This window comes from Allobosea spartocytisi (assembly GCF_014764685.1).
In the GTDB taxonomy this organism is placed as follows: domain Bacteria; phylum Pseudomonadota; class Alphaproteobacteria; order Rhizobiales; family Beijerinckiaceae; genus Allobosea; species Allobosea spartocytisi.
The window spans coordinates 333238-436697 of the sequence record NZ_JACXWY010000004.1 but is presented as its reverse complement, the minus strand read 5'-3'; the positions used below and the strand labels follow the sequence as shown (position 1 = coordinate 436697).

The following is a 103460-nucleotide window of genomic DNA, read 5'->3' as shown; positions in this document are numbered from 1 at the left end:
GCCCACGGATCGACGCGCTGGTGAACTGCGCCGGCATGATCCAGCGCGGCGGCAAGGAGTTCGAGATCGACGCCTTCCGCTTGACCATCGAGGTCAACCTCACCGGCACGATGCGGATGAGCCTGGCGGCAAAGGAGAAGCTCGCGGCGACGGGGCCGGACAAGCCCGGCGGCGCCATCGTCAACACCGCCTCGATGTTGACCTTCCATGGTTCGCCCTTCGCGCCGGGCTATGCAGCCTCGAAGGGCGGCGTCGGCCAGCTCACCAAGTCGCTCGCCGCCGCCTGGGCGCCCGAAGGCATCCGGGTCAACGCCGTGGCACCGGGCTGGATCGAGACCGAACTGACCCGGCCGCTGGTCGAGGACGAGGCCCGCTCGGCCCCGATCCTCGCCCGCACGCCGATGGGCCGCTGGGGCAAGCCGGGCGATGTCGGCGGCGCCATCGCGTTTCTCGTCTCGGACGAGGCGCAGTTCATCACCGGCGCGATCCTGCCCGTCGACGGCGGTTATCTGACGCTCTAGAAAACCAGATATTTCAGCCGCTTGTGCGCCGACATTGAATCAGGTCGAGCGGCCATTGAATCAAGAACTCAATAGGGGAGACACGCCATGACCTCGACGAGTCCCATGCCGGTCACGGCCACACAGGAAGAGCGCTGGACGCCCTATCGCCATCCTCAGCCCAAGGAATCGCCGCCGGAGCTGATCGTCCCGAACGTCATCCCGACGGATGAGCGCGTCTGGGTACCGGTCGACGACAATGTCTGGTTCCGCCCCCTGCTCCTCTGCGTCTCGCGCGGCTACTGGATGAACCTGCTCAAGGTCCGCCGCGCCGGCGTGCTCTCGCGCCATCGCCACCCGCTGCCGGTGCATGGCTATGTGCTGAAGGGCAAATGGCGCTATCTGGAGCATGACTGGGTCGCGACCGAGGGCTCCTATGTCTACGAGGCGCCGGGCGAGACGCATACGCTGGTGGTCGATCCCGACGTCGAGGAGATGATCACCATGTTCCAGGTCAACGGCGCGATGATCTATGTCGATCCGGACGGCAAATGCCTGGGCTATGACGACGTCTTCACCCGCATCGACAAATGCCGGGCGCATTATGCGCAGAACGGCCTCGGCGCGGAGTATGTCGACCAGTTCATTCGGTAGGATCTAAGCCACTGACCGGCGTCATTCTCGGGCTTGACCCGAGAATCTCATGACCGAAAGGGCGCTGGTTTCCGAGATGCTCGGGTCAAGCCCGAGCATGACGCCTTTACCGCCCGAGCTTCGCCAGCTCCACCGCCGCGCGCAATTCGATGTGGGCGAGCACCTCGTCGAGGCGCGGGTCGTCGGTCGTCTCGCGCCTGAGCGCCAGCGCATTCCTGATCCGCTCCAGCTCCGAAGGCAGGACGCGCCCCGCGAGCAGCGCGGCCTTTAACCGGTCGAGCCCGTCGAGCAGGTCATGGCCGCGCCGGGCCTGGCGGCGCTTGCGCTCCTGCTGGTCTTCATCGGCCTGCACCGCCAGCAGCATGTCGAGCGGACCGGCCGCGGCGACGCCGGCGCTGCGGGCAGGCGCCTCGCTGTCGGAGGTCGGAAGCGTGAAGGACGCGCCGCCCGTGCGCCTCGCGGAACTGGCCGAGCCGGCGTTGGAGACGGGCGCGCGCTGGTCGATCCTGATCATGGCGGCCTCGCTGGAGCATCGAACCGGAATGGGGAAGCTGGTTCCCGGTGATCGGATGCGTGAACTCAACAGTTAACGAAAGCTTGCCCCGGCACGGTTAACAGCCGGTAAATCACCCGGCAGAAACTGCCGCCCCGGCAGGAACGGCCGCCCGGTCTCCCCGGCGCCAGACTGCATCGAAACTCCAAACGACTGACAAACAAGGCTTTTCGATTTTTCGCGATCTGGCACGGCGCTCGCAAGGCGAAACCGAGATTCGCTCACCAACATCGGAAGCCGCATGTTTCGCCTGCCTGTCCTGAGATTGCTGATGCGGCCGCTGGTCGGCCTGCTCGCGCTCGGCCTCAGCCTGCCGGCGCAGCCCGCCTTCGCGCTTTCCCGCATCAAGGACCTCGCCTCGGTCGAGGGCGTCCGCAGCAACCAGCTGCTCGGCTACGGCATCGTCGTCGGCCTCAACGGCACCGGCGACACCCTCAACAACACGCCCTTCACCAAGCAGTCGCTGCAGGCGATGCTGGAGCGGCTCGGCGTCAACACCCGCGGCGCCAACATGCGCACCGCCAACGTCGCCGCCGTGATGGTGACAGCCAATCTGCCGCCCTTCGCCACCCAGGGCACCCGCGTTGACGTCACCGTCTCCGCCATGGGCGATTCCAAGTCGCTTCAGGGCGGCACCCTGCTGGTGACGCCGCTGCTCGGCGCCGATGGCGAGGTCTACGCCGTCTCGCAGGGGCCGGTCGCGATCTCCGGCTTCTCGGCCGAGGGCGAGGCCAGCAAGATCACCCGCGGCGTCCCCACCGTCGGGCGCATCGCCAATGGCGGCGTGGTCGAGCGCGAGATCGACTTCGCGCTGAACAAACTCCAGACGCTGCGCCTCTCGCTGCGCAATCCGGACCTGACCACGGCGCGCCGCGTCGCCGCCGCGATCAACGATTTCATCGGCGGCGATTCCGCCGAGCCGACCGACCCCTCGACCGTCGCCCTGCAGATCCCGCCCCGCTTCAAGGGCAACATGATCAAGCTGCTCACCGACATCGAGCAGCTGCGCGTCGAGCCCGACCAGGGCGCCCGCGTCGTCATCGACGAGCGCTCCGGCATCATCGTCATGGGCAAGGACGTGCGCGTCTCCACCGTCGCGGTGGCGCAGGGCAACCTCACCGTCACGATCAGCGAGCAGCCGCAGGTTTCGCAGCCCGAGCCCTTCTCGCGCGGACAGACGGTCGTGACGCCGCGCACCAGCGTCAAGGTCGACACCGAAGGCGGCAACAAGCTCGCCCTCGTCAAGGAAAGCGTGACGCTGGCCGAGCTCGTCGACGGGCTCAATGCGCTGGGCATCGGCCCGCGCGACCTGATTTCCATCCTCCAGGCCATCAAGTCGGCGGGCGCGCTGCAGGCCGAAATCGAGGTGATGTGATGACTGCCGCTCTCGCCCTCCCCGCCGCCAATCTGGCACTCGGCGTCGCCGGCAAGGTCGTCGACGGCATTGCCAACGCGCTGGACCCGGCCAAGGCCAAGGCCAAGAAGCAGGCCGATGATTTCGAGACGATGTTCCTCGAGCAGATGACCCAGCACATGTTCACCAACATGGGCGCGGAGGGTCCGCTCGGCGAGAACGGCACGGGCGGCGACGTCTGGCGCTCGCAGCTCACCCAGCAATACGCCAAGCAGATCCAGAAATCCGGCGGCATCGGCGTCTCCGACCAGATCATGCGCGAGATGCTGAGCCTCCAGGCCCAGGCCTCGAAGGGAGCCTGACATGTCGGTGGCTGAACGCATTCTCGACGAGCGGCCGCGCGTCTCGGGCGCCGGCGACGCCCGGGCGCTGATCGAGAACGTGCTCGATGCGCTGTCCGCCCTCGCCCATCTCGTCGGCGAGGAGACCGAGCTCGTGCGCGTGGGCCGCCTGCCGGAGGCGATGACACGCGAGCCGCGCAAGGCCGAGCTCGCCGGCACCTATATGCGCGGCGTCGAGCAGGTGAAGCTCAACGCCGTGGCGCTGGCCCGCTTCGCGCCCGATCAGGTGAAGCGGCTGAAGGAAGCGCATCACGCCTTCCAGAATCTCATCGAGACCAACCAGCTGGTCCTGGCGACGGCCCGCGCCGTCTCGGAATCGGTGATCCGCGATCTCGCCGCCGACGCCAACAAGCCGATGCGCGCCAATGGCTACGGACCGGCCGCCACGGTCGGCGCGGGCGTCTTCGCGCGCCCCAATTCCGGTCCGCTGGTGGTATCGCGGCGGCTCTAGGGCCGGATGGGCCGGTCACCCCGTTCCAGGCGGCGACCAAGGGAACGGCGGCGGCGGGCCGCTGCCACGGCAACCGTCAATATTTACCTAATTTCCTAACGCCGGATTCAATCATTTCCGGCATTATCGTCAGGATCGGATTGGTGCATCCAGTCCGCGACGACGATGCCTGGCGGCGCGACGGTGCCGTTGAAAGCTCCAGAAGGAGTGCGACATGGACTTTGGCAATGCCCCGAGGGTGGCTACTCCAGCCGGCGCACCTGTCGTCGCACGCGCCGACGTCATCGCCCGGCCCGGCAGCGTCGCCGTCGAGCTCCCTCCCGAGAAGACCGTCCAGTCCGCCCCCGCCGGCGACGCCGTCCATGTCGATGTCGGCGCGCAGCAGCGCGACGCCCGCAGTCGCGCAGCCGGCGAGCAGCGCGCCTTCGCCAACGCGCAGAACGGACGCCTCGCCGACAAGACGATCGACGAGGGCGTCGAACGCAAGCTCATCATCGATCCGAAGACCCGCGCCGTCGTGCTGCAGAAGAAGGATCGCGAGACCGGCGAGACGATCTCGCAGCTCCCGGACGAGACCTTGCTGAAGCTCCGCGCCTATTCCCGCGAACTCGGCGAGCGGGCGCGCGAGGCCGAAGAGGCCCGCCACCGGATCGAGCGGACGGCCTGACGGCTCCGCCCTTCCGTTCCAATCATCATCGGCATGACGCCCGCGCCCCGCGCGGGCTTTTTTACGTAGGCACATGATCGCCAGGTCGGGAGATCGACGGCGGTTAGCGCATGCTTAACCATCGCCCGACGAGCCCCGCCTTGCATTCAATTCGCGGCGGGAAATTTACCGATTGTTACGGGCTGGCGCACCAAGGTCGCCCTGTCCTGGCCAGAACGGCCCGGGCGCCAGAAGGCATCATACCAGAAGGTAAAAACAGATGGCCGTTTCTCTCTCCTCGGGCGTTCGTTCCGCTCTCTCGTCGCTGCAGTCGACCGCCGCCCAGGCCGCCGCCTCCCAGCTCAAGCTCGCGACCGGCAAGAAGGTCAACAGCGCGGTCGACAACCCCGTCAACTACTTCACCGCCGCCTCGCTCAATGATCGTTCCAGCCAGCTCACGGGCTTGCTCGACGGCATCTCGAACGGCATCCAGACCATTCAGGCCGCCTCCAAGGGCATCGACGGCATCACCAAGCTGGTGAATTCGCTGCAGTCGACGCTGAAGCAGGCTCAGACGGATGCGGCCCAGAACCGCCCGACCAAGGCCGGCACGGCTCTCGCGACTGCATCGGAAGCCGCTCTGACCAGCAAGAGCCTGAAGGACATCGCCCTCGACAAGCGCATCGTCGATGACAACGGCGCCACTGCCAATACCGCCACGGCGACCTATGCTGGTAACGTCGGCGGCGCCACCCTGGCGGCGGGCGACGAGGCTGTCACCTCGATCTCGCTGACTTCGGGCTCGACGACCTACACCGCCAGCTTCCTCAGCACGAACAGCACCGTCCGCGACGTCGTCAATGAGATCAACAAGTCCGGCGTTGCGACCGCCTTCGTCGACGAGAAGGGCCAGCTTAACGTCAAGGGCAACGGCTCCGACAAGGTTCAGTTCGGTATCGGCACCACGACCTTCACGCCTGCGGCTGCCGGCGCGCCGACCTCTGCTGAAATCACGACGGCTGGCACCGCCTCCACGACGCTCGCCACCGGCGCCACCAGCGACAACACCGATTTCGGCTTTGCGCTGACAGACAACTCCGCTGCCGGTACCTCGATCACCTCTTCGGGCATCACGTCTGCGGTGCGTTCGAACCTGATCGACCAGTACAACGACATCCGCGACAAGATCGACGATCTCGCCAAGGACTCGAGCTTCAACGGCATCAACCTGCTGAAGGGCGACCGTCTCTCGATCCAGTTCAACGAGAAGACCGGCAAGAACCAGACCAAGCTCGACATCCAGGGCTCGGACGTCACGTCCGACAACCTCGGCATCGTCAAGGCTGGCAACACCCAGCTCACCGGCCAGGTCAACTTCCAGAACGACTCGGACCTCGACTCCGCGACCAAGGCCCTCACCGGCGCCCTGACCTCGCTGAAGTCGCTGTCCTCGACCTTCGGCGCCAACCTCTCGGTCGCCCAGACCCGTCAGGACTTCACCAAGGATCTGGCGGACACGCTGAGCACCGGCGCCGCCAACCTGGTGAACGTCGACGCGAACGCCGAAGCCGCCAACCTGCTCGCGCTGCAGACCCGTCAGCAGCTCTCGCAGACGGCTCTGTCGCTCTCGAACCAGAGCGAGCAGGCGGTTCTGCGCCTGTTCTGATCTTCGGTCCGCAGAAGCGGATCCGCCCGCAGGACGCGGGACGAAGTCAAAGAGCGGCGGAGCCTCGGCTCCGCCGTTTTTCGTTCCGGCCCGGTAACCGGATAGGCCCTGCGATTAACCTTTTGTTATCCCTAACGAGTGATGATCACCCCTGAAATCAGGTTGCATCGCGCCGGAGTCGCGCGTTCAGGGGACCGAAGATGGCCAACACGATCCTTTCCAACGGAGTGCGCAACAATCTGTTGACGCTGCAGCAGACCACGGCCCAGCAGAGCGTCATCCAGAACCGCCTCGCCACTGGCAAGAAGGTCAACTCCGCGATCGACAACCCGGTGAACTACTTCACCGCGCTGTCACTGAACGATCGCTCCAGCCAGCTCACGGGCCTGCTCGACGGCATCTCGAACGGCATCCAGACCATCCAGGCCGCCTCCAAGGGCATCGACGGCATCACCAAGCTCGTCCAGTCGCTACAATCGACGGTGAAACAGGCGCAAGCCGACGCGGCCCAGAACCGTCCGACCAAGGCCGGCACGGCCCTCGCCACCGCGACGGAAGCGGCGGTGACGAGCAAGAGCCTCAAGGACATCGCCCTCGACAAGAGGGTGGTCGACGACAACGGCGCCACCGCCAACACAGCGACGGCCACCTATTCCGGCAATGTCGGCGGCCCCGTCCTCGCCGCGGGCGACGAGGCGACGACCTCGATCACGCTGACCTCGGGCTCGACGACCTACACCGCCAGCTTCCTCAGCACGAACGCGACCGTCCGCGACGTCGTCAACGAAATCAACAAATCGGGCATCGCCACCGCCTTCGTCGACGAGAAAGGCCAGCTCAACATCAAGGGCATCGGCTCCGAGAAGGTCCAGTTCGGTATCGGCACCGCGACCTTCACCCCCGCCGCACCCGGCGCACCGACCTCGGCTGAAATCGCCGCCGCCGGAACCACAGCCCTGACCACGGCGCAGGGCGCCACCAGCGACAACCCCGATTTCGGCTTCGCGCTCACCGACAACTCCGCCGCCGGCACCACGATCACCGGCTCGAGCATCACCTCGGCGGTGCGCTCGAACCTGATCGATCAGTTCAACGACCTGCGCGACAAGATCGACGATCTCGCCAAGGATTCGAGCTTCAACGGCATCAACCTGCTCGCCGGCGACCGCCTGACGATCCAGTTCAACGAGAAGACCGGCAAGAACCAGACCAAGCTCGACATCCAGGGCTCGAACCTGACCTCGGACAATCTCGGCATTCCGAAAGCCGTCAACACGCAGCTCACCGGCTTCCTCAACTTCCAGAACGATGCCGATCTGGACAAGGCCACCCAGTCGCTTACCGGCGCCCTGACCTCGCTAAAGTCGCTGGCCTCGACGCTGGGCTCCAACCTCTCGGTCGCGCAAACCCGTCAGGACTTCACCAAGGAGCTCACCAACGTCCTCACGACCGGCGCGGGCAACCTCGTGCTGGCCGATCCGAACGAGGAAGGCGCGAGCCTGCTGGCGCTCAACACCCGTCAGCAGCTCTCGCAGACCGCGCTCTCGCTGGCGAACCAGGCCGACCAGGGCGTGCTGCGCCTGTTCGGCTGACGCCTCCGGGTTCGCTTCGTCCCTCTCCCCTCGGCCAGAAGGCAGGACAGACATGGCTCTCAAGGTCGAGCTCAAGCCGCGCGAGCGCATCATCATCGGTCAGGTGGTGATCCGCAACGACGAGCAGCGCACGCGCTTCTTCATCGAGGGCGACGCCCCGATCCTGCGCGAAAAGGACATTCTCACGGCCGCGACCGCGGACAGCCCGGCGAAGAAGATCTATTTTGCCATCCAGTTGATGTATCTCGCCCAGGATCCGACGCTTCAGCACGAGGTGTTCTTCCAGCTCGTGCGCGATTTCGTCCAGGCGGCGCCCAGCGCTCTGCCGCATATTCACGAGATCAATAACCGCATCTTAAGCGACGACCTCTACAAAGCTCTCAAGGCCGCCAAGAAACTGATCGCCTACGAAGCGGAACTGATCGAGCATGCAAAACGGGTTTAACGCCTACGCCGCCGCTGCCAAGACGGCCCAATCCGTCGTTTCACCCCGCGAACTCGAAGCCTCACTGCTGATCAAGGCCGCAACCCGGCTGCAGGCCGTCGCCGACGACTGGCAGGCCCGCGAGCACGACCTCGACGAGGCGCTGACCTATAACCGTCGGCTCTGGACCCTGCTCGTCTCGGCGGTGATCGCCGAGGACAACCCGCTGCCGGTCGGCATCAAGACCAACATCCTCGGCCTGGCGAATTTCATCTTCAACCAGACCTTCAAGCTCGCGGCCGACCCGCAGCCGCAGGGCCTCGGCATTCTCGTTAACATCAACCGCGACATCGCCGCAGGACTGCGCGGGCGCTGAGAGCGCCTGCCTCCACGGCCACGACCGGCCTCAAAACCGACGAAACCGCCGCTTCCGGCCCCGGAAGCGGCGGTTTCGTTTTGTCGCGCGACGAGGGCTCAGCGCAGGACCGACGCGGCTCAGAGATAATTCGTCAAGGTCAGCTTCGAGAGCATCGAGGTCACCTGATAGCTCGCCTGGAGCTGCGTCTGCAGGGCGAGGATCTGCGTCGCCACCTCCTCGGTGGTGACGTTCTGGACACCGGACAAGGTCGTGGTCAGGTAGTCCTTGGTGCTCTGATGGCGATCCTTGGCACGGTCTAGCGCCGTCTGGGCCGAGCCGAGCTCGGTGATGATCTCGGCCGGCTTCTGCGTCGTGCCGCCGAAGCCGAGCTTGTCGCTGACCCGCGCCGCCATCGCCTCGTAGCGCGGCTGCGAATTGGGATCGTCGGCCGGGAAGGTCTCGGCCGCCATGATCGCGAACTGGGCAAGCCCCACCTGGAACGTCTGCTCGTTCGCGCGGGCGCCGGTGCCGACGATCTGCCCCTGGTCGACCTGCACGGTCGAGGTACCGCGCGCCGGATCGGAGCCGTCATCGCCGCGATACCAGATCACGGTGGTCGCGGCCGCGCCTGCATTGGTCGGCGGCGCCGTCGCCGTGTCGAAGGGCGGGCCCGGCACGCGCTTGGGCGGATTGCTCGGGCTGCCGGCGAAGAAGTCCTGAGCCGCGACCTGAGACGAGGCGGCCGAGAGCGTGGTCTTGGCCTCCTGCCCCAGCGCGGCCGAGATCGCTGTCCTGAGATTGGCGGCCGTGGCATTGGTATCGGCGCCGATCTCGAAGCTGTTCGTGTCCGAGCCCTGCGAGCCGGTCGCGCGCGCTGTCAGCTTGATCGTGGTGGTCGTGCCGTCCGGCAGGTTGAGGCCGATGGTCACGGTCTCACCGGCCGCCGGCTGAGCGGCGACATTGATCGAGAGATCGGCGGGCGGGCCGGCGTTCAGCGTCGTCGTGATCCCGGCCGAGCTCGTCGCCGCGCTCGCCAGCTTGAACCCGTAGGGGTGGACCGTCGCCTCTTCGGAGATCGTCGCGGTCGTCCCGGCGCCTCCCGCGGTCAGCCGGCCGAGGCCGGAGCCCAGATCGGCCTGGCGCCGCTCGTCGATAAGCTGCTTCAGCCCGGCCTTGCCGGCACCGTCGCCATTCATGATCTCGTCGAAGCCCGCCACCGGCTCGACATCCGACGTCTTGCCCGAGAACAGGTAGCGGCCGTTGACGTTGGTGTTGAGCAGGTCGAGCGTCTGCTTGAACTTTTCCTGCGCGAGCACCTGCGGCGCGGTCTGGCCGGTCGAGCTCGCCAGATAGGTGTTCGAGCGCATGTCGTTGCGGCTCTCGCTCGTCATCGTCGCGAAGTTGCTGACCGCGTTCGACATGAGCTTCAGATTGGTATTGGAGAGCTGGATGCCGTCCAGCCAGGAATCGAGCGTGGTGATCTTGGCGTTGAGGTCCAGGCTGACGGTGCGGTCGGCGCCGAGCCCGCCATAGCTGGTGCTGCGCTCCTTGGTCGCGAGCTGGCGCTGCAGATCGTCGAACTGCGCGCGCTGCGAGACGAAGTCCGTGGTCCTGGCAGCGCGATAGGCGCCGGTGCCGTAGGCGTTGATGGTCATGGCAGCCTCACACTCTCATCAGCATGTCCATCATCTCCTTGACCGTGGAGATGATGCGGGCATTGGCGGCATAGGCGTTCTGGAGCTCGATGAGCTGCGACATTTCCTGGTCGACATTGACCTGCGCGGTCTGCTGGAAGCGGCTCTGGATCGAGGCCAGCGCGACCTGCTGGCCCTCGTCGAGCCGTTTCGCGTTCTCGACGGCCTGCCCCTGCGTGGAGATGACGCGCTGCACGAGATTGCCGACCGTGCTGCTGGACGTCGACGTGCCGCCGTCCAGGCCGGTCGCGTTGGTGATGGCGCGCTGGCTCTTGGTCAGGCGCTCGAGCATGAGCTGCGGGCGCGTCGCGTCGCCCTGCGCCGTCGCCGGGTTGGTGCTGTAGACCGTCAGCAGAGAGCGGTCCGCGATCAGCCCGGGATTGACCGTGATGCGTGAGGCGTAGCCGACCGTCTGCGAGCCGCCGTCATAGGAGCCGGTGAAGGCCTTGGCGGCCGAGCCGTCGACGAAGAACGGCAGCTCGGCCGTGCCGCCCGCCGATGATAGCACCGTATTGGTCGGCCGCGCCGTCAGCCCGACCACGTCGCGCGTGCCGGCCGCGCCGTCGTCGAGGATCTGCAGGGTCGAGCCGGTGTTGGAGACGGTGAAGCCGGGCCCGACCGCCGCCTGGATCTGCGCCGCGACGGAGGCCGGGCCGCCCGAGAAATCGATGCCGACGACGCGGTTGTTGGCGTCGCCGCCCGCCGAGGCGGGCAGCGGCAGCGAAGCCGCGGAATCCACCCTGACGAAGGTGAAACGCTGGGTCTGCCCGCCGGGCGTGACCTTGTAGTCGAGCGTGATCGCGTTGCCCGCCTGGAGACCGGTCATATCGACGTCGAAGCCGCTCGCAGCGCCCGCCGTCGCGGGCGTGCCCGCGATCTCGCGGTCGGAGAGCGCCTTCGACATCTGGGCGGCGATCTCGTCGAGCTGGGCCTGGGCCTGTACCAGCGACTTGTCGCGCAGCTCGATATTGGCGGCGATCGAGCCCGACCTGAACACGTTGTTGGCGATCGCGTCCGACATGTTGCCGGAGGCGTCCTTCATCGTGACCGTGCCGACGCCGCGCTTCGTCGGATCGGAACTCCACTGATCGCCGGGCTGGAGATCGGAATGCTGGTCGAAGCTGAAGGTGACCGCGGCCTGGCCGTCGAAGAGCTGCGTGCCCGAGCCGGTGACCACGCTGACCGAACCGCGCGCATCCTCGGTCGTCTTGATGTCGACATATTGCGACAGCTCGGACAGGATCAGGTCGCGCTGGTCCTTGAGGGCTGCCGTCGCGTTGTCGTGCGGGGCGGCGACGACGCGGGCATTGACCTTGGTCAGCGCGCCGAGCAGGTCGTTGACCCGGGTCACGGAGGCGCCGATGCCGGCCTCGGCCTGGCTGCGCAAGGCCTGCACGCCATCGGACAGCCCGTTGAGCCGCTTCGCCAGCGTGTTGGCGGCGTCGAGCACCTGCGAGCGCAGGCTGTAGGACGACGGATCGTTCTGCAGGCCCTGCAGGGCGCTGGTGAAGTTGTTGTAAATCGTATCGAGCGCCGTCGAGCTGCCCGGCGCGCCATAGAGCTGGTCGAGATTGGAGAGCGCGCCCGCGCGGGTGGAGGTGTATCCGGACCCCGCCGATTCCTGCCAGAGCTGGCTTTGGACGATCGTGTCCAGCAAGCGCTGCACCTGCGTGCTCTGCACGCCGATGGTCAGCCCCGACAGGCTGTCGGTGTTCGAGACGACGCGGCGGACATAGCCGGCCGTCCCGGCATTGGCGACGTTCTGCGAGACGACGCCGATGCCGACCTGGGTGGCGTTGAGCCCGCCGATCGCCGTATTGAGGGAGGTGCTCAGCCCCATCGTCAACTCCTGTCGTTATCGGCGGCCCTCCTGGACCGCCTTCGCGGACGTGCCGGTCAGCGGATGATGTTGAACACCGCGGTCAGCATCTCCTGCGCGGTGCTGATGACCTTGGTGTTGGCCGAATAGGCCTGCTGGGTGACGATCATCTTCGAGAACTCGTCGGCGATGTCGGTGTTGGATTGCTCCACGCTGCCGCCCACGAGCTGCGAGGTCCCCAGCCCGACGATCGGCGGACCCGACTCGATCGTCTCCTCATAGGCACCGCCGTCGAGGCGCTTGAGTGCGTTGTCGGCGTTGAAGCGCGACACCGCGATCTGTGCCATCGCGACGACCTGGCCGTTCGAGAAGGTGCCGATGACCTGGCCCTCGGCCGAGACCGAGACGCGGTCGAGCGTGCCGGCCGTGTAGCCATCCTGCCGGATGCTGCGGGCATCGATCTGGCCGCTGACGTCGCCGTTTTGGGTCAGGGCGGTGCCGCCATCGGTCGTGAGCTGGATGCCGGTGATCGCGTTGCCCCCGATCGTCATGTTCGGCAGCGGAATGGTGCCGCCGGCAGGCAGCGCCATCTTGCCGGTCGCATCGAAGGTCACGTTCACATTGGCGTTGCGATAGGCCACGGCGCCGCCGGTCGCGCCCGTATTTTCAGCGACGAAGAGGTTCCAGGTGTCGACCGTGGCCGGCGGACCGGCGGAGGCATTCGTCGTCTTGGCCCAGCGCAGCTCGACATTGGTCGCCTTGCCGAGCGAGTCGTAGACCGTGACCGAGCCGCCGGGAATCGACTGGCTGAGGAAGCTGGTGATCTCGCTGCCGACGACGAGGCCGGTGCCGGCCGGTGTGGCGAGCGGATTGCTCGTGGGGAAGCTCGCCGGGTTCAGCAGTTCGGAGCCGGGAACGGTGCTGTCGGCAGTGTTGGTCTTCGGATAGGCGGGGATGTTGGCGCTGTACTCGATGGAGGTCGTGGCCTTGGCCGGGAACTGGTCCTTGGTGATCCGCAGGACCTCCGGCTGGGTGCCGATGAGCTGGCCCGTCACCGGGTCGATCTTCTGGCCCTTGAGATAGTAGCCCGCGCCGTTGACCAGATAGCCATTGGCGTCGAAGTCGAAATCGCCGCGGCGAGTGTAGAGGTTCTGGTTGGCGAACAGGGTGTTGGCGCCGACGCCGCTCTTGCGCTGATCGACCACGAAGAAGCCGTCGCCGTTGATCGCGACGTTGGTGTCGATCCGCGTGGCGTTGAGATCGCCCTGGATCGAGTTGGTCGCCTGGCTGAAGGCGGCGACCGAGCCGGCGGTCTGGCGGTTCAGCGCGGAATCCGGCACCAGGTCGGCGAAGGTCGTATCGACCCGCTTGTAGCCGGTCGTCCGCGAGTTCGCGATGTTGCCGGAAATGTTCTCCAGCGCATAGGACTGCGCCTGCATGCCCGAAACCGCTGTCGTCAGCGCACTGAAAACACCCATGGAACCCTCGCCTGGACCGGCATGCCCCTTGGGGGCAGCCCACAACTCTCGGCGAAGTCTGCACGCGCCATGCCACCGGCATGGTCGTTTCATTTCAGTGAGTTAGATCGTTTACAAGAGGTTTCGTGGCAGTCCGCGCCGGGCAGAAACGCCTACCCCCGGCAGATTCTGCCGGGTCTATTCCGCCTCTGCCTTGCTGCCGCGCCAGGAGGCGAGATCGCCCGCGACGTCCGACAGCGTTGGCGGCGTGGCCTCGACGAAGGGTAGCGGACGGCAGACCGCGAGCGCTGCGAGCCCGATCCGGGCGGTCAGCATGCCGTTGATGACACCTTCGCCGAGCTTGGCGGAAAGGCGCGCCGCGAGCCCCTGCCCCAGCACCTGCTGGATCACCGCATCGCCCGCCGCCATGCCGCCGGTCAGCACGAGATGGTTGAGCACTTGCCGCGCCAGCCTGAACAGGCCGAGCGTGCCGGGCCGCCCGGCATAAATGCTGGCGATGGCACGCAGCAGCCGCGCACAGGCGACGAGGACGAAGAGCACGTCGACGAGCGCGCGCGGGCTCACCGCCGTGACCAGCGAAACCCTGCGCGCCGCGATCGCGATCTGCGCCTTTGCCTGGGCGTCGAGTGGCGCGAGCAGACTGCGCTCGGCCACGGTCAGCACGTCGCGCGGCGCGAAAAGCTGCGGCATAGCCTCTTCGAGCTCGCCCCGGCCCTTCGCCGTCTGCGCCCGGCCCTTGTAGAGGCCGATGAGTTCGCCGGCGAGCGCCTTGGCATCGTCCGTCGTCCCGCCGACGAGCAGATCCGCACCGCGCTGGCGCAGCGACTCGACCTTGCGCTCGCGCAGGATGTCGCGCAGCACCCGCAGCAGCATCACCAGCAAGGCAAAGGCCGCGATGGCTGCGCAGACGAGCGCGGCATAGCCGAGCGCCGGGTTCTGGCTCATCAGCGCCGAGATCGTGTTCTGGACCCAGACACCGGCGGCCAGCGCCAGGAAGCCGGACAGGCCGGCAACGAAGAGCGAGCCCCAGGAAAAAGCTCGTTTCGCCACCGGCACGGCCGCCGGCTCGGCCGCATCGACCGGTTCGCTCTCGGGCAGGATGGCGACATCGCCCTGCCGGATCACGCCGTCATCGACGTCCACCTCATGCGCAGCCTTCTCGCCCAGAAGGATCGCTCGCGGTGCCTTCGTCATCGCCGCGCCCTCCTCAGGCCAGCTTGTCGCCGATCAGGAATTCGAGCGCCCGGTCGAAGCGGATCTGCGGCGGCGGCTTCAGCCGCCCGCCCGCATCCGCCTCGACCAGCGGCGGGCGGAAGCGCGGCGCCCTGATCTGCCAACGCGCCTTCGGGTCGAAGATCGCGTCGGGCCGCTCCGGCAATTCGCCGGGAAAGATCGCAGCCTCCGTGATGCCGTCGAAGACCTTCCCGTCGATCTCCTCGCCCGCCTCCGGCACGCCGGCGATGGCCGGCAATTCCTCGCGCCCCTGCCGGATGCGCACCTCATGGGTCGCCCTGACGGCGGCCAGCGCCATCGCCTCGACCTGCGCGCCCGCACCCTGCGCTCGCGTCAACGCCCGCGAGACCAGGAGCGACATCACAGCTGCGAGCCGGTCATGGCTGGAATGATGGATATGGTCGGCCTTGGTCGCGGCGAAGAGCACGCGCTCGATGCGCGGCGCGAACAGGCTGGAGAGCCAGGAATTGCGCCCGACCGAGAAGGCCGCGAGCGCCTGCCCCAGCGCAGTTTCGAGATCGGCCAGCGCCGGCGCCCCGGCATCGAGCGCCGCCAGCACGTCCACCAGCACGATCTGCCGGTCCAGCCTCGCGAAATGGTCGCGGAAGAAGGGCGTGACCACCACGCGCTTATAGGCCTCGAAGCGCTCCGCCATCAGCCCGGCCAGCGTATCGGGCCGGGGCTCGCGATCATGGCCGAGATCGAGCGGGGCGAAAGTCAGCGCCGGCGAGCCCTCGAGATCGCCCGGCATCAGGAACCGGCCGGGCGGCGTCACCGCCACCGCCTCGGGGTCGGCCCGGAGCCGCGCCAGATAGCTCTTGAAGCGCTCGCTCGCCGCTTCGGCCGCGAGTTCGTCGGCAGGCCCTTCCGGATCGCATCCGGCGAGATCGGCGAGCCATTCGGCTGCGGCCGCGCGGCGGTGGGCCTTGCGCGCATCCGCCACGGCTTGCGCCGACCAGCTCTTGTAGTCCTGTCCGATCAAGGCGAGGTCGAGCAGCCATTCGCCGGGATAATCGACGATGTCGAGCGTCAGCGTCGCCGGCCCCTTGAACCAGCCGGAGGCCCGCTCATAGTCGATCTCGACGCGCAGCTCCGAGATGCGCCGCGTCGAGTCCGGCCAGCGCCGCTCCGCCCCGTTCATCGCCGCGCGATGCGCCTCATAGGGAAAGCGCGGCACGTCGGGGTCGGGCTGCGGCACCAGCCGCACGCGGGCGATCCGTCCTTCCGACGCCGCCTTCAGCACCGGCAGCCGCGCCCCTTCGATCAGGTTCTGGATCAGGGCGGTGGTGAAGACGGTCTTGCCAGAACGCGACAGCCCGGTGACGCCGAGCCGCAGGCGCGGCCGCGCGAGCCCGAGCAGGCTGTCGCCGAAGGCCAGCGCCGCATTGCGGGCCGTATCGATGTAGGAGGTATCGCTCACGATGCGACGACGTTCATTCGTCGGGGCCTTCGCCCAGCGACGCGGGAGTGACGAAGCGGTCGAGCCGCCCGCCCCGCTCCGCCACATCGCGCCAATCCTCGATGGCGAAATCGATCACCGCGAGGCCTGCCGTCGGATATTTCTGGCTCATCCGCGCCGCCGCATAGCGGTCGCCATGCCCGGCCAAACGCCGCGCCAGCTCCTCGAATCCGGGATTGTGGCCGATCATCAGCAGCGTCCTGACCGAGGGCTCCGTCTCCTGCACGACATAGAGCAGCGCCCCGGGTTTGGCCTCGTAGATACGCGGTTCGTACTGCGTCGCCGGCTTCTCCGGCAGCATCGGCGCGACCAGCTCCCAGGTCTCGACCGTGCGCTTGGCCGGCGAGATCAGCACGAGGTCCGGCAGCAGCAGCTCGTCGGCGAGATAGCGCCCCATCACCGGAGCCGCCTCGCGCCCCCGCGGAGCGAGCGGCCTGTCCCGATCGGCCACGCCGGTGGGCCAGTTCGATTTCGCATGGCGCAGAAGCATGAGGCGTCGCATCCGACGAACCTAATCGCGGGCATCCGCTTTTGCGAGCCCTTGCGTCGCCGGGAACGCCGATGTCAGCAGCCCGAACAGCCGGGCCGCGTGCCTGTCGAGGAAAGCTTGCCGGTTGCCTTCCGCCAGGAAATCCAGTGCGCCATCGATCAGCAGCGTCGAGAAGCCATGCACTGCCGACCAGGCCAGCAGGACCTCGGGCAGCTCGGGATCGAGGGCGTCAGCGCTGGGTTTCCCGTCCGGAAGCTGAAGCGGCGGCAGGCCGCGGCTCAGCCGCACCTCACGGACCAGGATGGCGAAAGCCCGTGTCGAGGCGGCCCGGAAGGCAGGGTCCTCCCTGTCTATTCCGCGCTGGCCGAAGACGACCCGGAAGCGCCCTGGATTGGCGAGCGCCGTTTCGACATAGGCCCGCGCGATCGCGGCGAGCCGGCTGGTCCCCGCCTCCTGCGCCGCCGCGACCGCGGCCTCCATCGCCGTCGAGAGATCGTCGAAGCCCAGCGTCGCGATCGCCGTCAGCAGGCCGGTGAGATTGCCGAAATGATGCGCGGGAGCCGCCGGCGACACCCCGGCCCGCCGGGCGCATTCGCGCAAGGTAAAGCCGCCGAGCCCGCGCTCGGCCAGGACCTCCTCCGCGGCCGCGATCATCGCCTGCCGCAAGGCGCCATGGTGATAATGCTCGCGCATGGCCCGGGGCGTCGCTTCGGCCATCGGCAACTCCACCAATCCTAACACCGTCAAAATCATCTTGACGGCGTCAAGATAGCGAGTCAGAACCGTCCCGCAACTGAACACCGTCAAGTTCGGAGGTCGTCATGCCACCTTTGACGCTCGACGCCGCCTTTTCCGCGGCCAATCTGCTGGCCGTTGGCGGCTGGCTGCTATTGCTCGTGGCACCGCGCTGGCGCGCCGGCCAGTTCCTCGCCGGGCTGGTCATCCCGAGCCTGCTGTCGCTCGGCTATCTCGTCCTGATCGGTGTGCACTGGCATCAGGCGCGCGGCGGCTTCTCCTCGCTCGACGATGTCGCGGCGCTGTTCGCCTCGCGGCCGCTGCTGCTCGCCGGCTGGGCGCATTACCTCGCCTTCGATCTCCTGATCGGCGCCTGGCTGCTGCGCCGCTCGCAACGCGAAGGTCTGCCGCATGGGGCGATGCTGCCTGTCCTCGCCCTGACCTTCCTCTTCGGCCCGGTCGGCTATCTGCTCTACCTCCTTCTTGCGGCAAGTCGCGTCATCGCCTCGGAAGACCGGATTCCGCGCTTCCTGGCACGGCTGCCGGCGCCGCTGCGCGCGCTCGAATGGGAGCCCCGGCTGACCGCCGCAGGGATCGCGATGCTGCTGCTGGCAGTCCCGACCGCGCTCGACTACGCCCTCGATCCGCGCCTGTTCAACGGCGACAATGTCTGGCTCAAGCCGCTGAAGTTCGAGATCTCGGTCGCGATCTACCTCTTCTCCTTCGCGCTCATCCTGCCTTTGACCGGTGAAGCCTTCCAGCGCTCGTGGCTCGGCCGCTTCACGGTCCGGCCGGTCATCGCCCTGCTCACCTTCGAGATCGTCTACATCGCCTGGCGCGCCTCGCGCGCCGAAGCCTCGCACTACAATGAGGCGAGCGCGCTCGCCATCGCGCTCTACGCCGCGATGGGCATCGCGGCGGTGCTCTTCACGGCCGCCAGCGGTATCCTCGCCTATGGTCTCGCCCGCCGGGACGCCGCGCCGCTCCCGCCGGTGATGCGCCGCTCGCTCATCCTCGGCCTCGGGCTGACCGCCGTGCTCGGCATCCTCTCCGGTGTCGCCCTCAGCCAAGCCGGCGGCCATACGGTCGGCACACCGCTGCCTTCAGCGCCCGTCATCCCGTTCTTCGGCTGGTCGCTGACTGTCGGCGATCTGCGCCTCGGTCATTTCCTGGCGCTGCACGCCATGCAGATCCTGCCGGCCTTCGCGCTCTTCGCCTCGCTGCTTGGCCGCGCAACGGCGCCTCGCATCGTGGATGCCTTCGCCCTCGCCTATGCTTGCGTCACGGCAGCCGCGCTCATCGCGGCCCTGAACGCCCGCCCGCTGCTCGGCATCGGTTGACGCTGGGCCGATGCTCAGCGGCTCTCGCGCCGCGCCATGAAGGCGAGCTTCTCGAACAGCGAGACGTCCTGCTCGTTCTTGAGCAAAGCGCCGTGCAGCGGCGGGATGAGCTTGCGCGGATCGCGCTCGCGCAGCACCTCCGGCCCGATATCCTCGGCGACGAGCAGCTTCAGCCAGTCGAGCAGTTCCGAGGTCGAGGGCTTCTTCTTGAGGCCCGGCACCTCGCGCACCTCGAAGAACAGGCGCAACGCCTCCTCCATCAGCCGCTTCTTGATGCCGGGGAAATGCACCTCGACGATCTGCTGCATCGTCTGCGCATCGGGGAAGCGGATATAGTGGAAGAAGCAGCGGCGCAGAAAGGCGTCCGGCAGGTCCTTCTCGTTGTTGGAGGTGATGATCATCACCGGCCGCCGCGCCGCCTTGACGGTCTCGCCCGTCTCGTAGACGTGGAACTCCATGCGGTCGAGCTCGAGCAGCAGGTCGTTGGGGAATTCGATATCGGCCTTGTCGATCTCGTCGATCAGCAGCACCGGCCGGACGGGCGCGACGAAAGCCTCCCAGAGCTTGCCGCGCTTGATGTAGTTGGCGATGTCCGACACGCGCGGATCGCCGAGCTGGCTGTCGCGCAGCCGGCTCACCGCATCGTATTCGTAGAGCCCCTGCTGCGCCTTGGTCGTCGACTTGATGTGCCAGGTGATGAGCGGCGCGCCCAGCGCGGCGGCGATCTCCTCGGCCAGCACCGTCTTGCCCGTGCCGGGCTCGCCTTTCACCAAGAGCGGCCGCTCCAGCCGGATCGCGGCGTTGACGGCGACGGTGAGGTCCTCCGTCGCGACATAGTTCTCGGTGCCGGCAAAACGCATGAGCGATCCTTTTGATTTTACGCCGGTACGCTAGCCCATCGGCGCCGAACGCGAAAACCGCCATTTGCACGCTCGGCGCGAAGGTCATTGCCTAAGCGCTCGCGTCGCAAGGCGAATTTCTCTCCACCACCGCAATTCGAAGGTTGTGCATCGCACCCACGAATCGCAAGAATGACGAGGCATCCGCTTCTCCATCGAATCGCAAGGGCAGGCCTTGGCCGGAACCGTCGATCCTTCCGTCTACAAGGACGCCGTCGTCGTGCTCGCGACGGCCGGCGTGATCGTGCCTTTTGCCAAGAGCTTCAAGATCAATTCGATCATCGCCTTCGTGGCCTGCGGCGCGCTGCTCGGCCCCTTCGGCCTCGGCGGGCTGGTCTCCAAGGTGCCGCTGCTCAGCACGGTCACGGTCTCGAATGCGGAGGCGCTGGCCGGGCCGGCCGAGCTCGGCGTCGCCTTCCTGCTCTTCGTCATCGGGCTCGAATTGTCCTTCGAGCGCCTGATGACGATGCGGCGCCTCGTCTTCGGCCTCGGCCTCGGCCAGGTCGGCCTTTCGGCGGCGGCGATCGGCCTCGTCGCCTATGCGCTGGGCCAGCCCACGACGGCGGCGCTGATCATCGGCTTCGGCCTCGCGCTCTCCTCGACGGCGATGGTGGTCGAATTGCTCGCCGCCAAGAAGCGGATGACGACCTCGGCCGGCCGCGCCAGCTTCGCCATCCTGCTCTGCCAGGACCTCGCGGTCATCCCGCTGCTGTTCCTGATCGCCGTGCTCGATGCGCAGAACGGCTCGGGCTCGCTCGTCGCCGGTCTGGCGCAGGCCTTCATCCAGGCCGCGGCGGCCATCGCGACCATCGTGGTCATCGGCCGGCTGGCGCTGCGCCCGCTCTTCCGCCTCGTCGCCTCGACCGATTCGGCCGAAAGCTTCATGGCCGCAACGCTGCTGACGGCGCTCGGCACCGGCCTCATCGCCGCCGCCGCCGGGCTCTCGATGGGGCTCGGCGCCTTCATCGCCGGGCTGCTGCTGGCCGAGACCGAGTTCCGCCGGGCGATCGAGGTCACGATCGACCCCTTCAAATCCCTGCTGATCGGCGTCTTCTTCCTCACCGTCGGCATGGGCGTAAATCCGGCCCAGATCGCGGCCCACCCCGTCGCCATCCTCGCCATCGCAGTCGGGCTGGTCGCGATCAAGAGCCTCATCATCTTCGTTCTCGCCCGCCGCTTCCGCCTGTCTGCGGCGACGGCGCTCGAAACCGCGCTGATGGTCAGCCCCGGCGGCGAATTCGCCTTCGTGCTGCTGAACGACGCCTCCGCCACGGGCCTTCTCGACCGCAATGCGACCAGCATCGCGCTGGCGGCGGTGTCGCTGACCATGGTCGCGCTGCCCCTGCAGGCGCGCTTCGCCCGCCATTTCGCCCAGAAGCTCGCCGCGCCGGTGACCTTGCCGGACGAGGCCAAGGTGCTCCCGCCGGACGATCGCGCGCCGCGCGCCATCATCGTCGGCGGCGGGCGTGTCGGGCGCCTCGTCGCCTCGATGCTGGACGAGCACGGCAAGTCGCACATCCTGATCGATTCGGACGCGGCCCTGGTCACCGCCCAGCGCCGCTCAGGCCGTCCGGCCTTCTACGGCGATGCGACGCAGCCCGATTTCCTGAGGCTATGCGGACTGGAAGAGGCGACGGCGCTGATCGTCACCATCGACAATCCGCGCGCCGTCGATGCCACGGTGCAGGCCGCGCGCGCCCTGCGTCCGGACATCGTCATCGTCGCCCGCGCCCGCGATGCGGCCCATGCCCGCCATCTCTACGAGATCGGCGTCAACGACGCCGTGCCGGAGACGATCGAGGCGAGCCTGCAATTGTCGGAGGCGGCGCTGGTCGGGCTCGGCGTGCCGATGGGCCTCGTCATCGCCTCGGTGCATGAGCGGCGCGACGGCTTCCGCGCCCAGCTCAAGCCGGCAGGCGCCGCGGCAGCCCGCGCCCTTCCGCGCCATGCCCGTTCCCGAAGGCTGTGAGGCCTGGGCTCACGGCCTCGCGCGAGAGATAGCCCGCCTGCTGCGCCACGCGCCGGATATGTCCGTAGAACTGCGCCGCGCTGCTCGTCCAGCTATGCCGCGCCGCCAGCTCCAGCGGGATTTCAGGCTGTATCCTGAGCGCCTGCATGGCGGCGCTGCGCAGATCCTCGTCGAGCACGGCCGCGCCGCTGCCGGCGAAGACGTCGCGCGGGCCCTGCACCGGAAAGGCCGCGACTGGCAGCCCGCTCGCCGCCGCCTCCAGCAGCACGATGCCGAAGGTATCGGTCAGGCTCGGAAAGACGAAGACGTCGGAGGAGGCATAGATCGCGGCGAGCTCCTCGCCCTCCTTCGTCCCGAGGAAATGCACCTCGGGAAAGGCGCGCTGCAGATCGGCCCGCGCCGGCCCGTCGCCGACCACGACCTTGCTGCCCGGCAGCCGCAGCGACAGGAAGGCATCGAGATTCTTCTCGACCGCCACACGCCCGACACTAAGGAAGATCGGCCGCGGCAGGTCGAGCACGCTTTGCGGGCGCGGATGGAACAGGTCGAGATCGACGCCCCGCCCCCAGCGCACCAGCTTCTCGAAGCCGTGCTGGCGCAACTCCTCCTCGACCGTCGCGGTCGAGACCATCACGGCAGCCGCCGGGCCATGAAAGCGCCGCAGCAGCCGGTAGCTCCAGCTTTCGGGAATGGGCCAGCGCGCCGCGACATATTGCGGGAAGCGCGTGTGGTAGCTCGTGGTGAACGGGCGCTTCTGCGCCAGGCAGACCGCCCGCGTCAGCCAGCCGATCGGCCCTTCCGTCGCGATATGGATGTGGTCCGGCCTGAATTCGGCGATCCGTTCCGCGAGCGCGCGGCGTGTGGCGAGCGCGAGCCGAATGTCGGGATAGCTCGGCATGGCGATCTGCCGGAAGCCGTCCGGGGTGAGCGCCGCCGCCGTCGCTCCGAAATCCGGCGCCGCTTCGATCATCCGTTCGAGCGAGCGCACCACGCCGTTGATCTGCGGCCGCCAGGCGTCCGTGGCGATGAGGACGCGCATCAGCGCGCTTTCCGTTCCGCCGTTTCCGGCAGAGCGCCAATGATGCGTGCCAGTTCCAGAGGCTGGAGCATGCTCCGGGCGGCCTCGACGAGTTCCGGCACGGCGGCCGGCCGGGCCGGCACGACGACCGGCACGGCCGCCTCGCCCTTGAGGCGTCCTTGCGGCCAGCGGATCAATTCGAAGCGACCGTCATGGTGCTCGACGAAGGCGGTGCAGCTCTCCACCCAGTCGCCGGTGTTGATGTAGGTCAGCCCCGCGATCTCGCGATAGGCCGCGTGATGGATATGGCCGCAGATCACGCCATCCGCATTGTGGCGGCGCGCCTCGTCGGCGAGGCAGGTCTCGAACTCGCCGATATAGTTCACGGCGTTCTTGACCTTGTGCTTGGCCCAGGCCGAGAGCGACCAGTGCGGCAGGCGCAGGACGCGCCGGACCTTGTTGATCACCATGTTGAGCCCGAGCGCCACCGTGTAGGCCCAGTCGCCGAGCAGCGCGAGCCATTTGGCGTTGCGCACCACGAGGTCGAACAGGTCGCCATGGATGACGAGCAGGCGCCGGCCATCCGCCGTCTCGTGGACGATGTCGTCGACGAGCGTGATGCCGCCGAACTGCAGGCCGGTGAAATCGCGCAGGAAGTCGTCGTGGTTGCCGGTGACGTAGATCAGCTTCGAGCCTTTGCGCACCTTGCGCAGCAGCTTCTGGACGACGTCGTTGTGGCTCTGCGGGAAATACCAGCCGCTCTTCAGCCGCCAACCGTCGATGATGTCGCCGACGAGATAGATGTTCGGTGCATCATAGGCCCGCAGGAACTCGAGCACGAGATCGGCTTGCGCCCCGCGCGTGCCCAGATGCAGGTCCGAGATGAAGATGCTGCGAACCTGCTTCGCGTCGTCCTCGTCGCTCATGCGCGGCAGTCCATGCTGTTGCGATGTTTGCGGCGTGTGTCTGATTTGCGTTGCGCTTTGATGACGGAACCAGCAATCCGTGCTCAGCCTTGCTGACCGGCCGCTGTCCGACAACGGCGTGCGAAACTGACGGAGACATCTGATGGATCTTGGAATTGCCGGCCGCACGGCCATCGTCTGCGCCTCCAGCAAGGGGCTGGGCCGCGGCTGTGCGCAGGCCCTGGCCGAGGCGGGCTGCACCGTCGTGATCAACGGCCGCAACGCGACCACCCTGGAAGCCACCGCCAGCGCGATCCGCGCCGCGACCGGCGCGACCGTCATCGCCGTCGTCGCCGACGTCTCGACCCAGGCCGGTCAGGACGCCCTGCTCGCGGCAGCGCCCAACCCGGACATCCTCGTCAACAACAATGGCGGCCCGCCGCCCAAGCCCTTCCGCCAGGTGACGCGCGAGGGCCTGCTGGAAGGCGTCGTCCAGAACATGGCGACACCGCTCGAGCTGGTGCAGCGCGTCATCGACGGCATGATCGCGCGCGGCTTCGGTCGCATCGTCAACATCACCTCGGCCAGCGTGGTGACGCCGCTGACCGGCCTCGACGTCTCCTCCGCCGCCCGCGCCGGCCTCACCGCCTTCCTCTCGGGCGTCGCCCGCGAGGTCGCCCACGCCAATGTCACCATCAACAACATCCTGCCCGGCGTGTTCGACACCGACCGGATCAAGACCGCGACCAACAAGGTCGCCGAGATGCAGGGCATCAGCATCGAGGAGGCGACGAAAAGGCGGCTCGCCGCGGTTCCCGCCGGCCGCCTCGGCACGCCCGACGAATTCGGCCAGCTCTGCGCCTTCCTGGCCAGCGCGAACGCCGGCTACATCACCGGCCAGAACTTCCTGATCGACGGCGGCGCCTTCCGCGGGACGTTCTGAGCCGCGCGCCTCGGGCCGCTGGCCCGAGCATCTCGCGCCCCGGAGGCTCTTGCGCCTCTTCCGGAAAGAGATTCTCGGGTCGGCGCGATACGCTGCCCGAGAATGACGCGCTTTCGCCGCGAACGACCCGCTCCCACGCCAATGGCCTAGCCGGGTTGCAGAGTTCACGCTTCGCTCCTCGATCTCGACATGATCTAAGGAGAAGCGGTTTCGCCCGAACCCGTCCCAGCCCTCCCGCCGCGCCGCCGCCTTGTCCCCTCTTCTCGGCATCAGTCTCAAGCTTGTCTCGGCGCTGGCTTTCACGCTGATGTCGGCGGGCATCAAATCGATCTCGACACGCTATCCCACCGGCGAGATCGTCTTCATCCGCTCCTTCTTCGCGATGATCCCGCTGCTCATCTGGCTCGCCTGGCGCTCCGAGCTGCCGGAAGCCTTGAAGACGGACAATCTGCGCGGCCATCTCAAGCGCGGCATCATGGGCTCGACCGGCATGTTCTGCGGCTTCGCGGCGCTGCAGTTCCTGCCGCTCTCGGAGGCTGTCGCGATCGGCTATGCCGCGCCGCTGGCGGTCGTCGTGCTCGCGGCGCTGGTGCTGAAGGAGCGCGTGCGGATCTATCGCTGGACCGCGGTGACGATCGGCTTCGTCGGCGTCCTCATCATGCTCTCGCCGCATCTGGGCGCCGGCGCGCACCCTGTCGGCAGCAACGCCGCGATCGGTGCCGCGCTGGGCCTGGCCGGCGCCTTCTGCTCGGCCTTCGCCTCGGTCGAGGTCCGGCTTCTGACCTCGACCGAGCGCACCGGCGCCATCGTCTTCTACTTCATGCTGCTGACCAGCCTGCTCGGCCTCTCGACCATCCTGCTCGGCTGGAACATCCCGGATGCCAGGGATGCGATGATGATGGTCGTCATCGGCATTCTCGGCGGGCTCGGCCAGATCCTGATCGTCCAGGCCTATCGCTATGGCGACGCCTCGCTGGTCGCGCCCTTCGAATATTCGACCATGCTCTGGGCGGTGGCCATCGGCTGGTTCTGGTTCGGGGAATGGCCGGCGCAGACCATCGTGATCGGGGCCTTCATCGTCATCACCTCGGGCATCTACGTGATCTTCCGCGAGCGCCAACTCGGCCTCGCCCGGCGCGCTCAGCGCGAGGTCGGCCCCAGCCGCCTGACCTGAACACGGCTGCGTTTTCGGCGGTGCACGGTCCAGCCTCGCCGGATGCCGGGCATTGTTCGCTTGTTCAAACGAACGTCCGCCGTTACAAACGGCCTCATACGCAGGAGGGGCCGAATTCATGGGAATCGAGACGAAGGAGCGCGGCGGGCGGGAGCTTGAATCCGGGGCTCAGGTCATCTCGGGCCAGCTCGGCAAGACGATCCAGCGCCTGCGCAAGGCCTACAACTTTTCGCTCTCCGACCTCGCCGAGCAGTCGGGCGTCGCCAAGTCGATCATCAGCCAGATCGAGCGCAACGAGACCAATCCGACGCTGGCGACCATCTGGCGGCTGTCGCAGGCGCTCGACATCTCGATCGAGCGCGTGCTGTCCAGCGGCGAGGAAGAGCCTTTCATCGACAAGACCACCCGCGCCGACACGCCGATCCTGGTCTCCGAGGACGGCAAGCTCAGGCTCGCCATCGTCGGCTGGATCAAGACGGTCGAATGGCTGCAATGGTACGAGGTCTCCTCCGAACCCGGCGGCGAGCTCGATTCCGAAGGCCATCAGCGCGGCTCGATCGAATCGCTCTCCGTCACCGCCGGCGAATTCGAGGTCGAGGTCGGCGACATCGTCCAGCGCGCCAAGGCGGGCGAGACGCTGCGCTATCGCTGCGACCGCCGCCACATCGTCCGCTGCGTCGGCAACGAGCCGGGCTCGGCGCTCATGGTCTGCATCCTCAAGGCCGCGGTGATGGAATAAGACGAGGGGCGCGAGCAGGAGCGAACCATGGAAATCCGACGCATCGGCTCGCAGCCCTCCGGCAAGGGGCCGGCCGAATATTTCACCGGCACGGTCCGTATCGACCCGCTGTTCAACCCGCCCGAGCCGGCGCGGATCGCCACGGCCCTCGTCACCTTCGAGCCCGGCGCCCGCACCGCCTGGCACACCCATCCGCTCGGCCAGACCCTGATCGTGACCGCCGGCTGCGGCTGGGCCCAGCGGGAGGGTGGACCGATCGAGGAAATCCGCGCGGGCGACACCGTCTGGTTTCCGCCTGGCGAGAAACACTGGCACGGCGCCACGGCGACGACCGCGATGACCCACATCGCCCTTCAGGAAAAGCTGAACGGCTCGCCCGTCGACTGGCTCGAACAGGTGACCGACGCGCAATACGCCGCAAAAGCCATCTGACCCCACGCGACGCACATGCCTTCACCCGCCCGTGCTCAGGCGCGGGCGTTGATCATTGAGGGGCAGCGGAGCGCCGCGAGGCGCGGTTGGGTATCGGGCCGCTTCCATTGAGCCAGGATGCGGCGCGGAGGGATTGAGCCACCCTCCGCACGCCCCGTGGCGCTCCGCTTGCCGGCGTTCTTCAGTCTCCGGGCCGCGCTTATCGGGCCTGCGGCCATCCTTCGCCGCGAGCCCTTTCGACGCCAGTTCGGCTCATCGCCTTGTCGCGTCTACTCGGGCATGGGACGAAGGCGTGCTGCCATCGGCCGTTCCCAGCGAGCTCCTCGCACAGGGATCGTAGTGTCCCCAGGGCGGTGCCCCGAAGCCTCCCGGGAGTGGATCGTGACTCCACCCGCAGGCGCCGCCCTCATCCCGACCAACGGCACACCTCCGGATGGCTGCCCCTCGGGGATGAGGTGGGGCGAGGATAGGCGCGGCGTGTGAGGGCGGGGATAACTTCTCAGGCCTTGTCCGCTTTCGACCCCTTGCAGACATAGCGCAATGGCCCTTTCATGCCGGAATGATCGGCGACCAAATCCCGCACATCTACGATGAAGTTCCGGGCGGACCAGAGCTACTCCGTTGGTTCGGCCGGGTCCCGAGTTTCCATGATGCAGAGATCATCAGCCTCGACCTGCGTCGGTCCGGGAAGAGCTTTCTTCGCGTTCATGGTTGGGTGGGAACAGAGCAGGTGGATGAGAACGGCTACATCGTTCTCGATAAGGACGCTGTCGTAACATTCACTCTCGAAGAAATCATGGACCTGCAACTGGACGGCTTCAGCCACCAGAATGTTATCTTTGGCCTGAAGTTGCAGCGTGCGACAGAGCGTGGCCGATCCAACTATTATGCGCTGCCGCAGTCGCCCGAAGATATTGAGATCGAGTTGGAGCCTTGCTTCGGGCTCGACGGTGTAATCCGCGCCAAGCGCGTGTCCATCTCGTTTGAACCCGGCGTTCCTGATGAGCCGTCGATGGACCGAAACGGCAGCTGACGGCCGGTTGCGGACCTCACGCCCAAGCGGTAATTCGCTGTAACTGGGAGGCGAGACCGTGTGTAACTCAGTCATTGCGGACGGGCGCTCTTATGACACGCCTCGCCAATCGGCGGCGCTGCTTGGCGGGCAAGACAAGCTCATATGGCAGAGCCAAAACCCCTTCGTGCTCTGGCCGCAGGGCAAGGATTGGCGCGACCTCGATTTGTGCCTCTGCGGCATCAACCTGCCTGCCACGCTGGAGAAGGCTGGGTTGCGATGGCGTGTTGGCGACGATGATCCGATGGAGCATTTCATCGATTGACTGAGGCACTACAAGGGTCCGCTTCCAACCCATTGCAGACCTTGGAACGCCTATTGCCTTTCAGATCGGATTGAATAGATCGCCGAAACCGAAAGTGTTGTTGGTTGCGGCCATCGCCAACGCCGATATGAGCAACGCGAAAGCCCATATCGCACGACGTCGTCCTGATCTCTCCGCCGCATTTTTGACGATGGCTAGCGTCGATGACCATGAGCCGGCCAGCCATAGCGGCAGAGAAATCAAGAGGAGGAGCCAGAAACCAAGCTCGTGGGCTCCCTTCGGCGCTCCGTTCAAAGCTTCTGAGGCGCTAAGGGGCAACATGTATCCGATGATTGCCCCTGCCAGGATCAGGAAGCCAATAGTGGCGCTAACGCTCACCACCCAAAGAGCCGCATTGCGAAATCGGATCACGGCCCCCCCGCAGCATTATTCGGGTGACCATAAGCCTGAAGCCACTATCAGGCCAACGTCCGCTTCCGACCCGTTGCAAACCACGGCGATTGCATCGACAGTGCTCCCCCCAGATCGGCCTCCCCAGCGCAGGGCCGTCGAACGGAAGTGACGAGAGGCAGCCATGCATGAGCTTGCGGTCCTGATTTCGATCCTCGGCGTGTTCCTGCTCGGCGCGATCAGCCCCGGCCCCAGCTTCGTCGTGGTCTCGCGCATTGCCATCTCACGCTCGCGCACCGACGGCGTGATGGCCGCCATCGGCATGGGTATCGGCGGATTCGTCTTCGCGATCATCGCGGTCGCGGGCCTGACGGCGATCCTGCTGCAGGTCGAATGGCTCAACATCGCGCTCAGGCTGGCCGGCGGCGCCTATCTTCTGTGGCTCGGCATCAACATCTGGCGCGCCGCTCCCGAACCGCTGGAGGTCGCCGACACGGCCAGCGAGCGGCAGAGCACGCTATGGACCTCGTTGCTGCGAGCGCTCTTCGTCCAGCTCTCCAACCCCAAGACGGCGATCTTCTATGCGTCCATGTTCGCCGCGCTGCTGCCGTCCCCGACACCGTCCTGGATGTTTTTTGTTCTGCCGCCGATGCTCTTCCTGATCGAGTTCGGCTGGTACACGGTCGTGGCCGTCGGCTTCTCGTCCCGCACGCCGCAGGCGGCCTATCTCCGCTCCAAGGTCTGGATCGACCGAACCGCCGGAGCTGTGGTCGGAGCCCTGGGCACCAAGCTGATGGTCGACAGCCTGCGCTCGTCTGCCTGAGCTCGTTTGCCGGCTCTAAGCCACCGCTCAGAAGCAGATGCTTCCGCGCTCACGGGACGAAGGCAACGTTTGCCCGTGGCTGCCCCGATAACCTCCGGCCTACTTCTTCCCTTGCGGCCGCGGCGGGGTCGCCACCGCCGGCAGCGATTTGAGATATTCCGCCATCGCGGCGCGGTCGGTGTCGGAGAGCTGCGCCATGTTGCGCACCACCTCCGCCATCGGGCCGCCGACGCTGTCGAAGCTCGGGGTGAAGCCGGTCTTCAACAGCTCCGCGATCTCCTCCTTCGACCATTTGCCGAGCCCGTCGGCCTCGTCCTGGGTGATGTTCGGCACGGTGCCCTTGCCCTCGGGATCCGGTCCGCCGGCGAAGCGCGTCGCCGGGATGACGGCGCCGAACGCGTTGCGGCTGGAATGGCACTCGGCGCAATGGCCGGGACCGTTCACCAGATAGGCGCCGCGATTCCAGGCCTCGCTCTTGGTCGGATCGGGCTTGAAGGAACCGCCCTGGAAGAACAGCAGCTTCCAGCCGCCGACCAGACGCCGGATGTTGAAGGGGAAGCGCAGTTCATGCGCCGGCGCCCGGCCCTCGACCGGCGGCAAGGTGCGGATATAGGCGAAGAGATCGGCGAGTGCCTTGGGCGGGATCAGCCGGTAGGAGGTGTAGGGAAAGGCGGGGTAGAGATGCTCGCCCTGCCGCCCGATGCCAGCCGCCATCGCATCGACGAAATCCTGGACGCCCCAGTTGCCGATGCCGTCGCGCGTATGCGGCGAGATGTTGGGCGCGTGGAAGGTGCCGAAGGGCGAGGCCAGCGCCAGCCCGCCGCCGAGCCGCGTGCGATCACTCTGTCCCGGCGTGGCATGGCAGGAGGCGCAGCCGCCGGCCGCGAAGAGCAGCTTGCCGTTCTCGAGGTCGGGCGCCGGCAAGGCACCGATCTCCGGCGCGGGCGAGACGATGCGCGGGTCGGTCAGCAGGTAGAAGCCGCCCAGCGCGACGGCCGCCAGCAGGACGAGCGTGACCAGAAGGCGGCGCAGCAGCAGCATCGCGAACTCCCCAATCCCTTCGGCAGACCGGTCCATGACCGTGCCGCCCCAGGGCGGCGCCGTGAACAGGCTACCTCACATCAACCTAACTCTAACGTGGCGGCCGCGCGAAAGCTCCCATCCGAGACGAAAAAGCGGGCGGCCAGCCATGGCGCCCGCTTCACCGCGCAGCTTTGGACGGCCCGGCCGCAGCTCACTTCTTGATGCGGTAGGCCTCGTGGCAGGCGCCGCAATTCTTGGTCGCCGCACCGAAAGCGGTGCGGAAGTCGGCGAGATCGCCGGCCTTGGCGCCCGCCTCCGCATCCGCCTCGAACTTGGCGAAGGCCGCCTTGAACCCGGCCTGATCCTCCCAAACCTTCGGCGAGGCCGTGGTCTCGCCCCCGCTCCTGGAGCTGTCGGGGAACAGCGCCGGCATCTTCTTGGCGGCATCGGCATAGGTCTTGAAGACCGACTGCGCCTTGCCCGCATCGAATGGCATGTCGCCCTTGGCCATGGCCGCGCCTTCGCGCGTCGCGGCGCTGACCGCCTTCATCGTCTGCTGACGTTCGGCGATCGGGTTCGTCTCCGCCATCGCGGCGGTGGCGCCGAGCGCGAGGCTCAGGAGCACGAAAGCGGTGCGGATCATTCAGGTCCCCTTCGAGGCAAGGTCGCAATCGTCCCGGCGCCGGACGGCGCTGTTTTGAACTCGTCCAGATCAAACGATGATCGCGACGCCGCCAAGTCGCTTTTGCGTGAGCGGACTTGCAAAGCTGCAAATCCGCCCTTGCATCAAAGCCGGTAGCCGGCCTCCTTCAGCGCGTTGAACACCTTCACCGGCGTCGCCGGCATGTCGATCGCCTTGATCCCGGCGGCCCGGTCGAGCGCATCGACCATCGCGTTCATCACCGCCGGGCAAGCCCCGATGGCGCCGGCCTCCCCCGCCCCCTTCACGCCGATGGCGTTGGTGAGGCAGCGGACATTGCGCGTCTCGAAATGGAAGTTCGGCACGTCGATGGCGCGCGGCAGCGCATAGTCCATGAAGGTCGCGGTCAGCATCTGGCCGTCGGGATCGAAGCGGATCTCCTCCATCAGGGCCTGTCCGATGCCCTGCACGGCGCCGCCATGGACCTGGCCCTGCAGCATCAACGGGTTCAGCGTCACGCCGAAATCGTCGACCACCACATAGTTGAGGATCTCGGTCTGGCCGGTGCCGGGGTCGATCTCGAGCTCGCAGACATGGGTGCCGTTCGGATAGGTCGCCTCCGGCGGCGTCCAGCTCTGATGGACCTTGAGCATCGTTGGCGTCGCCCCCGGCAGCGCCGCGATGGCGGCGAGGTCGAGCTGCTTGTCCGTGCCGACGATCCGAACCGCGCCATTGGCGATCTCGAGGTCGCCCACGGCCGCCTCGAGCGTCTCCGAAGCGAGCTGCTTGAGGTTGTCGGTCAGGATCTCCGTCGCCTTGTTGAGCGCCGCCCCGCCCACGGGGATCGAGCGCGAGCCGCCGGTGCCGGAGCCGGTCTCGACCCGGTCGGTATCGCCCTGCACCACGCGGATGCGGTCCATCGGGATGTCGAGATGCTGCGAGACGAGCTGCGAATAGGCCGTCTCATGCCCCTGCCCGTTCGACTGCGTGCCGATCAGCACGGTCACCATGCCGTCCTTTTCCAGGATCACGGTCGAGCTTTCCGGGCCGCCGCCGCCGCAGGCCTCGATATAGCTGGCCATGCCGATGCCGCGGATCTTGCCGGCCTTGGCCGCAGCCTTGTGGCGGGCCTTGAAGCCCTTCCAGTCAGCTACCTGCATGGCATGGCGCATATGGCCCTCGAACTCGCCGGAATCGTATACCGGGCCGGTTTGGGTCTTGTGCGGCATCTCGGACGGCTTGACGAAGTTCTGCGCCCTCACCGCGTCCGGCGTCTTGCCGGTCTCACGCGCGATGGCATCGACCAGCCGCTCGATCAGATAGGCGGCCTCGGGGCGCCCAGCGCCACGATAGGCGTCGATCGGCGTGGTGTGGGTCAAGACGCCGCGGAACAGCACATGCACGGCCGGGATGTTGTAGCAGCCCGGCGTCATCGTCGTGCCGACCCAGGGGATGAAGGGCCCGTATTGCGAGAGCCACGCCCCCATCTCGGCCGAAAGATCGACCTTGAGGCCGATGAACTTGCCCTTGGCGTCGAGCGCCATGGTCGCGGTGGCGAGGTTGGCGCGGCCATGGGTGTCGGCGAGGAAATGCTCGTTGCGGTCGGCGACCCAGCGCACCGGGCGCTTCAGCTTTTCCGCCGCGATCATCGCCAGCGGATATTCCCGGTAGAGGAAGATCTTGGTGCCGAAGCCGCCGCCGACATCCGGCGTCACCACGCGGATGCGCTTCGGGTCGACCTTGAGCACATAGGTCGCGATGAGGTCGCGCATGCCATGGCTGCCCTGGCTGCCCAGCGTCAGCGTCCAGCGCTTCTCGGCCTTGTCGTATTCGGCAACGCAGGCGCGCGTCTCCATGTAGTTGGAGGCCAGCCGGTTGTTGACGATGGTCAGGGAGACCGTGCGCGCCGCCTTGGCGAAGGCTTTCTCGGTCTTCTCGCGGTCGCCCTGCTCGGCCTCGAAGGCGACATTGCCCGGCCTGTCCGCCCAGACCTGCGGCGCGCCCTTCGCCAGCGCTTCTTCGATGCCGGTCACGGCCGGCAGCGGCTGCCAGTCGATCTCGATCGCCTCGGCGGCGTCACGCGCCTGCGCCAGCGTCTCGGCCACGATGAAGGCGACGGCCTCGCCGACATGGCGCACGGTATCGCGCGGCAGCACAGGCACCGGCAGCGATTGCGACATCTCGCCCGAGACGGTCTTGATATGGCCCTTGCACGGCAGGTCGCCGTATTCAGCGACATCCTCGCCGGTCAGGACGAGCTTCACGCCCTTCATCCTGCGGGCTGTCTCCTTGTCGCGGATGGTGAAGCGCGCATGGGCATATTGCGAGCGCAGCACATAGGCATGCAGCGCGCCTTCAACCGCGATGTCGTCGGTATAGCGGCCGGTGCCGGTGGTCAGGCGCTGATCCTCGACCCGCCGCACGGGCTGGCCGAAACCGAATTTCATGGGACGCATGAGGCATATCCTCAGTTGGCTCTAATGAAAGAGTGGAACAGAAACCGCATGTCGTCAGCCCCGGCGCCCTATGCGTCGGGGCTGCGTTCAACGCATTGCGTCAGCGGGAGAAACGCACCGCCGATTCCGAAAGCGTGATCATCGTGTTGTAGCTGCTCACGATCCAGTTGGCGTCGTTCGCCGCGCCGCGCCGGACATCGCCCTTGCTCTTGGCGAGCTTGCTGCTGAAATCGCGCAGCCTGCCGAGCCAGGAGCTCGCCTGGCTGTCCACGAAAAGCGACTTGCCCGGGTTCTTGTCCTTGAAATCGTCCATCTCGCGGACCGCCCCGGCATAGCCGGCGACCGCGGCATCGAACGCCTTGAGATCGACGATCGGCTTCTCGTTCGACGGCATCAGGTCGATGACCGCCCGGGCGTTGACCATCACGTTGCGGACCTGCCAGCGCGCGGACTTGCCCTCGCGGCTCTCCAGCGCGGCCAGCTCCTGCGCGTCGAGCGCCGTCTTGTAGACGCGCATGCCGGCGTCGAGCCTGGCGCGCAGCTCGAGGAAGGTCTTCGCCGCCGGCACCATCTGCGCATGCAGCTTCTGCCCTTCGGCAAGGTTGTCGTCGCGATAGTCCTTGCGGTCATAGTAGCGCTCGGCCCGAGTGATCAGCGGCGCCAGCTCCTGATAGGCCTTGATGTAGCTGAGCACCGTCGCGTCGATCTCCGGCAGCTTCGGCGCGCGCGCCGCCGCCTCTTCCGCCTTCTGGATCTCCCCGGTGACGTCGTAGAGGCTGTAGAGCCCGTAATCGATGTAGCGCTCCTTGCCGGTCGGCCCCTTCTTCATGTCGACCCAGCTCGCATAGCGCTCCCAGGACTGGATCGCGCGCAGCGTGCGGTTCATCAGCGCCGTATAGGCGTTCGACTTGGAGATGGCGGCCTGCAGCTCGGCCTCGCCCGCCGGGGCCGAGGCCGCGCTCTGGGCCGGAACGCCCTGCGCCGACACCATCGCTGGCGAGGCGGCGACGATGGCGGCGGCACAAACCGCGCTGCGAAGCAGAATACGGATAGGCATGGCAGTAATCCTGGTCTTGAACGGGCCGGCGGAACGCGACCCATCCGGTCAGTCGAAGGAGATCGCCTCCCCCCGCATCGCCCAATCCTTGAACCCGCCGACATAATGGCTGTCGATGTCGAGCCCGGCCGATTGCGCGAAGGCCAGCGCATGCCGCGAGCGGACGCCCGCTGCGCAGGAAAAGACGATGCGCTTGCCCGGCTCGTCCGGCAGGTCGGCCGGGTCGAACTGGGAGAGCGGCCGCGAGACGGCTCCGGGAATATGCCCGGCTGCGAACTCATGCGGCTCGCGGACATCGACGAGCAGGATCGAGCCCTCGGCGAGGCCCGCCTTGATATCGTCGATGTCGAGGTCGTTCACGGTCATGGCGGGTCGCTTCCTTCGCTGCATCCGGAAGCGGAGATAAGGCGGCCGCGCCCGAACGCCAATGCCTCAAACACCCCGAAACGGCGGTGCGGCATGACACGCGGTTTCCTTGTCGCGGCGTCGCGCATGATGGGCCGGCTCCGCGCCGAGGCGCGGAGCCGGCGATGGAAGCTTGGATCAGCCCAGCGGCGGGATGCGCAGCACCCAGCCCGGCTGGATCAGGTCGGGATTCTTGACCGGAGGCGTATTGGCCTTGACGATCTCGTTGTATTTCGCGCCCTGCCCCTTGCCGTAATGCTCCTCGGCGATCTTCCAGAGCGTGTCGCCCTTCTTCACCGTGTAGAACACCGCGGCCGGAGCCTCCTTGTTGACGACCAGGTCGGACTCGACCTGGGCGACACCGGTGGTGTTGCCGAGCGCGAGGATGATCTTCTCCGCCTCTTCCGTCGAGACGGCCTTGCCGGAGACCTTCACCTTGTCGCCGTCGATCTGGATGTTGACGTCGGACGGCAGGCCATGGCCAGCCAGTTCCTTCTGTAGGTTATCGGCCGTCGCGGCATTGGCCGGGGTCGATCCGAAGATCTTGGCACCGGCTTCTTTGATGAAACTGAACAGACCCATGGATACCTCCTTGGTTTGGCAAGCCATCAAGCCCGGTCTGAACGTCCTGCGCAAGGCTTGCTTGCCGATTCCGTCCGAAGTTCAAGCAGTCTAACCCGGTTTGCGGTCATTTTCTCCGTGGGCGCACGACAGTTTGCCGACAGCCGCGCTTCACCGCACGCCGCGCGGCTGGCAAAACACGCATCCTTACAGAATCGGAGTTCCCATGATGCTGACGCTCGCCCAGGCCCAGGCGATTCTCTCCGCCGCACTCGCCCACGCCACCGAAAACGCGTTCAAGCCGCTCGCCATCGCGGTCATCGACGCGCGCGGCGCACAGAAGAGCTTCGCTGCCCAGGACGGCACCAGCCTCAAGCGCGGAGAGATCGCGTTCGGCAAGGCCCATGGCGCGGTCGCGCTCGGGCTCGGCTCGCGCGCGCTCCACAAGATGGCGCAGGACCGGCCCTATTTCATCGAGGCGGCCACCCATGCGGTCGGCGGCCTGCTCATGCCCGTGCCCGGCGGCGTGCTGATCCGCTCGTCCGAGGGCGAGCTGCTCGGCGCGGTCGGCATCTCCGGCGATACCTCCGACAATGACGAGGCCGCAGCGCTGGCGGGCATCGCGGCAGCCGGTCTGCGTGCCGAGACTGGCGCCTGAGCCCGATCCGGACTTGCCAAGCAGCAGGCGAAGGCTCATCTCCACCTCCGGCAAAGTTCGTTAAAACGCACGGTTTGGACCGGATCGAAGGCAGGACCATGAGCGACGCGGCAGCCAACGAAAACGAAGTCATCACGACGGACGTCGTCATCGTCGGCGCCGGGCCCTGCGGCCTGTTCGCCGTCTTCGAGCTGGGCCTGCTCGACATCCGGGCCCATCTCGTCGACATCCTGCCGAAGGTCGGCGGGCAATGCGCCGAGCTTTACCCGGAGAAGCCGATCTACGACATCCCCGGCTTCCCAATGGTCACCGGCCAGGCGCTGGTCGACAACCTGATCGCCCAGATCAAGCCCTTCGGCCCGACCTTCCATCTCAACCAGATGATCGAGTCGGTCGAGCCGACGGGCAGCCCCGAGGCACCGCGCTTCCGCGTCACCACCGACGCCGGCACGGTCTTCGACACCAAGACGGTCGTCATCGCCGCCGGCGGCGGCTCCTTCCAGCCCAAGAAGCCGCCGATCCCCGGTATCGAGAACTACGAGAACGGCTCCATCTTTTATGCCGTGCGCAGGATGGAGGCCTTCCGCGGCCGCAACATCCTGATCGTCGGCGGCGGCGACTCGGCGCTGGACTGGACGCTCAGCCTCCAGCCCGTCGCCGCCCGCGTCACGCTGATGCACCGCCGCGACGATTTCCGCGCCGCGCCGCATTCGGTCGAGCAGATGCGCACTCTCGTCGCCGAGGGCAGGATGGACATGAAGCTCGGACAGGTCACCGGGCTCAAAGGCGAGAACGGCAAGCTCGAGGCCGCGATCTGCCGGGACAATGCCGGCGAAACCTTCGAGATCGCCTGCGATACGATGCTGCCCTTCTTCGGGCTGACCATGAAGCTCGGCCCCATCGCCGATTGGGGCCTGAACCTTCACGAGAACCTGATCCCGGTCGACACCGAGAAGTTCGAGACGAGCGTGCCCGGCATCTTCGCCATCGGCGACATCAATGCCTATCCGGGCAAGCTGAAGCTGATCCTCTCCGGCTTCCACGAAGCCGCGCTCTGCGCCCAGAAGGTCCACCGCTACGTCTATCCGGAGAAGCGGCTGACCTTCCAGTACACCACCTCCTCGACCAGCCTGCAGAAGAAGCTCGGCGTCGCCTGAGATCGCGCAGCGACCCTGAATCGTCATTGCGAGAAGCGAAGCGACGAAGCAATGCAGGGAGGACTGGGCTGAACGCCTCGTCCGGCCCTCCCGGATTGCTTCGCTACGCTCGCAATAACGGGGACCGGTTGGGTCGCTTTCCCGCTCAGTGCGCCTCGGTCTCGCCGAAGATCCGGGCGGAGGCCGTGCCATTGCGCGACGCGGCGCCCGGCTGGGTGGCCCCGAGGCCGAGCGAATCGCGCACGGCCGGCGAGGGTCCCGCCAGGATCCGGTCCGCGCCCGGCGCTGCCACGATCTGCGGCTCGTCCGGATCGTAGGGCGGCGGCGGCGGCAGGTTGTCCTCCGGCTCCTGCGGCGAAATCCGCGCCCTCAGCTCCGCGATGGCGCCCGAAAGCGGCTGGAAGCTGAAGGTGACCTTGTGCGTGCCTGCCGGCACCTGCACGGCGCGGAACAGCACATTGGCCTTGAGAATCTCGGTGTCGACGCCGTCGACCTGCGCGCGCCACCAGGGGTGCCAGACATCGTTGAGCACGACGAAGCCCGCGGCCGGCGTGGTGACCTCGACCTCGACTTCGGTGTTGCGGTATTTCGTCAGCTTGACCTCGGCCTGCACCGCGGCCGGTCCCTCGGGCGCGGCGACCGGCGGCTCGGCGTCGAGCAGCACCGCCTGCTGCGGGTCGATGTCGGGCCAGCGGCCCGAGAGCTTCATGCTCTCGAAATCGGCGAAGGCCCAGCCGCCGACGAACTGCACGCGCGGCAGGGCGTTCGGGTTCTCGTAGACATAGCCCTGCTTGGTCCGGGCGAGCAGCGTCAGATCACCCGGCTTCAAGGTGCGGTCGACCTGCTCGATCGGCACGGGCGAGGCGATGTAACGCAGGCCGAGCAGGTTCGCGAGCCGGCTGTTGTAGGAGGGGAACAGCGGCGTGAACTTGCGGTCGCCGGGATTGGCGATGCCGTCCCCGGTGCCGACCGCCTCAGAGAAATCCTCGAGGCGCAGGGGGTTGTAGCCCAGCGTATGGTCGAAGCCGTGCACCATGCCGGCATTGGGCCACTCGAAGCCCATGCCGAGCAGCTCCACCCGGTCGCGACGGGGCGACCCCGCCGGCTGCGCCGTCAACTGCTTGAGCAATGCGATGGTCTGGTTGTGCGTCGTCGGCCGCAGCACGTCGTAGAGCTGCGGCGGAAGCGCGGTCGATTCGTTCGGGCCGTTATTGACGCCGAGATCGGAGGCGACGACGCCCGTCACCAGCACCATCGCCGCGACCGGCGCGAGCGCCCCGCGCCAACGCTGCAGGACGACAAGCAGCGCCACGGCCGCGCCGAACCAGCCCAGGGCCGCCAGAACGGGCGCCCACGCATCGCCGAGATGCCCTTCGCTGCGCGAGAGCAGCATCGCGACCAGCGCCACGGCCAGCACGATCGCGCCGCCGATCAGCAGATCGCGCCGGAAGGAGATGCCTTCGGCCGTCAGCATCCGGTGCAGCACATAGCCGGAGAGGATCGCCCCGAGAGCGCCGATCAGGAAGGTCGCATCGGCCGGACGGCGGAACATCTTCACGCCCGGCAGATAATCGTAGAGCACCTGGAAGACCGGCGTGTAGCGGCCGAGCGCATACAGCACCATGAACAGCAGGAGCAGCGTCAGCGGCCTGACCGCCTTGTCCCAGAGCCAGCCGCGCGTCAGCCCCGGCGCGATCAGCAGCAGCATCGGCAGCGCGCCCATATAGATCTGCGCCATGTTCTGCGACAGGGTCAGATCCTTCACCCAGTTCGGGTTGAGATAAGGCCCCCAGAACGTGACATTCGGGTTCTTCGCGCCGAAGAGATCGCCGACGAAGGCGGTCAGCAGCGACGCCGGATGCAGCGACCCCGTCGTCGCCACGCCCAGACCGATCTCCGGCCGCGTCGTCGCCTCGGCGAAGAGCCAGGTCCAGAGCAGCGGCACCGTGATCACGGCGAGGCCCGCGGCGCTCGCCAGCGCGGCGGGGACGAGCGAGGCCCGGACGGACGGCCAGCCGCCGGAAATCCAGTGTGCCAGGACCATACCGATCAGCACATAGCCGCCGAGCATCGCGACCTGGTCGGGCTTCAGCACCATCAGCCCGGCAGCGAGCCCGGCGAAGACGCCGGCCCAGGCCGAGCCGCGCTGCAGCATCCGCGCCGTCAGCCAGAAGGCGATGGCGAAGAAGGCCAGGCTCTCGATCTGCCCGATATGCTGGATCCGCCAGGACGCCGAGGCGCCGAAGGCGAAGACGAGGGCCGCCATCAGCCCGCCGGCCGGATGCCAGCCGCGGTCGCGGAAGAACATGATCACGGCAAAGCCGGCCACCAGCAGATGCAGCAGCACGAAGGCATCGACCATGCGGAAGCCCGGCGCCGGCGAAAGCAGCGCCAGGATGATCGCGGGCGAGAAGATCAGCGATTGCGGATCGGCGACCTGCGGCGAGCCGGCGAAGACGTTATGGTTCCAGAAGGGCGACTGCCCCGAGTGCAGCGCCCGCGCCAGAAACTCGACCTGCGCCTGGAAATGCGCCTTGGCGTCGAACGGAATCGTCACCGACCCCGAAAGCCAGGGCCAGCACAGGACGACCCATGCCACAACGAAAGCGATGGCCGCCAGCAGGTAGCCGGCGCCCCTTGCATTCACCAAGCGTCTCAAACGGACCCCCACGGTCCCAAGGCGCGAACGGCTCCTTCATGGAACCTCCCTTCGGCCTTTTAGTGGAGCAGGACATTGGTGGTGTGCAGATGAACTGAATCTGAACGCAATCACGGACCCGTGAGCGAATTGCGTAAAAGCTGAACGAAGGCCGAATCCGATCGCCGAAACAGACGGCTTTCGACCGGCAGCGATACGCCGCCGAAACCGTCTCAGCGTGGTTTTTCGGCGAGCCAGGCGGCCAGAACCCGCCGCTCGCCTGCCGTCATGCCGGAGAGGTTGTTGGGCGGCATCGCATGGGTCATCACCGCCTGCGACCTGATGGCGCGGGCATGGATGGCGATCTGCTCGGGACCGTCGAGCAGCACGCCCTTCGGCGCGATCTGGATGCCGGGCCAGGACGGCTCCGGCGCATGGCACATCGCACAGCGCCCGGTGACGATGTTGGTCACCTCCGCCGGCGGCAGAGCCATCCCCGCCAGCAGCACAGGCCTGCCCGGCTCGCGCGGCTTCAGGCCGAGCTGCTCGCGCCCGCCGGGCGAGGCCGACATCGCCACCCAGAAGGCAAGCCAGAGCGCCAGGATCGCCACCGCCCAGCACCACCAGGGCGATTTCGCATGGTCGGCATGGCGGACATTGAAGAAGTGCCGGATCAGCGCGCCGGCCACGATCACCAGCGCCACCAGCAGCGGGATCGCCGCCGGATTGGCATAGGTCACCGGATAATGGTTCGACAGCATCAGGAACAGCACCGGCAGGGTGATGTAATTGTTGTGCGTCGAGCGCTGCTTGGCGGCCTTGCCGTATTTCGGATCGGGCTTTTCGCCGGCGGTCAGCGCCGCGATCACCTTCCGCTGGCCGGGCATGATGTTGAAGAAGACATTGGCGGTCATGATCGTCGCCATCAGCGCGCCGGTATGGATCAGCGCTCCGCGCCCGGAAAAGACGCTGGCGAAGGCCCAGCTCGCCGCCACGACATAGCCGAAACCGATCAGCCCCAGCCAGACGTCGTGCTTCCCGAGCGGCGACCGGCACAGCCAGTCATAGATCAGCCAGCCCCCCGCCAGCGCCGCGATGCCGATCGCCCCCGCCGCCAGGGGCGAGAGCTGCATCACCGCCGGATCGATCAGGTAGAGCTCGGACTGGGCATAATAGACCCAGACCAGCAGGAAGAAGCCCGAGATCCAGGTCCAGTAGCTCTGCCATTTGTGCCAGGTCAGCTCCGCCGGCATCACGGCGGGCGCGACCATGTATTTGCGCATCTCGTAGAAGCCGCCGCCATGGACCTGCCAGGCGCGCCCGCCCTCGCCCGGCGGGATATCCGGCGCCGGCCGCAAGCTGGCATCGAGATGGATGAAGAAGAAGGAGGAGCCGATCCAGGCGATCGCCGTGATGACGTGGAGCCAGCGCAGCATCATGCTGCCCCATTCCATCAGATAGGCGCTGAGCATCGCGGGTCGCTGTCCTCGTTCGGGGGCGGGAACGGCGCCACGCGCCGTTGGACTTCGCCCCAGGGCAAATTACGGTTGAGCGCGGTCGGCATGCAAGTTGCTGACCCGGAAACGCAAGGCGATGGAAAGGCCGGACATGGCAGGGCTGACGACGCACATCCTGGATACGCATGGCGGGCGCCCCGCCGCCGGCGTCGCGGTCTCGTTGCGCCGCATCGGACCGGAGGGCGCCGAGACGCTCACCGAAACGGTCACCAATGCGGATGGCCGCACCGACGCTCCGCTCCTGACGCCGGAGGCGACGCGGCCCGGCATCTACGAGATCGACTTCGCCATCGGCCCTTATTTCCGCGAGCGCGGCGTCACGCTGCCGGAGCCGGCCTTCCTCGATGTCGTCACCGTCCGCTTCGGCCTCTCGGAGGTGACGCGGCACTACCATGTCCCGCTCCTCGCCTCGCCTTATGGCTACACCACCTATCGGGGAAGCTGAGACCGCGCAGGCCGCGCTTTGACGCGATGACGCCGCCACTTAGGATCCTCAGCTGAATCAGTTTGCGAGCACCTTTCCGATGACCGACACCACCTATCCGCGCGACCTCAAGGGCTATGGCCGCGACGCCCCGCATCCGCATTGGCCGGGCGAGGCCCGCATCGCCGTCCAGTTCGTCGTCAACTACGAGGAAGGCGGCGAGAACAACATCCTGCACGGGGACGCGGCCTCCGAAGCCTTCCTCTCCGAGATCGTCGGCGCGGCGCCCTGGCCGGGCCAGCGCCACATGAACATGGAGTCGATCTACGAATACGGCTCCCGCGCCGGCTATTGGCGGCTGTGGCGGATGTTCACCGAGCGGAATATGCCCGTGACGGTCTTCGCGGTTGCCAGCGCGCTGGCGCGCTACCCCGAGATCGTCGGCTCGATGCAGGAAGCCGGCTGGGAGATCGCGACCCACGGCCTGAAATGGATCGACTATCGCGACGTGCCGCGGGAGCGCGAGCGCGCCGACATCCTCGAAGCCATCCGCATCCAGACCGACTTGACCGGCGAACGCCCGCTCGGCTGCTACCAGGGCCGCACCTCGCAGAACACGATTCCGCTGACGATGGAGGAAGGCGGCTTCCTCTACACGGCCGACGTCTATGCCGACGAATTGCCCTATTGGCTCTCCGGTCCGAAGGGTCCGCAGCTCGCCGTGCCCTACACGCTCGACGCCAACGACATGCGCTTCGCCACGCCGCAGGGCTTCAACAGCGGCGACCAGTTCTTCGCCTATCTGAAAGACTCGTTCGACACGCTCTACGCCGAAGGCGAGACCGCGCCGAAGATGATGTCGGTCGGGCTGCATTGCCGCCTCGTCGGCCGGCCGGGCCGCGCCGCCGCGCTCGCCCGTTTCCTCGACTATGTGAAGAGCCATGACAGGGTCTGGGTGGCGACGAGGCTCGACATCGCCCGCCACTGGGTCAGGACGCACCCGCCCGAAGGCGGCTATACTCCCTCCAAACTGCCGAAAGCTCTCTTCGTCGAGGTTTTCGGCCGCGTCTGGGAGCACTCGCCCTGGATCGCCGAAGCGACCTACGATGCCGGGATCGGCCCCGCGCAGGACACGGCCGAAGGGCTGCACGCCGCGATGACCGCCATCATGCGCAAGGCCGGGCCGGAACAGCAGAAGGCGCTGCTTGCCGCCCATCCCGATCTGGCCGGCAAGCTGGCGGCAGCCGGCGAACTGACGCCGGAATCCACCGGCGAACAGGCCTCCGCCGGCCTCGACCGTCTGACCGGCGACGAGCGCGTGCGCTTCACCGCGCTCAACGAGGCTTACAAGGCCCGCTTCGGTATTCCCTTCATCATGGCGGTGAAGGGCGCGAGCAAGGCCGCGATCCTCGACGCCTTCGAGACGCGCCTCAAAAACACGCGCGAACAGGAGTTCGCGACCGCATTGGGACAGGTCGAGACGATCTCCCTGCTGCGGCTGAAGGATCTGCTGCCGCGCTGATCCCGCTCGTGGCACGGCGGAACCCTCCCCTCCACCATCGCGTTGATAGCGCGGTATCGAGAGGAGAGTTTCGTGTTCCGCCTGCTTCTGGTGATCATCGTCCTGGTCGTCGGCTACGACGCCGTCGTTCATCAGGGTGCCTATACGCGTGAAGCCTGGAACAGTATCGTCAGGCTGACGGATTCCTCGGTTGAGGGCGCAAAACAGCTCGGCGGGCGTGTCCGTGACGACGCCCGCCCGGGCGGCAATTGACCGGCGCCCGAAACCAGCACGCGGGGCCGTGCGGCAGCTTCATACCGCACTGCGGCAAATTCGGCTGGACACCCGCCGGCAATCCCCTGACACTCCCGGCGCTCGAAACAGCCAGGGAAGACCGCGCGTGACCGAGACCGCCACCAGCCCGCAGCCAGCCGTCCATTTCGAGCCGGACGATCAGGTCGAGCGGCTCAAGGCCGAGATCCTGCGCAAGCTCGCCTATTCGCTCGGCAAGGACCCGGCGGTCGCCCAGCCGCACGACTGGCTGACGGCGGGCATCCTGGCCGCGCGCGATCACGTCGTCGATGTCTGGCAGCATTCCACCCGGGAGAGCTACGACACCGGCCGCAAGCGGGTCTATTACCTCTCGCTCGAATTCCTGATCGGCCGCTCCTTCGCCGATACGCTGAACAATCTCGGCCTCACCGGCCCGTTCGCGCAGGCGATGCGCGAGCTCGGCGTCGACCTCAACGAGATCGAGACGATCGAGCCCGACGCCGCGCTCGGCAATGGCGGTCTCGGCCGGCTCGCCGCCTGCTACATGGAGGCGATGGCCTCGACCGGCGTGCCGGCGCTGGGCTACGGCATCCGCTACGACCATGGCCTGTTCAAGCAGCGCATCGACGGCGGCAAGCAGATCGAGGTGCCCGAGGACTGGCTCTCCTTCCGCAATCCCTGGGAGTTCGAGCGGCGCGAGAGCGCCTACAAGATCGGCTTCGGCGGCTCCGTCACCGGCACGGACAAGCCGGGCGAGATCTTCTGGGCGCCGGAGGAGACGGTCTTCGCCGTCGCTTATGACACGCCGATCGTCGGCTGGCGCGGGCGGGAAGCCACGACGCTCAGGCTCTGGCGCGCGCGCGCCATGCACCCGCTCTCGCTCGACGCCTTCAACCAGGGCGACCTGATCGGCGCCGTCGCCGAGCGCAATCGCGCCGAGGCGATCTCCAAGGTGCTCTACCCCAATGATTCCACGCCGACCGGGCAGGAACTGCGCCTGCGGCAGGAATTCTTCTTCACCTCGGCCTCGCTGCAGGATCTCGTGCGCCGGCACTACCGCCAGTTCGGCCGGCTCGACGATCTTGCCGACAAGGTCGCGATCCAGCTCAACGACACCCATCCCTCGCTGGCCGTCGCCGAGCTGATGCGCCTGCTGATCGACCAGCACAAGATGGATTGGGAGCAGGCCTGGGAGGTCACCAACGCGACGATCTCCTACACCAACCACACGCTGCTGCCGGAGGCGCTGGAGACCTGGCCGGTCGCGCTGATGGAGCGGCTGCTGCCACGCCACATGCAGATCATCTTCGGCATCAATGCCCGCTTCCTCGACGGCGTGCGGCGCGAGCAGCCGGATGCCGACCTGGCGACGCTCTCGCTCATCGACGAGTCCCATGGCCGGCGCGTGCGCATGGCCCATCTCGCCTTCGTCGGCTCGCACAAGGTCAACGGCGTCTCGGCGCTGCATTCCAACCTGATGAAGGAGACGGTCTTCGCCCCGCTCCACAGGGTCTTCCCGGACCGCATCACCAACGTCACCAACGGCATCACGCCGCGCCGCTGGCTGTTCAACGCCAATCCGGGGCTGACGAAGCTGCTGAAGGAGACCTGCGGCGAGGCGGTCCTCGACGATATCGGGCTGATCCGCCGCTTCGGCGCCCATGCCAGCGACAAGGCCGTCCACGAACGCCTGATGGCCATCCGCCGCGAGAACAAGCTGAAGCTCGCGAAGATCATCCGTCAGGATTGCGGTGTCACCGTCGACCCCGATGCGCTCTTCGACGTCCAGATCAAGCGCATCCACGAATACAAGCGCCAGCTCCTCAACATCCTCGAGACGATCGCGCTCTACGACGCCATCCGCTCCGAGCCCTATCGCGACTGGGCGCCGCGCGTGAAGATCTTCGCCGGCAAGGCGGCCTCGAACTACGCCACGGCCAAGTCGATCATCAATTTGATCAACGACGTCGCGGCCGTGGTGAACAACGATATCACCACCCGCGACCGGCTGAAGGTGGTCTTCCTGCCGAACTACAATGTCAGCCTGGCCGAGGTCATCATCCCCGCCGCCGACCTCTCGGAGCAGATCTCCACCGCCGGCATGGAGGCGTCGGGCACCGGCAACATGAAGTTCGCGCTCAACGGCGCCGTCACCATCGGCACGCTCGACGGCGCCAATATCGAGATCGGCGAGCGCGTCGGCGCGGACAACATCGTCATCTTCGGCATGACGGCCGAACAGGTCGAGGCCGCCAAGCGCAATCCGCGCCCGACTGCCGAGGTCATCGCCGCGACCCCGCATCTGGAAGGCGTGCTCGACGCCGTGGCGGGCGGCGCCTACTCGCCCCGCGAGCGCGGGCGCTACCAGGGCCTCGTCGATGGCTTGCGCGCCAATGACTGGTTCATGGTGCTGAACGATTTCGAGAGCTACCGGCAGGCGCAGCGCCATGTGGACGGCCTCTGGGCCGATCCGGCGACGTGGTGGCGCATGTCGGTGACGAACACGGCCCATTGCGCCTGGTTCAGCGCCGATCGCGCCATCCGCGAATATGCCGAGCGGATCTGGAACGTGCCGGTGGGCCTGCCCGCCCAGACAGCAGAATGATCGCCGCGGCGCGTCATGCTCGGGCTTGCCCCGGGCATCTCTTGCCAGAGATTCTCGGGTCTGCGCTGCGCTCCGCCCGAGAATGACGAACCCCAGCATCCTCCCTTGCCCGCTGCCCGCCCACATGGGCGCGACTGTCTCCGAAGGCGGCGTCACCTTCACCGTCTTCTCGCGTAACGGCGAGCGCGTCCTCCTCTGCCTTTTCGACGAGACCGGGGACACCGAAATCGCCCGCCTGCCGCTGCCTTGCCGCAGCGGCGACATCCACCACGGCTTCCTGCCCGGCGCCGGCGCGGGCCTGCGCTACGGCCTGCGCGTCGAAGGGCCCTGGCAGCCGGAGCAGGGCCACCGCTTCGATCCCTCGAAGCTGCTGGTCGATCCCTATGCCACGCTGCTCGACCGGGCTTTCCTCTGGGATCCGCAACTGGCCAGGCACGGTCAGGAGACGGCTGATCTGGTGCCGCGCTGCATCGTTGCCGGCCGTCCCAGCCCTCACCCAGAGGAAGGGCGTCTCGAGGGCAGCGGAAGCGAGCCGCCTCGCCTCATCTACGAGCTCGCCGTCAGATCCTTCACCATGCGCCATCCGGCCGTGCCGGAGCGCCTGCGCGGCACGCTCGCGGCCCTGATGGAGCCGGCCATCGTCGCCCATCTCCACCGGCTCGGCGCTGGCCATGTCGAGCTGATGCCGATCGCCGCCTGGATGGACGAGCGCCATCTCCCGCCGCTCGGCCTCGCCAATGCCTGGGGCTACAACCCGGTCAATTTCTTCGCGCCCGATCCTCGCCTCGCCCCCGGCGGCGGGGCGGATTTGCGCCGGCTCTGCGGCGCCTATGCGCGGGCCGGTATCGGCGTGATCCTCGATGTCGTGCTGAACCACACGGCGGAAAGCGACGAATATGGCGCGACCATCGGCCTGCGCGGGCTCGACAATGCGGTCTATTACCGCCATGCCGCCGACGACCCAGGCCGGCTCGTCAACGACACCGGCTGCGGCCATACGGTCGCGCTCGACCGCGCCCCTGTCGTCCGGATGGCGATGGATGCGCTGCGCCACTGGCGCAGCCTCGGCGTCGCCGGCTTCCGCTTCGACCTCGGCACGGTGATGGGCCGGACGGAGACGGGCTTCTCCCAGGACGCTCCGCTCTTCGCCGCCATCCTGCAGGATCCCGATCTGTCGCGGAGCATCCTGATCGCCGAGCCCTGGGACATCGGCCCCGGCGGCTACCAGCTCGGCCATTTCCCCGCCCCCTTCGCCGAATGGAATGGCCGCTACCGCGACGATGTCCGCCGCTTCTGGCGCGGCGATGCCGGCATGGCGGGCGCGCTCGCGACCCGGCTTTCCGGCTCCTCCGATCTCTTCGCCATCAGGCATCGCGGCCCCAACGCAAGCGTCAACTTCCTCGCCGCCCATGACGGCTTCACGCTTACCGATCTCGTCAGCTACGCGGCCAAGCACAACGAGGCCAATGGCGAGGAGAATCGCGACGGCGACAATGACAGCCATAGCTGGAACAACGGCATCGAGGGCGCGAGCCCCGATCCGGCCGTCACGGAGGCTCGCAACCGCGATATCCGCGCCCTGCTGGCGACGCTTTTCCTCTCGCGCGGCATTCCCATGCTGACAGCCGGCGACGAATTCGGCCGGACTCAACATGGCAACAACAACGCCTATGCCCAGGATAATGCTGGCTTTTGGCTCGACTGGGAGAGAGCGGACGATGCTCTGATCGGCTTCGTCGCGGCGCTCGCGAAGCTGCGCCGCGAGCATCCCTTGCTGACCGCCGACAGCTTCCTCACCGGCGCCGGCGAGCCGCCCGACGCGCTCTGGCTGAAACCGGATGGCAGCCGGATCGGCGATGGCGACTGGAACGGACTCGACGCTTTCTGCTTGCTGTTGAACGGCCGTGACGAGAGCCTGCTGGTCGCGGTCAACCGAGGGCGGGAGGGCGTGCCGCTGGCGCTGGCCGGGGAAGGCTGGGAGAAGCTCCTCACCTCGGCCGACGGCGTTGGCAGCGAACTACCGGTCCGTAGTGTCAGCCTCTGGCGACTCCCCAGACCATCATAGGAAAGAGCGCGGGAAACCCCTCCCGGATGGGAGAAGGGCCGGGGTGAGGGACCGCCGCCCATCGCCAAAATGCGACGGTTCCGTCGCGCCTTCTACGGCAAGCGCAGGCCCTCATCCGGCGCTCCGCGCCACCTTCTCCCATCCGGGAGAAGGGAAAAGCGTCGCGGCTCCGGCGCCTTCATGTCACCTTCATGACGCCCGGAGCCGCCTGCGCCGGAAGCGGCCTCACATCAGCACGATCAGCGATCGCGGCGAGAGCGTGATCTCCTGCTCCGCCTTGAGCCCCTTGCGGCCCTCGTCTGAGTCCGGCCCGGTTTCGGTGTCGAGGACGACAGCCCATGAACCGGCCTTCACCCGCGGCGGAATCCGGAAGACAACCTCTCCGTCGAAGCTGTTGAAAAGAATGAGCGCTTCGTCGCCGCCCTCCTCCACGTCGGGCATGTGCATCAAGAGCCCGATGGCGCGCAGGCCGGGATCGTCCCATTCCTCTTCCTGCTGGTCGCCGCCGCCGGGATTGACCCAGCGCAGCACGCAGCCGTCGCGGTAGGAGGCGCGGCGGAAGATCGGATGCTCGGTCCTCAGCGCGATGACCCGGCGGACGAAAGCGGCCAGCGCCTCGTCCCGCTTCGTCAATTCCTCCCAGCGCAGCCAGGCGGTCTCGTTGTCCTGCGCATAGACATTGTTGTTGCCGCGGTTGGAGTGGCCGTGCTCGTCACCGGCCAGGATCATCGGCGTGCCATGCGAAAGCAGCAGCGAGGCGAGCAGGTTGCGCTTCTGGCGCTCGCGCACGGCGATGATGCCCTTGTCCTCCGTCGGTCCCTCGGTGCCGTAGTTGAAGGACAGGTTGTGGCCGTGGCCGTCCTTGTTGTCCTCGCCATTCGCCGCATTGTGCTTGTCGTTGTAGGAAACGAGATCGGCGAGCGTGAAGCCGTCATGGGCGGTGACGAAATTGACGCTCGCCCAAGGCCGCCGCCCGCGCTCGTCATAGATGTCGCCTGAGCCTGTGACGCGCGCCGCCAGATCCCGCACCAGGCCTTCATCGCCCTTCCAATAGGCGCGCAGCGTGTCGCGGTACTTGTCGTTCCATTCGGCCCAGCCCGGCGGAAAGCCGCCGACCTGATAGCCCCCCGGCCCGATATCCCAGGGCTCGCCGATCAGCTTGAGCTTGCTCAGCACCGGGTCCTGCCCCATCGCGTCGAAGAAGCCGCCGCGCGGATCGAACCCTTCCGGTTCGCGCCCCAGGATCGTGCCGAGATCGAAGCGGAAGCCGTCGACCTCCATCGCCTCGGCCCAATAGCGCAGCGAATCCATGACCATCTGCAACACGCGCGGATGGCTGGTGTTGACCGTGTTCCCGGTGCCGGTGTCGTTGACGTAATAGCGCGGCTTGCCGGCGGTGGTGCGGTAGTACGAGAAGTTGTCGATGCCCTTGAAGGAGAGCGTCGGCCCGAGTTCGTTGCCCTCGGCGGTATGGTTGTAGACCACGTCGAGGATCACCTCGATGCCGGCATCGTGGAAGCGGCGCACCATGTCGCGGAAGGAGGCGAGCCCGGCCCGGCCCTCATAGCGCTGCATCGGCGCGAAGAAGCCGATCGTGTTGTAGCCCCAGTAGTTGGAGAGCTTCCTGGCGACGAGATGATGGTCGTCGAGATAGGCCTGTACCGGCAGGAGCTCGACCGAGGTGACGCCGAGGCTCCTGATGTAGTCGACGACCGCCTTCTCGCCGAGCCCGTCGAAGGTGCCGCGCTTCGCCTCCGGCACGGCCGGGTGCAGCTTGGTGAAGCCGCGCACATGCGTCTCGTAGAAGATCGTGCGATCCCAGGGCACCATCGGCTTCACTGGGGCCTTCGGATCGGCGCTCCAGTCGCAGACCACGCATTTCGGCATGAAGGGCGCGCTGTCGAGCGTGCTGAAGGTGAGGTCCTTGTCGAGCTTCGCCGCCACCTCATAGCCGTAATGGGCGTCGTCCCAGGCGAGCGCGCCCGAGAACTCCTTGGCGTAGGGGTCGAGCAGCAGCTTGTTCGGGTTGAAGCGGTGCCCTTCCTCGGGCGCGAAGCGGCCATGGACGCGGTAGCCATAGCGCTGGCCCGGCTTCACGCCCGGCAGATAGCCGTGGAAGATCTCGTCGGTATATTCCGGCAGCGTGATCCGCGCCGTCTCGGTCGCCCCACTCTCGTCGAAGAGGCAGAGCTCGACCCTTTCCGCATAGGCGGAGAACAGCGCGAAATTCGTGCCCTCCCCGTCATGGACGGCGCCGAGCTCGGAAGCCCGGCCGGCTTCGATCCTCAACGCCTGCGCCTGTTTATCCACCATGCCACCCGCCTCTTCTCATCGGCAGGCGATGCGGCGTCCGCAACGGCCCTGTCATATCGCTCCGCCATTCTGTCGCGGAGGTTGCAACGTCCCGCCCATGGCGCGGTTCCGGCGAACCGGCCCCGATCTTGCTTCTTTATTTTGCAGTGCACCCTGGAACCTTAACCTTTGTGATCTGTTCTTGACGGGCGATGTGCCGAGGACGTGACGATGGCGGATCTGAAGCTGGTTGAGACCGACACTGTCTCCTCGACATCCGGCCACGCCTTGATCTACGCCGCCGTCGTCAAGGACGACCCGGCCGAGCGCTCCTCGCCGATCCCGGCGACCACCAAGCTGCTGTTCGTCACCTCCGAAATGGGCGACTTCATCAAGGCCGGCGGCCTCGGCGAGGTTTCGACCGCTTTGCCCCGCCAGCTGCGCGCCTTCTGCGACGTCCGCGTGCTGCTCCCCGGTTTCCGACAGGTGCGCGCCGCAAGGCCGGCGATGGACATAGTCCGCCAGATGCCGCGCACCGCGAGCCTGCCGCCCTGGTCGCTCGGACGTTTCGCAACGGCTGACGGGCTGACGATCTACGCCGTGCTCTGCGACGAACTCTATGACCGCGAAGGCTCGCCTTACGGCCCCTTCGCCGGCGGAGACTTCGGCGACAACGACCTCCGCTTCGGCCGGCTCTCGCTGGCGGCGGCCGAGATCGCCGCCGGCGAGGCCGATCCCAACTGGAAGCCCGACATCATCCACGTCAATGACTGGCCCTCGTCCCTGGCGCCCGGCTATATGCGCTGGAAGGGCCTGGCGACGCCCTCGATCCTGACGATCCACAATCTCGCCTATCAGGGGCTCTACCAGCCGCAGCGCATGGCAGCGCTCGGCATTCCCGACCTCGCCTTCAACGTCAACGGCGCCGAGTTCCACGGCAAGATCTCGTTCCTGAAGAGCGGCATCTATTACGGCTCGCACGTCACCACCGTCAGCGAGACCTATGCCCACGAGATCACCACGCCCGAGCATGGCTGCGGCCTCGAAGGGCTGCTGAAGACCCGGATGGACGAAGGCCGGCTCACCGGCATCGTGAACGGCATCGACGATAGCTGGAACGCGCTGATCGAAGGCGGCAAGACCTCCGAGCAGATCGTCCGCCAGTGGAAACGGCGCAACGCCGCCGAGATCCGCAAGACCTTCGAATTGCCGGATTCGCGCGGCCCGCTCTTCTCCATCGTCTCGCGCCTCGTCCACCAGAAGGGCATCGACCTCTCGCTCGAGGCGGCCGAAAGCATCGTCGCCAGCGGCGGCCAGCTCATCGTCACCGGCCGCGGCGAGCCCCGGCTGGAGGAGGCGGTCGAACGGCTGGCACGGCAGTATCCGCGCGCCGTCGCCGCCCGCATCGGCTTCGACGATGGCGAGGCGCGCCGGCTTTTCGCCGCCAGCGATTTCCTGCTGATGCCCTCGCGCTTCGAGCCCTGCGGCCTGAGCCAGATGTATGCCCAGCGCTCCGGCGCGCTGCCGATCGCCTATCGCACCGGCGGCCTCGTCGACACCATCGAGGATGGTCTCTCCGGCTTCCTGTTCTCGTCGCTGACCGGCCAGGGCCTGACCTCGGCGGTGGTGCGCGCCTTCGACGCCTTCCGCACCAAGCGGGCCTTCCGGCAGATGCGCGAGCACGCCATGGCCAAGCGCTTCGACTGGCGCCGCCCCACCTTCCGCTATGCCGATGTCTATGCGCGGGCGCTGGCCGCTTGAGCGGGGGTGGTACCCTGGCGCTGGAAGCGGGTATCGTCCCGGACGCAGCGACGCGGAGAGCTGGAATCAGGACTGAGACCCATGCCTGAACCCCGTTCGGACAAGCTCAGGCACGGACCTCGGGCCAAGCCCGGGATGACCGCGTTGTTCGGTGGGATCTCAGTGTTTCTTGGGCGCCGCCTTGGTCGCTGCCGCCTTGAGCGGAGCGGGGGCCTTCGGAACAGCGACTTTCGGAGTGGTCTTGGCCGCGCCGGCCTCGACCTTGCCCTTCACCGGCGCTTTCGGCCTCGGAATCCCACCCTTGGGCGCGGGCTCCTTGAGACTCGCCGCGACACGCTCTTCGGCAAGGCGCCAATGTTCGCCGTCGCGTCCGTCGGGGCGTCCCTCCGCCTCCCAGATGGCATAGGCGGTATCCCTGACGATCTGCTCGCGGCTCATCGACATTCTCCCTGCACCCGTCTGAAACCCGGGGAAACAACCGGGCCGCAAACACTTGGTTCCGTGCGAGAATGAGCGTCGCGGGCAGCATCTTGCGGCCGGAACGGAAAGCGCCTCTGCTGCGTTGCATCATGACCGATTCCGCGAGTGCCGTGGAGTCCTCACCGAACCGGTTCGACCACCCCTGATGCCCCAGTCTTCCGTCCATTTTCCGTCGCTTCCCCCGCACGATATCCTCCTGCTGGAGGAGGCGCGCCATCCCGACCCCTTCGCGGTGCTCGGCCGGCATCGTGTCGGCGATGAGAGCGTGGTGCGCGCCTTCCTGCCCGGCGCCCATTACGTCGAACTCGTCACCGGCGAGGGCGATACGCGCAAGGCCGTGGCCATGATCGCCGAGGGCAACGGGCTCTTCGAGGCCTTATGCCCGGCCGACGAGCCCTACCGGCTGCGCGTGTCCTGGCCGGACGGCATCATCGAGGCGGCCGATCCCTATGCCTTCGGCCTGCTGCTTTCCGAGGAGGATATCTATCTCTTCGCCGAAGGCCGGCATTTCGACCTCTCGACCCGCCTCGGCGCCAATCCCCGTGTCTTCGACGGTATCGAGGGCGTGCTCTTCGCCGTCTGGGCGCCGAATGCCTCGCATATCTCCGTCGTCGGCGACTTCAACGGCTGGGACGCCCGCCATCACCCGATGCGCCGGCGCCTCGGCCCGGGCATCTGGGAGCTGTTCGTCCCCGGCATCGGCCCCGGCGCGGTCTACAAATATGCGATCGCCGGCCCGCATGGCGAGCCCCTGTCCTGGAAGGCCGACCCGCTCGGCCGCCGGCAGGAGGAGCCGCCACGCACCGGCTCGATCGTCGCCGCCGCGCCGGACTTCGCCTGGAGCGATGCCGAATGGCTGGCGCGGCGCGAGCGCGCTAACCCGGTCAACGAGCCGATGGCGGCCTATGAGGTCCATGTCGGCTCATGGCTGCGCAGCGAATGGGGCCAGATGGGCAGCTGGGACGAGGCGAGCGAGCGCCTGATCCCCTATCTCCGGTACATGGGTTTCAGCCATGTCGAGCTGATGCCGATCACCGAGCATCCTTTCGGCGGCTCCTGGGGCTACCAGCCGCTCGGCCTCTTCGCGCCGACCGCGCGGCTCGGCCCGCCCGAGGCTTTCGCCCGCTTCGTCGATCGCTGCCATGCCGCCGGCATCGGCGTCATCCTCGACTGGGTGCCGGCGCATTTCCCCTCGGACGACCACGGTCTCGCCCGTTTCGACGGCACCGCCCTCTACGAGCACGAAGACCCGCGCCAGGGTTTTCACCGCGACTGGAACACGCTGATCTACAATGTCGGCCGGCGCGAGGTGCGCGGCTTCCTAATCGCCTCGGCGCTATGGTGGGTCGAGACCTTCCATCTCGACGGGCTGCGCGTCGATGCCGTCGCCTCGATGCTCTACCGCGACTACAGCCGCGAGCCCGGCGAATGGGTGCCCAACCAGTATGGCGGGCGCGAGAATCTCGAAGCGGTCTCGTTTTTCCAGGAGCTGAACACTCTGGTCGGCGGGCGCGGGCGCGGCGCCGTTACCATCGCCGAGGAATCGACCGCCTGGCCGGGCGTCACCACCCCGGTCCACCTGGGCGGGCTCGGCTTCCATTTCAAATGGAACATGGGCTGGATGCACGACACGCTGCGCTATTTCGCGCGTGACCCGATCCATCGCGGCCACCATGGCGACGATGTCACCTTCGGACTGATCTACGCCTTCTCGGAGAATTTCGTACTGCCGATCTCGCATGACGAGGTCGTGCACGGCAAAGGCTCGCTGCTGGCGCGCATGCCGGGCGACGACTGGCAGCGCTTCGCCAATCTGCGCCTGTGCCTCGCGCTGATGTGGAGCCATCCCGGCAAGAAGCTTTTGTTCATGGGCTGCGAGTTCGGCGCCGAGCAGGAATGGAATGTCGATGCCCCCTTCCCCTGGCCGGATGACGGCGACACCCGCCGGCGCGGCGCCATGCAGCTCGTCCGCGATCTCAACGCGCTCTACCGCGCGACGCCGGCGCTCTACCGGCTCGACCATGAGCCGGAAGGCTTCGGCTGGGTCATCGCCGACGACAACGCCAATTCCGTCTTCGCCTTCACCCGCTCGGCCGGCGACGGCAAACCGCCGCTCATGGTCGTCGCCAACATGACGCCGGTGCCGCGCCACGACTATCGCATCGGCGTTCCCGCCACCGGCCTCTGGCGCGAGCGGCTGAACAGCGACGCGGACATCTATGCCGGCTCGGGCCTGGGCAATGGCGGGCAGGCGCGTGCGCAAGCGATCCCCGCCCACGGCCAGCGGCAATCGCTCTCGCTGACCCTGCCGCCGCTGGCGCTGATCGTGCTGGAGCATGGAAGTGCCGGCGGCTAGTGGTGGCTGGATTTCTCATGGCGGCCCGGTTCCGATGACAGACCTCGTGTGGAGCGCACGATGAGCGACGACATCCTGCGCCAGCTTGCAACCCGCGCCGGCATCGCGCCTGAATGGACGGACCAGACCGGCGCGCAGCGTCAGGTTTCACCCGAGAGTCTGCGCGCCATCCTCGCCGCGCTCGGCCTGCCGGCCGACAATGACGAAGCCTTGCGCAATTCGCTTTCGCTCGCCGAGGGCGGGTCCATGGGCCTGGGCTCCCGCTTCACCACCGCGCGCATCGGCCAGCCGGTCGGCCTGCCGCTCAGGGGCGAGCCGGGACAATCCGTCGAGGTGACGCTCGAAAGCGGGGCTCGCCGCGTCGTGACGACGATCGAAGGCTATGAGGGCGCCCTGACGCTGCCGCCCTTCGACGAACCCGGCTACCACACCGTGCACGCCGCTGAGGGCGACTTCACCGTCGCGACCGCGCCGGAACGCTGCATCACCTTCGCCGATTTGAACGATGGCAGACCGGGCTGGGGCCTCGCCGCGCAGATCTATTCCCTGCGCAGCGCGGAGGATGGCGGCATCGGCCATTTCGGCGGCGTCGCCGCGCTCGGCCGCACTGCTGCGGCCCGCGGGGCCGATGCGCTGGCGATCAGCCCCGTCCACGCTCTCTATGGCGCCCTGCCCGCTCTGTTCAGCCCCTATTCGCCCTCGACGCGGCTGTTCTACAACCCGCTCCATGCCGACCCGGCCGCTGCGCTGCCGGACGCACTCATCCGGGACGTCATCGCGCGACAAGGGCTGACGGAGGAGATGGCTCGCCTCTCCGCCCTGCCGCAGATCGACTGGCTTTCCGCCACGCCGGCCCGGCAGAGACTGCTGCGCGCCCTGTTCGACGCCTTGCGCGATCCCGCTGCAAGCGGAACCGAGGCTGCTCGCGCCGATTTCGAGCGCCATCTCGCCGAGGCCTCTCCGCTGCTGCGCGGCCACGCGATCTTCGAGGCGCTGCATGCCATCGAATTGACGCGCGATCCGACCGTCAAAAGCTGGCGCGAATGGCAGCCCGCCTATCGGCACCCCGACAACCCCGAGGTTGCGGCCTTCGCGGCCGAGCATGCCGACGAGATCGCCTATCAGGTCTTCCTGCAATGGCTCACCGGCCGCTCCTATGGAGAAGCGCAGCGCGCCTGCCGCGAGGCCGGCATGAAGGTGGGGCTGATCGCCGATCTCGCCATCGGCATGGACGGTGCCGGCAGCCATGCCTGGAGCCGACCGGACGACATCCTGCATGGGCTCAGCATCGGCGCCCCGCCCGACTACTACGCCGCAGAGGGGCAGAACTGGGCGCTGACGACCTTCTCGCCGCGCGGCCTCGCCGCCACCGGCTATGCGCCCTTCATCGAGACGCTGCGGGCGAGCCTGTGCTATGTCGGCGGCATCCGCATCGACCATGTCATGGGGATGAGCCGGCTCTGGCTGGTGCCGGAGGGCGCGAGCGCGCTGGAAGGCGCCTATGTCGGCTTTCCCTCCGAGACGCTGTTCCGGCTGATCGCGCTCGAATCCTGGCGCCACCGCGCCATCGTCATCGGCGAGGATCTCGGCACGCTGCCCTATGGCTTCCGCGATTACCTGCACGAGCAGGGAGTCGCGGGCCTGCGCGTGCTGCGCTTCGAGCGCACCGATCACGGCTATGTCCCGCCGCGGGAATGGGACGCCGGCGCGGTCGCGCTGACCAGCACCCACGACCTCGTGCCGACCGCCGGCTGGTGGGCCGGCTCCGACATCGACCCGGTCGATGACGGCATCGACCATCAGGGCATCCGCGCCTGGGATCGCGGCCTGCTCTGGGGTTCGTTCCAGAATGCCGGCCTCGTCGAGGGCGAGCGGCCGGAGCCGGACAACACCGACCCGGTCGTCGACGCCGCGATCCGCTACGTCGCCGCCACACCCTGCACGCTGAAGATCCTGCCGATGGAAGACGCGCTCGGCATCAGGACCCAGCCCAACGTGCCCGGCACCATCACCGAAAAGCCGAACTGGCGGCATCGGCTGGAAGGCGATGCGGATGCTTTGCTGGATGACGCGAAGGTGCGGCAGCGGCTGGCCTATCTCGGGCCGGAGCGCGGGGACGCCTGATAGCCCCGCACGCGCTGCCGCCTGAGGCGCGGGAGCCCTCTCCCGAGTGGGAGAGGGTTGGGTGAGGGCCTGCCGTAGCAGCAGTAAAGCGAGCGATATCCGCTGCGTGAGGCGAGGCATCCTCACGCATGATTGCAGCGGCGGTCCCTCACCCCTGCCCCTCTCCCACTCGGGAGAGGGGTTTCCCGCGCCCTTGCTGGCAAACTCTCAAGCAGCCGCCCGCCCCTCGACGATCTCCGCGATCGCCTCCAGCATCCGCGTGTCGTCACCGGCGAGGCCCTCCATCGCCGCCATGCGCTGGATCACCGTCGCGGCGATCGCCTCCTCCACCGTATCCTCGGCATAGGCGTAGAAGATCGTCGCGTGCTGGCCGTCGCGGTGGCAGCGCCCCTCGATCTGCTGGAGCTGGATCGCGCTGTGGCGCATGTCGTGGATCACCAGCGCCCGCTCGCGCTCGCCGCCCGGCATCTCGCCGCGATGCAGCGAGATCGACTCGGTCACGGTGAAGATTACCGCGTCGAGCTGCCCGGTCTGGAAGGCGATGCGGGTCTCCTCGTTCTGCGCGCCGGAATGCTCGCCATTGATTTCACCGACACGCCAGCCGCGCCCGCGCAAGGTTTCCGCGAGCATCGCGCTGGTCTCGAGGAAAGCGACGGAGATCGCGACCTGCTCGTCGTTCCCCAGCAAATCCTCGCAGAAATCGGCCGTGCCGGCGATGCGCAGCAGGCTTCCCTTCTGACGGAAGCGCAGATCGGCCGCCCAGCCCTGCGGCTTGCGCGTCGAACCGCCGGCCAGGCCGAGCTCCTTGCGGAACTCACGCCAGGTCGCCTCGTAAAGCTTGCGGGACGGCGCATCCAGCGCGACCGGCGCAAGCTCCCGCTGCACCTCCGGCCAACCGGCGATCTCCTCGGGCCGGCGGCGCAGGCCGATGGCGTTCGCGCCGCGATAGAGCAGATCGGCCATCACCTTGCGGTCGGTCTCGTTCGGCTCCCAGCTCCAGTTCTTCCAGCGCCCCTTGGCCCGGCCGATCTTCAATCGCTTCATCAGCGCGCGGAAACCATCGAGATCGGCTGATGGCATGCCCGCGGCCTTCGCCAGCAGGCCCGCGAGATAGGACAGCTCGTGCGGCGACTGGCCGGCGGTCGCGCTCATATAGATCGTGAAATCGGCGGCTGCCGCCATCTGCCGGCAGACCAGCCCTTGCTGCGAATACGGGTTGCGGATGCGGTGTGCCTCGTCGATCACCACGAGCGGCCAGATGCGCTTGGGCGTGCCAAGCTTCGCCAGCTCATTGTTCTTGGCGCGGGTCGAGCGCTTCTTCGAGTCCGCCGGCGGGGCGAGCAGCGACTTCGTCTTCTCGAAATTCATCAGCGTCACCCGCTTCGCCGGCAGGCCGGACAGCGCGATGGTGCGCCGCCATTGCGGGATCGCGCCCTTGGGACAGATCACCAGGATCTCCTCCTCCGGCATGGCCGAGAGCGCGAGCCAGGCCGAGAGCGTCTTGCCGAGGCCGGTGAGGTCGCCGAGCAGGAAGCCGGCCGCCCCCTTCGCCCGTGCGGCCAGGATGGCGTCGCGCGCGACGAGCTGATGCGGATGGGGGATGAAGGTCATGGGCGACGAAGCGTGGTTCCGGCAGACGGCGCCACAGATACCCTGATCGTCCGGCATGGCGCATCCCGCTCTCTTGGCACTGGCGAAAGCCGGCGTCCACCGGCACTGTGCCGGCCTCGAATCCGGGAGAGGACCGACGATGACCCGCGCGCAGGCGATTGCGAAAGCTCAGGACTATTTCGATTCAGGCCGCATGAAGAGCGACCTCGCACGCCTCGTCGCGATGCCCAGCGAAAGCCAGAACCCCGATCGCGCGCCCGTCCTCTCCGAATATCTCGATCTGGAGATGCGCCCGCTGCTGGAGAAGCTCGGCTTCGCCTGCCGCATCCTGACCCATCCCAAGGCCAAGGGCCCCTTCCTCTATGCCGAGCGCATCGAGGACCCTGCCCTGCCAACCATCCTCGGCTACGGCCATGGCGACGTCATCCGCGGCCTCGACGCGCAATGGAGCGAAGGCCTCTCACCCTGGAAGCTCGTCGAGAAGAACGGCCGCTGGTACGGCCGCGGCGTCGTCGACAACAAGGGCCAGCACCTCATCAACCTGAACGGCCTGCGCACCGTGCTGGAGACGCGCGGCAAGCTCGGCTTCAACGCCAAATATCTGATCGAGATGGGCGAGGAATCGGGCTCGCCCGGCCTGCGCGAGCTCTGCGCCGACGAGGCCGAGCTGCTCAAGGCCGATATCCTGATCGCCTCGGACGGGCCGCGCCTCAATGCCGAGCGCCCGACGGTGTTCTTGGGCGCCCGCGGCGTCATCACCTTCGACCTGCAGATCAAGGCCCGCGATGCCGGCCACCATTCCGGCAACTGGGGCGGGCTGCTGTCCGATCCGGCGATCCAGCTCGCCCATGCCATCGCCTCGGTCACCTCGCCCACCGGCCAGATCCGCATCCATGAATGGGTGCCGAAGGAGTTGCCCGCCGCGGTGCGCCGCGCGGTCGCCGATTGCGAGGTCGATGGCGGCCCCGACGGCCCGCAGATCGATCCGAACTGGGGCGAGGCCGGCCTCACGCCCGCCGAACAGGTCTTCGGCTGGTGCTCCTTCGATGTGCTCGCGATGAAGTCCGGCGTGCCGGAAACGCCGGTCAACGCCGTCCCGCCGAGCGCCTGGGCCCGCTGCGGCCTGCGCTTCGTCGTCGGCATCGACCCGCATGACGTCGTTCCGGCGCTGCGCCGTCATCTCGACCGCCACGGCTTCCCGATGGTCGAGATCGTCACGCCCGGCACGGAGCGCTTCGGCGCGACGCGGCTCGATCCGGACGACGCCTGGGTGCAGTTCACCATCGATTCGATCGCGAAGAGCACGGGCAAGAAGCCGGCGCTGCTGCCCAATCTCGGCGGTTCCCTGCCCAACGACATCTTCGCCGAGGTCCTGAAATTGCGCACGATCTGGGTGCCGCATTCCTATCCCGGCTGCCAGCAGCACGCCCCGGACGAGCACCTGCCCGTCACTATTGCCCGCGAGGGGCTGACCGCCATGGCCGGGCTCTACTGGGACATCGGCTCGGGCGAGGCGCCAGCGCTCTAAGATCTGCCGAGCTTCAGGGAAATGCACCGACATTCCCGGCCAACCATCCTCGGGCCGACCTTTGGTCGGAACCGAGGAGGAGCGCCGCGGCGCCGATCCCGGATCCGTTGTCAGGCGCCGTGTTCTGTGATGGATTTCGGCCATAAGCAGCATGTCCCGCAGTGACGGCCGCCTGCAACAAGTGGCGACGGCGCCACACCTGTCATTAACGAAGTGCAAACCATGTTTTGGCGATTCTCCCTGGCACGAGATTTGTTAGCCTTGGCGAAGCACAGCGGGGATTCGACGCATGCGGTCTATGCAGTTGTCTCTGGGCGTCCTGCTCTTGGTTATGGTCGGCCTCCTCGGTTTCGAGGCCGCCAACGCGGCTGATCTCACAACTCCCCTGGCCTATGCGCCGCCAGCCGTCGGGGTCGGCCTGATCTCTGAGCTGCGTGGCGGCGTTCTCGCGCATAATCCCGCCGGACGAGAGAGCGGCAGCGCGGACGTCAATCTCGAGCTCCTCTTCGTCAAGCCGTTCCAGCCGGCCGATCCGGTGATGGCGTTCTTCGTGCCGCGCATCCATCTCGGCACCACCATCAACACCGCCGGCGATACCAGCCATGTCTATGCCGGCTTCACCTGGACCTATGACTTCACCGACAAGCTCTTCGCCGAAGCCAGCTTCGGCCTGGGCTTCCACAATGGCAAGACGAGCGACTTCGTTCCGCGGAACAGGCTCGCCCTCGGTTGCTCGCCTCTGTTTCGTGAATCCGCCTCGCTGGGCTACCGCATCAGCCAGAACTGGAGCGTCATGGCCACGGTCGAGCATTTGTCGAACGCTGGCCTCTGCAACGACAATCAGGGCATGACCAATTACGGTGTGCGCGTCGGCTACGTCTTCTGAAGATCGACCGGACGCCCCTCACTCCTGCGGCTGGCGCGGATCGCGCCCTGGCGGCAGGTCGACAGGCGTGGCCGGAGGAGCTTCCGGCGGCGCATTGGGCGGCAGCTCCGGCGGCGGCTCGGTCGGGATGCCCTGCGGCTCCGCATCGGGCGGAACCTCGACTGGCGGTGCCGGCGGCACCTGGCCCGGCGTCAATGGCGGCGCCTCCGGCGGCGGCTCGGGAACGGCTGGAGTGTTACCGGGCCCAGCAGCGAGCCCATGAGCAGATATCGTCATGTGTGATCGACCTTCCTGGAAAAGGAACGTCGCAATCGCGCAAAGGTTCGTCCGCCGCCGGCCGGCAAGCCGAGACAGCCCCCTATCGCCCGCGCAGGCACGCCGGAATGGAAGCTCCTAATCCGCCTTCGGGCCGTCGTCCCGTAGCTCTTTCGGCGGCGGCGGTCGTCCGGCGACCCAGCGCTCCACCGAATGGTCGAGGAAGAGCAGGACCAGCGCCAGCACCGTCGCGGCTCCGGCGACCTGCCAATGCCCGAGTCCGGCCGCGCAGCCCAGCGCCGCCGTGACCCAGATCGCGGCCGCCGTCGTCAGTCCGTGCGGCATCAGGTCGTTGTTGCGGCGGATGATCAGCCCGGCCCCGAGAAAACCAATCCCGGTCAGGACGCCCTGAACGATACGGCTTGCCGCGTCGGGATGCAGCGTCTCGCTGAACAGGCTGGAAACCGCTGCGGTCCCCAGCCCGACGAGGCCGAAGGTCCGGATGCCGACATTCTTGTGCCGCACCGTCCGCTGCCAGCCGATGACGAGGCCGGCGGCCATGCCGATCACCAATCGAAGAAGCTGTTCCGCTTCCACCGCCGCCCCCATCCGCTCGCTGCCCGATCCCGGCCGATCCACCATGAGCCGGAGGCTGCCCTCCGGTCCAGTGGCACAATGGGCTCGCCCCCGGTTTCCGAGGGTTCCGGGACGGTGAAGCGGAAGCGCGAATGTCGCGCGACGACATGAACCGCGCGAAGATTTCGCAGGCTCGCCTCATCCCCCGGCCCGCCGCAAGGCGCAGTGCCTTCCGGAGTTCAGGCTTTTGATTTTTCAGGAAAATCCGTGGTGGGTGATGTAGGGCTCGAACCTACGACCCGCTGATTAAGAGTCAGCTGCTCTACCAACTGAGCTAATCACCCATACGCCACGAAGCGTCGCCGTCGCGGCGGTGATGGCCGCGTCAGGCAGGGGGCGTGTAGCAAAGGCCCCCCGCCCTGTCCACCCATCCATGACAGAAATTTTGCAGGCCCGCCGAATTTCTGCGACGTGCCTGTGAATTGTCACGCCGCGCGGCGGTTGAGCAGGTGATAGAGCGCGATCGCGCCGAAGGTCGCCGTGCCGATGCCGCCGAGCTCGTAGCCGAAGATCGGCAGCTTGAGGTCGCCCGCGCCGAGGATCAGAGCCGTCGCGACGGTGATCAGGTTCTTCGGCTCGGAGAAATCGACCTTGTTCTCGACCCAGATCCGGCCCGCCGTGGCGGCGATCAGGCCGAAGACCACGACCGCGAGCCCGCCCAGCACCGCGACGGGGATCGTCCCGATCACCGCACCGAACTTGGGCGAGAAGCCGAGCAGGATCGCGATGATGCCGGCCGCGACAAAGACCAGCGTCGAATAGACCCGCGTCACCGCCATCACGCCCATGTTCTCGGCATAGGTGGTGACACCGGTGCCGCCGCCGGCGCCCGCGATCACGGTGCCAAGCCCGTCGGCGATGAAGCCGCGGCCGATCAGATGGTCGAAATTGCGCCCGGTCATCACCGAGATGCCTTTGATATGGCCGAGATTCTCCGCGACCAGGATGATCGCGACCGGCACGATCAGCGCCATCGCCTTGGTGTCGAAAACCGGCGCCACGAAATGCGGCAGTCCGAACCAGGCGGCCGCGCCGATCTTGCCGAAATCGATCGCCGGCGCGCCGAAGCTCGGCGCGGTCAGCGCGTAGAGGATATAGGCGGCAAGCCCGCCGATCAGCACCGGCAGGCGCTGCGCCAGGCCGCGCCCATAGACCGCGACCAGCGCCACCGCGACGACGGTGAAGAGCGCGATCCACTTGGTATAGGGGCTGGCCGAGATCATGCCGATCGCGACCGAGGTCAGGTTGAGGCCGATCGCGGCGACGACGGCGCCGGTCACCACCGGCGGCAGCAGCGTCTCGATCCAGCGCGTGCCCACCGCCTGCACGATAGCGCCGATCACCGCATAGACCACGCCGCAGGCGATGATGCCGCCGAGCGCCACGCCGATATTCGGATTGGGGCCGGTGCCGGCATAGCCCGTCGCCGCGAGGACGACGCCGATGAAAGCGAAGGAGGAGCCGAGATAGCTCGGCAACTGCCCGCGGGTGATGACGAAGAACAGCAGCGTCGCGATGCCGGAGAAGAAGATCGCGACATTGGGGTCGAAGCCCATCAGCAACGGCGCGAGCACGGTCGAGCCGAACATGGCGACGACATGCTGCAGGCCGGCGACGACGGTTTGTCCCGCCGGCAGCCGCTCATCGGGCAGCACGGCGCCCGAGGTCTTCAAGGTCCAGTTCGGAAAATAGCCCATCGCCATCGCTCCCCCAAAAGATCGCGTCGTGCTCGCGCGAACCCATGCGAGTACGATCAAACGTGATCGTTACCAGGAAGCCTGGAGCGTCGCTCCAGGTCGCCGGGGAGCGACCGCACCGGAAGAGCAGATGAAGGCAAGAGCGGGGCCGGCGCCAGATGGCGCCGGCGTCATCCACCGGAATCAGGAGAAATCGGCCGTCATACCCCGGGTTTGACCCGGCAATCCCCTCCCCCTTTGCGGGAGAGAGTCAGGGTGAGGGGTCTCGCGACGCCGATCGCGAGCCGAACACCGCAGCTTTCGGACCTGCGCGCCCCCTCATCCGGCCCTGCGGGCCACCTTCTCCCGCAAGGGGAGAAGGGATTGCGCCTTACTCTGCCGCCTGTGCGTGCAGGCGCCCGCCCCGCGCGATCAGCTTGTTGAGCGCCACCAGATAGGCCTTGGCCGAAGCGACCAGCGTATCCGGATCGGCGCCACGGCCGGTGACCGACGAGCCGTCGCGCGAGAGCCGCACCGTCACCTCGGCCAGCGCATCGGTGCCCTCGGTCACGGCATGGACGTCGTAGAGCTCCAGCGCCACCTCATGCGGCACGATCGCCTTGATCGCATTGAAGATGGCGTCGATCGGCCCGTTGCCCTCGACCTCCTCGGTAACGTGACGCCCCTCGACATCCAGCTTCATGGTGGCGCGCTGCGGGCCGCGCGTGCCGGCGATCACCGTCAGCGATTCCAGCTTGATCCGGTCATGAGCGGTCGCGATGTTCTCGTCGACCAGCGCCTCGATATCCTCGTCGTAGACATGCTTCTTGCGGTCGGCCAGCGCCTTGAAGCGGGTGAAGGCGTCCTCGAGCTGGTTGTCGCCCAGCTCGTAACCCATCTCCTTCAGCTTGGAGCGGAAGGCGGCGCGGCCGGAATGCTTGCCCATCACCAGCGAGGTCTTGGTCACGCCGACCGAGGCCGGCGTCATGATCTCGTAGGTGGTGTTGTTCTTCAGCATGCCGTCCTGGTGGATGCCGCTCTCATGCGCGAAGGCGTTCCGGCCGACGATCGCCTTGTTGTACTGCACCGGGAAGGAGCAGGCCCCGGAGACCGCCTTCGAGACGCGCATCAGCTGCGTCGCGTCGATCCCGGTCTCGTAGGGCAGCACATCGCCGCGTACGCGCAGCGCCATCACGATCTCTTCCAGCGCCGCATTGCCGGCGCGCTCGCCGATGCCGTTGATGGTGCATTCGACCTGCCTTGCGCCGCCCTCGATCGCCGCCAGCGAATTGGCGACCGCGAGGCCCAGATCATTGTGGCAATGGGCCGAGAAGATCGCCTTGTCGGCATTCGGGACGCGCTCGCGGACCGACTTGAACATGGCGCGGTATTCGTCGGGCGTGGCATAGCCGACCGTGTCGGGCAGGTTGATCGTGGTCGCGCCGGCCTTGATCGCGGTCTCGACTGCGCGGCAGAGATAATCGATCGGCGTGCGCGTGGCATCCATGCCGGACCACTCGACATCCTCGACCAGGTTGCGGGCCTGCGTCACCGTCGCGGTGATGATGTCCAGCACTTCCTGCTGGCTCTTGCGCATCTGGTATTCCAGATGGATCGGCGAGACCGAGACGAAGGTGTGGATGCGCGGCTTCGCGGCATGGCGCACCGCTTCGCCGGCGCGGGCGATATCGGCGCTGATCGCGCGGGCGAGGCCGGCAACCGTGGCGCGCTTCAGCCGACGCGCGATCTCCGAGACGGCCTCGAAATCGCCTTCCGAGGCGATCGGGAAGCCGGCCTCGATGATGTCCACGCCCATGATGTCGAGAGCATCGGCGACCTCCAGCTTCTCCTCGAAGGTCATGGTGGCGCCCGGGCACTGCTCACCGTCGCGCAAGGTGGTGTCGAAAATCAGCACGCGCTCTTTCGAGGAGCCGCCGGTCTGGGTCGGGTTCGTCATGGTCTGCTTCCGGTGTCGGTGCGCCGCTGCGGTCGATGAGGGCGCGGGGTTTCTATTGGCGGTTCTCGTCAATCCCCTGAGCGCCCAGGCAGCATGCCCGGCCGGCCCTCAGGGGCGGCTAAGGAGAAGAAGGCCAAGAAGCGAGAGCGGAGCGCGAGCGCACATGCCGACGATCTGCGCAGCGGCGCAGTCCTTCGTCAGGTCATGGCGGGCGGTCGAGACCACGGGCGTTCCTCAAATCGACGGGACAGGATGTAACCGAAAGAACCGCCCGAGCGCAAGCATGTGTCTCATGCCTCGCAGGACAAATGACAGAGGCCCTCTGTGGATTATGCTGCCGTTGCGCGATTCGGCCGGCGGTCGCGCCGCGCTGGAGACCCGGCCTCGCGCTGCCGGAGACCCGCGCCCATGATGCGCTACGACCGCCCCGCCATCGGGCTCGCCTTCTGCCTCACCGGCCTTGCCGGCTTCGTCGACGCGCTCGGCTTCCTCAGTCTCGGCGGCTTCTTCGTCTCTTTCATGAGCGGCAACACGACCCGCTTCGCGATCGAGCTCGCGGGGCGCCATGCCGGTGGCATCGCGCTGGCGGCGATGATCCTCGGGCTCTTCGTCGGCGGCGTCATCTGCGGCTCGCTCGCCGGGCATTTCGGGCATCGACGGCGCAAGGCGTCGGTGCTGGCCTTCGTGACCCTCGCCCTCCTGATCTCGGCCTCGCTCGACAGGTTGGGCCTGAGCATGGCCGGAGCCGGCGTCCTGGCGCTGGCCATGGGCGCCGAGAACGGCGTCTTCCAGCGCGACGGCGAGGTCTCGATCGGGCTGACCTACATGACCGGCACGCTGGTGAAGATGGGCCAGCGCATCGCCGGCGCCCTGCTCGGCGGGCCGAAGCTCGCCTTCCTGCGCCATTTCATCCTCTGGCTCGGCCTGCTCGGCGGCGCGATCATGGGCGCCGTGGCCCATGGCCGGATCGGGCTGGACGCGATCTGGCTCGCGGCGGCGGCCGCGGCGGTCTTCACCGTGCTGGCCCTCTTCATCCCCGAACACGACTAGATTTTGGGCCAGGCGGAGCCGCTGCCCTTCTTTCCCGAAGATTGGAGCAATGCTAAGCTGCCCCAACGTCACCTATGCCGGGAGGTTGACGGGACCGGACGGGCGAAGTCCGGTCGGGCGACCGGTTCGAGCGCTGGGGACAGTCATGCGGCAAGCGATCTTGGGCGCGCTCACCCTCTTTGCCCTCGCGGTGCCGGCGGCCCTCACCGCGCAGACGGCCCCATCGCAGGAGAAGCTGAGGCGCGGCGAATACCTCGCGAACATCATGGATTGCGCCGGCTGCCACACGCCCGGCATCTTTCTCGGCAAGCCCGACATGCAACGGCGGCTGGCGGGATCGGAGGTCGGCTTTCACATTCCGGGCCTCGGCACCTTCTTTCCGCCCAATCTCACATCCGACCATGAGACGGGGCTGGGCTCCTGGTCGGAGGCCGACATCGTCAAGGCCGTCCGCCTGGGAACCCGGCCCGACGGCCGCATCCTCGCTCCCGCCATGCCCTACAAGGCCTATGGCAAGCTGAACGATGCCGACGCTTTCGCGCTCGCTGCCTATCTCAAGAGCCTGAAGCCCATCGCGAACCGGGTCCCGGCGATCGTCGGCCCCGACGAAAAGGCGACCGCTCCCCGCCTCTCCGTCGTCATGCCGCAATAGAGAGCGGGTCGAGCGGCCGCGCGATTTCACTGATCGCGAGAATCAGACATCGTCGGCCCGACTTGCATCTGCGGAGTTTTCCGATGCGCCATCTGCCTGTTCTTGCATTCTCCGCCATCCTGCTGTCGGCCTGCCAGACGGCTTCCGTCGCGACACCGCCCGCCCCGCCGCCTGAACAGGCAGCGCCGGGCGTGACGCCCTCGACCTTCCATATGCCGACTGGCAGCGGCTGCGCCGGCGAGATCGCCCGCTTCCAGGCCGTGCTCGACAACGACGTCGCCATCGGCCACACGACGAAGAGCGTGCATGATCGCGCCAGCGCCGATCTCAGCCGCGCCAGCGCGACCTGTTCCGCCGGGAACGAGGGAGCAGCCCTGGGCCAGCTCCACGCGACCAAGACGAAATTCGGCTATCCGGGTTGAGTCGCAAAACCTCCGCCGTCATGCTCGTCCTTGTGGCGAGCATCCACGTCTTGAACGCAACGCTCGACCAGCGAAGACGTGGATGGTCGGGACAAGCCCGACCATGACGAAATGCGTTGTTTACGCCGCCAGCCCCCGCTTCTCCAGCAGCGCATCCGGCGTCGGCAGCCGGCCGCGGAAGAGCGTGTAGGCCTCTGCCGCATCGCGCGTATCGCCGGCCGAATAGATGTAGCGCTTCAGTTTCTCGGCCACCGCCGGAGAGAACACGTCGCCGGTCTCGATAAAGGCGTTGAAGGCGTCGGCATCCATCACCTCCGACCAGAGATAGCTGTAATAGCCGGCCGAATAGCCGTCGCCCGAGAAGACATGGGTGAAATGCGGCGTGCGGTGCCGCATGGTGATCTCGGCCGGCATGCCGATCCTGGCAAGTTCCTCCGCCTCGAAAGCCAGCGGATCGACCTCGGCCGGGGCCTCCAGCGAATGGAAGGCGAGATCGACCAGCGCCGAGGAGGTGTACTCCACGGTGGAGAACCCTTGATTGAAGGTCTGGGCCTTCTCGATCTTCTCGATCAGCGCCTCCGGGATCGGCTCGCCCGTCTCGGCATGCAGGCAATAGTTCCGCATCACCTCGCGCGTCAGGAACCAGTGCTCGTAGAGCTGCGAGGGCAGCTCCACGAAATCGCGCGCGACCGATGTGCCGGCGAGCGAGCCATAGGTCACGTCCGAGAGCAGGCCGTGCAGCGCGTGGCCGAACTCGTGGAAGAGCGTGCGGGCGTCGTCGAGCGAAAGCAGCGCGGGCTCGCCCTCCGCCGGCTTCGCGAAATTGCAGACATTGACGATGATCGGCCGGGTTTCGCCATCGAGCTTGCGCTGGCCGCGGAAGGCGCTCATCCAGGCGCCGGAGCGCTTCGAGGCACGCGCGAAATAATCGCCGACGAACAGGCCGATATGGCGCCCGCTCGCCGTCTCCGTCACCTCGAAGATGCGGACATCCGGGTGATAGCCCACAAGCTCCGGCCGCTCGGCGAAGGACAGCCCGAACAGCTTGCCGGCGACGTCGAACGCCGCCTGCCGGACGCGATCGAGCTGGAGATATGGCTTCAGCACGGCCTCATCGAGCGCATAGGTCTTCTGTCGGACCTTCTCGGCATAGTGGCGCCAGTCCCAGGGGCGGATCGGGCCGTTCTCGCCTTCGCTCTGAGCCAATGCCGCGAGTTCGGCCGCTTCGCGCGCCGCGCGCGCCTTGGCCGGCTTCCAGACCAGTTCCAGGAGCCCGCGCACATGCTCCGGCGTCTTCGCCATGGCATCGTCGAGCTTGAAATGCGCGAAGGTCGGATAGCCCAAGAGCTTCGCCTTCTCGGCCCTCAGCTTCACCATCTCGGCGACGATGGCGCGGTTGTCGCTCTCCCCGCCATTCTCGCCGCGCTTGCTCCAGGCGATGAAGGCTTCCTCGCGCAGATCACGCCGGGTCGAGAAGGTCAGGAACGGCTCGATGATCGAGCGCGACAGCGTCACCGCATGCTGGCCGGGCTTGCCTCGGTCGGCGGCCGCGCGCGCCATCGCCGCCTTGAGGAATTCCGGCAGGCCGGCGAGGCCCGCCTCGTCTTCGATCAGGAGCGCATAGGAGGATTCATCCTTCAGCACGTTCTGGCTGAACTGGGTGCCGAGCCCCGCCAGGCGCTCGTTGATCGCGGCGAGGCGCTTCTTGTCCTCGGGGTTCAGCTTGGCGCCCGAGCGGATGAAGCCCTTGTAGGTCCGCTCCAGCAGCCGCGCCTGTTCCGCATCCAGACCAAGCGCCGCGCCCTTGGCATTGACCGCATCGACGCGGGCGAAGAGCCCCTCATTCATCATGATCGCGGACCAGTGCCGCGAGGCGATCGGCGACATCTCGCGCTCGATCGCCTGGAGCGCCTCGTTCGTGTCGGCGCCGGTCAGATTGTAGAACACGCCGCCGACGCGGGAGAGCGCGCGCCCTGCCCGCTCCAGCGCCTCGATCGTGTTCTCGAAGTCGGGCGCTGCCGGATCGGCCACGATCGCCGCGATTTCGTCCTTGTGCTTGGCGAGCGCCGCATCGAAGGCCGGGCGGATATGCTCCGGCTTGATCGCGGCGAAAGGCGGCAGGCGGAACGGCGTCTCCCAGCGCGCCGCGAAAGGGTTCTCGGCCGGCAGCGGCAAGGCTTCGGGATAGGCGGTTTCGGCAGAGGTCATCGGAACACTTTCGTGAGACAGGCGCGGGTCAGTCGCCGTCGAAGATATGTGCGAGATAGCGGCGCATGAAGGGCGGCATGTCGTGCTTTTCGGCCTCCGCGAGATCGCGCACGACGACGATGTCGGAGAGCTCCTCCTCGTCGAGCGTCTTCATGCGCTCCAGCATCAGCGCCCTCGCCGCTTCCGCCGGCAGATCGATATCCACTTCGCGCATGAAGGCGATACGGCCTTGCTCGATCACCGCCGTCCAGCCGGCGCCGACGCTCAGCTCCTCGACGCGCAATCCCGTCTCCTCGCCAAGCTCGCGCGTGACGCTGCCGGCGAGGTCGAGCGTCCCGTCGGGGCGGGCATCCTCGCGATCCGGCGTGCCGGCGGCGAAATAGACCTTGCCGGCATTGGCGGTGTGCTCCCCCATCCTGCCGCAGAGAAAGGCGCCGTCATTAGCCCTGAGCGCCGCCATGGCGAAGCCGTTGCGGATGGCGGGGCCGGGATGGCCGGCATCGCGCCAGGCCATGAAGGCCGCATAATCGGTCTCGAAATAGCTGGCCTCGAACACGCCGTCGCGGATCGCCGCACGATTCTGCAACATGACGCGCCCGTTGAACATCTCCGGCTTGCCGGCGCTGATCCTGGCCCAGTGCGCAGCGATGCTCTCGGCATTCTCGCGGGCATAGGCCCAGTCGTAGGGCTCGATCCGGGCATCGACCCGTTCGAGCCGGACGATCGTGCCGTTCTCGACGCCGTCGCTCACAACAGCACGCCCTCGCTGACCACGATGGCCGAGCCGCCGATCCGCGCCGAGACCAATGCGCCCTCACGCACGCTCAGTTCCAGCGTGATCTGCGACGGCCGGCCCATCTCGTAGCCCTGCTCGATGACGAGGCGATGATCGCCGTCCCCGGGCTTGTCGAAGGCCATGACGGCGCCGGCGAAGGCCGCGACGGCACTGCCTGTCGCCGGATCCTCGACGACACCCGCACCCGGCCAGAACATGCGGGCATGGTAGTTGTGCCCGACCTCGGCGGTCTCGCGGCAATAGACGAAGGCATTGCCGTTCGGCGTCGCAGCCATCACCCGCTCGAAAGCACCTGCGACCCGCGCCCGGGCGACCACCTCGCGGCTGGCGACGGGCACTATCGTATAGGCGACGCCGGCCGAGAAGGCGCTCGGCCGATGCGCGCCGAAACCGAGATCGGCCGGATCAAGCCCGAGCGCCTCCGCCAGTTGCGCATCCGCAACCGGCTGCTCCACCCGCTCCGGTAGGCGCGGCAAGGTAAAGACGGCATGGCCGGCATGGCTGCCCTTGACCTCGACGGCGCAGGAGACCAGCCCGACCTTCTCCTCCAGCACCAGCATATCAGCGGAGCGCCCCTCGGCCTCGTCGGAAAGCGCCAGCCAGACCGCCGTGCCGACCGTCGGATGCCCCGCAAAAGGCAATTCGCCGCCCGGCGTGAAGATGCGGATGGACGCACGATGCCCCGGCTTGTCGGGCGGCAGGACGAAGACCGTCTCCGACAGGTTGAACTCGCGTGCGATGGCCTGCATCGCCTCGGTATCCAGCCCTTCCGATTGGAGCACCACCGCCAGCGGATTGCCGGCATGGCGGCGCGTGGTGAAGACGTCGAGCGTGACGAAGCGGCGTTTCATCTGAGCATCCTTGGGATCACCCCTGGGGTATTTCGAGATCGATGGTGAGCGGGCAATGGTCGGAGGCCTTGGGACGGTCCCAGCCGACGCGCGGATAGCGGTCGGCGCAGGTCGCCAGCCGCGCCATGGAACGATCGGGCGCGCGCGGATCGAGCGGCACGCGATAAGGCAGGCCGCGCCGGATCATCTGCATCGCAGGGCGCGCATTGGCCGTCGCCAGCGCCGGCGAGAGCAGGATGCGATCGAGCGGCATATGGCTGTCGACCAGCCTGTCCTGGCTTTCCGACCAATAGCGCCGGAAATGCGTCCAGCGCTCATGCGCCGGCAGCGTCTCCATCGGATCAACAGCGAAATCGTCGAGCAGCGGCTCGATGCCGCTGTCGCCCTCGTCGACAGCCTCGGCCAGCGGCCCGAGGCCGTAACGGTAGCCGTTGAGATCGCCGAGCACGATCCAGTTCGTCTCGCGCCAGCCGCCGCCGAAGCGCTGCTGGATCAGCCACTTCACCGCCCGCGCCTCGGCGCGGCGCACCGGCAGCGTCATCTCGCGCCCGTCCTCGCGGCCATTGTTCATCGACTTGAGATGGCAGCCGAACAGGCTGAGCCGCCGCCCGTTGAAGCTGAGCTCCACCTCCAGGCAGTCGCGCGCGAAGACCTTGGCCTGCGGGCCTATGCCGAGCATGGCGAGCTCGCGGTCATGGACGCCCGCCTCGGCAAAGGTCAGGTCCTTATGCGAGCGCACCGTGACCTGGCCCTGCCCGAACAGATCGCGCCGCGCGGCGAAGCCGATGTCGATACCACGCCGGTCATTGCCGTCGATCAGCGTGAAATGGCCGTAGCGGTGATCGGCGATGCGGTGGACGTAATTGGCGAAGAAGGCCTGCAGGCTCGCCAGCGAGTCGACCTCCTGCAGCATCCAGAGATCGGCCTGCGCTTCGGCGATGGCGAGCGCCGTCATCTGGCGCTTGTCGTCCTCCAGCGCGACCGCCAGCGAGCGTTCCACGGCGTCACGCTCATCGGCGCGCGGGAAATGGAACAGCGACATCGCGGCAGCCGTCTCGGTGCGGCCGCCCGGCTCGAAGCGATGGCGCGTCAGCAGGTTCTCGACATTGAAGGTGCCGACGCGCAGCTTCATCGCGATGTGCTCAGATCGCTTCCGGCGCGAAGACCCGCGAGGGCGTGACGAACTCGTCCTGCGCCGCCACGGTGAGGATCTCGCGGGAGCCTGCCTCTTTCGTCCGCTTCAGCAGCCCGTAGATCGAGGAGGCCGCCTTGCTCAGCGCCGACGCCGCCGACTGGTCGCGCAGATAATGGGTGAAGAACAGTGCTGCGATGGCGTCGCCCGCGCCGTTGATGTTGACGTCGAGCTTCGGCGTGCGGACACGCCAGCTCCCCTTGGCGTCGGCCGCCATCATGTCGATCGAATCCGCGGGCGTCTCCTCGGTGACGAGCGATGTCACCATCACCACCTTCGGCCCGGCATCGCGCAGCGCCTCGGCGGCGCGATGGGCATCGGCGACGGTCTTGACCTCGATATCGGTCAGCAATTCCAGCTCGAACTGGTTGGGCGTGACGATGTCGGCGGCCGGCACGGCCTGCTCGCGCATGAACTCCGGAATGCCCGGCCGCACGAAGACGCCGCGGCCGACATCGCCGATCACCGGATCGCAGCAATAGAGCGCCTTGGGATTGACCGCCTTCACCCGTTCCACCGCCGAGAGGATGGCATGGCCGATATCGGCCGAGCCCATATAGCCGGAGATCACGCCGTCGCAGTTCGGCAGCACGCCACGCTCGGCAATGCCCTCCATCACCTCGTCGACCATGCCGCCATCGAAGACCCGGCCTTTCCAGCTCCCGTAGCCGGTGTGATTCGAGAACTGCACCGTGTGGATCGGCCAGACATCGACGCCGAGGCGCTGCATCGGAAAGGTCGCGGAGGCATTGCCCACATGGCCATAGGCGACATGGGACTGGATCGAGAGAATATTCATGGTCCGAAGCGGCACCCCGTTCGCGATGAGCCCGCGAACCTAACCGCTCCCGCGCGAGGCGCAAATCGAAAGCGGTGATAGGGAGGATCAGCCTGGTGCGCGGGCGAAGGAGGACGGCGTCCGCTCAGCCCGGCGCGACCACGACATAAGGGACACTGCTCGCCACGGCGGCCAGCGCGGCCGCATTGCATGCCATGCCGCCCAGATGCAACCGGCGCAGCCGGGCTCCCATGCCGGTCCCGCTGGCCTTGTCGGCCTCCCCAACCTGCCCGATCTCGACATCCATCCGCGGCAGAAACCAGCGCCGGGCCAGGATCGCAAAGGCCAGGACGCCGATGCCGATGACGAAAGTCGGCTGGCCCGCCACGGCGAGAGCCAGCGCCCCGACACCGCCGGCAATCGCCAGCATCAGGAAATAGGCATGGAACATGCCGCGCAGAAGCCGGGCGACGGGTGGGATGTCGAGGCTGAAAAACAGAAAACCCGGCGCCGCCAGCAGGAAATAGCTCATCGGAAGCATCAGGATGATTTCAGCGAAGAAGGCAGCGGCATCCGGCTTCATGCAGGCACCTCTACGTCTCTTGCCGGACGAGAATTTTCTCGCCGCATTTCACGACAATATCCGCCCGAAGCGAGCCTCAACACTATTGGGCTTTAGTCGAATGCGTGAGATCTCAGATTCATCTAAGGTCTAGTTGCAGGGATAAATTCAAATCATCACAATAATAACGTCGCATCACTCTTACATTGCAGAAATCGCAGAAGACCGACGCCGACGAAAACGAAACCGCGGCAGAAAGCGGCAAAAATCAAAACAGCGGAGGACGCCGATGAGCAGGTTCTCTTGGCACTGGTGGCCGCGCAACAAGAATAAAACCCGGGACGACACGCCGCATTCCTCCGCAGGACCGGAAGGTGGTGACCGGCGCCGATTGCTCCAGGCCTTGTCCGTCATGGCGGGCGGCGGTGCGCTGGCCGCGATACCGCGATCCGCCACAGCGAAGGATTCAAGCGAGCTGCCGCCCCCCCAAACGGGCGCTGACCGGCCGCGACCAAGCCGGCAAGTCGGTGTTCAAATCCTTCGACGTCACGCCCAAGGTGGTGGAGATCGATTCCAATCCGGGGCTGACCTTCTACGAGCTCTACATGACCGAGGGCGTGCCAGGGCTCACCGGCCTCGAACCGGACCCGATGCTCGAAGGGACGAAAGCCTTTCCCGGTCCCGGGGGCACGATGTTTCGCCTGATCTCCTATCCCCCGAGGCGGCCAGAGGGCTGGAAGCCGCCGGCCGGCGTCACCTTCGAGAGCGCGCTGCAGGAAATGTCCGACAAGGTCCCGCGCATGGGGGATCATTTCGAGCGCGGCGCGCCGGGCATGCACACATCCGACACGATCGACTACGGCGTCGTGGTTCGCGGCGAGATGACGCTGGAACTCGATGACGGGCAGAGGGTCCATCTGCGGCAAGGCGACTGCATCGTGCAGAACGGAACCCGCCATCGCTGGCGCAACCCGCTGCCGGAGCCCTGCCTCATGGCCTTCATCTCGGTGGGCGGAAAGCGCGGCTAGAGCACCGCCCCATGCCGTCATTCCAGGCTTGTCCGGAATGACGGCACAGGTCCACGCGAAACCGGGGGGCCCTACGCCCCCGAAGCCGCCTTCTTGGCGAAGCTGTCGATGAAGGTCTTCGACAGGTCGACATTGGAGTTGGTCAGTTCCGGGTCGAGCAGCTTGAGCGAATCGTACATGCTCTTCATGGCGTCCGGCGTGGCGATGCCGGTGCGCGAATAGCTCTCCTGCGAGTTCTTGACGGCGCGGACATAGAGCGGCCGGTCGCCAAGGAGATATTCCTGCGGCACGAGATCGGCGACCTCCTCCGGCTTGGCCGTCTCGAGCCATTTCAGCGCCTTCATGAAGGCGTTGACCAGCTTCTGCGTCGTGACCGGGTTCTTCTCGGCGAAATCGTTCTTGAGATAGAGCACCGCCGCCGGGTTCGAGCCGCCAAACAGCGCCTTGGTTCCCGCTTCGGTGCGGGTGTCGATCAGCACGACGATGTCGCCATCGGCCTCGAGCTTCGAGGTCACCGGGTCGAGATGCGAGATCACGTCGACCTGCTTCTGCTTGATCGCGGCCACGGCGCTGGCGCCCGCGCCGATGCCGATCATGGCGGCGTCGTCGGCCTTCAGGCCCGCCTTGACCATGGCGTATTGCGCCGTCAGCGAGGTCGAGGAGCCCGGCGCGGTGACGCCGATCTTCAGCCCCTTGAAATCGGCCGCGGACTTGACCTTGTCGGCGAGATCCTTGCGCACGGCGATGGTGATGGCGGGAAAACGGCCGAGCTCGATGACGGCGCGGATGTCCTGCCCCTTCGCCTGCATGCGGATGGTGTGCTCATAGGCGCCCGTCACGACATCGACCGAGCCACCGACGAGGGCCTGCAGCGACTTCGCGCCACCGCCGAAATCGTTGATCTCGACCTCGAGCCCCTGCTCCTTGAAGTAGCCCTTCTTCTCCGCGACCGTCAGCGGAAGATAGTAGAGCAGCGGCTTGCCGCCGACGCCGAGCGTGAGCTTCGGCTTCTCGGCCACCTGCGCGAAGGCGGCATGAGGGGCGATGCCGATGGCGGTGGAAGCGGCGAGCGCGGCCAGCGCGTCGCGGCGGGTCAGTTTCATGGCGTAACCTCCGGTTGGGAAAGGCGCTTCTGGCAGGCGCTTGGGCATGACGATAGGCGAGATGAGCCCGGGGCGGCAACTCGCCTTACGTTGTGGTCGTCGTGCTCTGCGTCGGGCGCCAGACCAGGAGCCGCCGCTCGACCAGCGTCACCAGCGCGTCGATCGCGATAACGAAGATGGCGAGGATCAGCATGCCGGCGAAGACGCCGGTGACGTCGAAGACGCTCTCCGCCTCGTGGATCTTGTAGCCGAGCCCAGCCGAGGAGCCGAGATATTCGCCGACCACCGCGCCGACCAGCGCGAAGCCGACCGAGGTGTGCAAGCTGGAGAACATCCAGGTCAGCGCCGAGGGCCAGTAGACATGCTTGAAGAGCTGGCGCTCGTTCATGCCCAGCATCCGCGCATTGGCGAGGATCGTCGGCGAGACCTCACGCACGCCCTGATAGACGTTGAAGAACACGATGAAGAAGACGAGCGTGAAGCCGAGCGCCACCTTCGACCAGATGCCGAGCCCGAACCAGAGCGCGAAGATCGGCGCCAGCACCACGCGGGGCAGCGCGTTCGCCGCCTTGATATAGGGGTCGAACACCGCCGAGAGCAGCTCGTTTCGCGCGAAAGCGAAGCCGAACAGGATGCCGGCGGCGGAGCCGATGACGAAGGCCAGCACCGTCTCGGTCAGGGTGATGCCGAGATGCCAGTAGATGCTGGGGCCGGTGAGCTCCTTGACGGTGCGGGCGAGCACCGCCCATGGCGTCGAGAAGAAGAACTGGCTCGTCTTGATGTCGCCGAACAGGCTCGTGGTGGTCATCACATGCCAGACGGCCAGGAAGACGACCATCACCAGGATCTGCAGCGAGAGGAGCTTCATCCGCTTCATGATGCGTCTCCTCCGACGAGCTCGCGCCCCTCGCCCATCGCATAGGCCTTCTGCACCTCGATCCGCAGCGACGACCAGATATCGCGATGGATCTCGTGGAAGGCCTTCTCCAGCCTGATATCCGCGATGTCGCGCGGCCGCGGCAGGTCGACCTTGTAGTCGGCGACGATCCCCGCCGCCGGCCCGGCCGACATCACCACGACGCGGTCGGAAAGCGCGATCGCCTCCTCCAGATCATGCGTCACGAACATCAGCGCCTTGCGGTCGCGCGACCAGAGGTCGAGCAGCAGATTGCCCATGATCTGCCGCGTCTGCGCGTCGAGCGGACCGAAAGGCTCGTCCATCAGCAGGATCTCGGGATTGCGGATCAGCATCTGCGCGAGGCTGACGCGCTTGCGCTGCCCGCCGGAGAGCATGTGCGGATAGCGGTCGACGAAGGTGCGAAGCCCGACACGCGCCAGCCATTCGCGGGCGCGGCTGTCCGCCTCGCGGTCGGCAATGCCCATCGGTTCCAGCGCGACCTTGACGTTCTCCAGCGCCGTCTTCCACGGCATCAGCGCGTCCTGCTGGAAGAGATAGCCGGCGCGGCGGTTGAGCCCGGCCAAGGGCTTGCCGAAGATCTCGACCTTGCCGGCCGAGGGCGCGAGCAGGCCGGCCGCCGCGTTGAGCAGGGTCGACTTGCCGCAGCCGGTCGGGCCGACGATGGAGACGAACTCGCCGGGCGCAACCTTGAGGTCGATGCCCTTCACCGCCTGGTAGCGGCCGCCATTCGCGAGATGGAAGGTGATGTCGACCTGTCCGAGCGCGACGGCCGGACCATTCGACGAAACCGGCTCTGCTCCCGCCGCAACGGCAGGCGGGCGATCCTGCAACTCCATGAAATCCGTTTCCCCGTCGGCCGGCCTGTCGCGCGGCCCATCCATTCTTCAGCGTTGTCGGAATTAATAGGCGATCGTTCGGGGAAGGCAACGTGGCCGGGGCGCTACCCGATAGCAGGCGCCCGTCCGATGGGGTCGGCCACTGCCCCTGCGGCCGCCCGTCGCTTGCATCGTTCGATCGACACGGTCATATGCCAGCGCTGCCCTCGATTGACCGGAGCCTAAGCGAACGCCATGGCCGACCTCGAACAAGCCATGAAGGCGCTCGTGGAGTTCATGCAGGTGCATCAGCAATGGGCGATTCCCATCGTCTTCGCCGTCGCCTTCGCCGAATGCGTCGCGATCCTGTCCTGGCTCGTGCCAGCCACGGTGTTCTTCACCACTTTCGGCGCCGTCGCCGGGGCCTCGGGCCTCAACCTCGTGCCGCTGGCCTTCGCGGCCTCGCTCGGCGCCGGCAGCGGCTTCTGGGTGTCCTATTGGGCGGGGCTGCTCCTGGGCCCGCGCGTCCATGACCACTGGCCCTTCAACAAGAACCCGCAATTGCTGGATCGCGGCCACGCCTTCTTCGAGCGCTGGGGCAGCCTCAGCATCGTGATCGGCCACTTCTTCGGCCCGCTGCGCGCGGTCATCGCCATCGTCGCTGGCCTCGTGAGCATGCCGTTCTGGCAGTTCCAGCTCGCGAACTGGCTCGCTTCCTTCGCCTGGGGCTTCGGGCTGCTCTACGGCGTCGGCCGGCTCAGCGAATTCCTCGCCCGCTGAAGGCGCCGGAAACCTGACTGCCGGGTGAACGCGCCATTCTGCGGCCGTTCAATTCGAAAGACGTCTATTCGCATCGTCGCATCGCGGCGCGCCACCATGGCGAGCCCGACACGGCACGCTGAACGGCCCCACGCCGTCAGCGTCGTCCGACGGAGGGACCCGGCTCCCGTTGGACGTGACGATCCGGACCGACCTAAACGAGGTCTTTGCTATGACGATGTCCCGTTTTCTGATCCCCTTCGTCGCCCTTGCCGCCATGGGCGGCCAGGCCTTCGCCCAGACGGCGACGCAGCCGGCTCCCGCGGCCAAGCCCGCCGCTCCGGTCACCGCCCCGGCAGCTCCGGCGACGCAGGCCGCGCCGTCCGCAAAGCCTGCCACTCCGGCGGCCGCGCAGCCCAGCGCCACGCAGGCCAAGAAGATCAACATCAACACGGCGACCGCGGCCGAGCTCGACACGCTGAAGGGCATCGGCGAGGCCCGCGCCAAGAAGATCATCGAGGAGCGCGGCAAGGCGAAGTTCAAGGATTTCGCCGATCTGGTGAAACGCGGCACCCTGCCCTCGAATGTCGAAGCCGAGATCAAGGACAAGGTCACCTTCTGATCCCAATCGAAATAGAAGAGCCGGCCGCTTCCGCGGCCGGCTTTTTCGTTTTGCGGCAAGCTAGTGCCCGCTCGCCTGCGCTTGCGAGGCATCCGCCTCCCGCAGCGCCTGGGCGCAGTCGTCACAGCAGACCTCGACCGTATTGCCGCCGACCGTGACCTTGATCGGGTTCTCGTCGAGCTCGCAATCGCAGGCTGCGCAGGTTCCACTCATCGCCTTCCTCCTTCTCGTTGGCCGCTCATTCGGCCGCCCTGAGAAAGACCATCCGGCCGCTTCCGGCGCTGTCGGATTCTTTAGCGATCCGCTCCGGCCGCGCTGGCGCTCCCGCGCTCAGGCCGCGCAGGACTGCGTCGACACTTTCCCCTCCCGCCAAGCCGCGGCGCTCCTCGGCACGCAGCGAGATGATCGCGGTCGGGTCGCCGAAGAAGGGGGCGGCCGTCGCGTCGCGCAGATCGCTGTCGCGCAAACCGAGATCGCGCAGATCGCGCTCGCTCATGTCGCAGAGGGTGCGATAGTCGCGGCGCGCCTGCAGCCAGTGGCCGATCCCGCCAAGAATCCGTCCGAGAATATCGGCCGCCGCGAATACGGGCTTGGCCGATCCGATGATGAAGCTGATCATGACCTGTCTCCGTCGGTTGTGATGACGGAAGAGGACACTTTCCTGCTGACAGCTGCTGTCAGAATCTTTCGCGATCCGTGACAGCCTGTGTCAGCGGAGATTGAGCGAACGCTGGAACTCCGCCGGCGTGCGACCGTAAGCCTGCCGGAAGGCGGCGCTGAAATGGCTGTGGCTGGAGAAGCCGAGCTCGAGCCCGAGCTGGGTCAGGTCATCATATTCGCCGAGCAGGTCCAGCGCCCGCCCCAGCCGCAGGCGCAGCTGATAGCGGTAGAGCGGCACCGCCTCGACCTGGGCGAAGACCTGAGTGAGGTAGACCGGCGAGACACCGACCTCGCGCGCGATCTCGGCCAGCGTCCAACGCCGGGCGAGATCGGACGCCATCACCAGCTTCGCCCGGTCAACCAGCTTGCGCCGACCGATGGACGCACCAGCGGCATGCGAGGTGCGTTCGCCCAGCGCTCGCCGCACCAGGGTCAGCGCCAGCGTCTCCGCTTCGAGCGGCTCGGCGACGCCGCGCTGCAGGCTGTATCGCAGCAGGGCCATGAGCGCCTGCGCACGCGGATCGATCCGTCGGCGTTGCGTCAGGAAGGCGACCGTGCCGGCGCGCAGCAGCTCTGCCGGCGCGAGCTCATGCAAAGTCTCTTCGCTGAGGCGCAGATCGAGGCAGGCATCGCCGCCCGGAACCGGGTGGCTGACCTGGTAGCCCTCATAGGGATTGAAGAAGAGGACCTGGTTGCTTTCCGCGACCGTGTCGTCGCGCCCGACATGGCGCACGAAGACGCCGCGATAGGGGAAAACCAGATGGGTCGCGTGAGTGCATTCCTCGTCGCTGCGGTGCCGGCATTCGCCTGAGCACACGACATCGCGCACCAGCACGATCTCGCTGTCCAGGAGCTTGCTCGCCGAAAATTGCGACACGGCCTGCCCTTCGCAACGCGGATTGGCGTCCCGAGCGTCTACAGCAGGCCCAGGACAACCATTGTCAGCAAGGTAAAAGAAGCGCCCAGAACCAGATACGCGAACTTGAACTGAAAGCCCTGGGACGCAGGCATCGATCGGATCGGTGTCATCATCGCCTCCCTCTGTTCAGCCTCGACTGTTTCGTCATGGAACATTTCTGCGGGGACGCCTGGCGCCCGCTCAGTAGGCCCACATCCCGACCGCGAACCAGCCGACAACCGCGAGCATCAGGCCCACGATCAGGACGACCAGCACGGGCCGATCGAGAAAGCCTTGTCTTGCTTCAACCGGGGTCTCGACCGCCGGATCGACATCGGAATGGACATCAGCCCGCATCGGCGGGATCGGCTGGCCACCGCTCTCCGGAATGCGCGCCTCGCGTTCCCTGACGTCGTCTTGCATCGTCGCCTCCGCTCGTTCGAGCCCTGTCAGCCGCCGATAGCGCGCGTCAGCACATTCGCCAGCAGCGTGACCACGAGAAAACTGCCCAGCAGCAGGATGAAGAGCGGATCGCCCCAAGATACGGGCTTTGCGACATCGGCGAGCCCGCGACGGGCATGGCGCCGGTGCAGCCGCTCGATCGCCCCGTGTCTCAGCTCGTCCTGATGGGTCATCGTACGCTCCTTGCGGGTATCGACTGGAACATAAACGCCCGCCGCGGAAAGCGGTTCCCATCGCGGCCCCGTCCATGCGAAACGGGCGCCCTTGCGAGCGCCCGTTCCATGCATTTTCAAGCGGTTGGAAGCGGTTCCGGACTCAGCTTCGCAGGATGACGAACCCGCTCGCGACGTCCGGCATTTGCCTCAGTTCTTGGTCTTGTCGACCAGGGCCTTGGCCTTGATCCCAAAGGTCTGGCGCCAGCCGGACCGTCGCAAAACCAAGAACCGTGGATCGGCTCAGTTCTTGGTCTTGTCGACCAGGGCCTTGGCCTTGATCCACGGCATCATGTCGCGGAGCTTGGCGCCGACTTCCTCGATCGGATGGGCGGCGTAGCGGGCACGGGTCGCCTTGAACGAGGTCTGGTTGACCTTGTTCTCGAGCATCCAGTCGCGGGTGAACTTGCCCGACTGGATGTCGGTCAGCACGCGCTTCATCTCGGCCTTGGTCTCGGCCGTGATGATGCGCGGACCGGTGACGTACTCGCCGTACTCGGCGGTGTTCGAGATCGAGTAGTTCATGTTGGCGATGCCGCCCTCATAGATGAGGTCGACGATCAGCTTCACCTCGTGGAGGCACTCGAAATAGGCCATCTCGGGAGCGTAGCCGGCCTCGGTCAGCGTCTCGTAGCCGGCCTTGATCAGCTCGACCAGGCCGCCGCAGAGCACGACCTGCTCGCCGAAGAGATCGGTCTCGCACTCTTCCTTGAAGGTGGTCTCGATGATGCCGGCGCGGCCGCCGCCATTGGCCGAGGCATAGGACAGGCCGAGGTCATGGGCGTTGCCGGTCGCGTCCTGATGGATCGCGATCAGGGTCGGCACGCCGCCGCCGCGCTGATACTCGGAACGGACGGTGTGGCCGGGGCCCTTCGGCGCGACCATCAGCACGTCGAGGTCCTTGCGCGGCTCGATCAGGTTGAAATGCACGTTGAGGCCGTGCGCGAAGAGCAGCGCAGCGCCTTCCTTCATGTTGGCGTGCAGCTCGTCGCGATAGATGTCGCCCTGCAGCTCGTCGGGGGTCAGCATCATCATGACGTCGGAGACCTTGGCGGCCTCGGACGGGGTCATCACCTTGAAGCCGGCCTCTTCCGCCTTCTTGCGGGTGGCCGAGCCGGCCTTCAGCGCGATGATGACGTCCTTGACGCCGGAATCGCGCAGGTTCAGCGCATGGGCATGGCCCTGCGAGCCGTAGCCCACGATGCAGACCTTCTTGCCCTTGATCAGGTTGATGTCGGCATCACGATCGTAATAAACGCGCATGGGTGTCTCCTTATGTCACGCGTTGGACTTGTCCCGGCCCGGCGCGCTCTGCGCCGTGCCGTAGAGGGTGAGAAACTGTTCGGCGGCGCGCTCGGCGTCGCGGGCGATCTCGGCCTTGCTGAGGGTCAGCGTATCGCCCAACAGCAGGCGCACCTGCACGTCGCGCCCAACAAGGCCGAACAGCGTGCGGAAGGCGGCCTCGGTATCGTCGAAGGCGATGAGCCCGGCCTCCCGCCCGGCATCGAGCACCGGCTTCAGGCGCTCGCCGATGGCGAAGCGGCCATTGGCCAGCACGATCGAACCGAGATTGCCGTTGCGGGCCGCCGCCTGGCTGATGCCGATGCGGTTGAGCGCGATCGAGGTCGGGCTGGAGATCACCTCGAGCCAATTGGTGGCGAAGCGCTTCAGGCTCTCGCGCAGGGCGCCGGCATCGAGCTTCTGGCGGTCGAAATTCCCCGCTCTCACCTTCGAGGCCTGCCATTGCACCGTCGCGGTCAGCAGCCCCTCGCGGTCGCCGAACCATTTGTAGAGCGTTTCCTTGGAGCAGCTCGCCCGGCGCGCCACCGCCGTCATGGTGAGATGGTCGCCCTTCTCCACCATCAGGCTGAGCACGGCATCGAGCACCGCCTGCTGCCTTGCGGTCAGCGTCTCGCTCTGCGTCTCGGCCGCGGGCTCGCTCATGCGGGGGAAAGGTCCAGTACCGTACGTTACGGTTCAGTCATCTAGCGCAGCCATGGATGGTGGGCAAGTCCTATTCGGGGCTGGCAGAGCGCCGGGAAAGAATTATCTCCGGATCGCCGAAAGACAGGAGAGCTTGCCCCGATGACCTTGCCCAGCGCCGCCGACATCGTTGCCTTCTGGCGTGCAGCCGGCCCGGAGAAATGGTTCGCCAAGGACGAGGCCTTCGACGCGGCGATCAGGGAGCGGTTCCTGCCGGCCCATGAGGCGGCTGCCGCCGGCACGCTCGTCGACTGGGAAGGAACGCCGGAGGGCGCCTATGCGCTTCTCATCCTGCTCGACCAGTTCCCGCGCAACCTGTTCCGCGGCAGCGCCCGCGCCTTCGCCACCGATGCGCAGGCGCTGGCCATCGCGGAACGCGCAATCGAACACGGCTTCGACCGAGGTTACCAGCCGCCTGAGCAGCGCTTCTTCTACATGCCGTTCATGCATTCGGAGGAGCTGGCCCATCAGGACCGCTGCGTTCATCTCTGCGAGGCGGCCAGCGACCCCGAAGGCGTGAAATTCGCCGAGCTCCATCGCGACATCATCCGCGACTTCGGCCGCTTTCCCCATCGCAACCCGCTGCTGGGACGCCAGACGACAGCAGACGAACGGGCTTTCCTCGACAAGGGCGGCTTCGCCGGCTGACTTCAGCCGCCCGACTGGCTCGCCATCCGCTGCAGGAAGATCGCCGCGACCGTCAGGACGAAGCCGACCCACCAGAGCGGCGAGCGCAGGCTCTTGCCGCTGCCCAGCGGCTCGGCCTGCCCCCGGCCGGTCAGGCGCAGGATCACCGGCCCGGCGAGGCAGCCGAAGCCGACGATGCCGAGGCCGAGCGCGATCAGGCTGAGCGTTTGGGGCGTCAGCGCCATGCTCACATCGCCTCGGGGCCGCGGCTCATCGCGGCGATGCCGGTGCGCGACACCTCGGTCAATCCGACCACCGTCATCATCTTGATGAAGCGCTCGATCTCCTCGGTCGAGCCGGTCAGCTCGAAGACGAAGGAGGTCAGCGAGGCATCGAGCGTGCGCGCCCCGAAGGCGGAGGCCAGCCGCATCGCCTCGACGCGGGCCTCACCCTTGCCGACGACCTTGACCAGCGCGAGCTCGCGCTCGATCGCCTCGCCCTGCGCGGTCAGGTCAACGACGCGATGCACCGGCACCAGCCGGTCGAGATGCGCCTTGATCTGGTCGATGACGTTGGCGGTGCCGGAGGTCACCACCGTGATGCGCGAGATATGCTTTTCATGCTCGGTCTCGGAGACGGTGAGGCTCTCGATATTGTAGCCACGGCCCGAGAAAAGCCCGGCAATGCGGGCAAGAACGCCCGGTTCGTTGTCGACGATCACCGCCAGCGTGTGGCGCGCGGTCGGCTGCGACTTGGGAGCGTTCGGATAATGCGTGGCCGGTTTCGACATGGGTAGACCTGCAAGGCGGGTTGAAAGGAGATTGAGTTCAGATTTCGCGAAGATTGGCGGTGGCGGGCTCGTCGACCTCGTCCTGCGCCACGACCCAGGGCTCGGCCAATGCGCCGGCCAGCCATTCCCGATAGGCCGGCAGCGCCAGCACGGCCTGCATATAGGCGGATGATACCGGGTCGACGGCGATCGCGTAGGTGTCGAGCCGCGTCACCACGGGCGCGAACATCGCATCGGCCGCCGAGAAGGCGCCATAGAGGAACGTCCCCTCCCCGCGGGCGCCGAAGCGCTCGCGCGCCTCGCGCCAGATCGCCGTGATGCGGGCCACGTCGCGGGCGACATGAGCCCCCCGGTCGCGCGCCGCGAAGCGCTTGCCGAGATTCATCGGGCAGCTGCCGCGCAATCCCTGGAAGCCGGCATGCATTTCGGCCGAGACGGAGCGGGCATGCGCGCGCGCCGCCTTGTCACGCGGCCAGATCCCGGCTTCGGGATAGGTCTCGTGCAGATAGTCGGCGATCGCCGTGCTCTCCCAGACCGCGACATCGCCATCGACCAGCGCCGGCAAGGTGCCCCCGCTGCCGGGCACCGCTGCGAAGACCGCCTCCTTGAAGCCGGGCTCGTCGAGCGGAACGAGTTGCTCCTCGAAGGCGATGCCCTTGGCGCGCAGCAGCAGCCAGGCCCTGAGCGACCAGGAGGAATAGCATTTGTTGCCGATCAGCAGTTTCATGCGGCGACGCTCTCCACTTCACCGACATAGTCGAGCGCCGCCGCGACATGCAGCGCCGTGGTGTCGAAGACCGGCACGGCGCAATCGGCCTGCGACAGCAGCAGCCCGATCTCGGTACAGCCGAGGATGACGCCGTCCGCGCCCTCCTCCCGGATCGCCCGCTCGATGACCGCGAGATAGAGCGCCTTGGAGGCCGCCTCGATGCGGCCGCGGCACAGCTCCTCGTAGATGATGCGATGGACCTCGTCCCGCTCCTGCGCCTGCGGCACCAGCGCCTCGACGCCGAAGGCCTTGAGCCGGTCGCGATAGAATGCCTGCTCCATGGTGAAGCGCGTCGCCAGCAGCAGCGGGCGCCGCGCGGAGGTCGCGCGGATCGCCTGCGCCGTCACATCCGCCAGATGCAGGAAGGGCAGCTTGGTCGCCCCCGTGATCTGGTCGGCGACCTTGTGCATGGTGTTGGTGCACAGCACGAGGCAGGAGGCACCGGCATGTTCCAGCCGCCGCGCGCTCTGGGCCAGAGCCGCGCCGGCCGCCGCCCAGTCGCCCTGCGCCTGCATCTCCGCGATACCCGCGAAGTCGAGCGAATGCAGCAGCACATCGGCCGAATGCAGCCCGCCCAAGCGAGTGCGCACGCCTTCATTGAGCAGCCGGTAGTAGACCGCCGTCGATTCCCAACTCATTCCGCCGATCAGGCCGATCGTCGCCATGGTGTTCTTCCCTTCCCCCTGCCGTCATTGCGATGAGCGTCAGCGACGAAGCAATCCAGGGGACGTGAAGCGCGGCCGCTCCTGGATTGCTTCGCTGCGCTCGCAATGACGGAGGTGTTCCCAATCAGACGAGCTGCTTGCCCTTGGCGTCGATGATCTGGCCGGTATCGCCTTCGAAATCGGGCAGGATCATCTCGTTATGCGCCTTGCCCGACGGGATCATCGGGAAGCAGTTCTCCTCCTTGGCGACATGACAGTCGAAGATCACCGGGCCGGGCGTCTCGATCATCTCCATGATCGCGGCGTCGAGTTTGGCCGGGTCGTCGCAGCGGATACCGTGGCCGCCGTAGGCTTCCGCGAGCTTCACGAAGTCCGGCAGCGACTGCGAATAGCTCTCCGAATAGCGCCCGCCATGCAGCAATTCCTGCCACTGGCGCACCATGCCCATGTACTCGTTGTTGAGGATGAAGATCTTGACCGGCAGCCGGTACTGCACCGCCGTCGACATCTCCTGCATGTTCATCAGGATCGAGGCCTCGCCGGCGACGTCGATGACGAGCGCCTTGGGGTGCTTCATCTGCACGCCGATCGCTGCCGGCAGGCCGTAGCCCATGGTGCCGAGGCCGCCCGAGGTCATCCAGCGGTTCGGCTCCTGGAAATGCAGGTACTGCGCCGCCCACATCTGGTGCTGGCCGACCTCGGTCGTGATGTAGGTATCGCGATCCTTCGTCAGCGCATGGAGGCGCTCCAGCGCATATTGCGGCTTGATGATCGTGTCGGACTGCTTGTAGGCGAGGCTCTTGCGCCCGCGCCAGCCCTCGATCTGCGTCCACCAGGCGGCAAGCGCGGTCTTGTCGATCTGCGGGCTGCTCTCGCGCCAGATCCGGACCATATCCTCCAGCACATGGGCGCAATCGCCGACGATGCCGATATCGGCCTTGACCGTCTTGTTGATCGAGGACGGGTCGATGTCGATATGGATCTTCTTCGAGCGCGGCGAGAAGCCGTCGATCCGCCCGGTGATGCGGTCGTCGAAGCGCGCGCCGATATTGATCATGACGTCGCAGTCATGCATCGCGAGATTGGCCTCGTAGGTGCCGTGCATGCCGAGCATGCCGAGCCACTGCTTGTCGGCGGCCGGGAAGGCGCCGAGCCCCATCAGCGTCGAGGTGACCGGGAAGCCGGTCAGCCGCGCCAGCTCGCGCAGCAGCGCCGAGGCGTGCGGGCCGGAATTGATGACGCCGCCGCCCGTGTAGAACACCGGCTTCTTCGCGCTGGCGATCAGCTCGATCGCCGCCTTGATCTTGGCGAGGTCGCCCTTGACCACCGGGCGGTAGGTCTTGTGCTGGTTGTCGCGCGGGCGGCTATAGGCGCCGGTCGCAAACTGGATGTCCTTCGGAATGTCGATGACGACCGGGCCCGGGCGGCCGTTCGAGGCGACATAGAAGGCCTCGTGGAGGATGCGCGGCAGGTCGTGGATGCTCTTCACCAGATAGTTGTGCTTGGTGCAGGAGCGGGTGATGCCGACCGTGTCGCATTCCTGGAAGGCGTCGGAGCCGATCAGATGGGTCGGAACCTGGCCGGTGATGACGACAACCGGGATCGAGTCGAGCAGCGCGTCGGTCAGGCCGGTGACGGCATTGGTCGCGCCGGGCCCCGAAGTGACCAACACGCAGCCGACCTTGCCCGGGCCGGAGCGGGCATAGCCCTCGGCGGCATGGACCGCGCCCTGCTCGTGGCGGACGAGCACGTGCTTGACCTTGTCCTGCTGGAAGATCGCGTCATAGATCGGGAGTACGGCGCCGCCGGGATATCCGAACAGATGCTCGACGCCCTGGTCCTGAAGCGCGCGGACGACCATCTCGGCTCCGGTCATCATCTCGCTCATAACGCTCTCCTGCGGCTTGTCTTCGGTGATGGTGGAAAACGGGCAATAAAAAAGGCCCTCGGAGGGGCCTGGGCGTGCGCTGGCGTCGGGGACGCCCGGTTGTTAAACCGGCCCCTACCAGCGCACCTCTACGAGAATAAGCTTGCGCATTGCGCTCATGATCCTTGTCGTAAGTTGCCGGACGCTAACGGAGGCCGCGAGGCCGGTCAAGCGCTAAGCGTAGGCGACAGCCCCCGGAAAAAAACGCGACGCTCATGGATGACGGCCTGCGGCCTCGGAGCAACCGCCGGCATCGGCAAGGGATATCGACAAAAGGAACATCGACTGCGCGCTCCCTGCAGCCTGCGCCCTTCGGGGTCACAGAGCCCCCTCCGAAGGTTGAAGACACCCCTTGAATGGTTGGCAACCGAATGATTGACACGATTACGCAAAAATCGCGTCCATCGCGGAACGGTTTCTCAACCTGCCTGTCTTAGCGTTGCGCCCGCTCGAACCGGGACGGCTATGTACCACGAAGTCCATACCGAAAACATCGCAGCCCGCGCCCATGCGCCCGAGATCGCGAAGCTGCTCGACCGGTTCGCGTTCCATGGTCGCAACGGCCGGCCCGTCGCCTACGAAGACTTCATCGCCGAAATCATGCCGGCCTTCGGCGAGGACCTGGTCATCCTCGAGCCGACCGATGACGGTGATTATCGCTGGATCCATTACGGCCGCGAGATCGTGCGCTATGTCGGCGGCTCGCGGCTGGGCGAGACATTGGCCGCGATGCGGCCGCAGGTCGCGACATTCACGCGCGACTGCGCCGAACGCGCGCGCTCGGAGCGCAAGCCGCTCTACACCATCCACCGTTCCAAGCCGATCACCCGCGTCGCGCTGTGGGAGCGCCTCCTGCTCCCCACCATCGCGCAGGACGGACGGGACGTGGTGGTCGCCTTCAGCCGCCCGTTGCAGTTCCGCGAGGACCTGCTCAATGCGGTGCTGGACAACTCGCCGAGCGGCATCGTCGCGCTGCGCGCCATCCGCGACGATGATGGCGGCATCGACCGCACGGTCATCGTCACGGCAAATGCACGGGCGGCCGAACTGGCCGGACGGCCCGGTGCCTGCCTGCTGGATTGCGAAGGCCGGGAGGGCCTGCCCTTCCTCAGCGACCCGACGCTCTGGCGCCGCTGCCTCCACGCGATGCAGCATCAGCGCGCCGACACCTTCGAAACCGCCTTCGCTCTTGGCGAGCGCACGACCTGGCTGAGGCTCGCGGTCGCCCCCCTCGGCGACGGGCTCCTCATGACGCTGACCGACATCACCGACCTCACCGTCGCCAACCAGACCCTGCAACTGCGCGCCGCGACGCTCGCGCTCGAGATCGGCCGGGAGCGGGCGACGCGCCGGGCCCTCTCCGAAGAGATCGGCTATCGCGAGGAACGCGAAAAGGAACTGCGGCGCCTCGCCGAGACCGATCCGCTGACCGCTCTCCTCAACCGCCGCTCCTTCACCGAGCGCGCCCATGCCGCAATGGCGACGGGTGCGAGCGAGGATGCCGACATCTCGCTCATCATCGTCGATCTCGACCATTTCAAGCAGGTCAACGACTCCCACGGCCACGCGGCGGGAGACGCCGTCATCCGTGCCTTCGCCGATATGCTGCTCGGGCTGCTGCGCGGCGAGCGTCACCTCGTCGCCCGCGTCGGCGGCGAGGAATTCGCCATTCTGCTGCGCGGCGCCGGCGGGACCGAGGCGGTGGCCAAGACGCGCCAGATCCAGGACGCGCTGGCGAGCCGCGCCTTGCCCGTTTCCGAGACGCTCGAACTCAAGGTCACTGCCAGCTACGGCATCGCGACACGCCAGTCGGAAGAGCAGCTCGCCATGCTGATGGAGCGCGCCGACCAGGCGCTCTACCGTGCCAAGAACGAGGGCCGGAACCGGATCGGCATCGCCGAGGCGAGCACGATCGCCGCCGTCGCGGCCTGAGTTCAGCGTTTCAGGCCGGCGAGCGCCGTCTCCAGCGCAGCCTCCGGCGCCACCGCCTGCCAGCCCGCCATCTGGTGCCGGAACCATGTCACCTGCCGCTTGGAATAGGCGCGCGTGTCGGCCTGCCCGCGCGCGATCGCCTCCTCCAGCGAGATTTCCCCGTCGAGATGCGCGATCAGACCCGGCACGCCATGGGCGCGCATGATCGGCAGGAGCGGATCGAGTCCCCGCTCCCGCAGCCGCGCAACCTCCTCCAGCGCGCCTGTCGCCATCATCGCCTCGAAGCGCCGGTCGATCCGGGCGCGCACATCCTCACGCGACGGGCTGACGAACAGGCGTAGCAGCGCCGTGCCGTCGAGAGGTCCCGGCTCGCGCTCGCCCTGGAAGCTCGCCAGCGAACGCCCGGTCGCCAGATGCACCTCGATGGCACGCATGATCCGCAGCCGGTCCGACGGCCGCAGCCGGTCGGCCATGAGGGGATCGAGAGCGGCAAGCTCGGCATGCAGCGCCTCGGTCGCGGCGCCCTCCGCTCGCGCTCGGAAGGCGGAGCGCACCGCCTCCGGCACGGGCGGCATCGCCGAGAAGCCCTCGGTCACCGCTTTGAAGTAGAGCCCCGTTCCCCCCACCAGGATCGGCAGCTTGCCCTGCTCCCAAAGCTGCGGCAGCAAGGCCGCGACATCCGCCGCATAGCGCATCGCCGAGTAATTCACGGCACCGTCGACATGGCCGTAGAGCCGGTGCGGCGCGAGCGCCTCCTCGGCCTCGCTCGGGCGGGCGGAGAGGATGCGCAGATCGGCATAGACCTGCATGGAATCGGCGTTGACCACGACGCCGTCCAGCCGCCGGGCGATCTCGATGGCGAGCGCGGACTTGCCGCTGGCGGTCGGACCTGCGATGAGCACCGCCCTGATCGTCTCTTCCGCCTGCGTCACCGGTCCTCACATGCTCGTCGCGACACTTGTTTCCGCCCATGGCCAGGCGCTCGTCGGCGAGGCCCTGCTCGCACACCTCGCCCGCGCAGTGCCGGGCATCCATCGCACAGCCACGCTGGACGGCGCCATCGCCGCCGATCTCTTCGCGGATGGAACCGACGCGCGCAAGCTCGAAGCCGAAATCCGGACCGCGCTGGAAGATGTGGCGATCGACGTCATCGTCCAGCCCGAAGCGAGCCGCCGCAAGGCCCTGTTCCTTGCCGACATGGATTCGACGATGATCGGCCAGGAATGCATCGACGAGCTCGCCGCCTGTGTCGGGCTGAAGGATCTCGTCTCAGCCATCACCGAGCGCGCCATGCGCGGCGAGATCGCCTTCGAGCCGGCGCTGCGCGAACGCGTCGCCTTGCTGAAGGGCGTGCCGCTGTCGGTGGTCGACGAGATCATCCGCGACCGCATCACCCTGACGCCGGGCGGCTACGAGCTCGTCCATACGATGCGCGCCAACGGCGCCTACACCGCCCTGGTCTCCGGCGGCTTCACCGTCTTCACCGGTCCGATCAGCGCCGCCATCGGCTTCGACGAGCACCGCTCGAATGTGCTGCTGGCGCAGGACGGCATCCTGACCGGCGAGGTCGCCGATCCGATCCTCGGCAAGCAGGCCAAGCTCGATTCGCTCGTCGAACTGCGCAGCCGCTTCGGCCTCCGCCCCGAGCAGACGCTTGCGGTCGGCGACGGCGCCAACGACCTTGCCATGCTCGGCGAAGCCGGCCTCGGCGTCGCCTTCCGTGCCAAGCCCGCTGTCGCGGCCGCGGCCGATGCCCGGCTGGAGCACGCCGATCTCACCGCCCTGCTCTACGCCCAGGGCTATACCGGCGGCGAGATCGTCAGGCGCTGATCAATCGACGATGAAGAGCTTCGCGCCCGTCTTCGTCTGCGAGCGGTGCGCCTCGGCGCCATCGGCGACTTGATAGCTCATGCCGGCCTTGAGCGGCATGACGCGGCCATCTTCCAGCGTCGTCTCCATCTCGCCTTCCAGGCACAGGATGATGTGGCCCTTCGAGCACCAGTGATCGGCGACGTAGCCGGCCGAATACTCGACCATCCGCACCCGGATGCGGTTCTCCTCCGGTCCGAAATACTGGACGCGCCAGATCGCCTCCCCGACATCGCCGGCATGGCGCTCGGCCGGCACGGCCGACCAGTCGGTGGTGACGAAGGAAATATCGCTGATCTTCATGTCGCTGCTCACCGGCCGGAGCCGGGCCCGTCTTGCCATGGCCGAAGGCACGCAAGGTGCCAGCCGCGAGCCGGATGCGCCATCGCAAAGACGGGATCGGCTGCATGCCCGCAAAGCGCGGGCGCCAAACAAAAAGGGCGGCCCGCCGGGCCGCCCTCGATCTCGCCCTGTCAGGGACCGGTCAGTTCATCGCCACCGCGACGAAGCGGACCTCGCCCTGGCCGTTGGAAACCAGCAGAAGGGCGGACTTCTTGCCCTCCTTCTTCAGCGCATCGAGGCGCTTCGTCAGCTCGTCCGGCGTGTTGACCGGCTCCTGCCCGACCTCGACGATCAGCTCGCCGACCATGATGCGCTTGTCGGCGGCGTTCGAGTTCGGATCGACCTTCGTCACGACGACGCCCTTCAGCCCGTCCTTGATCGAATAGCGCTTCCTGAGCTCGTCGTTCTGGGCCGAGAGTTCGAGGCCGAGCGCGCTGGTCACCGCCGGCTTCGCCGCTTCCGGAGTGGGTTTGCTGGCGGAGGCGGTCTGGACCTTCTCGCCATCTTCGAGGCGGCCGAGCTTGACCGTCTTGATCTCTTCCTTGCCCTTGCGGACGATCGTGACCGGCACGTCCTTGCCGACCGGCGTCGCGGCGACGATGCGCGGCAGATCGCGCGAATCCTTCACGTCCTTGCCGTCGAACTTGGTGATCACGTCGCCGGTCTCGAGGCCGGCCGGCTTGCCCGGGCCCTTCTCGTCGACGCCGGCGATCAGCGCGCCGCGCGCCGTGCCCAGCCCCAGCGCATCCGCGGTGGCGTCGTCGATGCTCTGGATGCGCACGCCGAGCCAGCCGCGGCGCGTCTCGCCGAATTCGCGCAACTGCTCGACCACGTTCGCCGCCAGCGCGGCCGGCACGGCGAAGCCGATGCCGACCGAGCCGCCGGTCGGCGATAGGATCGCCGTGTTGATGCCGATGACCTCGCCGGCCATGTTGAACAGCGGGCCGCCGGAATTGCCCTTGTTGATGGCCGCGTCGGTCTGGATATAGGTGTCGTACGGCCCCTGGCTGATGTCGCGGTTGCGGGCCGAGATGATGCCCGACGAGACCGAGCCGCCGAGGCCGAACGGGTTGCCGATCGCCATCACCGGATCGCCGATCCGCATCTTGTCGGAATCGCCGAACTTCACGGAAGGCAGCGGCTTGTCGTGCTTCACCCGCAGCACGGCGAGATCGACCTTGGTGTCCTTGCCGATGACCTCGGCCTTGAGCCGCAGGCCGTCGCCGAAGATCACCGTGATCTCGTTGGCGTCGCCGATGACGTGGTTGTTGGTGACGACGATGCCCGACGGGTCGATGACGAAGCCCGAGCCCGCCGATTGCGACCGGCGCTGCTGCGGCGCCTGGCGCTCGCCCTGCTGGTTGCGGCGGTTGAAGAACTCCTCGAACAGGTCGCCGAAGGGCGTGTCGGGGCCGAGCTGCGGCAATTGCGGCAGGTTGCGGCCCTTGGTGTCGCTGGTCGTGACGGCGGAGATGTTGACCACCGCCGGCATCACCTTGTCGACGAGGTCGGCGAGCGAGGTCTGACCTTGCAGCAAGGGGGTATTGGCTCTGGCCTGCGCCGGCGCCAGCACCGGCGTCAGCAGCGCCAGGCCGGCCACGCCGGCCGCGAGCGCGATGCGGACGGACCGGGCAGCCACGGGAACGGTTTTCAATGCCATTTGAATCCTCATGACGGAAAAAGGCAGGCCGATCGATGCGGCACAACTCTCGCGCCGAATTGAACTCCGAAATGCGGCGGAAGGGCGACGCACAATCGTGTCATCGAACACGATCGCGGGATAGTCTACCAGCTTCCGCGCGCGATCCAGACCAGGATCACGCCGAGCACCGCCGAGCCGAGCCCGATCAGACGCATCCGATCGGGCGGCGTCTCCGCCGCGCTGCGCAGGGCATCCTTCGCCAGATGCGGAATCGAAGCGAAGAGAATGCCCTCGATGGCGAAGACCAGGCCGAGCGCCGCGATGAAGTCGAACATCCGCGTCGCTCGCTGTGATCAGGGCCGTGCCGGCACGGGAGCCGGGTTTGCCGGCGCGGCCTGAGATTGCGCCTGTCCGCCCCCGCGCTGCGTGTTCGGCCCGTTGAAGAACTGGAAGAACGGCGAATCGGGGGTCAGCACCATGCGCGTATCGCCCGGCTTGATGCTCGCCTCATAGGCCTGCATCGAGCGGTAGAAGGCGAAGAACTCCGGATCCTTGCCGAAGGCCTCGGCGAACACCCTGTTGCGCTCGCCTTCGCCCTGGCCGCGGATCTCGTCGGACTTCTGCTGCGCTTCCGCGACGATCACGGTCGCGTCCCTGTCGGCCCTTGCGCGGATCTCCTGCGCCTGCTGACCGCCGAGCGCGCGCGCTTCCGCCGCCTCGCGCTGACGTTCGGTCTGCATGCGCTGGAACACCGCCGCCGAGTTCGCCGCCGGCAGGTCGACGCGGCGCAGCTTGACGTCGACGACCGTCATGCCGAAGCGCGCCGCCTCGCGGTTCACCACGTCGCGGATGCGGGCCATCAGCCGCGACCGCTCGGTGCGCACCACATCGACGAAGGTCGCATCCGCCAGGACCGAACGGACATTGCCGTTGACGATCGAGGTGAGCTGCGAATTCGCCCGCGGGATGTTGTTGACCGCCTGGTAGAAGCGCAGCGGATCGGAGATCCGGTAGCGCGTGAAGGCATCGACCACCAGACGCTTCTGGTCGGAGGCGATGATCTCCTGCGCCGGCAGATCGAGGTCGAGGATGCGGTTGTCGAGCAGCGTCACCGTCTCGATCGGCGCGAACCATTTGAAATAGAGGCCGGGCTCGGTCTTGACCGCGCGCACCGCGCCCAGCCTGAGCACGAGCGCCGACTGCGTCTGCGAGACGATGAAGGTGCAGGCGTAGAACACGGCCGCGACGGCGACGAGGACGACGACAAGAGCCGCCCGAAGGAAGGAACCGTTCATCGGGTCGCTCCCTGCTGCTGGCCGCCCCGGGCGGGTAGCCTCTGCAATTGGTCGAGCGGCAGATAGGGCACCACGCCCTGGCCGTTGCCCGTCGAGTCGAGGATGATCTTGTCGGTTCCGCCCATCACGCGTTCCATCGTCTCCAGGAAGAGGCGCTCGCGCGTCACGCCCGGAGCATTCTTGTACTGCTCGTAGACCGCGTTGAAGCGGCTGGCCTGACCGCGCGCTTCCGCCACGGTCTGCTCCTTGTAGGCTTCAGCCGACTGCACGAGCTGGGCGGCGCGACCGCGCGACTCGGGCACGACGCGGTTGGCATAGGTCTGCGCCTCGTTGCGCAGGCGCTCCTGGTCGGCACGCGCCGCCTGGACGTCGCGGAAGGCGTCGATGACCTGCTGCGGCGGATCGACCTTCTGGAGCTGCACGAGCCGGATCTGCACGCCGGCATTGTAGCCGTTGAGCGTATCCTGCATGAGCTGGCGCACTTCCGTCTCGATCGCGCCACGGTCGGTGGTCAGCACCGGCTGGATGTTGCGCCGGCCGATGATCTCGCGCATCGCGCCCTCGGCCACGGCTTTGACGGTGCCGGGCGGGTCCTGGATGTTGAAGACGTAGTTCTCGGGCGCGGCCGGGTCGATCTGCCACTGCACGATGAAATCGATGTCGACGATGTTCTCGTCGCCGGTGAGCATCAGGCTTTCCTCGATCACGTCGGTCTGGCGCGACTGGCGCACCGCCTCGACGGTCCGGAAGCCGACCTCGGTGGTGATGACGTTCGTGACCTGCGGCTTGACCACATTGCCGATCGGATAGGGCCAGTTCCAGTTGGCGCCCTCGCCCGTCTTGCCGACGAACTTGCCGAACACGACGTTGAGGCCGACCTCGTTGGGCCGCACGAAATAGAATCCGGACAGAAGCCAGATCGCGATCAGCACCAGCGCGCCGAGCGCAAGGCCGCGGCCGCCGAGATTGCCGCCGGGAACGAGATTCTTCAGCCGGTCCTGGCTGCGCCGCAGAATTTCCTCGAGGTCGGGCGGATTGCCATTGCCCCCGCCGGAGCCGCCGCCCCATGGGCCGCCACCGCCACTGCCTCCGCGCTGGCCCCAGGGTCCGCCCCCGCCGCTGCCGCCGCCGCTCTGGTTACTCCAAGGCATTCCGGGCCCGTTCCCTTCCGTTCATTGTGCTTGAGGCCGAGCCATAGGTGAATGGCGGCCATTTGTCAGCGCCTCGGGGAGAGACGCTCGCCTGACTTGGTCATGGGCCATGAATTCGTCAACGGCGCAAGTCGCTCGTCATGCTCGGAAAAGCGACGATCAGCCGCGCCCCGCCCCGGCGCGCCGCCGATAGCTTGCGAAAGTGAAGGGGTGTTCGTTGTCGGAATCGGCCGGATGGCTCTCCCGCGCGGTTTCGACGAAGGCGCCCTTCTCCCAGGGCGGAAAGACCGCGTCGCCCCTAGGAGCGGCGTGGACGAGCGTCAGTTCGAGCCTGTCGGCCAGGGGCAGCATCTGGGCGTAGATTTCGGTGCCGCCGCCGATGATGACGGCATGGGCGTTCATCTCCCGCCCCAGCCTCTGGCCCAGCGCCACCGCCTCCTCGACCGTATGTGCGACATCGACGCCATCGGCATTGAAGCCGGGATCGCGTGTCAGCACGATGGTCCGGCGCCCCGGCAGCGGCTTGCCGATGGAGAGATAGGTCTTGCGCCCCATGATGATCGGGCACCCCGTGGTGAGTTGGCGAAAGCGCCGCAGATCGGTCCTCAACCGCCAGATCAACTGGTTGTCGCTGCCGATCACGCCATTATCGGCAACCGCCGCGACGAGGACGAGAGGAAGCGCCGCCATCGCCATCAGCCCACGGCGCCGAGCTTCGCCAGCGCCTCGCCCTCGAGCCGCTTCACCGTCCACTCGTCCTGCGCTTTGGCGCCGATGGAGCGGTAGAACACGCGCGACGGCTCGTTCCAGTTCAGCACCCACCAGGCGAGGCGCGGCAGGTCCTCCGCGACGCAACGCTGCGCCAGCCGCGCCATCAGAGCCTTGCCGATGCCACGCCCGCGCTGCCCCGGCCGCACGAAGAGATCTTCGAGCCAGATGCCGTGCCGACCCCTGAAGGTCGAATAGGTATAGAACCAGAGCGCGAAGCCGACCGGCTCGCCATCCCATTCGGCGATGTCGCAGAAGACACGCGGATTGTCGCCGAAGAGCGAGGCCGCGATTTCGTCCTCGGTCGCGATGACCTCGTGCAGCAACTTCTCGTATTCGGCGAGTTCCTTGACGAAGCTCAGCACGAGTCCGGCTTCGCCGGAGCGCGCGGGACGGATGGAAAGAGTCATGCGGCGATCGGAGCCTCGATGGTCGAATGAGCGTTGCCGTAAGTGTGGTCGAAACGATGTGTAGCGACCCGCGACGGACCGGGCCACCCCGCTCGGGGCTTGTGCACATGGGTTGCCGGCACACCCGGCGGGATCGCACGTTCTGCTTGTTCGCGTGGCCGGCCCGACACGCCGTGCGAGCCTCAAGGTTTGAACGGCACTGCAAAATTTGGAGTGAGGCTCGGAGACCGAGAACGCAGGTTCCAGAAAGCTTCGGACGAGACCGGAGCCTCTCGAAGGCGCTGGGAACGGCCAATCGGGCGCGGCGGCCGGAGCCTCGACCCGGTCATCCGCGCTGGAATGCTTTGTGCTTGGCGCGCCTCCTTTGTCACGAGACCCATCATCATGGCAGCAGCCGCTTGTTCCGCCGGACTCGACACCGGGTTCGCCGCTCTCGACTTCGGTCAGGTCATCGTGCTCGGGCTCGTCCAGGGCGTCAGCGAATTGCTGCCGATCTCCTCGACGGCCCATATGCGGGTCGTGCCGGCCCTGCTCGGCTGGCCTGATCCCGGCTCCGCCTTCTCGGCGCTGATGCAACTGGCGGCGCTGGCGGCCGTGGTCAGCTATTTCAGGCGCGATGTCGGCAACATCACCAGCGGCGCGCTGGCTGCGGTGAGAACCCGCCGCTTCGCGGAAGGGCCGGGCCGGCTGGCGCTCGGCATCGTCCTGGCGACGATCCCGATCGTCATTGCCGGTGTCGCGCTTGCGCCCCTGCTCAACCGGTGCGGTTCGCCTCTGCGCGCGCTGGGGGTGATCGGCGCGACATCGCTGGTGATGGCGCTGCTACTCGCGGCGACGGAATGGTTCGCAAGCCATCGCCGGACGGTGGAGCAGGCCAGCTTCCGGGATTTCCTGCTGGTCGGCCTGGCTCAGGTCGGGGCCCTGATCCCCGGCGTCTCGCGGTCGGGCTCGACCCTGACGGCGGCGCTGGGCCTCGGCTTCAAGCGCGCCGAGGCGGCGCGGCTGTCCTTCCTGCTCGGCCTGCCGGCCATCGCGCTGGCCGGGCTGAAGGAAGCCTGGGAGATCGCCAGGGCCGGCATCGACGCCCATGCCGTGGCGCTGCTGGTGGTCGGGCTGATCGCCGGCTCGCTCGCGTCCTTCGCCGCGATCTGGGGCTTGATGCGGTATCTTGAGCGGATGTCGAGCTGGGTCTTCGTGATCTACCGGGCCGGGATGGGCATCTTCCTCCTCTGGGCCGTCGCGACCGGGTTTCTGGCCTGAAATCCTGCAGTGTGAGGCAAGATGGCGAAGGCGTGCGCGGCCGCACGCGCCCCGGCGTGAGGATGGCTATCTCCTGAGCCTGCCTGCGAGCCCGATCAGATCCGCCAGCGTGGCCGCCCCCATCTTCCGCATCACCTGGCCGCGATGCACCTTCACCGTCACTTCGCTCAGCTTGAGATCGGCCGCGATCTGCTTGTTCAGGCGGCCTGCGACGACGAAGGCCATGATCTCCTTCTCGCGCATCGACAGCGTCGCGAAGCGCGCCCCAAGCTCCGCCAGGCTGGCTTCCTGCGCCCTGCGCGCCCGGTCCCGCTCGATCGCCGCGCGCACCGCATCCAGCAGGTCCTGCTCGCGGAACGGCTTCAGCAGGAACTCCACCGCGCCCGTCTTCATGGCGCGCACGGCCATGGGCACATCGCCATGGCCGGTCAGGAAAACGATCGGAAGCGGATCGCCCATCGCTGCGAGCTCCGCCTGGAAATCCATGCCGCTCGGCCCGGGCATCCTGACATCGAGGACGAGGCAGCTCGGCCTTTCCGGGCGCCTGTGCAGCGCAAACTCCTGGACCGAGCCGAAGGCCGCCACCGCATAGCCGACGGAGCGGAACAGGCTGTCCAGCCCGTCGCGGACGGAAGGATCGTCGTCGATGACGAAGACGATCGGCGGCTCGTCAGCCATGGTTGCGCTCCGCTGTCGCTGCCCTCACCGGAAGGGTGAAACCGAAGACCATGCCGCGCGGAGGATTGGCCGCGGCATAGATCGTCCCGCCATGCGCCTCGACGATCGAGCGGCTGATCGCCAGCCCCATGCCCATCCCGCCGGGCTTGGTCGAGTGGAAGGCGTCGAAGATCCGCTCGATAGCGGCGGAGGCGAGGCTCACGCCGGTGTCGCGGATGCTGACGGTGATCCTCTCGCCATCGCTCGCCGCGCCGACCAGCATGTCTCGCGGCCCGGTTTCCTGCTGACCGATGGCCTCGGCTGCGTTCACCAGCAGATTGAGGACGACCTGCTGCAGCTGGACCCGGTCGGCGATCACCCGCGGCAGGTCATCGGCCAGGTCGGTCCGCAACGTCACTTGCGCCTTGCGGATCTCGCTGCGCGTCAATGACAGCACGTCCTCGATCAGGGCGGCCACATCGACCGTCTCGCGCGAGGGAGGCGCCTTCGCCACCATCCTGCGCACGCGGCCGATCACGTCGCCGGCGCGGTCCGCATCCGCGACGACACGCTCCAGCGCCCGCCTGGCCTCGGCCGGATCGGCGGGCGTGGCGGCAAGCCAGCGCAGGGCGGCGTGGCCGTTGGCGACGATGCCGGCGAGCGGCTGGCTGACCTCATGCGCGATCGATGCCGTCAGCTCGCCCATCATCGTGACGCGCGAGATATGGGCAAGCTCCGCGCGCGCCTGGCGGGCGCGGGCTTCGGCGGCCTCGATCCGTATCGCCAGATAGGTCGTAGCCCCGATCGCAATCAGGCTGAGGAGGCAGTTGACCAGCCCGGCATGCTCCGCCCCGCGCGGGGTGAGCAGATAGCTGAGGATCGTCAACCCGGCGCTGGCCGCGCCGACCCAGAGCACGACCGCCGGCCGGTCAAACCACACCGAAACCAGGATCACCGCGACATAGAGGACCGCAACCGCGATCTCCAGATCGGTATAGGTATCGGCGAGGAAGATCGCGGCCGCCAGCAAGGCGAGGCTCAGGCCAAGCCCGGCCTTCCCGAGGCGGAAACGCTCACGGTCGAGCACGCGCATCGCCTCCCCCACGGACATCCCGCACCGCTTGCCGGACCGGGCTCGTTCCGGGCGGCATCATCGATCCAGTACCGCAAGCGGCTCCGTTCGACCATTGCGCCCTGAGCGCGGCGAGCGCTCGGCCCGGGAGTGCCTCAGCTCGGATTTTCGAGGGTGAAGAGGTCGGCGGCCTCGTCATAGGCGAAGTACTCGCCATAACGGGCCCAGTTGGTGACGGCCTTGAGGGTCGTGGCGGCATAATCCTCCGACATGTGATCCTCGAGTTCGTCGCGGAAGCGCCCCGCCGGCGCCCGATGGCTCGAGCGCTCGTCCAGCACCCGGCGGATATGCGCCGCGAGCGGCACATAGGCGGCGAGCTGCTGGGCGAAGAGGCGCTTGCGTTCGTCGACATCGCTGTCGGCGAAGCGCAAGCCCGGCGCCGTGAGCCGGATGTCGCCGCCCTCGATATCGGCGAAGCGAAGCAGTTGCAGCGTCTCCGCCACCGGAAAGAGATCGTCGATCTCGTGATGGAGCTGCGCAGCGAGCGGCGGCAGATCGGCCTCGCCCTTATAGGGTTCGGCTGCGATCGCCTCGATGAGACCGGCCATGAGATTGGTCGAGACGCGCGGCAGCGACATCGCGATGCCGGTGCCGGGAAAAAAGCCCTCGCGCGCCGGGGCACCCGGACGCGCCGTCATGCGCGCATAGATCTCGTCCACCAGTGCGCGAAAGGCGGGATCGAGACGGTTGCGCGGCTGGGGTAATTCGACGCGCAGCTCCGCAATGACGCGGCCGGGATTGGAGCCGAAGAGCAGGATGCGATCGCACATCAGCACCGCCTCCTCGATATTGTGGGTCACCATCAGGATGGCCTCGATCGGCATCCGCCCCTCGCACCACAGGTCGAGCAGATCCGTGCGCAGCGTCTCGGCGGTCAGGACGTCGAGCGCCGAGAACGGCTCGTCCATCAGCAGGACCTTGGGATGCACGACCAAGGCGCGGGCGAGCCCGACGCGCTGGCGCATGCCGCCGGACAATTCCTTCGGATAAGCGCTCTCGAAACCGTCGAGGCCGATCAGGTCGATGGCGGCAAGCGCCCGCTTGCGCCGCTCGGCCGGCGCCACGCCCTGCGCTTCGAGGCCGAGCTCGACATTTTCCAGAACCGTCAACCAGGGAAACAGGGCGAAGCTCTGGAAGACGACGGCAACGCCGGCACTCGGCCCCGCCACCGGCCGGCCGCAGAATTCGACGGTGCCGCCGCTCGGCTGGATCAGCCCGGCGATGGCCCGCAGCAAGGTCGATTTTCCCGAGCCGGAACGCCCGAGCAGACCCACAATCTCGCCGGGATCGAGCGTGACGTCGACCTTGTCGAGCACGACGAGGGAGCCGGCCCCTCCCTTGTCGTAGCTCTGGCAGACCTGTCTGGCCCGGACCAGCGCGTCGGACCGGTTGCCGTTCAATGCGGAAGTCTCGGTGATGCTGTCCATCGGTCGGATCCTTTCGGGAACTTCAGTCGAGACGCATGCGGCGCTCGGCGAGGAGGTAGAGCGGGCGCCAGAGCACGCGGTTCAGCAGGGTGACGAAGAGCGACATCACGACGATGCCCAACACGACGCGCACAAAGTCGCCGACCTCGGTCGCATTGGCGATGTAGGAGCCCAGCCCATAGGCCTCGAGCTTGGTATCGCCCCAGCTCGCCACCTCGGCGACGATGCTGGCGTTCCAGGAGCCGCCGCAGGCCGTCAGCGCGCCGGTTACATAGTAGGGAAAGATTCCCGGCAGGATGACGCGCCGCCACCAGGTCCATGAGCGGAGCTGGTAGACGCGGGCGGCCTCGCGCAGATCGGTCGGGAAGGCGCTCGCCCCGGCGATGACGTTGAACAGGATGTACCACTGCGTCCCCAGCACCATCAGCGGCGAGAGCCAGATTTCCGGGCTCGCGCCGGTGCTGACGATGGCGATGACGGCGAAGGGAAACAGCACGTTGGCCGGAAAGGCCGCGAGGAACTGCGCGACCGGCTGGACCCGCTCTGCGATCTCGGGGCGCAGGCCGACCCATACGCCGATCGGCACCCAGATCACGCTCGCGACGGCGATCAACACGACCACCCGCAGCAGGGTGACGAGGCCGCGCACCAAAGCATCCCCGGCATCCCCCCACGACAGGGTTTGCCCGACATAGGAGACCGCGATCCAGGTCGACCACGCGCCCAGCGCCACGATCAGGCCGAGCCAGGCATAGTCCAGCACGCGGCTCGCCGCGGGGGCGATCCTGACGGGCCGCGAGGACGCCG

The 103460-nt window shown here is 67.1% G+C and carries 101 protein-coding genes and 1 tRNA gene (1 of these 102 running past the window's edge); 41 read left to right on the top strand and 61 right to left on the bottom strand.

The features are described 5' to 3' along the window. A partial coding sequence (locus IED13_RS09610; RefSeq protein WP_191124021.1) for an SDR family NAD(P)-dependent oxidoreductase occupies window positions 1-521 on the top strand: 521 nt, incomplete at its 5' end. Window positions 522-608: 87 nt separating this feature from the next. Further along, a complete protein-coding gene (locus IED13_RS09605) occupies window positions 609-1154 on the top strand; it encodes a 2,4'-dihydroxyacetophenone dioxygenase family protein (RefSeq protein ID WP_248312503.1) in 546 nt (181 codons plus the stop codon). Window positions 1155-1260: 106 nt separating this feature from the next. On the opposite strand, the gene IED13_RS09600 is transcribed toward IED13_RS09605, so the two are convergent. Next, window positions 1261-1668 (bottom strand): flagellar assembly protein FliX, encoded by a 408-nt coding sequence (locus IED13_RS09600; protein WP_081925087.1) that lies wholly within the window; start codon window positions 1666-1668, stop codon window positions 1261-1263. A gap of 280 nt (window positions 1669-1948) precedes the next feature. Here IED13_RS09600 and IED13_RS09595 point away from each other — a divergent pair, with 280 nt between their 5' ends. The 8 genes from IED13_RS09595 (at window position 1949) to flaF (ending at window position 8617) form a co-directional block, all read left to right on the top strand. Next, window positions 1949-3082 (top strand): flagellar basal body P-ring protein FlgI, encoded by a 1134-nt coding sequence (locus IED13_RS09595; RefSeq protein WP_191124020.1) that lies wholly within the window; start codon window positions 1949-1951, stop codon window positions 3080-3082. Further along, window positions 3082-3423, top strand: coding sequence for a rod-binding protein (locus tag IED13_RS09590; protein WP_038358668.1), 342 nt, complete (start codon window positions 3082-3084; stop codon window positions 3421-3423). The genes IED13_RS09595 and IED13_RS09590 overlap by 1 nt, the downstream gene beginning before the upstream one ends. 1 nt (window position 3424) lies before the next feature. Next, a complete protein-coding gene (locus tag IED13_RS09585) occupies window positions 3425-3913 on the top strand; it encodes a hypothetical protein (RefSeq protein ID WP_038358670.1) in 489 nt (162 codons plus the stop codon). 214 nt (window positions 3914-4127) lie between these two features. Next, the gene (locus IED13_RS09580) at window positions 4128-4580 is read left to right on the top strand and encodes a FlaG family protein (protein ID WP_191124019.1); all 453 of its coding nucleotides are present in this window, start codon (window positions 4128-4130) and stop codon (window positions 4578-4580) included. Window positions 4581-4839: 259 nt separating this feature from the next. After that, a complete protein-coding gene (locus IED13_RS09575) occupies window positions 4840-6225 on the top strand; it encodes a flagellin N-terminal helical domain-containing protein (RefSeq protein ID WP_191124018.1) in 1386 nt (461 codons plus the stop codon). Window positions 6226-6425: 200 nt separating this feature from the next. Next, window positions 6426-7817 carry a flagellin N-terminal helical domain-containing protein gene (locus IED13_RS09570; RefSeq protein ID WP_191124017.1) on the top strand — a complete coding sequence of 464 codons (1392 nt, stop codon included), beginning with the start codon at window positions 6426-6428 and terminating at the stop codon, window positions 7815-7817. A gap of 52 nt (window positions 7818-7869) precedes the next feature. Further along, window positions 7870-8262 (top strand): flagellar biosynthesis repressor FlbT, encoded by a 393-nt coding sequence (gene flbT, locus IED13_RS09565; protein ID WP_191124016.1) that lies wholly within the window; start codon window positions 7870-7872, stop codon window positions 8260-8262. After that, the gene (gene flaF / locus IED13_RS09560) at window positions 8246-8617 is read left to right on the top strand and encodes a flagellar biosynthesis regulator FlaF (RefSeq protein WP_113255129.1); all 372 of its coding nucleotides are present in this window, start codon (window positions 8246-8248) and stop codon (window positions 8615-8617) included. The genes flbT and flaF overlap by 17 nt, the downstream gene beginning before the upstream one ends. Before the next feature lie 119 nt (window positions 8618-8736). On the opposite strand, the gene IED13_RS09555 is transcribed toward flaF, so the two are convergent. The 7 genes from IED13_RS09555 to IED13_RS09525 form a co-directional block, all read right to left on the bottom strand. Then, window positions 8737-10254: a flagellin gene (locus IED13_RS09555; protein WP_191124015.1), complete on the bottom strand. Its 1518-nt coding sequence runs from the start codon at window positions 10252-10254 to the stop codon at window positions 8737-8739. Window positions 10255-10261: 7 nt separating this feature from the next. Further along, complete coding sequence (gene flgK / locus IED13_RS09550; protein ID WP_191124014.1) at window positions 10262-12133, bottom strand: flagellar hook-associated protein FlgK; 1872 nt, start codon at window positions 12131-12133, stop codon at window positions 10262-10264. A 56-nt stretch (window positions 12134-12189) separates the two neighbouring features. Beyond that, complete coding sequence (locus IED13_RS09545; RefSeq protein WP_112763938.1) at window positions 12190-13590, bottom strand: flagellar hook protein FlgE; 1401 nt, start codon at window positions 13588-13590, stop codon at window positions 12190-12192. Window positions 13591-13767: 177 nt separating this feature from the next. Then, window positions 13768-14784 carry a YcjF family protein gene (locus tag IED13_RS09540; protein WP_191124013.1) on the bottom strand — a complete coding sequence of 339 codons (1017 nt, stop codon included), beginning with the start codon at window positions 14782-14784 and terminating at the stop codon, window positions 13768-13770. Between the two features lie 13 nt (window positions 14785-14797). Next, the gene (locus IED13_RS09535) at window positions 14798-16243 is read right to left on the bottom strand and encodes a YcjX family GTP-binding protein (protein ID WP_404801885.1); all 1446 of its coding nucleotides are present in this window, start codon (window positions 16241-16243) and stop codon (window positions 14798-14800) included. A 13-nt stretch (window positions 16244-16256) separates the two neighbouring features. Then, entirely contained in the window at window positions 16257-16772 is a 516-nt protein-coding gene (locus tag IED13_RS09530; protein ID WP_248312502.1) for a SixA phosphatase family protein, read from the bottom strand. A gap of 21 nt (window positions 16773-16793) precedes the next feature. Continuing rightward, complete coding sequence (locus IED13_RS09525; RefSeq protein WP_191124011.1) at window positions 16794-17489, bottom strand: TetR/AcrR family transcriptional regulator; 696 nt, start codon at window positions 17487-17489, stop codon at window positions 16794-16796. 104 nt (window positions 17490-17593) lie between these two features. Between IED13_RS09525 and IED13_RS09520 the strand changes: the two genes are divergently transcribed. Then, the gene (locus tag IED13_RS09520; RefSeq protein ID WP_191124010.1) at window positions 17594-18847 is read left to right on the top strand and encodes an ABA4-like family protein; all 1254 of its coding nucleotides are present in this window, start codon (window positions 17594-17596) and stop codon (window positions 18845-18847) included. A 14-nt stretch (window positions 18848-18861) separates the two neighbouring features. Here IED13_RS09520 and IED13_RS09515 read toward each other — a convergent pair whose 3' ends face one another. Then, a complete protein-coding gene (locus IED13_RS09515) occupies window positions 18862-19707 on the bottom strand; it encodes an AAA family ATPase (protein ID WP_191124009.1) in 846 nt (281 codons plus the stop codon). Window positions 19708-19921: 214 nt separating this feature from the next. Between IED13_RS09515 and IED13_RS09510 the strand changes: the two genes are divergently transcribed. Then, complete coding sequence (locus IED13_RS09510) at window positions 19922-21715, top strand: cation:proton antiporter domain-containing protein (protein ID WP_210323554.1); 1794 nt, start codon at window positions 19922-19924, stop codon at window positions 21713-21715. Here the strand turns inward: IED13_RS09510 and IED13_RS09505 are convergent. Continuing rightward, a complete protein-coding gene (locus IED13_RS09505) occupies window positions 21651-22754 on the bottom strand; it encodes a glycosyltransferase family 4 protein (RefSeq protein WP_318652238.1) in 1104 nt (367 codons plus the stop codon). The two genes, IED13_RS09510 and IED13_RS09505, sit on opposite strands and share 65 nt — an antisense overlap. After that, entirely contained in the window at window positions 22754-23659 is a 906-nt protein-coding gene (locus IED13_RS09500; RefSeq protein ID WP_081925099.1) for a UDP-2,3-diacylglucosamine diphosphatase, read from the bottom strand. The genes IED13_RS09505 and IED13_RS09500 overlap by 1 nt, the downstream gene beginning before the upstream one ends. Before the next feature lie 142 nt (window positions 23660-23801). Here IED13_RS09500 and IED13_RS09495 point away from each other — a divergent pair, with 142 nt between their 5' ends. From IED13_RS09495 to IED13_RS28765, 6 genes are all read left to right on the top strand, one after another. Further along, the gene (locus IED13_RS09495; RefSeq protein ID WP_038358683.1) at window positions 23802-24581 is read left to right on the top strand and encodes an SDR family oxidoreductase; all 780 of its coding nucleotides are present in this window, start codon (window positions 23802-23804) and stop codon (window positions 24579-24581) included. Window positions 24582-24831: 250 nt separating this feature from the next. After that, the gene (locus IED13_RS09490) at window positions 24832-25755 is read left to right on the top strand and encodes a DMT family transporter (RefSeq protein WP_081925101.1); all 924 of its coding nucleotides are present in this window, start codon (window positions 24832-24834) and stop codon (window positions 25753-25755) included. A gap of 118 nt (window positions 25756-25873) precedes the next feature. After that, complete coding sequence (locus IED13_RS09485) at window positions 25874-26494, top strand: helix-turn-helix domain-containing protein (protein ID WP_038358685.1); 621 nt, start codon at window positions 25874-25876, stop codon at window positions 26492-26494. Window positions 26495-26521: 27 nt separating this feature from the next. After that, window positions 26522-26926, top strand: coding sequence for a (R)-mandelonitrile lyase (locus tag IED13_RS09480; RefSeq protein WP_112765326.1), 405 nt, complete (start codon window positions 26522-26524; stop codon window positions 26924-26926). A 559-nt stretch (window positions 26927-27485) separates the two neighbouring features. Beyond that, entirely contained in the window at window positions 27486-27959 is a 474-nt protein-coding gene (locus tag IED13_RS09475; protein ID WP_112764059.1) for an Imm50 family immunity protein, read from the top strand. Window positions 27960-28125: 166 nt separating this feature from the next. Continuing rightward, a complete protein-coding gene (locus IED13_RS28765; protein ID WP_248312501.1) occupies window positions 28126-28263 on the top strand; it encodes a hypothetical protein in 138 nt (45 codons plus the stop codon). Between the two features lie 60 nt (window positions 28264-28323). On the opposite strand, the gene IED13_RS09465 is transcribed toward IED13_RS28765, so the two are convergent. Beyond that, a complete protein-coding gene (locus IED13_RS09465) occupies window positions 28324-28674 on the bottom strand; it encodes a hypothetical protein (protein ID WP_133563227.1) in 351 nt (116 codons plus the stop codon). Window positions 28675-28837: 163 nt separating this feature from the next. On the opposite strand from IED13_RS09465, the gene IED13_RS09460 reads away from it, so the two are divergent. Then, window positions 28838-29476, top strand: a complete 639-nt coding sequence (locus tag IED13_RS09460; RefSeq protein WP_112764046.1) for a LysE family translocator — start codon at window positions 28838-28840, stop codon at window positions 29474-29476. A gap of 99 nt (window positions 29477-29575) precedes the next feature. Here IED13_RS09460 and IED13_RS09455 read toward each other — a convergent pair whose 3' ends face one another. The 6 genes from IED13_RS09455 to lysM form a co-directional block, all read right to left on the bottom strand. Continuing rightward, window positions 29576-30517, bottom strand: coding sequence for a c-type cytochrome (locus tag IED13_RS09455; protein WP_191124007.1), 942 nt, complete (start codon window positions 30515-30517; stop codon window positions 29576-29578). A 193-nt stretch (window positions 30518-30710) separates the two neighbouring features. Next, entirely contained in the window at window positions 30711-31142 is a 432-nt protein-coding gene (locus IED13_RS09450; protein ID WP_191124006.1) for a c-type cytochrome, read from the bottom strand. 143 nt (window positions 31143-31285) lie between these two features. After that, window positions 31286-33595: a xanthine dehydrogenase family protein molybdopterin-binding subunit gene (locus tag IED13_RS09445; RefSeq protein WP_191124005.1), complete on the bottom strand. Its 2310-nt coding sequence runs from the start codon at window positions 33593-33595 to the stop codon at window positions 31286-31288. A gap of 100 nt (window positions 33596-33695) precedes the next feature. Continuing rightward, window positions 33696-34652: a YiiG family protein gene (locus tag IED13_RS09440; protein WP_248312500.1), complete on the bottom strand. Its 957-nt coding sequence runs from the start codon at window positions 34650-34652 to the stop codon at window positions 33696-33698. A gap of 48 nt (window positions 34653-34700) precedes the next feature. Then, on the bottom strand, window positions 34701-35018 hold the full coding sequence (locus IED13_RS09435) for a rhodanese-like domain-containing protein (protein ID WP_038358691.1): 318 nt from the start codon (window positions 35016-35018) through the stop codon (window positions 34701-34703). Between the two features lie 177 nt (window positions 35019-35195). Then, complete coding sequence (gene lysM / locus IED13_RS09430; protein WP_038358692.1) at window positions 35196-35639, bottom strand: peptidoglycan-binding protein LysM; 444 nt, start codon at window positions 35637-35639, stop codon at window positions 35196-35198. A 205-nt stretch (window positions 35640-35844) separates the two neighbouring features. Here lysM and IED13_RS09425 point away from each other — a divergent pair, with 205 nt between their 5' ends. Together IED13_RS09425 and IED13_RS09420 are read left to right on the top strand one after the other, a co-directional pair. Continuing rightward, window positions 35845-36276 carry a GlcG/HbpS family heme-binding protein gene (locus IED13_RS09425; protein WP_038358693.1) on the top strand — a complete coding sequence of 144 codons (432 nt, stop codon included), beginning with the start codon at window positions 35845-35847 and terminating at the stop codon, window positions 36274-36276. Window positions 36277-36374: 98 nt separating this feature from the next. Then, a complete protein-coding gene (locus IED13_RS09420) occupies window positions 36375-37433 on the top strand; it encodes an NAD(P)/FAD-dependent oxidoreductase (RefSeq protein WP_191124004.1) in 1059 nt (352 codons plus the stop codon). 145 nt (window positions 37434-37578) lie between these two features. Here IED13_RS09420 and IED13_RS09415 read toward each other — a convergent pair whose 3' ends face one another. Both IED13_RS09415 and IED13_RS09410 read right to left on the bottom strand, forming a co-directional pair. Continuing rightward, on the bottom strand, window positions 37579-40080 hold the full coding sequence (locus IED13_RS09415) for a glycosyltransferase family protein (protein ID WP_191124003.1): 2502 nt from the start codon (window positions 40078-40080) through the stop codon (window positions 37579-37581). A 224-nt stretch (window positions 40081-40304) separates the two neighbouring features. Beyond that, window positions 40305-41543, bottom strand: a complete 1239-nt coding sequence (locus tag IED13_RS09410; protein ID WP_191124002.1) for a urate hydroxylase PuuD — start codon at window positions 41541-41543, stop codon at window positions 40305-40307. 136 nt (window positions 41544-41679) lie between these two features. On the opposite strand from IED13_RS09410, the gene uraH reads away from it, so the two are divergent. The 5 genes from uraH (at window position 41680) to glgX (IED13_RS09385) (ending at window position 48456) form a co-directional block, all read left to right on the top strand. Further along, window positions 41680-42033, top strand: a complete 354-nt coding sequence (gene uraH / locus IED13_RS09405; RefSeq protein ID WP_112764057.1) for a hydroxyisourate hydrolase — start codon at window positions 41680-41682, stop codon at window positions 42031-42033. Between the two features lie 79 nt (window positions 42034-42112). After that, window positions 42113-43534: an allantoinase PuuE gene (gene puuE, locus IED13_RS09400; RefSeq protein WP_191124001.1), complete on the top strand. Its 1422-nt coding sequence runs from the start codon at window positions 42113-42115 to the stop codon at window positions 43532-43534. Window positions 43535-43606: 72 nt separating this feature from the next. Next, window positions 43607-43786, top strand: a complete 180-nt coding sequence (locus IED13_RS09395; protein ID WP_038358699.1) for a hypothetical protein — start codon at window positions 43607-43609, stop codon at window positions 43784-43786. Between the two features lie 127 nt (window positions 43787-43913). After that, window positions 43914-46391, top strand: a complete 2478-nt coding sequence (locus IED13_RS09390) for a glycogen/starch/alpha-glucan phosphorylase (RefSeq protein ID WP_133563211.1) — start codon at window positions 43914-43916, stop codon at window positions 46389-46391. An 82-nt stretch (window positions 46392-46473) separates the two neighbouring features. After that, complete coding sequence (gene glgX, locus IED13_RS09385) at window positions 46474-48456, top strand: glycogen debranching protein GlgX (protein ID WP_248312499.1); 1983 nt, start codon at window positions 46474-46476, stop codon at window positions 48454-48456. A gap of 225 nt (window positions 48457-48681) precedes the next feature. On the opposite strand, the gene glgX (IED13_RS09380) is transcribed toward glgX (IED13_RS09385), so the two are convergent. Next, complete coding sequence (glgX, locus tag IED13_RS09380; RefSeq protein ID WP_191124000.1) at window positions 48682-50769, bottom strand: glycogen debranching protein GlgX; 2088 nt, start codon at window positions 50767-50769, stop codon at window positions 48682-48684. Window positions 50770-50979: 210 nt separating this feature from the next. Between glgX (IED13_RS09380) and glgA the strand changes: the two genes are divergently transcribed. Next, window positions 50980-52509 carry a glycogen synthase GlgA gene (gene glgA, locus IED13_RS09375; RefSeq protein WP_142021852.1) on the top strand — a complete coding sequence of 510 codons (1530 nt, stop codon included), beginning with the start codon at window positions 50980-50982 and terminating at the stop codon, window positions 52507-52509. A 159-nt stretch (window positions 52510-52668) separates the two neighbouring features. Here the strand turns inward: glgA and IED13_RS09370 are convergent, their stop codons facing one another. After that, window positions 52669-52947, bottom strand: a complete 279-nt coding sequence (locus IED13_RS09370) for a DUF2934 domain-containing protein (protein ID WP_210323553.1) — start codon at window positions 52945-52947, stop codon at window positions 52669-52671. Window positions 52948-53134: 187 nt separating this feature from the next. Here IED13_RS09370 and glgB point away from each other — a divergent pair, with 187 nt between their 5' ends. Then, window positions 53135-55345, top strand: coding sequence for a 1,4-alpha-glucan branching protein GlgB (gene glgB, locus IED13_RS09365; RefSeq protein WP_191123998.1), 2211 nt, complete (start codon window positions 53135-53137; stop codon window positions 55343-55345). Window positions 55346-55405: 60 nt separating this feature from the next. Next, window positions 55406-57469: a 4-alpha-glucanotransferase gene (malQ, locus tag IED13_RS09360; protein ID WP_191123997.1), complete on the top strand. Its 2064-nt coding sequence runs from the start codon at window positions 55406-55408 to the stop codon at window positions 57467-57469. Between the two features lie 207 nt (window positions 57470-57676). Here malQ and IED13_RS09355 read toward each other — a convergent pair whose 3' ends face one another. After that, entirely contained in the window at window positions 57677-59080 is a 1404-nt protein-coding gene (locus IED13_RS09355) for an SNF2-related protein (RefSeq protein WP_191123996.1), read from the bottom strand. Between the two features lie 139 nt (window positions 59081-59219). Here IED13_RS09355 and IED13_RS09350 point away from each other — a divergent pair, with 139 nt between their 5' ends. Together IED13_RS09350 and IED13_RS09345 are read left to right on the top strand one after the other, a co-directional pair. After that, a complete protein-coding gene (locus IED13_RS09350) occupies window positions 59220-60608 on the top strand; it encodes a M20 family metallopeptidase (protein ID WP_191123995.1) in 1389 nt (462 codons plus the stop codon). Between the two features lie 298 nt (window positions 60609-60906). Next, entirely contained in the window at window positions 60907-61494 is a 588-nt protein-coding gene (locus IED13_RS09345) for an acyloxyacyl hydrolase (RefSeq protein WP_248311082.1), read from the top strand. A gap of 18 nt (window positions 61495-61512) precedes the next feature. Here the strand turns inward: IED13_RS09345 and IED13_RS09340 are convergent, their stop codons facing one another. From IED13_RS09340 to IED13_RS09320, 5 genes are all read right to left on the bottom strand, one after another. After that, entirely contained in the window at window positions 61513-61770 is a 258-nt protein-coding gene (locus IED13_RS09340) for a hypothetical protein (RefSeq protein WP_191123994.1), read from the bottom strand. Window positions 61771-61887: 117 nt separating this feature from the next. Then, on the bottom strand, window positions 61888-62391 hold the full coding sequence (locus tag IED13_RS09335) for an MgtC/SapB family protein (protein ID WP_248312498.1): 504 nt from the start codon (window positions 62389-62391) through the stop codon (window positions 61888-61890). Window positions 62392-62593: 202 nt separating this feature from the next. After that, window positions 62594-62669 (bottom strand) — tRNA-Lys (locus IED13_RS09330). 141 nt (window positions 62670-62810) lie between these two features. Beyond that, window positions 62811-64088, bottom strand: a complete 1278-nt coding sequence (locus IED13_RS09325; RefSeq protein ID WP_112764028.1) for a solute carrier family 23 protein — start codon at window positions 64086-64088, stop codon at window positions 62811-62813. A 364-nt stretch (window positions 64089-64452) separates the two neighbouring features. Then, window positions 64453-66018, bottom strand: a complete 1566-nt coding sequence (locus IED13_RS09320; RefSeq protein ID WP_133563193.1) for a 2-isopropylmalate synthase — start codon at window positions 66016-66018, stop codon at window positions 64453-64455. A 408-nt stretch (window positions 66019-66426) separates the two neighbouring features. Here IED13_RS09320 and IED13_RS09315 point away from each other — a divergent pair, with 408 nt between their 5' ends. The 3 genes from IED13_RS09315 (at window position 66427) to IED13_RS09305 (ending at window position 68142) form a co-directional block, all read left to right on the top strand. Continuing rightward, window positions 66427-67068 (top strand): YoaK family protein, encoded by a 642-nt coding sequence (locus IED13_RS09315; RefSeq protein ID WP_113252427.1) that lies wholly within the window; start codon window positions 66427-66429, stop codon window positions 67066-67068. 145 nt (window positions 67069-67213) lie between these two features. After that, window positions 67214-67720: a c-type cytochrome gene (locus IED13_RS09310; protein ID WP_112764025.1), complete on the top strand. Its 507-nt coding sequence runs from the start codon at window positions 67214-67216 to the stop codon at window positions 67718-67720. An 83-nt stretch (window positions 67721-67803) separates the two neighbouring features. Beyond that, the gene (locus IED13_RS09305; RefSeq protein WP_038358732.1) at window positions 67804-68142 is read left to right on the top strand and encodes a hypothetical protein; all 339 of its coding nucleotides are present in this window, start codon (window positions 67804-67806) and stop codon (window positions 68140-68142) included. A 120-nt stretch (window positions 68143-68262) separates the two neighbouring features. On the opposite strand, the gene IED13_RS09300 is transcribed toward IED13_RS09305, so the two are convergent. The 6 genes from IED13_RS09300 to IED13_RS09275 all read right to left on the bottom strand — a co-directional run bounded on the left by IED13_RS09300 (window position 68263) and on the right by IED13_RS09275 (window position 74550). Then, window positions 68263-70350, bottom strand: coding sequence for a M3 family metallopeptidase (locus tag IED13_RS09300; protein ID WP_191123993.1), 2088 nt, complete (start codon window positions 70348-70350; stop codon window positions 68263-68265). Window positions 70351-70378: 28 nt separating this feature from the next. Next, window positions 70379-71101, bottom strand: coding sequence for an NUDIX hydrolase (locus IED13_RS09295; RefSeq protein ID WP_191123992.1), 723 nt, complete (start codon window positions 71099-71101; stop codon window positions 70379-70381). Continuing rightward, a complete protein-coding gene (locus IED13_RS09290) occupies window positions 71098-71997 on the bottom strand; it encodes a PhzF family phenazine biosynthesis protein (RefSeq protein ID WP_191123991.1) in 900 nt (299 codons plus the stop codon). The genes IED13_RS09295 and IED13_RS09290 overlap by 4 nt, the downstream gene beginning before the upstream one ends. A gap of 16 nt (window positions 71998-72013) precedes the next feature. Continuing rightward, a complete protein-coding gene (locus tag IED13_RS09285; protein WP_191123990.1) occupies window positions 72014-73129 on the bottom strand; it encodes an endonuclease/exonuclease/phosphatase family protein in 1116 nt (371 codons plus the stop codon). Window positions 73130-73139: 10 nt separating this feature from the next. Further along, on the bottom strand, window positions 73140-73988 hold the full coding sequence (gene pdxY, locus IED13_RS09280; protein ID WP_191123989.1) for a pyridoxal kinase PdxY: 849 nt from the start codon (window positions 73986-73988) through the stop codon (window positions 73140-73142). Between the two features lie 124 nt (window positions 73989-74112). After that, complete coding sequence (locus IED13_RS09275; RefSeq protein ID WP_133563181.1) at window positions 74113-74550, bottom strand: hypothetical protein; 438 nt, start codon at window positions 74548-74550, stop codon at window positions 74113-74115. A gap of 506 nt (window positions 74551-75056) precedes the next feature. On the opposite strand from IED13_RS09275, the gene IED13_RS29200 reads away from it, so the two are divergent. Next, the gene (locus tag IED13_RS29200) at window positions 75057-75557 is read left to right on the top strand and encodes a cupin domain-containing protein (protein WP_260368453.1); all 501 of its coding nucleotides are present in this window, start codon (window positions 75057-75059) and stop codon (window positions 75555-75557) included. 71 nt (window positions 75558-75628) lie between these two features. On the opposite strand, the gene IED13_RS09265 is transcribed toward IED13_RS29200, so the two are convergent. The 3 genes from IED13_RS09265 to IED13_RS09255 all read right to left on the bottom strand — a co-directional run bounded on the left by IED13_RS09265 (window position 75629) and on the right by IED13_RS09255 (window position 78415). Continuing rightward, window positions 75629-76660 (bottom strand): ABC transporter substrate-binding protein, encoded by a 1032-nt coding sequence (locus IED13_RS09265; RefSeq protein WP_191123988.1) that lies wholly within the window; start codon window positions 76658-76660, stop codon window positions 75629-75631. 85 nt (window positions 76661-76745) lie between these two features. Continuing rightward, window positions 76746-77537: an ABC transporter permease gene (locus IED13_RS09260; RefSeq protein ID WP_038358745.1), complete on the bottom strand. Its 792-nt coding sequence runs from the start codon at window positions 77535-77537 to the stop codon at window positions 76746-76748. Next, window positions 77534-78415, bottom strand: a complete 882-nt coding sequence (locus tag IED13_RS09255) for an ABC transporter ATP-binding protein (RefSeq protein ID WP_081925216.1) — start codon at window positions 78413-78415, stop codon at window positions 77534-77536. Before IED13_RS09255 ends, IED13_RS09260 begins: the two co-directional genes overlap by 4 nt. A gap of 234 nt (window positions 78416-78649) precedes the next feature. Between IED13_RS09255 and IED13_RS09250 the strand changes: the two genes are divergently transcribed. Together IED13_RS09250 and IED13_RS09245 are read left to right on the top strand one after the other, a co-directional pair. Then, entirely contained in the window at window positions 78650-79174 is a 525-nt protein-coding gene (locus IED13_RS09250) for a DedA family protein (RefSeq protein ID WP_208112885.1), read from the top strand. Between the two features lie 211 nt (window positions 79175-79385). After that, a complete protein-coding gene (locus IED13_RS09245) occupies window positions 79386-79775 on the top strand; it encodes a ComEA family DNA-binding protein (protein WP_191123987.1) in 390 nt (129 codons plus the stop codon). A gap of 60 nt (window positions 79776-79835) precedes the next feature. Here IED13_RS09245 and IED13_RS09240 read toward each other — a convergent pair whose 3' ends face one another. The 7 genes from IED13_RS09240 to IED13_RS09210 all read right to left on the bottom strand — a co-directional run bounded on the left by IED13_RS09240 (window position 79836) and on the right by IED13_RS09210 (window position 83951). Continuing rightward, window positions 79836-79988: a hypothetical protein gene (locus tag IED13_RS09240; RefSeq protein WP_166652992.1), complete on the bottom strand. Its 153-nt coding sequence runs from the start codon at window positions 79986-79988 to the stop codon at window positions 79836-79838. A 25-nt stretch (window positions 79989-80013) separates the two neighbouring features. After that, window positions 80014-80394, bottom strand: coding sequence for a DUF1127 domain-containing protein (locus tag IED13_RS09235; RefSeq protein ID WP_191123986.1), 381 nt, complete (start codon window positions 80392-80394; stop codon window positions 80014-80016). Window positions 80395-80484: 90 nt separating this feature from the next. Further along, complete coding sequence (locus tag IED13_RS09230; RefSeq protein ID WP_191123985.1) at window positions 80485-81312, bottom strand: helix-turn-helix transcriptional regulator; 828 nt, start codon at window positions 81310-81312, stop codon at window positions 80485-80487. A gap of 222 nt (window positions 81313-81534) precedes the next feature. Further along, on the bottom strand, window positions 81535-81756 hold the full coding sequence (locus tag IED13_RS09225) for a hypothetical protein (RefSeq protein WP_191123984.1): 222 nt from the start codon (window positions 81754-81756) through the stop codon (window positions 81535-81537). A 26-nt stretch (window positions 81757-81782) separates the two neighbouring features. Beyond that, window positions 81783-81968 (bottom strand): hypothetical protein, encoded by a 186-nt coding sequence (locus IED13_RS09220; RefSeq protein WP_038358751.1) that lies wholly within the window; start codon window positions 81966-81968, stop codon window positions 81783-81785. A 282-nt stretch (window positions 81969-82250) separates the two neighbouring features. Then, window positions 82251-83270, bottom strand: a complete 1020-nt coding sequence (gene ilvC / locus IED13_RS09215) for a ketol-acid reductoisomerase (protein WP_038358753.1) — start codon at window positions 83268-83270, stop codon at window positions 82251-82253. A 15-nt stretch (window positions 83271-83285) separates the two neighbouring features. Further along, entirely contained in the window at window positions 83286-83951 is a 666-nt protein-coding gene (locus IED13_RS09210; RefSeq protein WP_191123983.1) for a TetR/AcrR family transcriptional regulator C-terminal domain-containing protein, read from the bottom strand. 141 nt (window positions 83952-84092) lie between these two features. Here IED13_RS09210 and IED13_RS09205 point away from each other — a divergent pair, with 141 nt between their 5' ends. Then, complete coding sequence (locus IED13_RS09205; RefSeq protein WP_191123982.1) at window positions 84093-84638, top strand: DUF924 family protein; 546 nt, start codon at window positions 84093-84095, stop codon at window positions 84636-84638. Between the two features lie 2 nt (window positions 84639-84640). On the opposite strand, the gene IED13_RS09200 is transcribed toward IED13_RS09205, so the two are convergent. From IED13_RS09200 to IED13_RS09180, 5 genes are all read right to left on the bottom strand, one after another. After that, a complete protein-coding gene (locus IED13_RS09200) occupies window positions 84641-84862 on the bottom strand; it encodes a hypothetical protein (protein ID WP_113252439.1) in 222 nt (73 codons plus the stop codon). A 2-nt stretch (window positions 84863-84864) separates the two neighbouring features. Beyond that, window positions 84865-85407 carry an acetolactate synthase small subunit gene (ilvN, locus tag IED13_RS09195; RefSeq protein WP_038358762.1) on the bottom strand — a complete coding sequence of 181 codons (543 nt, stop codon included), beginning with the start codon at window positions 85405-85407 and terminating at the stop codon, window positions 84865-84867. A gap of 37 nt (window positions 85408-85444) precedes the next feature. Continuing rightward, the gene (locus IED13_RS09190; RefSeq protein WP_191123981.1) at window positions 85445-86134 is read right to left on the bottom strand and encodes a glutathione S-transferase family protein; all 690 of its coding nucleotides are present in this window, start codon (window positions 86132-86134) and stop codon (window positions 85445-85447) included. Continuing rightward, window positions 86131-86841: an aspartate/glutamate racemase family protein gene (locus IED13_RS09185; RefSeq protein ID WP_191123980.1), complete on the bottom strand. Its 711-nt coding sequence runs from the start codon at window positions 86839-86841 to the stop codon at window positions 86131-86133. The genes IED13_RS09190 and IED13_RS09185 overlap by 4 nt, the downstream gene beginning before the upstream one ends. A 124-nt stretch (window positions 86842-86965) precedes the next feature. After that, window positions 86966-88729: an acetolactate synthase 3 large subunit gene (locus IED13_RS09180; protein ID WP_038358770.1), complete on the bottom strand. Its 1764-nt coding sequence runs from the start codon at window positions 88727-88729 to the stop codon at window positions 86966-86968. A 504-nt stretch (window positions 88730-89233) separates the two neighbouring features. On the opposite strand from IED13_RS09180, the gene IED13_RS09175 reads away from it, so the two are divergent. Further along, on the top strand, window positions 89234-90700 hold the full coding sequence (locus IED13_RS09175; RefSeq protein WP_112764009.1) for a GGDEF domain-containing protein: 1467 nt from the start codon (window positions 89234-89236) through the stop codon (window positions 90698-90700). A 2-nt stretch (window positions 90701-90702) separates the two neighbouring features. Here IED13_RS09175 and miaA read toward each other — a convergent pair whose 3' ends face one another. Further along, window positions 90703-91632, bottom strand: coding sequence for a tRNA (adenosine(37)-N6)-dimethylallyltransferase MiaA (miaA, locus tag IED13_RS09170; RefSeq protein ID WP_191123979.1), 930 nt, complete (start codon window positions 91630-91632; stop codon window positions 90703-90705). A gap of 10 nt (window positions 91633-91642) precedes the next feature. Between miaA and serB the strand changes: the two genes are divergently transcribed. Continuing rightward, on the top strand, window positions 91643-92530 hold the full coding sequence (gene serB, locus IED13_RS09165) for a phosphoserine phosphatase SerB (RefSeq protein WP_191124039.1): 888 nt from the start codon (window positions 91643-91645) through the stop codon (window positions 92528-92530). Here serB and IED13_RS09160 read toward each other — a convergent pair whose 3' ends face one another. The 7 genes from IED13_RS09160 to IED13_RS09130 form a co-directional block, all read right to left on the bottom strand. Next, window positions 92531-92872, bottom strand: a complete 342-nt coding sequence (locus IED13_RS09160; RefSeq protein WP_112764006.1) for a DHCW motif cupin fold protein — start codon at window positions 92870-92872, stop codon at window positions 92531-92533. It abuts the gene before it with no gap. A 181-nt stretch (window positions 92873-93053) separates the two neighbouring features. Continuing rightward, window positions 93054-94571, bottom strand: coding sequence for a DegQ family serine endoprotease (locus IED13_RS09155; RefSeq protein ID WP_038358778.1), 1518 nt, complete (start codon window positions 94569-94571; stop codon window positions 93054-93056). A gap of 125 nt (window positions 94572-94696) precedes the next feature. Further along, window positions 94697-94888, bottom strand: a complete 192-nt coding sequence (locus IED13_RS09150; protein WP_038358780.1) for a DUF2065 domain-containing protein — start codon at window positions 94886-94888, stop codon at window positions 94697-94699. Between the two features lie 18 nt (window positions 94889-94906). Next, the gene (hflC, locus tag IED13_RS09145) at window positions 94907-95848 is read right to left on the bottom strand and encodes a protease modulator HflC (protein ID WP_038358783.1); all 942 of its coding nucleotides are present in this window, start codon (window positions 95846-95848) and stop codon (window positions 94907-94909) included. Next, complete coding sequence (gene hflK / locus IED13_RS09140; protein ID WP_113252446.1) at window positions 95845-96999, bottom strand: FtsH protease activity modulator HflK; 1155 nt, start codon at window positions 96997-96999, stop codon at window positions 95845-95847. Before hflK ends, hflC begins: the two co-directional genes overlap by 4 nt. A 159-nt stretch (window positions 97000-97158) precedes the next feature. Next, window positions 97159-97695 (bottom strand): dihydrofolate reductase, encoded by a 537-nt coding sequence (locus IED13_RS09135; protein WP_038358788.1) that lies wholly within the window; start codon window positions 97693-97695, stop codon window positions 97159-97161. Next, window positions 97695-98177: a GNAT family N-acetyltransferase gene (locus tag IED13_RS09130; protein WP_191123978.1), complete on the bottom strand. Its 483-nt coding sequence runs from the start codon at window positions 98175-98177 to the stop codon at window positions 97695-97697. Before IED13_RS09130 ends, IED13_RS09135 begins: the two co-directional genes overlap by 1 nt. 384 nt (window positions 98178-98561) lie before the next feature. Here IED13_RS09130 and IED13_RS09125 point away from each other — a divergent pair, with 384 nt between their 5' ends. After that, window positions 98562-99437, top strand: a complete 876-nt coding sequence (locus IED13_RS09125; protein WP_191123977.1) for an undecaprenyl-diphosphate phosphatase — start codon at window positions 98562-98564, stop codon at window positions 99435-99437. A 66-nt stretch (window positions 99438-99503) separates the two neighbouring features. Here IED13_RS09125 and IED13_RS09120 read toward each other — a convergent pair whose 3' ends face one another. The 4 genes from IED13_RS09120 to IED13_RS09105 all read right to left on the bottom strand — a co-directional run. Beyond that, window positions 99504-100115, bottom strand: a complete 612-nt coding sequence (locus IED13_RS09120; protein ID WP_191123976.1) for a response regulator transcription factor — start codon at window positions 100113-100115, stop codon at window positions 99504-99506. After that, the gene (locus IED13_RS09115; RefSeq protein WP_248312497.1) at window positions 100108-101205 is read right to left on the bottom strand and encodes a sensor histidine kinase; all 1098 of its coding nucleotides are present in this window, start codon (window positions 101203-101205) and stop codon (window positions 100108-100110) included. Before IED13_RS09115 ends, IED13_RS09120 begins: the two co-directional genes overlap by 8 nt. Window positions 101206-101321: 116 nt before the next feature. Beyond that, entirely contained in the window at window positions 101322-102653 is a 1332-nt protein-coding gene (locus tag IED13_RS09110) for an ABC transporter ATP-binding protein (protein WP_191123975.1), read from the bottom strand. Window positions 102654-102675: 22 nt separating this feature from the next. Beyond that, window positions 102676-103460: the end of an ABC transporter permease gene (locus tag IED13_RS09105; protein ID WP_191123974.1), read on the bottom strand. It continues 967 nt past the right edge of the window; the window shows 785 of its 1752 coding nt (coding positions 968-1752); its start codon lies beyond the right edge, outside the window; it ends in the stop codon at window positions 102676-102678.

Bases quoted from the DNA above. Each gene is read 5' to 3' on its own strand.
- flaF (WP_113255129.1), top strand. From the start codon at position 8,246: ATGCAAAACGGGTTTAACGCCTACGCCGCCGCTGCCAAGACGGCCCAA.
- IED13_RS09485 (WP_038358685.1), top strand. From the start codon at position 25,874: ATGGGAATCGAGACGAAGGAGCGCGGCGGGCGGGAGCTTGAATCCGGG.
- IED13_RS09530 (WP_248312502.1), bottom strand. From the start codon at position 16,772: ATGCTTCTGCGCCATGCGAAATCGAACTGGCCCACCGGCGTGGCCGAT.
- IED13_RS09355 (WP_191123996.1), bottom strand. From the start codon at position 59,080: ATGACCTTCATCCCCCATCCGCATCAGCTCGTCGCGCGCGACGCCATC.
- lysM (WP_038358692.1), bottom strand. From the start codon at position 35,639: ATGGGTCTGTTCAGTTTCATCAAAGAAGCCGGTGCCAAGATCTTCGGA.
- IED13_RS09245 (WP_191123987.1), top strand. From the start codon at position 79,386: ATGACGATGTCCCGTTTTCTGATCCCCTTCGTCGCCCTTGCCGCCATG.
- IED13_RS09525 (WP_191124011.1), bottom strand. From the start codon at position 17,489: ATGGCCGAAGCGACGCCCCGGGCCATGCGCGAGCATTATCACCATGGC.
- IED13_RS09350 (WP_191123995.1), top strand. From the start codon at position 59,220: ATGACCCGCGCGCAGGCGATTGCGAAAGCTCAGGACTATTTCGATTCA.
- IED13_RS09605 (WP_248312503.1), top strand. From the start codon at position 609: ATGACCTCGACGAGTCCCATGCCGGTCACGGCCACACAGGAAGAGCGC.
- hflC (WP_038358783.1), bottom strand. From the start codon at position 95,848: ATGAACGGTTCCTTCCTTCGGGCGGCTCTTGTCGTCGTCCTCGTCGCC.
- IED13_RS09110 (WP_191123975.1), bottom strand. From the start codon at position 102,653: ATGGACAGCATCACCGAGACTTCCGCATTGAACGGCAACCGGTCCGAC.
- IED13_RS09570 (WP_191124017.1), top strand. From the start codon at position 6,426: ATGGCCAACACGATCCTTTCCAACGGAGTGCGCAACAATCTGTTGACG.
- IED13_RS09425 (WP_038358693.1), top strand. From the start codon at position 35,845: ATGATGCTGACGCTCGCCCAGGCCCAGGCGATTCTCTCCGCCGCACTC.
- IED13_RS09115 (WP_248312497.1), bottom strand. From the start codon at position 101,205: ATGTCCGTGGGGGAGGCGATGCGCGTGCTCGACCGTGAGCGTTTCCGC.
- malQ (WP_191123997.1), top strand. From the start codon at position 55,406: ATGAGCGACGACATCCTGCGCCAGCTTGCAACCCGCGCCGGCATCGCG.
- pdxY (WP_191123989.1), bottom strand. From the start codon at position 73,988: ATGAATATTCTCTCGATCCAGTCCCATGTCGCCTATGGCCATGTGGGC.
- IED13_RS09575 (WP_191124018.1), top strand. From the start codon at position 4,840: ATGGCCGTTTCTCTCTCCTCGGGCGTTCGTTCCGCTCTCTCGTCGCTG.
- glgX (WP_248312499.1), top strand. From the start codon at position 46,474: ATGACGAACCCCAGCATCCTCCCTTGCCCGCTGCCCGCCCACATGGGC.
- IED13_RS09275 (WP_133563181.1), bottom strand. From the start codon at position 74,550: ATGAAGCCGGATGCCGCTGCCTTCTTCGCTGAAATCATCCTGATGCTT.
- ilvN (WP_038358762.1), bottom strand. From the start codon at position 85,407: ATGTCGAAACCGGCCACGCATTATCCGAACGCTCCCAAGTCGCAGCCG.
- IED13_RS09455 (WP_191124007.1), bottom strand. From the start codon at position 30,517: ATGCTGCTGCTGCGCCGCCTTCTGGTCACGCTCGTCCTGCTGGCGGCC.
- IED13_RS09600 (WP_081925087.1), bottom strand. From the start codon at position 1,668: ATGATCAGGATCGACCAGCGCGCGCCCGTCTCCAACGCCGGCTCGGCC.
- IED13_RS09260 (WP_038358745.1), bottom strand. From the start codon at position 77,537: ATGAAGCGGATGAAGCTCCTCTCGCTGCAGATCCTGGTGATGGTCGTC.
- IED13_RS09155 (WP_038358778.1), bottom strand. From the start codon at position 94,571: ATGGCATTGAAAACCGTTCCCGTGGCTGCCCGGTCCGTCCGCATCGCG.
- IED13_RS09320 (WP_133563193.1), bottom strand. From the start codon at position 66,018: ATGACGAACCCGACCCAGACCGGCGGCTCCTCGAAAGAGCGCGTGCTG.
- IED13_RS09445 (WP_191124005.1), bottom strand. From the start codon at position 33,595: ATGCGTCCCATGAAATTCGGTTTCGGCCAGCCCGTGCGGCGGGTCGAG.
- IED13_RS09175 (WP_112764009.1), top strand. From the start codon at position 89,234: ATGTACCACGAAGTCCATACCGAAAACATCGCAGCCCGCGCCCATGCG.
- IED13_RS09440 (WP_248312500.1), bottom strand. From the start codon at position 34,652: ATGCCTATCCGTATTCTGCTTCGCAGCGCGGTTTGTGCCGCCGCCATC.
- IED13_RS09370 (WP_210323553.1), bottom strand. From the start codon at position 52,947: ATGAGCCGCGAGCAGATCGTCAGGGATACCGCCTATGCCATCTGGGAG.
- IED13_RS09135 (WP_038358788.1), bottom strand. From the start codon at position 97,695: ATGGCGATGGCGGCGCTTCCTCTCGTCCTCGTCGCGGCGGTTGCCGAT.
- IED13_RS09340 (WP_191123994.1), bottom strand. From the start codon at position 61,770: ATGACGATATCTGCTCATGGGCTCGCTGCTGGGCCCGGTAACACTCCA.
- IED13_RS09150 (WP_038358780.1), bottom strand. From the start codon at position 94,888: ATGTTCGACTTCATCGCGGCGCTCGGCCTGGTCTTCGCCATCGAGGGC.
- uraH (WP_112764057.1), top strand. From the start codon at position 41,680: ATGGCAGGGCTGACGACGCACATCCTGGATACGCATGGCGGGCGCCCC.
- IED13_RS09190 (WP_191123981.1), bottom strand. From the start codon at position 86,134: ATGAAACTGCTGATCGGCAACAAATGCTATTCCTCCTGGTCGCTCAGG.
- IED13_RS09130 (WP_191123978.1), bottom strand. From the start codon at position 98,177: ATGACTCTTTCCATCCGTCCCGCGCGCTCCGGCGAAGCCGGACTCGTG.
- IED13_RS09475 (WP_112764059.1), top strand. From the start codon at position 27,486: ATGATCGGCGACCAAATCCCGCACATCTACGATGAAGTTCCGGGCGGA.
- IED13_RS09520 (WP_191124010.1), top strand. From the start codon at position 17,594: ATGCCACCTTTGACGCTCGACGCCGCCTTTTCCGCGGCCAATCTGCTG.
- IED13_RS09315 (WP_113252427.1), top strand. From the start codon at position 66,427: ATGATGCGCTACGACCGCCCCGCCATCGGGCTCGCCTTCTGCCTCACC.
- IED13_RS09255 (WP_081925216.1), bottom strand. From the start codon at position 78,415: ATGGAGTTGCAGGATCGCCCGCCTGCCGTTGCGGCGGGAGCAGAGCCG.
- IED13_RS09265 (WP_191123988.1), bottom strand. From the start codon at position 76,660: ATGAAACTGACCCGCCGCGACGCGCTGGCCGCGCTCGCCGCTTCCACC.
- IED13_RS09595 (WP_191124020.1), top strand. From the start codon at position 1,949: ATGTTTCGCCTGCCTGTCCTGAGATTGCTGATGCGGCCGCTGGTCGGC.
- serB (WP_191124039.1), top strand. From the start codon at position 91,643: ATGCTCGTCGCGACACTTGTTTCCGCCCATGGCCAGGCGCTCGTCGGC.
- IED13_RS09235 (WP_191123986.1), bottom strand. From the start codon at position 80,394: ATGATCAGCTTCATCATCGGATCGGCCAAGCCCGTATTCGCGGCGGCC.
- flbT (WP_191124016.1), top strand. From the start codon at position 7,870: ATGGCTCTCAAGGTCGAGCTCAAGCCGCGCGAGCGCATCATCATCGGT.
- IED13_RS09310 (WP_112764025.1), top strand. From the start codon at position 67,214: ATGCGGCAAGCGATCTTGGGCGCGCTCACCCTCTTTGCCCTCGCGGTG.
- IED13_RS09580 (WP_191124019.1), top strand. From the start codon at position 4,128: ATGGACTTTGGCAATGCCCCGAGGGTGGCTACTCCAGCCGGCGCACCT.
- ilvC (WP_038358753.1), bottom strand. From the start codon at position 83,270: ATGCGCGTTTATTACGATCGTGATGCCGACATCAACCTGATCAAGGGC.
- IED13_RS09290 (WP_191123991.1), bottom strand. From the start codon at position 71,997: ATGAAACGCCGCTTCGTCACGCTCGACGTCTTCACCACGCGCCGCCAT.
- IED13_RS09220 (WP_038358751.1), bottom strand. From the start codon at position 81,968: ATGACCCATCAGGACGAGCTGAGACACGGGGCGATCGAGCGGCTGCAC.
- IED13_RS09450 (WP_191124006.1), bottom strand. From the start codon at position 31,142: ATGATCCGCACCGCTTTCGTGCTCCTGAGCCTCGCGCTCGGCGCCACC.
- IED13_RS09545 (WP_112763938.1), bottom strand. From the start codon at position 13,590: ATGGGTGTTTTCAGTGCGCTGACGACAGCGGTTTCGGGCATGCAGGCG.
- IED13_RS09305 (WP_038358732.1), top strand. From the start codon at position 67,804: ATGCGCCATCTGCCTGTTCTTGCATTCTCCGCCATCCTGCTGTCGGCC.
- IED13_RS09185 (WP_191123980.1), bottom strand. From the start codon at position 86,841: ATGGCGACGATCGGCCTGATCGGCGGAATGAGTTGGGAATCGACGGCG.
- IED13_RS09585 (WP_038358670.1), top strand. From the start codon at position 3,425: ATGTCGGTGGCTGAACGCATTCTCGACGAGCGGCCGCGCGTCTCGGGC.
- IED13_RS09180 (WP_038358770.1), bottom strand. From the start codon at position 88,729: ATGAGCGAGATGATGACCGGAGCCGAGATGGTCGTCCGCGCGCTTCAG.
- glgA (WP_142021852.1), top strand. From the start codon at position 50,980: ATGGCGGATCTGAAGCTGGTTGAGACCGACACTGTCTCCTCGACATCC.
- IED13_RS09250 (WP_208112885.1), top strand. From the start codon at position 78,650: ATGGCCGACCTCGAACAAGCCATGAAGGCGCTCGTGGAGTTCATGCAG.
- IED13_RS09555 (WP_191124015.1), bottom strand. From the start codon at position 10,254: ATGACCATCAACGCCTACGGCACCGGCGCCTATCGCGCTGCCAGGACC.
- IED13_RS09540 (WP_191124013.1), bottom strand. From the start codon at position 14,784: ATGACGAAGGCACCGCGAGCGATCCTTCTGGGCGAGAAGGCTGCGCAT.
- IED13_RS09120 (WP_191123976.1), bottom strand. From the start codon at position 100,115: ATGGCTGACGAGCCGCCGATCGTCTTCGTCATCGACGACGATCCTTCC.
- IED13_RS09480 (WP_112765326.1), top strand. From the start codon at position 26,522: ATGGAAATCCGACGCATCGGCTCGCAGCCCTCCGGCAAGGGGCCGGCC.
- IED13_RS09500 (WP_081925099.1), bottom strand. From the start codon at position 23,659: ATGAGCGACGAGGACGACGCGAAGCAGGTTCGCAGCATCTTCATCTCG.
- puuE (WP_191124001.1), top strand. From the start codon at position 42,113: ATGACCGACACCACCTATCCGCGCGACCTCAAGGGCTATGGCCGCGAC.
- IED13_RS09125 (WP_191123977.1), top strand. From the start codon at position 98,562: ATGGCAGCAGCCGCTTGTTCCGCCGGACTCGACACCGGGTTCGCCGCT.
- glgB (WP_191123998.1), top strand. From the start codon at position 53,135: ATGCCCCAGTCTTCCGTCCATTTTCCGTCGCTTCCCCCGCACGATATC.
- IED13_RS09410 (WP_191124002.1), bottom strand. From the start codon at position 41,543: ATGCTCAGCGCCTATCTGATGGAATGGGGCAGCATGATGCTGCGCTGG.
- flgK (WP_191124014.1), bottom strand. From the start codon at position 12,133: ATGGGGCTGAGCACCTCCCTCAATACGGCGATCGGCGGGCTCAACGCC.
- IED13_RS09225 (WP_191123984.1), bottom strand. From the start codon at position 81,756: ATGCAAGACGACGTCAGGGAACGCGAGGCGCGCATTCCGGAGAGCGGT.
- IED13_RS09285 (WP_191123990.1), bottom strand. From the start codon at position 73,129: ATGAAGCTGCGCGTCGGCACCTTCAATGTCGAGAACCTGCTGACGCGC.
- IED13_RS09240 (WP_166652992.1), bottom strand. From the start codon at position 79,988: ATGAGTGGAACCTGCGCAGCCTGCGATTGCGAGCTCGACGAGAACCCG.
- IED13_RS09335 (WP_248312498.1), bottom strand. From the start codon at position 62,391: ATGGTGGATCGGCCGGGATCGGGCAGCGAGCGGATGGGGGCGGCGGTG.
- IED13_RS09325 (WP_112764028.1), bottom strand. From the start codon at position 64,088: ATGGCGATGGGCTATTTTCCGAACTGGACCTTGAAGACCTCGGGCGCC.
- IED13_RS09345 (WP_248311082.1), top strand. From the start codon at position 60,907: ATGCAGTTGTCTCTGGGCGTCCTGCTCTTGGTTATGGTCGGCCTCCTC.
- glgX (WP_191124000.1), bottom strand. From the start codon at position 50,769: ATGGTGGATAAACAGGCGCAGGCGTTGAGGATCGAAGCCGGCCGGGCT.
- IED13_RS09435 (WP_038358691.1), bottom strand. From the start codon at position 35,018: ATGACCGTGAACGACCTCGACATCGACGATATCAAGGCGGGCCTCGCC.
- IED13_RS09420 (WP_191124004.1), top strand. From the start codon at position 36,375: ATGAGCGACGCGGCAGCCAACGAAAACGAAGTCATCACGACGGACGTC.
- hflK (WP_113252446.1), bottom strand. From the start codon at position 96,999: ATGCCTTGGAGTAACCAGAGCGGCGGCGGCAGCGGCGGGGGCGGACCC.
- IED13_RS09505 (WP_318652238.1), bottom strand. From the start codon at position 22,754: ATGCGCGTCCTCATCGCCACGGACGCCTGGCGGCCGCAGATCAACGGC.
- IED13_RS09200 (WP_113252439.1), bottom strand. From the start codon at position 84,862: ATGGCGCTGACGCCCCAAACGCTCAGCCTGATCGCGCTCGGCCTCGGC.
- IED13_RS09460 (WP_112764046.1), top strand. From the start codon at position 28,838: ATGCATGAGCTTGCGGTCCTGATTTCGATCCTCGGCGTGTTCCTGCTC.
- IED13_RS09495 (WP_038358683.1), top strand. From the start codon at position 23,802: ATGGATCTTGGAATTGCCGGCCGCACGGCCATCGTCTGCGCCTCCAGC.
- IED13_RS09210 (WP_191123983.1), bottom strand. From the start codon at position 83,951: ATGAGCGAGCCCGCGGCCGAGACGCAGAGCGAGACGCTGACCGCAAGG.
- IED13_RS09300 (WP_191123993.1), bottom strand. From the start codon at position 70,350: ATGACCTCTGCCGAAACCGCCTATCCCGAAGCCTTGCCGCTGCCGGCC.
- IED13_RS09205 (WP_191123982.1), top strand. From the start codon at position 84,093: ATGACCTTGCCCAGCGCCGCCGACATCGTTGCCTTCTGGCGTGCAGCC.
- IED13_RS09160 (WP_112764006.1), bottom strand. From the start codon at position 92,872: ATGAAGATCAGCGATATTTCCTTCGTCACCACCGACTGGTCGGCCGTG.
- IED13_RS09515 (WP_191124009.1), bottom strand. From the start codon at position 19,707: ATGCGTTTTGCCGGCACCGAGAACTATGTCGCGACGGAGGACCTCACC.
- IED13_RS09590 (WP_038358668.1), top strand. From the start codon at position 3,082: ATGACTGCCGCTCTCGCCCTCCCCGCCGCCAATCTGGCACTCGGCGTC.